This is a genomic window from Vibrio barjaei, from assembly GCF_001639065.2.
Lineage (GTDB): Bacteria > Pseudomonadota > Gammaproteobacteria > Enterobacterales > Vibrionaceae > Vibrio > Vibrio barjaei.
The window spans coordinates 115,343-230,685 of record NZ_LQXO02000022.1; the positions used below are offsets into that span (position 1 = coordinate 115,343).

Annotated in this window: 102 protein-coding genes (2 of these 102 running past the window's edge); 59 read left to right on the plus strand and 43 right to left on the minus strand. The window is 43.8% G+C overall.

The genetic code is table 11. The annotated features are described in order from the left end of the window. Positions 1 to 444, plus strand: partial view of a cupin domain-containing protein gene (locus AWH66_RS11115; protein WP_063603021.1) — the 3' portion only. 213 nt of this gene lie to the left of the window's left edge; only the last 444 of its 657 coding nucleotides appear in the window; its start codon lies beyond the left edge, outside the window; it ends in the stop codon at positions 442 to 444. 45 nt (positions 445 to 489) lie between these two features. Here AWH66_RS11115 and AWH66_RS11120 read toward each other — a convergent pair whose 3' ends face one another. Next, positions 490 to 1,209, minus strand: a complete 720-nt coding sequence (locus AWH66_RS11120; protein WP_063603022.1) for an SDR family oxidoreductase — start codon at positions 1,207 to 1,209, stop codon at positions 490 to 492. Positions 1,210 to 1,442: 233 nt separating this feature from the next. On the opposite strand from AWH66_RS11120, the gene AWH66_RS11125 reads away from it, so the two are divergent. After that, on the plus strand, positions 1,443 to 1,946 hold the full coding sequence (locus tag AWH66_RS11125) for a L,D-transpeptidase family protein (RefSeq protein WP_006070331.1): 504 nt from the start codon (positions 1,443 to 1,445) through the stop codon (positions 1,944 to 1,946). Between the two features lie 87 nt (positions 1,947 to 2,033). On the opposite strand, the gene AWH66_RS25930 is transcribed toward AWH66_RS11125, so the two are convergent. Next, on the minus strand, positions 2,034 to 2,177 hold the full coding sequence (locus tag AWH66_RS25930; protein WP_006070332.1) for a hypothetical protein: 144 nt from the start codon (positions 2,175 to 2,177) through the stop codon (positions 2,034 to 2,036). 182 nt (positions 2,178 to 2,359) lie between these two features. Between AWH66_RS25930 and AWH66_RS11130 the strand changes: the two genes are divergently transcribed. After that, positions 2,360 to 4,138 (plus strand): SgrR family transcriptional regulator, encoded by a 1,779-nt coding sequence (locus tag AWH66_RS11130; protein ID WP_063603023.1) that lies wholly within the window; start codon positions 2,360 to 2,362, stop codon positions 4,136 to 4,138. Here AWH66_RS11130 and AWH66_RS11135 read toward each other — a convergent pair. Next, positions 4,108 to 4,734, minus strand: a complete 627-nt coding sequence (locus AWH66_RS11135; RefSeq protein WP_063603024.1) for a hypothetical protein — start codon at positions 4,732 to 4,734, stop codon at positions 4,108 to 4,110. The genes AWH66_RS11130 and AWH66_RS11135 overlap by 31 nt on opposite strands. A 98-nt stretch (positions 4,735 to 4,832) precedes the next feature. After that, a complete protein-coding gene (locus AWH66_RS11140; RefSeq protein WP_063603025.1) occupies positions 4,833 to 5,708 on the minus strand; it encodes a DMT family transporter in 876 nt (291 codons plus the stop codon). Positions 5,709 to 5,935: 227 nt separating this feature from the next. On the opposite strand from AWH66_RS11140, the gene AWH66_RS11145 reads away from it, so the two are divergent. Together AWH66_RS11145 and AWH66_RS11150 are read left to right on the plus strand one after the other, a co-directional pair. Next, on the plus strand, positions 5,936 to 6,421 hold the full coding sequence (locus AWH66_RS11145) for a GNAT family N-acetyltransferase (RefSeq protein ID WP_063603026.1): 486 nt from the start codon (positions 5,936 to 5,938) through the stop codon (positions 6,419 to 6,421). Between the two features lie 20 nt (positions 6,422 to 6,441). After that, positions 6,442 to 7,326: a LysR family transcriptional regulator gene (locus AWH66_RS11150; RefSeq protein ID WP_063603027.1), complete on the plus strand. Its 885-nt coding sequence runs from the start codon at positions 6,442 to 6,444 to the stop codon at positions 7,324 to 7,326. A gap of 25 nt (positions 7,327 to 7,351) precedes the next feature. Here the strand turns inward: AWH66_RS11150 and AWH66_RS11155 are convergent, their stop codons facing one another. Beyond that, the gene (locus tag AWH66_RS11155; RefSeq protein ID WP_063603028.1) at positions 7,352 to 7,828 is read right to left on the minus strand and encodes an SRPBCC domain-containing protein; all 477 of its coding nucleotides are present in this window, start codon (positions 7,826 to 7,828) and stop codon (positions 7,352 to 7,354) included. 237 nt (positions 7,829 to 8,065) lie between these two features. Here AWH66_RS11155 and AWH66_RS11160 point away from each other — a divergent pair, with 237 nt between their 5' ends. Next, on the plus strand, positions 8,066 to 9,088 hold the full coding sequence (locus AWH66_RS11160; protein ID WP_083400008.1) for an MBL fold metallo-hydrolase: 1,023 nt from the start codon (positions 8,066 to 8,068) through the stop codon (positions 9,086 to 9,088). 50 nt (positions 9,089 to 9,138) lie between these two features. On the opposite strand, the gene AWH66_RS11165 is transcribed toward AWH66_RS11160, so the two are convergent. After that, entirely contained in the window at positions 9,139 to 9,795 is a 657-nt protein-coding gene (locus AWH66_RS11165; protein WP_063603029.1) for an HAD family hydrolase, read from the minus strand. A 472-nt stretch (positions 9,796 to 10,267) separates the two neighbouring features. On the opposite strand from AWH66_RS11165, the gene AWH66_RS11170 reads away from it, so the two are divergent. The 7 genes from AWH66_RS11170 (at position 10,268) to AWH66_RS11200 (ending at position 18,630) form a co-directional block, all read left to right on the plus strand. Further along, a complete protein-coding gene (locus AWH66_RS11170) occupies positions 10,268 to 12,160 on the plus strand; it encodes a PTS mannitol transporter subunit IICBA (RefSeq protein WP_063603696.1) in 1,893 nt (630 codons plus the stop codon). A 131-nt stretch (positions 12,161 to 12,291) separates the two neighbouring features. Then, complete coding sequence (locus AWH66_RS11175) at positions 12,292 to 13,440, plus strand: mannitol-1-phosphate 5-dehydrogenase (protein ID WP_063603030.1); 1,149 nt, start codon at positions 12,292 to 12,294, stop codon at positions 13,438 to 13,440. Positions 13,441 to 13,490: 50 nt separating this feature from the next. Further along, a complete protein-coding gene (locus AWH66_RS11180; protein ID WP_088879014.1) occupies positions 13,491 to 14,024 on the plus strand; it encodes an MltR family transcriptional regulator in 534 nt (177 codons plus the stop codon). 270 nt (positions 14,025 to 14,294) lie between these two features. After that, positions 14,295 to 15,062 (plus strand): DeoR/GlpR family DNA-binding transcription regulator, encoded by a 768-nt coding sequence (locus AWH66_RS11185; RefSeq protein WP_063603031.1) that lies wholly within the window; start codon positions 14,295 to 14,297, stop codon positions 15,060 to 15,062. A gap of 73 nt (positions 15,063 to 15,135) precedes the next feature. Continuing rightward, entirely contained in the window at positions 15,136 to 16,968 is a 1,833-nt protein-coding gene (glmS, locus tag AWH66_RS11190) for a glutamine--fructose-6-phosphate transaminase (isomerizing) (protein ID WP_038227434.1), read from the plus strand. 401 nt (positions 16,969 to 17,369) lie between these two features. Further along, a complete protein-coding gene (locus AWH66_RS11195; protein ID WP_052880419.1) occupies positions 17,370 to 17,696 on the plus strand; it encodes a hypothetical protein in 327 nt (108 codons plus the stop codon). Between the two features lie 91 nt (positions 17,697 to 17,787). Further along, positions 17,788 to 18,630: a hypothetical protein gene (locus AWH66_RS11200; RefSeq protein ID WP_063603032.1), complete on the plus strand. Its 843-nt coding sequence runs from the start codon at positions 17,788 to 17,790 to the stop codon at positions 18,628 to 18,630. A gap of 494 nt (positions 18,631 to 19,124) precedes the next feature. Here the strand turns inward: AWH66_RS11200 and AWH66_RS11205 are convergent, their stop codons facing one another. Next, complete coding sequence (locus AWH66_RS11205; RefSeq protein ID WP_063603033.1) at positions 19,125 to 20,678, minus strand: alpha-glucoside-specific PTS transporter subunit IIBC; 1,554 nt, start codon at positions 20,676 to 20,678, stop codon at positions 19,125 to 19,127. Positions 20,679 to 20,735: 57 nt separating this feature from the next. Continuing rightward, complete coding sequence (locus AWH66_RS11210) at positions 20,736 to 22,064, minus strand: 6-phospho-alpha-glucosidase (RefSeq protein ID WP_063603034.1); 1,329 nt, start codon at positions 22,062 to 22,064, stop codon at positions 20,736 to 20,738. 184 nt (positions 22,065 to 22,248) lie between these two features. On the opposite strand from AWH66_RS11210, the gene AWH66_RS11215 reads away from it, so the two are divergent. Together AWH66_RS11215 and AWH66_RS11220 are read left to right on the plus strand one after the other, a co-directional pair. Further along, positions 22,249 to 22,956, plus strand: a complete 708-nt coding sequence (locus AWH66_RS11215) for a GntR family transcriptional regulator (protein WP_063603035.1) — start codon at positions 22,249 to 22,251, stop codon at positions 22,954 to 22,956. Positions 22,957 to 23,119: 163 nt separating this feature from the next. Next, entirely contained in the window at positions 23,120 to 24,379 is a 1,260-nt protein-coding gene (locus AWH66_RS11220; RefSeq protein WP_063603036.1) for a metal-dependent hydrolase family protein, read from the plus strand. 105 nt (positions 24,380 to 24,484) lie between these two features. Here the strand turns inward: AWH66_RS11220 and ykgO are convergent, their stop codons facing one another. Further along, the gene (gene ykgO / locus AWH66_RS11225) at positions 24,485 to 24,628 is read right to left on the minus strand and encodes a type B 50S ribosomal protein L36 (RefSeq protein ID WP_006070348.1); all 144 of its coding nucleotides are present in this window, start codon (positions 24,626 to 24,628) and stop codon (positions 24,485 to 24,487) included. Between the two features lie 9 nt (positions 24,629 to 24,637). Beyond that, positions 24,638 to 24,895, minus strand: coding sequence for a type B 50S ribosomal protein L31 (locus tag AWH66_RS11230; protein ID WP_063603037.1), 258 nt, complete (start codon positions 24,893 to 24,895; stop codon positions 24,638 to 24,640). 179 nt (positions 24,896 to 25,074) lie between these two features. Between AWH66_RS11230 and AWH66_RS11235 the strand changes: the two genes are divergently transcribed. Both AWH66_RS11235 and AWH66_RS11240 read left to right on the plus strand, forming a co-directional pair. Continuing rightward, positions 25,075 to 25,518, plus strand: coding sequence for a DUF2753 family protein (locus AWH66_RS11235; RefSeq protein ID WP_063603038.1), 444 nt, complete (start codon positions 25,075 to 25,077; stop codon positions 25,516 to 25,518). A gap of 249 nt (positions 25,519 to 25,767) precedes the next feature. Next, the gene (locus AWH66_RS11240) at positions 25,768 to 26,058 is read left to right on the plus strand and encodes a hypothetical protein (protein WP_006070351.1); all 291 of its coding nucleotides are present in this window, start codon (positions 25,768 to 25,770) and stop codon (positions 26,056 to 26,058) included. Positions 26,059 to 26,138: 80 nt separating this feature from the next. Here the strand turns inward: AWH66_RS11240 and AWH66_RS11245 are convergent, their stop codons facing one another. Then, positions 26,139 to 26,705, minus strand: coding sequence for a hypothetical protein (locus AWH66_RS11245; protein WP_063603039.1), 567 nt, complete (start codon positions 26,703 to 26,705; stop codon positions 26,139 to 26,141). Between the two features lie 139 nt (positions 26,706 to 26,844). Then, positions 26,845 to 28,443 (minus strand): isocitrate lyase, encoded by a 1,599-nt coding sequence (locus AWH66_RS11250; protein ID WP_063603040.1) that lies wholly within the window; start codon positions 28,441 to 28,443, stop codon positions 26,845 to 26,847. Positions 28,444 to 28,616: 173 nt separating this feature from the next. Between AWH66_RS11250 and AWH66_RS11255 the strand changes: the two genes are divergently transcribed. Both AWH66_RS11255 and AWH66_RS11260 read left to right on the plus strand, forming a co-directional pair. Further along, positions 28,617 to 29,570 (plus strand): LysR family transcriptional regulator, encoded by a 954-nt coding sequence (locus tag AWH66_RS11255; protein ID WP_038222008.1) that lies wholly within the window; start codon positions 28,617 to 28,619, stop codon positions 29,568 to 29,570. Positions 29,571 to 29,683: 113 nt separating this feature from the next. After that, positions 29,684 to 31,870 carry a malate synthase G gene (locus tag AWH66_RS11260; protein ID WP_063603041.1) on the plus strand — a complete coding sequence of 729 codons (2,187 nt, stop codon included), beginning with the start codon at positions 29,684 to 29,686 and terminating at the stop codon, positions 31,868 to 31,870. A 324-nt stretch (positions 31,871 to 32,194) separates the two neighbouring features. On the opposite strand, the gene recQ is transcribed toward AWH66_RS11260, so the two are convergent. From recQ to ohr, 3 genes are all read right to left on the minus strand, one after another. Continuing rightward, positions 32,195 to 34,327 carry a DNA helicase RecQ gene (recQ, locus tag AWH66_RS11265; RefSeq protein ID WP_063603042.1) on the minus strand — a complete coding sequence of 711 codons (2,133 nt, stop codon included), beginning with the start codon at positions 34,325 to 34,327 and terminating at the stop codon, positions 32,195 to 32,197. A 332-nt stretch (positions 34,328 to 34,659) separates the two neighbouring features. Continuing rightward, a complete protein-coding gene (nagB, locus tag AWH66_RS11270; RefSeq protein WP_006070357.1) occupies positions 34,660 to 35,460 on the minus strand; it encodes a glucosamine-6-phosphate deaminase in 801 nt (266 codons plus the stop codon). A gap of 319 nt (positions 35,461 to 35,779) precedes the next feature. Then, positions 35,780 to 36,202: an organic hydroperoxide reductase Ohr gene (gene ohr, locus AWH66_RS11275; protein WP_063603043.1), complete on the minus strand. Its 423-nt coding sequence runs from the start codon at positions 36,200 to 36,202 to the stop codon at positions 35,780 to 35,782. A 105-nt stretch (positions 36,203 to 36,307) separates the two neighbouring features. Here ohr and ohrR point away from each other — a divergent pair, with 105 nt between their 5' ends. From ohrR to AWH66_RS11290, 3 genes are all read left to right on the plus strand, one after another. Further along, a complete protein-coding gene (gene ohrR, locus AWH66_RS11280; RefSeq protein ID WP_063603044.1) occupies positions 36,308 to 36,763 on the plus strand; it encodes a transcriptional regulator OhrR in 456 nt (151 codons plus the stop codon). A 6-nt stretch (positions 36,764 to 36,769) separates the two neighbouring features. Beyond that, positions 36,770 to 37,684, plus strand: a complete 915-nt coding sequence (locus tag AWH66_RS11285) for a LysR family transcriptional regulator (protein WP_063603045.1) — start codon at positions 36,770 to 36,772, stop codon at positions 37,682 to 37,684. 229 nt (positions 37,685 to 37,913) lie between these two features. Further along, complete coding sequence (locus AWH66_RS11290) at positions 37,914 to 38,831, plus strand: DMT family transporter (protein WP_063603046.1); 918 nt, start codon at positions 37,914 to 37,916, stop codon at positions 38,829 to 38,831. Positions 38,832 to 38,892: 61 nt separating this feature from the next. Here AWH66_RS11290 and AWH66_RS11295 read toward each other — a convergent pair whose 3' ends face one another. Further along, positions 38,893 to 40,029, minus strand: coding sequence for a BamA/TamA family outer membrane protein (locus tag AWH66_RS11295; RefSeq protein ID WP_083400009.1), 1,137 nt, complete (start codon positions 40,027 to 40,029; stop codon positions 38,893 to 38,895). A gap of 388 nt (positions 40,030 to 40,417) precedes the next feature. Between AWH66_RS11295 and rarD the strand changes: the two genes are divergently transcribed. After that, positions 40,418 to 41,344, plus strand: a complete 927-nt coding sequence (gene rarD, locus AWH66_RS11300) for an EamA family transporter RarD (protein ID WP_063603047.1) — start codon at positions 40,418 to 40,420, stop codon at positions 41,342 to 41,344. A gap of 34 nt (positions 41,345 to 41,378) precedes the next feature. Further along, the gene (gene sigZ, locus AWH66_RS11305; protein ID WP_083400022.1) at positions 41,379 to 41,918 is read left to right on the plus strand and encodes an RNA polymerase sigma factor SigZ; all 540 of its coding nucleotides are present in this window, start codon (positions 41,379 to 41,381) and stop codon (positions 41,916 to 41,918) included. Between the two features lie 71 nt (positions 41,919 to 41,989). Here the strand turns inward: sigZ and AWH66_RS11310 are convergent, their stop codons facing one another. From AWH66_RS11310 to AWH66_RS11320, 4 genes are all read right to left on the minus strand, one after another. Then, positions 41,990 to 42,298 (minus strand): DUF6482 family protein, encoded by a 309-nt coding sequence (locus AWH66_RS11310; protein WP_063603049.1) that lies wholly within the window; start codon positions 42,296 to 42,298, stop codon positions 41,990 to 41,992. A gap of 197 nt (positions 42,299 to 42,495) precedes the next feature. After that, entirely contained in the window at positions 42,496 to 43,644 is a 1,149-nt protein-coding gene (locus AWH66_RS11315) for an iron-containing alcohol dehydrogenase (protein ID WP_063603050.1), read from the minus strand. Positions 43,645 to 44,074: 430 nt separating this feature from the next. Further along, positions 44,075 to 44,200 (minus strand): hypothetical protein, encoded by a 126-nt coding sequence (locus tag AWH66_RS26225; protein WP_276204917.1) that lies wholly within the window; start codon positions 44,198 to 44,200, stop codon positions 44,075 to 44,077. A gap of 95 nt (positions 44,201 to 44,295) precedes the next feature. Next, positions 44,296 to 44,835 carry an NUDIX domain-containing protein gene (locus AWH66_RS11320; RefSeq protein WP_063603051.1) on the minus strand — a complete coding sequence of 180 codons (540 nt, stop codon included), beginning with the start codon at positions 44,833 to 44,835 and terminating at the stop codon, positions 44,296 to 44,298. Between the two features lie 138 nt (positions 44,836 to 44,973). Between AWH66_RS11320 and AWH66_RS11325 the strand changes: the two genes are divergently transcribed. Continuing rightward, complete coding sequence (locus AWH66_RS11325; protein WP_063603698.1) at positions 44,974 to 46,608, plus strand: mechanosensitive ion channel family protein; 1,635 nt, start codon at positions 44,974 to 44,976, stop codon at positions 46,606 to 46,608. Positions 46,609 to 46,757: 149 nt separating this feature from the next. After that, a complete protein-coding gene (locus tag AWH66_RS11330) occupies positions 46,758 to 47,618 on the plus strand; it encodes an SMP-30/gluconolactonase/LRE family protein (protein WP_063603052.1) in 861 nt (286 codons plus the stop codon). Between the two features lie 56 nt (positions 47,619 to 47,674). On the opposite strand, the gene AWH66_RS11335 is transcribed toward AWH66_RS11330, so the two are convergent. The 3 genes from AWH66_RS11335 to AWH66_RS11345 form a co-directional block, all read right to left on the minus strand. Continuing rightward, positions 47,675 to 47,926, minus strand: coding sequence for a hypothetical protein (locus AWH66_RS11335; protein WP_006070371.1), 252 nt, complete (start codon positions 47,924 to 47,926; stop codon positions 47,675 to 47,677). Between the two features lie 294 nt (positions 47,927 to 48,220). Then, positions 48,221 to 48,952: a carbonic anhydrase gene (locus AWH66_RS11340; protein ID WP_063603053.1), complete on the minus strand. Its 732-nt coding sequence runs from the start codon at positions 48,950 to 48,952 to the stop codon at positions 48,221 to 48,223. 124 nt (positions 48,953 to 49,076) lie between these two features. After that, positions 49,077 to 50,267 carry an MFS transporter gene (locus AWH66_RS11345; protein ID WP_063603054.1) on the minus strand — a complete coding sequence of 397 codons (1,191 nt, stop codon included), beginning with the start codon at positions 50,265 to 50,267 and terminating at the stop codon, positions 49,077 to 49,079. Positions 50,268 to 50,384: 117 nt separating this feature from the next. Here AWH66_RS11345 and AWH66_RS11350 point away from each other — a divergent pair, with 117 nt between their 5' ends. The 8 genes from AWH66_RS11350 to AWH66_RS11385 all read left to right on the plus strand — a co-directional run bounded on the left by AWH66_RS11350 (position 50,385) and on the right by AWH66_RS11385 (position 62,430). Then, positions 50,385 to 51,152, plus strand: coding sequence for an ABC transporter ATP-binding protein (locus AWH66_RS11350; RefSeq protein ID WP_063603055.1), 768 nt, complete (start codon positions 50,385 to 50,387; stop codon positions 51,150 to 51,152). A 21-nt stretch (positions 51,153 to 51,173) separates the two neighbouring features. Then, the gene (locus AWH66_RS11355; protein ID WP_083400012.1) at positions 51,174 to 52,100 is read left to right on the plus strand and encodes an ABC transporter substrate-binding protein; all 927 of its coding nucleotides are present in this window, start codon (positions 51,174 to 51,176) and stop codon (positions 52,098 to 52,100) included. Between the two features lie 11 nt (positions 52,101 to 52,111). Then, positions 52,112 to 54,103 carry a Fe(3+)-hydroxamate ABC transporter permease FhuB gene (gene fhuB, locus AWH66_RS11360; RefSeq protein ID WP_063603056.1) on the plus strand — a complete coding sequence of 664 codons (1,992 nt, stop codon included), beginning with the start codon at positions 52,112 to 52,114 and terminating at the stop codon, positions 54,101 to 54,103. A gap of 270 nt (positions 54,104 to 54,373) precedes the next feature. After that, on the plus strand, positions 54,374 to 56,116 hold the full coding sequence (locus tag AWH66_RS11365) for an IucA/IucC family protein (protein WP_063603057.1): 1,743 nt from the start codon (positions 54,374 to 54,376) through the stop codon (positions 56,114 to 56,116). Positions 56,117 to 56,132: 16 nt separating this feature from the next. Continuing rightward, positions 56,133 to 56,978, plus strand: coding sequence for a GNAT family N-acetyltransferase (locus tag AWH66_RS11370; RefSeq protein WP_063603058.1), 846 nt, complete (start codon positions 56,133 to 56,135; stop codon positions 56,976 to 56,978). A 3-nt stretch (positions 56,979 to 56,981) separates the two neighbouring features. Beyond that, on the plus strand, positions 56,982 to 58,760 hold the full coding sequence (locus AWH66_RS11375) for an IucA/IucC family protein (RefSeq protein ID WP_063603059.1): 1,779 nt from the start codon (positions 56,982 to 56,984) through the stop codon (positions 58,758 to 58,760). 11 nt (positions 58,761 to 58,771) lie between these two features. Continuing rightward, positions 58,772 to 60,109, plus strand: a complete 1,338-nt coding sequence (locus AWH66_RS11380) for a lysine N(6)-hydroxylase/L-ornithine N(5)-oxygenase family protein (RefSeq protein ID WP_063603060.1) — start codon at positions 58,772 to 58,774, stop codon at positions 60,107 to 60,109. Positions 60,110 to 60,294: 185 nt separating this feature from the next. Next, complete coding sequence (locus tag AWH66_RS11385) at positions 60,295 to 62,430, plus strand: TonB-dependent receptor (protein WP_063603061.1); 2,136 nt, start codon at positions 60,295 to 60,297, stop codon at positions 62,428 to 62,430. A 64-nt stretch (positions 62,431 to 62,494) separates the two neighbouring features. On the opposite strand, the gene AWH66_RS11390 is transcribed toward AWH66_RS11385, so the two are convergent. Beyond that, the gene (locus AWH66_RS11390; protein ID WP_063603062.1) at positions 62,495 to 62,740 is read right to left on the minus strand and encodes a hypothetical protein; all 246 of its coding nucleotides are present in this window, start codon (positions 62,738 to 62,740) and stop codon (positions 62,495 to 62,497) included. Between the two features lie 83 nt (positions 62,741 to 62,823). On the opposite strand from AWH66_RS11390, the gene pcp reads away from it, so the two are divergent. Then, the gene (gene pcp, locus AWH66_RS11395) at positions 62,824 to 63,462 is read left to right on the plus strand and encodes a pyroglutamyl-peptidase I (RefSeq protein WP_063603063.1); all 639 of its coding nucleotides are present in this window, start codon (positions 62,824 to 62,826) and stop codon (positions 63,460 to 63,462) included. 57 nt (positions 63,463 to 63,519) lie between these two features. Here pcp and AWH66_RS11400 read toward each other — a convergent pair whose 3' ends face one another. Together AWH66_RS11400 and AWH66_RS11405 are read right to left on the minus strand one after the other, a co-directional pair. Next, on the minus strand, positions 63,520 to 64,017 hold the full coding sequence (locus tag AWH66_RS11400) for a GNAT family N-acetyltransferase (protein WP_063603064.1): 498 nt from the start codon (positions 64,015 to 64,017) through the stop codon (positions 63,520 to 63,522). Positions 64,018 to 64,105: 88 nt separating this feature from the next. Continuing rightward, positions 64,106 to 65,095: an endonuclease/exonuclease/phosphatase family protein gene (locus tag AWH66_RS11405; protein WP_063603700.1), complete on the minus strand. Its 990-nt coding sequence runs from the start codon at positions 65,093 to 65,095 to the stop codon at positions 64,106 to 64,108. Between the two features lie 92 nt (positions 65,096 to 65,187). On the opposite strand from AWH66_RS11405, the gene AWH66_RS11410 reads away from it, so the two are divergent. Continuing rightward, positions 65,188 to 66,366 carry an MFS transporter gene (locus AWH66_RS11410; RefSeq protein WP_143081496.1) on the plus strand — a complete coding sequence of 393 codons (1,179 nt, stop codon included), beginning with the start codon at positions 65,188 to 65,190 and terminating at the stop codon, positions 66,364 to 66,366. 74 nt (positions 66,367 to 66,440) lie between these two features. On the opposite strand, the gene katG is transcribed toward AWH66_RS11410, so the two are convergent. From katG to AWH66_RS11425, 3 genes are all read right to left on the minus strand, one after another. Then, on the minus strand, positions 66,441 to 68,645 hold the full coding sequence (gene katG / locus AWH66_RS11415) for a catalase/peroxidase HPI (protein WP_063603066.1): 2,205 nt from the start codon (positions 68,643 to 68,645) through the stop codon (positions 66,441 to 66,443). A gap of 365 nt (positions 68,646 to 69,010) precedes the next feature. After that, complete coding sequence (locus AWH66_RS11420; protein WP_063603067.1) at positions 69,011 to 70,486, minus strand: Na+/H+ antiporter NhaC family protein; 1,476 nt, start codon at positions 70,484 to 70,486, stop codon at positions 69,011 to 69,013. Positions 70,487 to 70,503: 17 nt separating this feature from the next. Continuing rightward, complete coding sequence (locus AWH66_RS11425; protein WP_063603068.1) at positions 70,504 to 71,850, minus strand: glutamine synthetase family protein; 1,347 nt, start codon at positions 71,848 to 71,850, stop codon at positions 70,504 to 70,506. 347 nt (positions 71,851 to 72,197) lie between these two features. On the opposite strand from AWH66_RS11425, the gene AWH66_RS11430 reads away from it, so the two are divergent. The 10 genes from AWH66_RS11430 (at position 72,198) to AWH66_RS11475 (ending at position 83,471) form a co-directional block, all read left to right on the plus strand. Continuing rightward, complete coding sequence (locus AWH66_RS11430) at positions 72,198 to 72,944, plus strand: gamma-glutamyl-gamma-aminobutyrate hydrolase family protein (protein WP_063603069.1); 747 nt, start codon at positions 72,198 to 72,200, stop codon at positions 72,942 to 72,944. A 16-nt stretch (positions 72,945 to 72,960) separates the two neighbouring features. Then, positions 72,961 to 73,518, plus strand: coding sequence for an HTH-type transcriptional regulator PuuR (gene puuR / locus AWH66_RS11435; protein WP_063603070.1), 558 nt, complete (start codon positions 72,961 to 72,963; stop codon positions 73,516 to 73,518). 26 nt (positions 73,519 to 73,544) lie between these two features. Then, complete coding sequence (locus AWH66_RS11440) at positions 73,545 to 75,029, plus strand: aldehyde dehydrogenase (protein WP_063603071.1); 1,485 nt, start codon at positions 73,545 to 73,547, stop codon at positions 75,027 to 75,029. Between the two features lie 31 nt (positions 75,030 to 75,060). Beyond that, entirely contained in the window at positions 75,061 to 76,338 is a 1,278-nt protein-coding gene (locus AWH66_RS11445) for an NAD(P)/FAD-dependent oxidoreductase (protein ID WP_063603072.1), read from the plus strand. A gap of 78 nt (positions 76,339 to 76,416) precedes the next feature. After that, complete coding sequence (aguB, locus tag AWH66_RS11450; protein ID WP_063603073.1) at positions 76,417 to 77,283, plus strand: N-carbamoylputrescine amidase; 867 nt, start codon at positions 76,417 to 76,419, stop codon at positions 77,281 to 77,283. An 11-nt stretch (positions 77,284 to 77,294) separates the two neighbouring features. Then, entirely contained in the window at positions 77,295 to 78,377 is a 1,083-nt protein-coding gene (aguA, locus tag AWH66_RS11455) for an agmatine deiminase (RefSeq protein WP_063603074.1), read from the plus strand. Between the two features lie 66 nt (positions 78,378 to 78,443). Then, positions 78,444 to 79,871: an NAD-dependent succinate-semialdehyde dehydrogenase gene (locus AWH66_RS11460; RefSeq protein WP_063603075.1), complete on the plus strand. Its 1,428-nt coding sequence runs from the start codon at positions 78,444 to 78,446 to the stop codon at positions 79,869 to 79,871. Between the two features lie 31 nt (positions 79,872 to 79,902). Beyond that, the gene (gabT, locus tag AWH66_RS11465) at positions 79,903 to 81,177 is read left to right on the plus strand and encodes a 4-aminobutyrate--2-oxoglutarate transaminase (RefSeq protein WP_063603076.1); all 1,275 of its coding nucleotides are present in this window, start codon (positions 79,903 to 79,905) and stop codon (positions 81,175 to 81,177) included. 390 nt (positions 81,178 to 81,567) lie between these two features. After that, the gene (gene manA / locus AWH66_RS11470; protein ID WP_063603077.1) at positions 81,568 to 82,758 is read left to right on the plus strand and encodes a mannose-6-phosphate isomerase, class I; all 1,191 of its coding nucleotides are present in this window, start codon (positions 81,568 to 81,570) and stop codon (positions 82,756 to 82,758) included. A 173-nt stretch (positions 82,759 to 82,931) separates the two neighbouring features. Continuing rightward, positions 82,932 to 83,471 carry a GNAT family N-acetyltransferase gene (locus AWH66_RS11475; protein ID WP_063603078.1) on the plus strand — a complete coding sequence of 180 codons (540 nt, stop codon included), beginning with the start codon at positions 82,932 to 82,934 and terminating at the stop codon, positions 83,469 to 83,471. Between the two features lie 78 nt (positions 83,472 to 83,549). On the opposite strand, the gene AWH66_RS11480 is transcribed toward AWH66_RS11475, so the two are convergent. Beyond that, on the minus strand, positions 83,550 to 84,470 hold the full coding sequence (locus AWH66_RS11480; protein WP_063603079.1) for an aminoimidazole riboside kinase: 921 nt from the start codon (positions 84,468 to 84,470) through the stop codon (positions 83,550 to 83,552). 165 nt (positions 84,471 to 84,635) lie between these two features. Here AWH66_RS11480 and AWH66_RS11485 point away from each other — a divergent pair, with 165 nt between their 5' ends. Further along, complete coding sequence (locus tag AWH66_RS11485; protein ID WP_063603080.1) at positions 84,636 to 85,643, plus strand: LacI family DNA-binding transcriptional regulator; 1,008 nt, start codon at positions 84,636 to 84,638, stop codon at positions 85,641 to 85,643. A 242-nt stretch (positions 85,644 to 85,885) separates the two neighbouring features. Here the strand turns inward: AWH66_RS11485 and AWH66_RS11490 are convergent, their stop codons facing one another. Next, on the minus strand, positions 85,886 to 86,068 hold the full coding sequence (locus tag AWH66_RS11490; protein ID WP_038227355.1) for a hypothetical protein: 183 nt from the start codon (positions 86,066 to 86,068) through the stop codon (positions 85,886 to 85,888). Between the two features lie 612 nt (positions 86,069 to 86,680). Between AWH66_RS11490 and AWH66_RS11495 the strand changes: the two genes are divergently transcribed. After that, a complete protein-coding gene (locus AWH66_RS11495; RefSeq protein WP_063603081.1) occupies positions 86,681 to 87,781 on the plus strand; it encodes a carbohydrate porin in 1,101 nt (366 codons plus the stop codon). Positions 87,782 to 88,250: 469 nt separating this feature from the next. On the opposite strand, the gene AWH66_RS11500 is transcribed toward AWH66_RS11495, so the two are convergent. After that, the gene (locus tag AWH66_RS11500) at positions 88,251 to 89,621 is read right to left on the minus strand and encodes a YjiH family protein (RefSeq protein WP_063603082.1); all 1,371 of its coding nucleotides are present in this window, start codon (positions 89,619 to 89,621) and stop codon (positions 88,251 to 88,253) included. Positions 89,622 to 89,920: 299 nt separating this feature from the next. Here AWH66_RS11500 and AWH66_RS11505 point away from each other — a divergent pair, with 299 nt between their 5' ends. The 6 genes from AWH66_RS11505 (at position 89,921) to AWH66_RS11530 (ending at position 95,444) form a co-directional block, all read left to right on the plus strand. Beyond that, entirely contained in the window at positions 89,921 to 90,547 is a 627-nt protein-coding gene (locus AWH66_RS11505) for a hypothetical protein (protein WP_063603083.1), read from the plus strand. Positions 90,548 to 90,670: 123 nt separating this feature from the next. Continuing rightward, entirely contained in the window at positions 90,671 to 90,979 is a 309-nt protein-coding gene (locus AWH66_RS11510; protein ID WP_063603084.1) for an isoamylase early set domain-containing protein, read from the plus strand. 139 nt (positions 90,980 to 91,118) lie between these two features. Then, positions 91,119 to 92,435: a peptidoglycan DD-metalloendopeptidase family protein gene (locus AWH66_RS11515; RefSeq protein WP_083400016.1), complete on the plus strand. Its 1,317-nt coding sequence runs from the start codon at positions 91,119 to 91,121 to the stop codon at positions 92,433 to 92,435. Between the two features lie 27 nt (positions 92,436 to 92,462). Beyond that, positions 92,463 to 92,813 carry a hypothetical protein gene (locus tag AWH66_RS11520; protein WP_063603085.1) on the plus strand — a complete coding sequence of 117 codons (351 nt, stop codon included), beginning with the start codon at positions 92,463 to 92,465 and terminating at the stop codon, positions 92,811 to 92,813. Between the two features lie 126 nt (positions 92,814 to 92,939). After that, positions 92,940 to 94,301 carry a DUF1800 domain-containing protein gene (locus AWH66_RS11525; RefSeq protein WP_063603086.1) on the plus strand — a complete coding sequence of 454 codons (1,362 nt, stop codon included), beginning with the start codon at positions 92,940 to 92,942 and terminating at the stop codon, positions 94,299 to 94,301. Positions 94,302 to 94,307: 6 nt separating this feature from the next. After that, positions 94,308 to 95,444 (plus strand): DUF1501 domain-containing protein, encoded by a 1,137-nt coding sequence (locus AWH66_RS11530; RefSeq protein WP_063603087.1) that lies wholly within the window; start codon positions 94,308 to 94,310, stop codon positions 95,442 to 95,444. A 91-nt stretch (positions 95,445 to 95,535) separates the two neighbouring features. On the opposite strand, the gene AWH66_RS11535 is transcribed toward AWH66_RS11530, so the two are convergent. From AWH66_RS11535 to AWH66_RS11555, 5 genes are all read right to left on the minus strand, one after another. After that, entirely contained in the window at positions 95,536 to 96,606 is a 1,071-nt protein-coding gene (locus tag AWH66_RS11535) for a protein-glutamate methylesterase/protein-glutamine glutaminase (RefSeq protein WP_063603088.1), read from the minus strand. Positions 96,607 to 96,611: 5 nt separating this feature from the next. Next, complete coding sequence (locus AWH66_RS11540) at positions 96,612 to 97,436, minus strand: CheR family methyltransferase (protein ID WP_063603089.1); 825 nt, start codon at positions 97,434 to 97,436, stop codon at positions 96,612 to 96,614. Further along, positions 97,436 to 100,252, minus strand: coding sequence for a methyl-accepting chemotaxis protein (locus tag AWH66_RS26230; protein ID WP_063603090.1), 2,817 nt, complete (start codon positions 100,250 to 100,252; stop codon positions 97,436 to 97,438). Before AWH66_RS26230 ends, AWH66_RS11540 begins: the two co-directional genes overlap by 1 nt. Beyond that, entirely contained in the window at positions 100,245 to 100,796 is a 552-nt protein-coding gene (locus AWH66_RS11550; RefSeq protein ID WP_240495615.1) for a chemotaxis protein CheW, read from the minus strand. Before AWH66_RS11550 ends, AWH66_RS26230 begins: the two co-directional genes overlap by 8 nt. A gap of 153 nt (positions 100,797 to 100,949) precedes the next feature. Then, complete coding sequence (locus tag AWH66_RS11555; RefSeq protein ID WP_063603091.1) at positions 100,950 to 103,145, minus strand: chemotaxis protein CheA; 2,196 nt, start codon at positions 103,143 to 103,145, stop codon at positions 100,950 to 100,952. 420 nt (positions 103,146 to 103,565) lie between these two features. Between AWH66_RS11555 and AWH66_RS11560 the strand changes: the two genes are divergently transcribed. After that, entirely contained in the window at positions 103,566 to 105,158 is a 1,593-nt protein-coding gene (locus AWH66_RS11560) for an ATP-binding cassette domain-containing protein (RefSeq protein ID WP_063603092.1), read from the plus strand. 34 nt (positions 105,159 to 105,192) lie between these two features. Here the strand turns inward: AWH66_RS11560 and AWH66_RS25675 are convergent, their stop codons facing one another. From AWH66_RS25675 to AWH66_RS11575, 3 genes are all read right to left on the minus strand, one after another. Next, entirely contained in the window at positions 105,193 to 105,522 is a 330-nt protein-coding gene (locus tag AWH66_RS25675; protein ID WP_063603093.1) for a DUF4870 family protein, read from the minus strand. Positions 105,523 to 105,661: 139 nt separating this feature from the next. Next, entirely contained in the window at positions 105,662 to 106,822 is a 1,161-nt protein-coding gene (locus AWH66_RS11570) for an MFS transporter (protein ID WP_063603094.1), read from the minus strand. Positions 106,823 to 107,127: 305 nt separating this feature from the next. Further along, the gene (locus tag AWH66_RS11575) at positions 107,128 to 107,892 is read right to left on the minus strand and encodes an AraC family transcriptional regulator (protein ID WP_063603095.1); all 765 of its coding nucleotides are present in this window, start codon (positions 107,890 to 107,892) and stop codon (positions 107,128 to 107,130) included. Between the two features lie 97 nt (positions 107,893 to 107,989). Here AWH66_RS11575 and AWH66_RS11580 point away from each other — a divergent pair, with 97 nt between their 5' ends. Then, positions 107,990 to 109,141: a multidrug effflux MFS transporter gene (locus AWH66_RS11580; RefSeq protein ID WP_063603096.1), complete on the plus strand. Its 1,152-nt coding sequence runs from the start codon at positions 107,990 to 107,992 to the stop codon at positions 109,139 to 109,141. Positions 109,142 to 109,630: 489 nt separating this feature from the next. After that, positions 109,631 to 110,695 carry a porin gene (locus AWH66_RS11585; RefSeq protein ID WP_063603097.1) on the plus strand — a complete coding sequence of 355 codons (1,065 nt, stop codon included), beginning with the start codon at positions 109,631 to 109,633 and terminating at the stop codon, positions 110,693 to 110,695. A gap of 31 nt (positions 110,696 to 110,726) precedes the next feature. On the opposite strand, the gene AWH66_RS11590 is transcribed toward AWH66_RS11585, so the two are convergent. After that, entirely contained in the window at positions 110,727 to 111,602 is an 876-nt protein-coding gene (locus AWH66_RS11590; RefSeq protein ID WP_063603098.1) for a LysR family transcriptional regulator, read from the minus strand. Positions 111,603 to 111,703: 101 nt separating this feature from the next. Here AWH66_RS11590 and AWH66_RS11595 point away from each other — a divergent pair, with 101 nt between their 5' ends. Beyond that, the gene (locus AWH66_RS11595; RefSeq protein WP_063603099.1) at positions 111,704 to 112,669 is read left to right on the plus strand and encodes a nitrilase family protein; all 966 of its coding nucleotides are present in this window, start codon (positions 111,704 to 111,706) and stop codon (positions 112,667 to 112,669) included. Positions 112,670 to 113,124: 455 nt separating this feature from the next. Here AWH66_RS11595 and AWH66_RS11600 read toward each other — a convergent pair whose 3' ends face one another. Beyond that, a complete protein-coding gene (locus tag AWH66_RS11600) occupies positions 113,125 to 114,036 on the minus strand; it encodes a DUF808 domain-containing protein (protein WP_063603100.1) in 912 nt (303 codons plus the stop codon). A gap of 107 nt (positions 114,037 to 114,143) precedes the next feature. Then, positions 114,144 to 114,860: a GntR family transcriptional regulator gene (locus tag AWH66_RS11605; protein ID WP_063603101.1), complete on the minus strand. Its 717-nt coding sequence runs from the start codon at positions 114,858 to 114,860 to the stop codon at positions 114,144 to 114,146. A gap of 305 nt (positions 114,861 to 115,165) precedes the next feature. On the opposite strand from AWH66_RS11605, the gene AWH66_RS11610 reads away from it, so the two are divergent. Then, positions 115,166 to 115,343: the start of a siderophore ABC transporter substrate-binding protein gene (locus AWH66_RS11610; RefSeq protein WP_063603102.1), read on the plus strand. It continues 743 nt past the right edge of the window; only the first 178 of its 921 coding nucleotides appear in the window; its start codon is at positions 115,166 to 115,168; its stop codon lies beyond the right edge, outside the window.

Consider the following 115,343-nt stretch of genomic DNA (forward strand, 5'->3'; position numbering starts at 1 on the left):
TTTTCTGATGAAACGGGAGACTACCCTGCAGGTACATACCTTCGAAACCCACCGGGTAGTTCACACGCGCCATTTAGTAAGCAAGGGTGTGTCATCTTGGTGAAACTCAATCAGTTTGATGAGAATGATCTCAAGTCTGTTAGAGTTGATACGACCCAAGCAGAATGGCTACCGGGGATAGGTCAAATGGAAATTTTGCCTTTGCACTCCTTCAATCAGGAGAATGTTGTGCTACTGCGTTGGAATGGTCCGGATAACTACCATCCACATGGTCATTTTGGTGGTGAAGAATTGTTCGTTATAGAAGGGGCCTTGATAGACGAGCACGGAGAGTACCCCAAAGGAACATGGACGCGAAGCCCTCACGAAAGCCAACATACACCTTATGTAAAACAACCGACAACTATTTGGTTTAAGACCGGCCATTTACCAATCAAAAAATAAGGCGACAATAAATTGCCGCCTTACGCTTTTCAACAACAAGTCTTATTAAGGCTGTTGACGTGTTGGTGCTAATACGATTTCACGAATACAGACGTTTTGAGGTTGTGAGTAAGCAAACTCAACCGCACGAGCCACATCATCTGCAGCTAACACGCCACCCATCACTTCTTTCCACTCATCGTAACCGTCTTTAATTTCTTGAGAGGTAGTATGTGAAAGCAGCTCAGTTTCTACAGCGCCGGGTGCAATAGTAACAACACGTACGTCTGATTCTGCTACTTCTTCACGTACGTTTTCTGATATTGCGTGAACGGCAAACTTAGTACCACAATAAGCAGCGTGATTGCCGAACGTCTTGCGACCTGCAATGGAACTGATGTTGATAATAGTGCCAGAGTTACGAGCTTTCATTGGTGCTAGCACCGCTTGCATGCCGTTAAGTAGACCTAGTACATTAACGTCAAACATGGTTTTCCACTCTGCAGAGTCTTGCGTATCGATCTGGCCAAGTAGCATCATGCCGGCATTGTTGATAAGAGCATCGGCAGGACCAAACTGCGCTTCAGCTTTAGCGATTGCAGCTTCAAACGTAGCTTTGTCAGTGATGTCGACTTTTTCACACAGTGTGTTAGGAAGTTGCAGTGCTTCAAGTTTTTCTACACGGCGAGCTAAAAGCAATAGTGGGTGATCAGCGTCACTTAAACGACGAGCAATCGCTTCACCAATACCAGAACTCGCACCTGTAATTACAATCAGCTTTTTCATTTGTTCACCCTCTAAGTGTTATTTGTGATTAGACTTCTTTTTCGAAGATGTGTGTATTGTAGTAGATGAATTATTGTTGATATATGGTGATTTAATTGAAACTGTGTTGTCATATGGCAACAATGAAAGCTAACCTTCTGTTCCTATACTAAAAAAGATATGCACCTAAACACCTCGTTGGATCGTGTGTCAGAAAGGGTTAAAATTCCTGTCAGTTGTTAGGGGACGAACTGATGTATAAGTGGTTATTAGTTGTATTGGTTATAGTGGGGCTGCCATTTCGATCTTTTGGTCTGGAGATCTCTCCAGATGTCAAAATTGATAGAGTAGAGGTAAAGAAGTCAGCAAGGCGAATGTACTTGATGGATGGCGATACTGTTATCCGTGAGTATAGGATCGCTCTCGGTAAGAATCCGAGGGGGCACAAAATCCAAGAGGGTGATAATCGAACGCCGGAAGGTAAGTACTATCTCGATTTTGTAATGGATGATTCCGCTTTTTATCGCTCCATGCACATTAGTTATCCTAACCTAAGAGACAAAAATCGTGCAAAGAGTTTGGGTGTCGCGCCTGGCGGCAACATTAAAATTCATGGGTTGAAGAACAACAATACTAAGCCACCTCAATTCGTACAAAGTTTTGATTGGACTAATGGTTGTATTGCCATTACTAACGATGAGATGGATGAGCTTGTTTCTTTAGTGAAAATAGGCACGCCTATTTATATTCGATGGTAATGAAGTTAGTCGGAATAGCGACAGCAAGCTTATGATTGCGGGGGTGGAGCATAAACATAATGGATCTTACCGTCGCTAAATTCTTGGTTACATGTAGTTGCAGGTTTGTGCCAGTCGAATCAACGTTTCTGATTTGAATTTGGATTTACTGCCGGCAAGTTGAGCCAAGTAGTAGTCTCGCAATGGACGTTTTGCATCTTGTTTTGCTTTAGGCTTAGTGTGTTTCATCATGTTTCTCCAGCCTGAGTTTGCTTCAGAATCTGAATTCATTGTCGGTTAAAATACGGCAGTTAAAAACAGAGTTATTTTTGTCTTAAATGTTCCTTATAAGTAAAGTTTTGGCAGTTAATCTATGAATGCGGCTTTAAGTTGCTAAAATAGGGAACATTGTTAAGACGAATTGGTACCTGTTTTTGGAGAGTATTAACCTTTACCGATACTTTAAGCGCCTAGAGGCTTTTGAAGTCGGTCATGAGCACGCAGTGACACTTTCCGACGTCGCGGAGCGTTTCTTTTCTAGCCCAAGGCATACGCGTTCAATCCTAAAACACCTAAGCCAAGCGCAATGGATTACTTGGGTCCCCAGAGCGGGCCGAAACCAGCGCTCTACACTCATTCGCTTGTTGTCTGAAGGGGAGGTTAAACGTCGTATTGCTTCTCAATGGGTTAAAGAGGGTAAGTATGATCGGGCTCTGGAATTTTTAGATAATGATCAAGTGGCGTTTGGTCAACTGCTACAACAAACCTCAGGTGCAAAAATCACTGAAGGACGTGTCAATGTCCAACTGACCTACAACCGACCATTAACTCGATTAGTTCCTCATATTCCACATCGAAATAGTGAACGATTCTTGAATCGCCAGCTCTATAGTTGTCTGGTTTCAATGGACAAATCTGGCGAGCTCAAACCAGATGTGGCGCATCATTGGGAAGTGGACCCGTCGTTTCAAGTGTGGACGTTCTACATTCGACCTTCCGTGTTTTTTGACAACGGTGACCAGATTGATGCCGAGAGTATTGGAAGCCTATTGTTGCAACTCCAACAACATCGCTACTATGCGAATGAACTCGACCATATAGAATCCATAGATGTTAAGCCGCCCTATGTAATGACCATCAATCTCACTCGTCCTGACAGAGGGTTCGCCGCGCTGCTCACAGATCTTAAGTATTCGATACAGCCGCCAGAGCAATTGACACAAAATGATCGAAACATAGTCGGTAGTGGTGTCTTTTCATTAAATAATCATTCAGAACAGGTACTCTCCCTAGTTGCCAATGAACAGTACTTTGGGTTAAGAGCCTTAACCGATAACGTTACTATTTGGTCTTTGGATGGCAGTGTAGAGAAAGTGACTGAGCGTGATGCAGCATGTGAGCACCGCGTTTCACCTACCATTAAGCGCATAGAGCCCTCATCTAGGTCGACTATTTCCCATCCCGCCATCGACTTTGAACAGAATGACTTCGTCAGTGCCACATCACGAGCAAGAATTGAAGATGGTTGCCTGTTTCTCCTCTTTAATCAGAATGGTAGAGCACTGACATACCCGCAGCGACGTTGGCTTAGTGAAACCTTGAGCGGTGAAAATGTCTGGCATCAGTTAACACTGGATCATCGTACCTTCGGTGCGGAAATCGCGAGCAATTTCTTTCCTTTCTGGCACAACGTGAAGCGAATTCAAAGTGCCCAGCCGGTTGACCTGCCTGAAACTATTCAGATCGCATTCTATGCTCATCCCGGTGTTTTACGAAGCGCTGATGCCGCGAAGAAAATTCTTGAGCGACAGGATATGAAAGTAGAACTTCACTTATACAAGTTTCATGAGTTTATTGAAAAAGCTATGGGAGAAGGGTTTGAAGAAGAGCTTATTATGAGCAGCTTAAACTTAGATGATAATAGGCAGGTATCGGCTTTGTTATTTTTCCTTAGTGACCCTGTTCTTCATTCTGCAATTGGTAAACAAGCCAGTGACTGTCTTATCTCGGAAATTGACAAGATTAGGGCGAGTTCAAAGTCTAGTGATTATTTAAGGCAGCTTGAACAGCTTGGTTCTCTTTTGATACATGAAGGGTTAGCCAGCCCAATGTTTCATCATCGTCAAACATTGAGCTTTCATGGCATCTTGAAAGGTGTGGAAATCACGACTTGGGGTTGGCCTCAATTACGTGATGTTTGGTCTGTAGATTGAACCTCGTGCACTACTAAGCGTTCGGTTAACACCTTTTGATTGGCTGTGGTCGTTTCTAAAGATTCTGCCGTTTGATGGATCGCGCTGGCCATTTTGGACACGTTTTGTGTGGCGTGAATAATGGTGCCTTGCATGGGGCGAAGAATTAACCAGTATGCTGCAATTAAAGCCAGAACAATGGCGAAGACAAGCAGAGCAAGCAATAACAACACATTAAATCGAACGTCGTAGGCAAACTTTTTGGTGCTGTTAGCGATGGAGTTTTGTGATTGCTCTAAAGCGCCCGGTAAGGCAATAAGCGATTGTTTGGACATCTCGGTGAGTTCGTTGATGTTATCCATGGTATCAACGAGCACTTGTCGCTGCTCCTCATTCAGGCTTTCATTTTTCGACAGTAAAGTTAACGATGTTGCCAAATTATCAATGGCAACTGCAGATCGATCAATGGACTGTTCGATTCCCTTAAGATCCAGCATCATTTTAATATTGACTAATGGCTCGTCTAACTCGCTTGGCTCCGTAGCTTCTGCGGTCGCGGCAAAGACACTTTGCAATGGTAAAAGAAGGGTCAGGGCGATAGTTAATAACGTTTTCATGGGTATCCCAAGCAGATTAAGTGACTATTTTAATGCTACTAACTTAGTTCAACTTTAAGGTAGATACCAATTAACGTTTTGTATCCTATCTGTATTTTCTATTTACGTTGCAACTTAAACCAAGAAACCAAACCTATTCCGCCTAATATAAGAAAGGTTGATAGGATCGACATTGCAGACACGGTTTCACCAATAAATAGCCAACCAAGAGCCATAGCAATTACAGGCACCGTCAGTTGCAGTAATGAGGCATCAAGTACATCGATCTTCGGAAGTAGTGAGTACCATAAAAAGTAACCCACGGCAGAGGCGAGTGAACCTGATAAAACGGCATAAAGAATGCCGGACTCATTGAATAAAATCGACTCTGAACTAATAAATAGGCTCAAAATAAAATAGAGAATCATGAATCCACTGGCCACGAGAAAACCTTGTTTAGTGGCTAAGATAGGAGATGGGACACTTTTCCCTAATACTGTGAAGATACTCCAGCAAATCCCAGATAAGATCATCAGTACAGTGCCGGAAATAGAAGGCTGAGATGCAGAGGGTAATAGTAATGAAGCAAAACCAGTTAACGCGATGGCAATACCCACCATCTCTGACTTGGATATTTGATGGCCACTGATTCGGTGATAAGCGATCAGTGCTAATTGTACGGTGCCAAACAAGATTAAGGCGCCAGTCCCAGTAGCTAGCGTTACATAGGCAAAAGAAAATAACAATGCGTAGCCAAAAAGTGACAAGCCTAGGGAGAGTGATTGACGTTGACTGAGTTTGGGTGAGCTCTGATTTTGTCGTTGGTCGTTCAATAGATAGCTAAGGCCAACCAAGGTGATGGCTCCACTGACTAAGCGAATTAAAGTGAACCCCACTGGATCGATGACCTCGGTTCCCAAAGCGAATCGACAGAATAGAGAGTTAAGCGCAAATGCCGTCATGGCAGTGAGCGCCAAAGGGAAGTTTTTGTTCATCGGGCTTCAATCATTAATAACCGAGTTATTATCCTAACGGTCAGGCTCCTTTCACGGAATAACCAATAACTTATATATTATGTTTTTCCCTTCCATCTAATTAGAGTTACTCTGCATAATTTGTATAACTATCACTTTTTATCATGATTAACTAAACTAAATATCATTTTTATTGAGTCTTTGAGCGACATACAGTGAAAGGGTATTTAGTAGAGGTAGAGAACGTTATGAAAGTCGAAATAGTAAATGCAATGCCAAAGTACGATGAGGCATTGTGTGCTGTGATTCAGTCAGTGGGAGCTGAGTTTGGCGCAGTGGGCGAAGGGTTTGGTCCTTCGGATCCTGAAGTGCTTGCAATGAGCGAAAACTACAGTGAAGCAAATCGCAGTTTATATCTTGTTGCGTTAGTGGATGGCAAGGTAGTTGGAGGTTGCGGATTAGCACCATTTGGTGAGCATCAAGAGGTATGCGAACTAAAGAAACTTTTCTTACTACCTGAAACTCGCGGGCTTGGACTAGGCAAGGAGTTAGTGCAGCAATGTTTAGCGTTCGCGACTCAACAAGGCTACACATCTTGCTACTTGGATACATTAACTTCCATGTCGGCAGCTGTGAGATTGTACGAGAATTTTGGTTTCACACATTTAAACGCACCTTATGAAGGTACGTTGCATAACGGCTGTGATGTTTGGATGCTCAAATCTCTACCATAAAACAGGAAATAGCGTTACGGATGATAGGACACAACTACAAGTTATTGAGACCACTACAAGCATTACTCGAAACACGCAGCCTTACTGAAGCTGCAGAACGGTTGCGAGTGACGCAGTCGGCGATGAGTCGAAACCTCACTCAACTAAGAGCGGAGTTTTCTGACCCTCTGTTAATTCGAGAGGGAAAAACATTCGTGCTCACGGCGCGTGGGGAGTCGCTTAAACGAGCGCTACCTCATGTTCTTAGCGCCATTGAAGGCTTATATTCAGACAGTTCGATTGAGCCCAGTGAAATAAAGCGTACCTATCGAATAGCGTATTCAAGTTTTAGTTCATTATCGCAGGTAAAAGACTTGAGTTTGGCGTTGATGAGTCAAGCGCCAAATGCCTCCTTCAGTATGGAATTGTGGCAACATCGGGATATTGATGAGTTGTCCACGGAGGATGTCGATATACTGCTCACCCCAGCACACCGGATCCCGGACAACATCTATGGGAAGCGCATTGCTGACAACGACTACGTTGTGGTTAGGTCAAAAGAACACTACAAGACTCAACAGACGCTTTGTCTTGAGCGATATCTTGAGTCTCGGCATGTCTTACTGCATTTGGTGGCGAATATTGATCTTGAGGTGAACGAGTTTTTTGCTAACTTATCGGTGAAAAGAAACGTTGCGTTGACGTTGTCGAGCGCTCGCGAAGCTCTTGACGTTGTTCGAGAAAGTGACTTATTGGTAACCTTGCCTAAGTATCTGGTAGATAGACTGCCAGACAAAGCGGATTTTGACATTCAACCACTGCCATTTTTATTGCCATCACACAGTTACTACTTACTGTGGCATGCTAAATGGCAAAATGATGTGGCACACCGTTGGTTACGCGACACAGTGTTTTCGCTGTTGTAGACGCTGCCTGTCTTCTGTGATTTAGTTATCCTTTTGCTTGCTCACATAGTAGATGCAACCATTGATGGTGATGAGCCGCCACTTGTTTGGTCACAAATCTACCGGTTAGCCAACGGAGTCCACCTCGCTGAGTTGATTCAGTGACAATGCGGCAACCGTTGTCGCAAGGGCTTAATAGCCAAGCGTGGTATATATCAACGTCTCCACATTTCCCTTTCCAGGCAATACGCTCATGTGGGATATATTCCACTACCGTACATTCAAAGCTCATGGTCTTGGTGATCCAGTTAAACATCGTTCCTTTGTGAAGCTCACGCGTGTCACCTTTTGTTATCTGAACCGCGGTTTTTCTGTGGTGCCAATTAGGCCAACAAGGCGCTTGAACGATACAAGCCCATATCCGTTCACCTTCTGAAGGTACGACAATCTTTTCCTTAACGTGTACGGATGAGTTTTTAGGATGGTAATAGTCAGGCCAATGAATCTCTGTTAACTCGCTCATACCTATCCCTTATAGGTACTATTTAGACTCTGTTAACTATAGCCACGATCTAGAAAGCGTCACAGGTTAAGCCAAGACTATTTTCTCTTCTAAAATAGTGTTCTTGTCTTCTCGCTTTGTAACAAATGTTTCAATTTGGTCAATTTAACGAAATCTAATATTCGCAGACTTGGCATCGCATTGTCATTTCGCCACGTAATACTGAGTGAGTATAATTAGTCACAAGGAATGTCATATATGCCAGTGCCGTTATCCCGAGGTGCAAAAGTTCTGCCGTTTACACATGAGACTAAGCTTCAAAGATTCACCAATACTGAAACTATCTACAATCCTTCTTTTAAAGATACGTTCGTCACATTACGTTCATATTTAAACGTGGATAAGCTTATCTATTCACAGGTTCCTACTATCCCAATTCAAACTGTTGAGCGTGATTGCATTGAATCAGAAGTAAGTGATTGTGTTTTTCGATTAGGTCATTCGACAGTTCTGATGAAAATAGATGGAAAAGTACTACTCACAGATCCTGTCCTCAGTCAGCGAGCATCGCCTTTGTCCTGGGCTGGCCCTAAGCGTTTTCACCCCTTACCTATCTCTTTAGAAGATCTTCCACACATCGATGTCTGTTTAATCAGTCATGATCATTATGATCACCTTGATAAACAAACCATTAAGCAACTTCATGAACGAGTTGACCAATTTCTTGTACCAAAGCGTGTCGGACACTATTTATTTGGCTGGGGGGTGGCGCGAAATAAAATCCAAGAATTGGATTGGTGGCAGTCGGAGAGAGTTGGGACATTGATGTTTGTTTTTACTCCAACTCAACATTTCTCTGGTCGTTCCTACAAAGAGCGTGATTTGTCGCTGTGGGGAAGCTGGGTGATTCAAGGTAGTGAGTCAAATATTTACTTTAGCGGAGACTCTGGTTATTTCAGTGGTTTTCGTGATATTGGTGAACGTTATGGTCCCTTTGATTTAACCTTGATGGAAACTGGTGCTTATGATGAAAGGTGGGCCAGTATTCACATGTTTCCAGAGCAAAGTGTTCAAGCGCATATCGATGTAAAAGGGAACGTCATGTTACCCATTCATAACAGTACTTTTGACCTCTCTTTCCATGCTTGGAATGAGCCGCTAAAACGCCTAGTTCACGAAGCTAGTGAACGCAATGTTAATGTCGTATGTCCAAAAATTGGAGAAAAGGTACTCATATCGGAGTTGAGTGTAACTGAGAATCAACAGGCTTGGTGGGAATAACCAATGGTGCCTAGTTTGACACCATTGGTTTGCTTAAGTACCGACGTTGTCTAACAACTCGTTTGGCTACGAATGAGGTCGGTGACCTGTTCCAATGACTCGAATAAATAGTCAGCTATTTCAGCGATGTCTTTTTGGGGCGGTGTGATGTCCGGAATCATCGCTGCCTGGCATCCTGCGTCTTTTCCAGCACGCATGCCATTATTCGAATCTTCCAGTACCAAACATTCACTTGGAGCCAGGTTAAGGCGTTGGCATGCCATGATGTAGCAATCAGGCCTAGGCTTACCATTTTGTACATCTTCTGCGGTAATTATGGTATCGAATTGCTCAAGGTAGTCTGAATTTTGAAAATTATGTTTTACTTCAGGCAAATGAGAGGAGGTGACGAGTGCTGTGATGAGATTGAGTTCCTTAGCCGCTTTGAAAAGCTGGTGGAACCCATGTTTGTAGTCTATTCCTTGTTTTCTTGCTTCATGAAAATGTTGGTCGCGAATGACTTTGTAAGTTGCTAAGTCAAATCCTTCCCCAAAGTGCTCACATAACATTCGCTCACAGTCAGGGTCTTGCACGCCAATAAAGCCTTGATAGTAGTCGTCGGTTAACTCATACCCCATCTGGGTAGCGGCGTATTGCCAACTCTTTTTGTAGACCGTTTCCGTATCGAATATCAATCCGTCCATATCAAATAGAAGTGCGGTGATCATTTAGGTAATCCTCATAGGTTTCACGTTTTATTTTTATAGCGCTACTTTGTCAGAGATTAAATGAAAGTCAAAAAACATATCTGTAATAAAATTACATTAAGGGGCGTTTTGACTGTTTTCTGCTCTAGAACAGTCGGCTTTAGGTAGAGTTGGATGAGTGTTTTGAGTGGTAATTTAATCAAAATGTGATTTGAGTCTCTAATTATTTTGTGTGTCCCAGAGTGCAAAGTGTGACACAAGTCATCATTAAGTGGGAATTATTATCAATAAAGTTGCTGTGTAATTTATCAACGCTGAAATTGCGTGATCCAAATCACTAGATTTTGCTGCCTGATGTTTTCGTGTAGTGATTTCTGTCACAAAAAGTGCCGTTATGCTGAATTTTGGAAATCTTGTGTTACTTTTTAATGGACTTTTGAATAACAACTTTTGGTCCAAAGGGACTACTTTTTCTGATAACGAGGATGACCTTATGCTATCTCCTGAAGCGAAAATCAAAGTACAGAACTTTGGTCGTTTCCTCTCCAACATGGTGATGCCAAACATTGGCGCATTCATCGCTTGGGGTTTGATTACGGCACTATTTATTCCAACCGGATGGATTCCAAACGAAACTTTGGGTTCGATGGTCGGTCCGATGATTACTTACCTTTTACCGCTATTGATTGGTTATACCGGCGGTAAAATGGTTGCTGGCGACCGAGGTGCGGTTGTTGGTGCAATCACAACAATGGGTGTGATTGTTGGTACAGATATCCCAATGTTTATGGGTGCAATGATTGTAGGTCCACTTGGTGGTCTAGCGATTAAGAAGTTTGACCAAGCAGTTGAAGGCAAAATTAAGAGCGGCTTTGAGATGTTGGTTAACAACTTCTCGGCTGGTATCGTTGGTATGCTTTGTGCCATCCTTGCTTTCCTAGTTATTGGCCCAGCAGTTAAAGTACTCTCTACTGCACTTGCTGCGGGTGTAGGCGTAATGGTTAACGCTGGTCTTCTGCCTCTAACTTCTATCTTTGTTGAGCCTGCGAAGATCCTGTTCCTAAATAACGCGATCAACCACGGTATCTTCTCGCCGCTTGGTATTCAACAAGCAGAAGAAATGGGTCAATCAATCTTCTTCCTGATTGAAGCGAACCCAGGTCCAGGTCTAGGTCTACTACTTGCTTACATGTTCTTTGGACGTGGTAACGCTAAAGAGTCAGCACCAGGTGCAGCGATCATCCACTTCTTCGGTGGTATCCACGAAATCTACTTCCCATACGTGCTAATGAACCCACGTCTGATTATCGCAGTAATTGCTGGTGGTATGACAGGTGTGTTCACATTAACGATGTTCGACGCGGGCCTAGTATCTCCAGCGTCTCCTGGTTCAATTTTTGCTGTACTTCTGATGACTCCTAAGTCTTCATTTGTTGGCGTGATTCTATCTGTAATTGCATCAGCAACAGTGACATTCTTCATCGCATCGCTACTAATGAAAACATCTAAACAAGATGACGAAGAAGAGTCTCTAGAAAAAGCAGCAAGCCAAATGGCAAGCATGAAAGCGTCTTCAAAAGGTCAAACTGGTGCCGCCCTAGACCTAGCAAAAGTTCGCAAAATCATCGTAGCGTGTGATGCGGGTATGGGTTCAAGTGCGATGGGCGCAAGCATGCTTCGTAAGAAGGTAGATGCTGCTAACTTAGATATTTCAGTCACTAACTTAGCGATCAACAGCTTACCGGATGATGCTGACATCGTCATTACTCATAAAGATCTGACTGACCGTGCACGTACACATGCTGCAAACTCACATCACATTTCTCTAAGCAACTTCCTAGATGGTGCTTTATATGATGGTCTGGTTTCTGACCTTGTGAATGCACAACAAGCAGGTGCTGAGCCAAAAAAGCCTGAAGCACCAGCAGACACTAGCTCAAGCGAAGAAGGAACGCTTAAGCTTTCAAATGAAAATATCTTCTTAGGTATGGAAGCAAAAACCAAAGAAGAAGTTATCAAGTTTGCTGGTGAGCAACTCGTAAAACTTGGTTATGTAGAACCGCAATATGTTGAAGGCATGTTGGCTCGTGAAGAGTTGGTTTCTACGTACCTTGGTGAGTCGATTGCAGTACCTCACGGCACTATTGAAGCAAAACAGTTCGTAAACAAAACCGGTATCGTGTTCTGCCAATTCCCTGAAGGTGTTCAATGGGGTGAGGACGAAGATGATGTTGCGAAGATGGTCATTGGTATCGCAGCTCAAGGTGATGAACATATTCAAGTTATCACAGCGATTACGAATTCACTTGATGACGACGAAGCTGTTGAATGTTTGAAGTCTACCACTGACGTTGAGGATGTACTTCGCATCCTAAGTGGTAAGTAGCATAAATGGTGATGACCACCATGGCTTTAAGTCATAGCTCCTAAGTGAAACGAGACCAACGCTCCCCCTGTTGGTCTCATTTTTGATTTTGTTTTTTTCTTTTTTTAATGAGTTATTTAGGAAGACGTCTTATGAAAGCACTACATTTTGGCGCAGGTAATATCGGTCGTGGCTTTATCGGTAAACTATTGGCAGATGCGGGTATTCACGTAACATTTGCCGATGTAAACGAAACAGTGGTTAATGCCCTAATCGAACGTCAATCCTACCCAGTAAAAATCGTTGGTGAAGATTGTGTTGTAGAGCAAGTTAACAATGTGACTGCCGTAAACTCAACGAGCGCAGACATCATTGAGCTCATTGCGACTGTTGATATGGTAACAACTGCAGTTGGCCCTACGGTTTTAAAAATCATCTCTAAATCTGTTGCTCAAGGTATCGAAAAGCGCCTAGAAAGTGGCAATACTGCACCTCTTAATATCATTGCATGTGAGAACATGGTTCGCGGCACTAGCCAGCTCAAAGAGATGGTGTTTGAGCATTTATCAGATGATGCTAAAGCGTTTGCTCAAGCGCACATTGGCTTTGTAGATTCTGCGGTAGACCGTATCGTTCCTCCTGCTGAGGAAGGCGAAACCGATCCTCTGGCAGTAACGGTAGAAACGTTCAGCGAGTGGATTGTTGATGAAACTCAGTTTGTTGGCGACATTCCTGCTATTAAAGGCATGGAATGCACGGACAACCTAATGGCGTTCGTAGAGCGTAAGCTGTTTACATTGAATACTGGCCACCTAATAACGGCTTACTTGGGTGTGCTTGCAGGCCATGAGACAATTAAAGATTCTATTGAAGACCCTGCGATCTTTGCAGATGTTCAAGCAGCTATGCAGGAAAGTGGTGAAGTATTAATTCGTCGTTACGGCTTTGATGCAGAAGCGCACGCGGCGTACATTCAAAAAATACTTAACCGTTTTGCCAACCCATACCTACGTGATGAAGTAGATCGTGTTGGTCGTCAACCAATTCGTAAGTTAAGCCCACAAGATCGTTTGATCAAACCACTCAACGGTACGATTGAATACGGTTTACCTAACTCTCATCTAATCAAAGGTATTGCGGCTGCGTTTCTTTATAAGAATGACGATGACCCACAAGCAGTAGAACTTCAAGCTATGTTTGCTGAACAAGGCTTTGCTAAAACACTCGCTCATTATTCAGAGCTGAATGTTGATTCAGAAGTTGTTACACTAGCGCACGAAGCGTATCTAGCGCTCAAATGATTCAAGCTGTTGGTGCCACGCAAGTGGCACCCTTTGTATTAAGAGATGTTATGCCACTGCACCCACCTAATGAAACTGAACTTTTAGAGGCGCTGTCTGAAGCGAAAGACGCGAGTGAGTGCCTTATGGCGGCTTATGATGCGATTGATGACACGTTAGATACGTTGATCAATAGTATTTTTCATAAAGACGACTATGCAGTGAAGTACGTGGTGGATCCTCTCCTGACCAACGATGGTCCGCTGGGGGATATTCTTGTTCGGGCTAAGCTACTTTTAGGTCTAGGTGTTATCTCTAAGGAAGTATTCGATGATATTGATATCTTCGTAACACTGCGCGAATGGACCAAACATCAAGAGAACGATGTGAGCTTTACCGAAAGAGACGTGTTGTTTGAGTTGAACAAAATCAGTGCTATCCAAAAAATGATGCCGATCGAATACGATGAAAGCATGACAGATGGCCTAGACGCAGTGATGTTGGAAATGTTCTTAGAGCGCCACTATCAACGCGTTAAATCCACCATTATTTTGGCGATTACCGAGCTGGTTGAAACACTGTGTCGAGATAACCCGCTAGTTTAAATAGTGACGAACTTCGGCACTCTCCTGTGCCGAAGTTATATTTTTGTTTCTGTCTCTCCTTCTTTTCTTCTTCGTTTATTCTCAATTTCTCCTTGGCTTTTTTCGCAAAATACTATCCATTCTTGTGATATTAACTTTCGAAACGAAACTTTATTGCGTGTTTTTTCATCAAATAAACCCTGTCTTAGATTTAATACAGCGGATTTCTTGCGTGATAACTTACGTTGTGAAATAATTTTGCTACCAGTTAAGTTTTGAATCGAAATTAAAGTGCGAAAACGAAATACTCAAGTTAGACGTCATTCCATTGCTCAACTTGTAAAAGAGCGTGGAGAGGTAAGCGTTGATGAGCTATCCGCTCTATTCGACACCTCTGAAGTGACGATTCGTAAAGACCTTACTTCATTAGAAAAGAACGGCCAGTTACTAAGACGTTATGGCGGTGCTGTAGCGCTGCCTCAAGAAGCCGTAGATGAAGTGCTGAATGAGTCGAGTTTGACGTCTGCCTCGAAAGAGAGCATCGCCGAGGCCGCAGTAGGTCTAATCAATGATCATTATCGAATTGTTATCGATTGTGGCAGCACAACAGGCGCTCTGGTTTCAAGGCTTGGTAGTAAGAAAGGTTTGGTGGTAATGACAAACTCGCTGTCTCTCGCGAATGCTATCAATGACTTGGAAAATGAACCAACGCTATTAATGACAGGCGGTACTTGGGATAGTCACTCAGAATCATTCCAAGGGCAGGTTGCTGAGTCGGTACTTCGTTCTTACGACTTTGACCAGTTATTTATCGGTGCCGATGGTGTCGATTTAGCGCGCGGCACCACCACATTTAATGAGCTGATCGGTCTTAGCAATGTTATGGCAGAAGTCGCACGCGAAGTCGTGGTGATGATTGAATCTGAGAAAATAGGCCGAAAAATTCCTAATCTAGAATTAGCGTGGGATGCCATTGACGTCGTCGTTACAGACAAAGGCTTAACTAACGAGCAGAAAGCTCAAATCGAATCGAACGGCGTAAAGGTGATTTGCGCTTAACAAAATTACTCCCTCCATCATTGATTTGCTTGCACTCAGAGAGGGAGACAGAAATAAGAAACGGAGAATTGATATGTGTGGAATCGTAGGTGCGGTAGCACAACGAGACGTAGCGGAAATTTTGGTAGAGGGTTTACGCCGTCTGGAGTACCGTGGATATGATTCAGCGGGTGTAGCCGTTGTTGATGCAAATTCAGAACTGAAACGCGTTCGTCGTTTAGGTAAAGTTCAAGAGCTCGCGGATGCGGTTGACTCTCAAGATGTGACTGGTGGTACGGGTATTGCTCATACTCGCTGGGCAACACACGGCGAGCCGTCAGAAGCGAACGCTCACCCACACGTATCTGGTGATATTGCTGTGGTTCACAATGGCATCATTGAGAACCATGAAGAGCTACGTGCAACGCTTCAAGAGCGTGGCTATGTATTCCAATCTCAAACCGATACGGAAGTTATCGCACACTTAGTTGAATGGGAACTGCGTACTTCTGCAACCCTAGTGGAAGCACTGCAAAAAACGGCGGCTCAACTTGACGGTGCGTACGGTACGGTTGTGGTTGACCGTAAAGACCCAAGTCGTATTGTGGCAGCTCGCTCTGGCAGTCCAATCGTTATTGGTTTTGGCGTTGGTGAGAATTTCTTGGCTTCAGACCAATTGGCTCTATTAAGTGTGACACGCCGTTTTATGTATCTTGAAGAAGGCGATGTGGCAGAAATTACTCGTCGCGAGGTTACTGTTATCGATGTAGACGGCAACCCAGTTGAGCGTGAAATCACTGAGTCTAATGCGGAACATGATGCTGGCGACAAAGGACAATACCGTCACTTTATGCAAAAAGAGATCTTCGAGCAGCCTCGTGCGTTGATCAACACTATGGAAGGTCGTATTACCGACAAAGCGGTAGTCACTGAAGCAATTGGTGTTAACGCGGTAGATATTCTTAAGAAGGTCGATCACGTTCAAATCATCGCTTGTGGTACGTCTTATAACTCAGGTATGGCAGCTCGCTATTGGTTTGAGTCGATCGCAGGCGTAAGCTGTGATGTCGAAATCGCTTCTGAGTTCCGCTACCGTGATTTTGTGGTTCGTCCAAACAGCTTGTTAGTAACATTGTCTCAGTCTGGTGAGACGGCTGATACTTTGGCTGCTCTTCGTTTAGCGAAAGAAAAAGGCTACATGTCGGCAATGACTATCTGTAATGTTGCTGGTTCATCGTTGGTTCGTGAGTCTGACTTTGCCTTTATGACTCGTGCAGGGACTGAGATTGGTGTGGCATCGACGAAAGCCTTTACGACTCAACTAGCAGCAATGTTAATGATGGTAGTGTCTATCGCTCGTTTGCAAGGTCGTATGACTGAAGAACGCGAAGCTGAAATCGTAAAATCTCTACATGAACTTCCTGCAAACATTGAAAAAGCGTTAGCGTTCGACAAAGAAATCGAGGCATTAGCAACTGACTTTGCAGATAAGCATCACACACTATTCCTTGGCCGTGGTGAGTACTACCCAATTGCAATGGAAGCGTCGCTGAAACTCAAAGAGATCTCATACATTCACGCAGAAGCTTATGCAGCAGGTGAACTGAAACACGGTCCTCTAGCACTTATTGATGCAGACATGCCAGTCGTCGTCGTTGCGCCAACTAACGACCTCTTAGAGAAGCTGAAATCGAACATTGAAGAAGTACGTGCGCGTGGCGGTCTACTGTATGTATTTGCTGATGAGAAAGCAGGCTTTGAAGGGGATGAGAACATGAAGATCATCCAAATGCCACACGTTGATGACATCATCGCCCCAATCTACTACACCGTACCAATGCAGCTACTGTCTTACCATGTAGCGTTAATCAAAGGTACCGACGTAGACCAGCCACGTAACTTAGCGAAAGCGGTAACGGTTGAGTAGGGGCAATTAAAAGATCGACAAGAGCTGTCGGTGGACAACAAAGTTTGCAACTCGACAATAATGATTAGAACTACGACAATAAAGTGCGAAACTTTTCGATGCTTTTTGTCGTAGTTTGCCTTCTTCCCTGAGAAGGTTTTGCCTCATTGTAAGCTAGACCTTTTACTCATTCACATCCTGTTTACGGGCTTTTTCCCCTACTAAAAGTTATCAATTCTTCCAATGCTGTTTGTGTCAATTCCCGAGCTGTATCACGGGAGGATTCTAGCCAGCTATCAATACTCACAGGCCCCGCTCTAGTCGCAAGCTAACGTGCTAGTTTTTAGATAAAAAGTTTATTATGCAACTGGTAAAACGACTGATAAAATCTCACCGATTACCATTTAAAATTAGGTTTAAAAATGCAGTTAGATGAGTTTGTTAAAGAAACTTTGGTACAAATTGCCAAAGGCGTAAATGAGGCAAGTTCTTCAGTTTCTGAACTTGGTGGCGCAGTTAACCCTCTATCTGACGAGGTTGATGTTTCTTTTGAGACCTACAAAGTAAAGCCCCAGAAGCAAGCAATTAAATTCGATATTGCCATTCAAGTTAAAGAGAGCACGGACTCAGAGGCAAGTGGAAAGGCTACATTATCGGTTTTTTCTATAGGCGGAGGCGTTAAGAGTTTAGATGAATCAAACATTGCGCATCGAGTTACTTTTGAGGTTCCGATGGATCTCCCTAGCTAGTACTTTTGCATGTATTGCCACTTTTGGTTTGAAGTGCCGTTTAATAAAGCTTTAGCTTACAATAGGCACTCTCTAGAGTTAAATATTGATTATGAAATGTAAATATATTGTTTTCCTCGTTGGTTTTCTTAGCCTTGTTGGCTGTAAATCTATTTCCTTGCAACAAGCACTTAATAGCAGTAAATCGGAGTTAATTTGCACAGAAGATTTGTGTGAATTAGAAATTGATGATGGTGGGTTATCTCGCATTATTTACTCGTGTGACCTCCATTCTGGCGGGCTGTTGTCAGAAAACAACTCAACTGAGTTTAGGAATGAAAAATATAGTACAGATTTGAAATGGCTCTTTAGCCCAAAAGAGTCAGAGTTTCGTTTTCGAGATAACTTAAATGAAGGAGATATCATTGCTCATAGTTCTCAATTTTATAACGTTTATAGTCAGATCGACGTCAAGTCATTAACTTTGTTTAAGTTTCGTTGTGAGAGTTTGGCAAAAAAAGAGGCCGAGCGAAAAAGACTGGAAGTAGAACTACGTAAGCAACGCGAACAGGCCAAGGTTGAAGCACAAACAAATAAACTGAGAGAATTAGGACGATCGAACAAAGCTAGGTATATATACAATAAGCCATTAGATTTGATAGACCTCCCCATAAACTCAGAGATTTTGTCAAATCCTAGAACTATTTTTCTATCCGAATTCGCAGATACTTACGTAATCGAAAGGAAATTATTCGGTGATACTTATGTCGCAAAAGTTTCGGCAAAAGGCTACTTTCCCGACCAAATGAACATTATCGTGGTATCAGAGAAGCCTTTGTATCAGGGGGTTAGATTAAAAAACTTCTATGGTATATATACAGGTGTTGTTGACTACTCTGGAAAATATATGTCTTTAGAGCAAGGTGTGAGAGTAGAGGTGGTTGAATACAAGTAAGCTACAAATAAGGATTAAGCGCTACACAGCCAGCGTTAAATCCAGAGTATTGAACAAGTCCGAACCTCATAAGTAAATTGTGCGATCTGCTCTAGAAGGGTGGCGGCCTTGGCGTTTTTCTCAAGGGCGAGTAGGCTTCTCCGTAAGGCGGAGGTTTCGACAAGTCATCCGTTGCATTCTGCACGTCAGTTTTGCTATTTGCCATACCTTTAGTTATTCATGACTTGCTAAGGTAAGGTTTTTCGAAACTCATTTATGTCCAAAAGTGAGTTTCAAACTTTGTTGTCACAATCTGTTTGGATAGCAACGATGATGGAGTCAAAGTTTCGATCTTTGTTGTCACTTCTTGGCTGTTACATCAGGTAGTAATCAGCCCTGTTTAGGAGAAAAGTTCTTATCTTTTTTGCATCTTAAGAAAATTAATTGTTATGTCCTCAAAATAAAAGCCTCCGTATAAACAGAGGCTTAGTAGAAGTATAAAAATAGTAGGGAAGTTAGGCTTGAATGAGTTGGCTCATCTCTTCTCTAACTTGTGGTACGGTCAAGCCAACAATAATTTGGAAACTCTCTCCATTACGAACCACGTTAACAGCACCTTGTTGTTGGAAATAGGATGTTGGTTGAACCAACTCAGCGTTTTTGACTTTCACACGTAATCGGGTAGCACAGTTAGTTAGTAACTCGATATTGTCGCGCCCACCTAAGCCTTCAATGAATGCATTGGCTTGGCCGTCTTCGCTACCGTTTACGGTATTTCCTTTTTGTGATGCACGATACTCTGCCTTAGACACAAATTTCACTTCCGCATCATCGCGCCCAGGAGTCATTAAGTTGTACTTCAGAATAATTGCACGGAAGCTGAAGAAATATATAGCGGTGAAAGTGAGACCTAGTGCTATTTGAATCACATACGTACCCATGTGGTTTGCACCTAATGGCAGCCAGTTCTGGAAAACAAAGTCGATTAATCCAGTTTGGAAGTTACCTGATACGCCAAGCATAAAGGCAAGTGTCGCCATTGTTGCTGAAAGCAGTGCATGTAAAACAAATAAAGCAGGCGCAATAAATAGGAATGTGAACTCAATAGGTTCGGTAATCCCGGTTAGAATTGCGGTAATGGCTGCACCTAGAACAAGTCCTAGTACCATCTTCTTCTTTTCTGGTTTCGCGGTTGAGTAAAGGGCTAGTGCGATACCTGTACATCCAAACACTTTGCCCATACCAGTTAACATGAGGCCGCCCTGAGGGAATTGTTCAGTTAAGGGTGCGCTGCTTTCTGCAAATTGTTGAATGTGCTGGATCCAGTAAGCAACAGTACCGCCATCAACCGCAACTGGACCATAAAATACAGGGCCATAAACAAAGTGATGCAAACCAGTAGGGATCAATAGACGCTCAAGAAGAGTAAATGCCCAAACACCAAACGAACCCGAGTTGACTAAGAACGTCTGTAGACCGTTGATACCGCCTTGGATAGTCGGCCATACAAAGCATGTGATAACAGCAAGTGCAACCATCATAGGGAAGCTGATAATAACTACTAATGGTGTGCCATTGAATACAGAAGCCCAGTCCGGTAGTTTACGGTCAAAGTATTTGTTATGAACCCAAACCGATACACTCGCGATAACGATCGCACCTAAAAGGTTGGTATCCAGTGTTAAGATACCGCCAATTTCAGTTAGACCACGCTCACCTGCAATATAATTGACGCCAAGATCGGTGCCCCAAAATTGTAGAATTCCACCAATAACGTAGTTAAAAGTGATGTAAGAGACGAGGGTGGCAAGTACCGCACGACCGGACGCTGATTTTGCTAGCGCGATAGGTAAGCCAACTGCAAAAATAAGAGACATATTTTTGAAAACAGCTAATGACGCTTGCAGCAAAATGGTGGAAACACTGTGCCATGTTGAACCAGGAACTGCCCAAGGGAACAGATCTTGGTTTAGGAGCATAACGGTAAATCCAAGCAGCATACCTGCCGCAGGGAATAGCAAAACAGGGACAAACATGGCTGCCCCAAATCTTTGTATCATGTCTTTCATAGTGACCTCAAAAGTGCCTCTAAGCAGAAGTTCCTTCCTGCTCAGAGGCGGTTCAAGTTATTGGGAAAATTGTGGCAAATAGTTTTTATTTTCTTCTAGAAGATCGTTAACGATAGCTTTAGCTTTAGGGACATTGACAACGGTACGGTTGAGAGTTAACGCATTGATTAATTTCTGTCTATTACCTTCATACCATGCATCTACGACTAATTTTTCGTATCCTAACTGACTTTCAATCATGGCCTTCTGGAATGTTGGAATGGTGCCAACTGCAAACGCTTTAGGGCCGTCATTAGTTAGGGCACAAGGCACCTCAACCATGGCATCATCCTGAAGATTTGAAATCGCGCCATTGTTTGGCACGATGACCAAATAAGTGTCGCCCATGTTGTATGCTAGGGATGCAGCGACTCGAACCATATAGCGCCCATGAATGTCAGCGTGTAAGGTTTCATTAGCGGTTGTCCCAGCATCAATAATGCGTTGGTTTAACTCAAATACTCTCTTTTCACGACCGTTGATCACTTGGCGTGCTCGAGTGTTGTTGATCTGCTCTTTTACGACCATTTTTTCTGGATACAAGTAGTACTGGAGATAGGTATTTGGCAGATACTCTGGGTTATCCTCAAGCATCGTTTTCATATTTTGGAATGTGGCTTGCCATGACGGGTCATCAGCAATTTCAGGATCAACGGCACTAATTCCTTTGTGTAGGATAATGTTCTTGATCTCATCCGTCAGATCTTGGCCTTGTTTATTTTTGATCTTGGTAAACCAACCATAGTGGTTTAGGCCAAAGTACTCAGGTACTAGATCCCAGAACTCACAACCTAATAGGTTTGCGTAACTCACCATGATAGCGGCTGGCATATCGCAAATATTCAGGATGCGCTTATCATCTGGGAATTCACGGTTAAGTGCTTCTGCAACAATCGCTGCTGGATTGGTGTAATTAAGGATCCATGCTTCTTTTGAGTACGAGCGGATATCGTTAACCAACTCAATCATGTCACCAATAGAACGAAGGCCGTAAGCCATACCGCCAGCACCGCATGTCTCTTGACCGACACAACCGTGACTAAGCGGAATTTGCTCGTCTCGTTCGCGCCCTTCTAAGCCGCCAGTACGAATCTGAATAAAGAAGAAATCTGAGTTTGAGAATGCGACACTTTTATCTGTTGTGTAAATGAATTCTTCAACTTCCGGATAGTGCTCTTTAAATAGAATCTCTGTCGCTTTGGCATTTGATTCTTGGCGCTCAGCATCAATGTCATAGAAAACAACGCGCTTTAAAGGAAAGGTATCTTTTTCTGCGATTAGGCTGTTCATCATACCCAGCGTGTAGGTACTGCCTGCGCCAACAACGGTTAGGTTTTGCTTGTTCATCGAAATGTCCTGATGTTTATCTTGATGGCACAAAAGTATCTTAAAAGTATTATATCGAGCAATACATATAGGATACTTTGAGTGTAAATTATAATATCCTTCACATTAATAGAGCTAAAAAGTATTTTAAATGTATCGTTGATCACAGTTTACTTTTATCATGCATGAAGATTAAGGAGATGAGATGAGTAAACCTAGATACTTGCAGATAGCTGATACTTTGATTGAAAAGATCAGTAATGGTGAACTGTCAGCAGGCTCTATTTTGCCAACTGAAGGCGAGCTGCAAAAAGAGTTTGATGTAAGCCGAGTGACTATTCGTAAAGCAATGCAACTGCTGGTGGATAAAGATTTATTGTTTCGCCAAAGGGGCAGCGGTACTTATGTTAAAGCGCCTAAGGCGCAACATAATGCTCTACAGTTGAGCGGTTTCGTAGAAGAGGTTTCAGCACAAGGCAAGACGCCAAGCTCGAAGATAATTACGTTCGAGCTTATTGAATGCAATGAGCTAGTGGCAGGTAAGCTCGACGTTTCTATTGGAGAAGAGGTGTATTCAATCCGTCGTTTACGAATGATAGATGATGAACCTGAAGTGCTAGAACACACGTATTTACCCGTTTCTCTATTTCCTGATCTCAGTATTAAAGCCATGCGCAGCTCCAAATACGACTACATAGAAAAGACGAAAGGACTAAAAATCAAACTTTCTCGTCAATCGATCAAGCCCGAAATATTGGATAAAAAAACCGCTGACGAACTCAATATGGATATGGCCGATCCGATTATTCGCGTCGATTCTGTTGGTGAGCTAGAAAGTGGTATCGTGTTTGAGTATACGGTGCACTATTTTAGAGTAAACCAATACAGCTTTGACTATATAGCCTATCGGTAATTTAAGAAGCAAATTATGTGGCAGTATTATCAGGAGTGAAGCCCCTTCGGGATATTTAGTTCGCCTAAATAATCAACAGTTATGTCGCTAAATGGCAATTCACTAACCATTACTTTGTCTATGATGCCTCTATCAACTTAATAGCGTTCCAGAGGAAGCCATCATGAAAAAAGTGATTATCAATACAAATGTATTTAACGGTGTCGATAACAAGCTGATAGAGAATGTGTCGATTCTCATTGAAGACAATTTGATAGTGGAGATTGGTGATATTGATCTCTCAGTCGCTGATGAAGTTATTGACGCCAAGGGTGGGACAGTGATGCCTGGTCTGATTGATGCCCATGTACATATTACTCTCTCTGCGCCGTTTAATGTTATTGATACCATGACACGTGAGGAAGTGGCGATTCGCTCTGCCAAGATTTCTGAAGAGATGCTAATGCGTGGATTCACCACCATTCGTGACGTGGCTGGTAATACGCTTGGACTCAAAACCAGTATCGATAATGGTTACGCATTAGGACCTCGTATTTTGCCGTCTATGGCGGCTATTTCTCAAACGAGTGGTCATTCTGACTACCGCCAAAACCGAGCTCAAGAACGCAAAGGTGACCACGAAGATTCACCGATGATGAAGCTGGGAGCGATGAAAGTCGCTGACGGCCGTGCAGAAGTATTAAAAGCAGTACGCGAGCAGTTGTTTATGGGCGCCTCTCAAATCAAGATTATGGCTGGTGGTGGTGCTTCCTCAACATTCGATCCACTAGATACATTGCAGTTCACGTTGGATGAAATGAAAGCGGCTGTTGAGGCGGCCTCTGATTATGGAACCTACGTAGCGGCGCACATTCATACCGCAGATGCGATGCGCCGAGCTGCTGAAGCGGGAGTCATGTCTTTTGAACATGCGACAATCATGGATGACGATATCGCACAAACTATCAAAGAAAAGGGGATTTGGGTTATCCCGTCATACTTCACGTCGTCCTTAATTGCAGAGCGAAAAATACCGCTGCCAAATGAAGAAACTTATCGCAAAACTGAGCGAGTTGGTAAAGCGATGTTCCACTCTGCTGAACTTATTAAGAAATACGACATTCAAAACTTGGCATTCGGTACTGATTGTGTGGGTGAAAAAGATGTGCACGCGACTCAACTGAATGAACTTGAAGCTATAGAACAAACGTTCGACACGATAACAGCATTGCGTATGGCAACTTCAAACTGTGGGCGCTTGTTTGAGATGTCAACGTACCAACACCCATACCCGCAAGGGAAATTGGGTCAGGTTGTTGAAGGAGCTTACGCGGATCTATTGGTTATTGATGGTAATCCATTGAATGGCGTGGATTGTGTGGCAAATTGCGATAGACAAAAAATCATCATGAAGGATGGTGTGGTGTACAAAAACACTCTTTAGCTTCATGAGAGTGGGACTTTCTTCAATGTAAAACAACGAGAAAATATACAAAAAAGGGCAGTGAAGTCATTATTCATTGCCCTTTTTATTACCGATAACTTGCAGTCAGGCTTTCTTCTTCACTTTTCCTTGAACCGCTTTAAATCTTGGGTTGGATTTGCATATTACATAGATGCGACCGCGACGTTTAACGACTTGGCAATCATGGTGGCGCTGTTTAGCACTTTTGAGCGAGCTAAGTACTTTCATTTGTGTTCCTTACTTGTTGGCAGCGACATGACCGAAGCGACGATTGAAATTAGCCACTCGTCCTTCTTTATGAATAACTCTTTGTTTTCCTGTGTAATAAGGATGTGATTCCGATGACACTTCAATAGTCATGTACGGATAGGTTTTGCCATCCTTCCACTCGATAGTGCGGTCTGTTTCCAGCGTTGAGCCAACGATAAAGTACTTGTCTACGCTCGTATCGTGAAAAACAACCTGGCGATAATTTGGATGAATATTCGGTTTCATAATGTCTCTAATTGTTATGTTATAACATTGCAAATAATAATCGTTATCGAATGAAGAAAGCAACAGAAATTTCAATGGTGGTTTGTATGATGACTAATCCATAACAAAGTTACGGTTGTTATTTAAATGATAATCAATATCATTTAAATTCTTAGTATGGAGAGTTGAAGGTTAGACCGATGGATATGACAAGATGGGAAAGACACACACTGTTAGCCGACGAAGCGGAGAAACAAGGGGAGTTAATGGCCGCGGTCGCCCATTACCAAATCGCGCTGTCTGAATCACAGCAGATGAAATTTGATACATCAGACCTTGAAGAGCTGGAAGATCTACTGGCGGTTAAAGTCATGTCTTGTCATAACCTTGCAGACTTTTGGCGTGCACAAGGAGACAGTGAGTATGAACTGAAGTACTTACAACTAGCTTCAGAAGAAGTGATGACCTTGTTACCCCAATGTCCACGTACTAGCTGTGATAGTTTTATCTCTTCGTTGGGGTGTTGTAAGTCTGCATTGGTCGAATTTCTTAAACGTCATCCCAATCCAAAGGTTGCAAATCATATAGCTGACATGCAAACGACAAATGATTGTGAGTTGATCGTGAAGTTTAAAATTCACTGATCGGGTTAAGTTGTCTCCCCTATGGTTGTATCTCCTATATGCAATTCTCTTTTAATCTTCGGCTACATATGAGATTTGATGATAGTTCGTTGTTATCAATGCAAAGAAACAATGACTTATGAAAATGTATCAGTTTGCCTGATGGTACGTGTTTTTTGTTGGTCAAAAAAACACCTTATAGTATCCGGCATGAGCAGAGTAAAGGAGTATTCGGCTATTCGCTAACGATTAACGTCAAGGGGAATTACCATGAGCAAACTTACTCAAATCATACTGGCTTCGGTCCTTCTTTCACTCTCATCATTCTCATTTGCTAACGAGCAAACGCCGCGACATGGTGAGTATGTTGGTGAAGCGGAAGTATTGGTTAGGAATGTGGTCAGTACAAAAGTAAAAACCTGCCTTTACAAAGGCAGTACCGAGGAGCCCGTAGAGCTTAAATGGGGCAAAACGTTGACCTGTCCAGACTCGATAACCATCAACGGCAATGTGATTCATGAAGGTGATGGGCTTAATACATCGGGCCACAAGCGAATGTAAGACGAAATCTATGTTCGTTAAATGAAAGAAACCGAGATTGACATCTCGGTTTCGAAATCTTGGGGAAAAACTAACAGGCGTTATGCTTCAGAAACGACGCTAACACAAGCGAGACTGACGTCTTGATCGATATAGGCCATGCCGAGCTTATTTAAGTAATCCATTCTATCCGCGGTTCGCAGGTCAATATCTGGACCTTCAATATTGTTGCTTTGATAAATCTGCGCTAAGTGCGCCATAAACTGCTCACCTACGCTCATCATTAGCAGGCTCATCGCCCCCACATCGGGCTTTACTTTGTCGCGTTGTTTTTCTGATAAATTCACCGCAAGGACAATAGGTTCTTCTTCACCTTCAAAACGAACGCTGCGGTCTCGAACGGTTTGCTGTGCCCAATAATAAGCCAATTCTTTACTTTGAGTCAGAAAGACAGGCTCGACAGATTCGGTGTAATTGTTACCTATCGTTGCCATGGTCTTTTTCGCGGCTTGGTTAAGGGCTTTGTCACCGGAGCGCTTTAGCCCTTGCCCTTGGATAGAGCTCAGTAGCGCAGATGAAGTGCCGTGATACCAAACATCACTGGTTGCAAAGCCATCTTGTGAAAGTAACTCTTTAGAATCTTGAAGATAGGGAGGAACTGTAGTCATAGGCATTCTCGACAAACATGAATGAATTTAGTCTAACAGAAGTGGAGAGTGAGACTGCGTCTTGGGGCGCAATTCTCACTCTCTAGGTGTGCTATCTATTTACTCTCATAAGTGTGTAGAGAGCAAATCGCCACCTTAATTAGTCGAACTGGTGAGAAGTATTCAATTCACCCGCTGCTTTCAACGCATTTTCACCTGCAAAGTATTCTTTGTGGTCATCACCCATGTCTGAGCCAGACATGTTTTGGTGTTTCACACAGGCAATACCTTGACGGATTTCTTTACGTTGAACATTTGCTACGTAGCCCAACATGCCTTGCTCACCGAAGTACTCTTTCGCTAGGTTGTCAGTTGACAATGCAGCAGTGTGGTATGTTGGTAGCGTGATTAGGTGGTGGAAGATCCCCGCTTCACGAGAGGCATCCGCTTGGAAAGTGCGAATCTTTTCATCAGCACGCTTAGACAGTTCAGTTTCGTCGTACTCAGCGCTCATTAGGTTAGCGCGCTCGTATGCTGATACATCTTCACCTGCTTCAACCATTGCATCATAAGCTTGCTGACGGAAGTTAAGTGTCCAGTTGAATGATGGTGAGTTGTTATAAACTAGCTTAGCGTTCGGGTGAACTTCACGTACGCCGTCCATCATCTCTTTGATTTGCCCAATATGTGGTTTCTCAGTTTCAATCCACAGTAGGTCGGCACCAGCATTAATCGCCTCGATACAGTCAAATACGCAACGGTCTTCACCAGTGCCTTGACGGAATTGATATAGACCTGAAGGTAGACGCTTAGGACGTACCAGCTTACCTTCACGGTTGAAACAAACGTCGCCTTGCTTCATATCTGCTACATCGATCTCTTCCACGTCTAGGTAAGAGTTGTAGATGTCGCCTTGGTCGCCTGGCTCTTTAACTACTGCGATTTCTTTTGTTAGGCCAGCACCTTGTGAGTCAGTACGTGCAACGATGATGCCGTTATCGATACCTAGCTCAAGGAAAGCGTAACGTAGTGCACGAAGTTTGGCATGGAAATCCGCGTGAGGTACCGTTACTTTACCGTCTTGGTGACCACATTGTTTCTCATCCGCTACTTGGTTTTCGATTTGAAGACAACAAGCACCAGCTTCGATCATCTGTTTTGCCATTAGGTAAGTTGCTTCTGCGTTACCAAAGCCTGCATCAATATCCGCGATGATAGGCACAACGTGCGTTACGTGATTATCGATTTGGTCTTGAATAGAATCTTGTAGATCCACATCACCTGCTTCACGAGCAGCATCAAGAGCACGGAATAAACCACCCAGTTCACGAGCATCGGCTTGGCGTAGGAAGGTGTAAAGCTCTTCTACTAAACCAGCAACCGATGTTTTCTCATGCATTGATTGGTCAGGCAGTGGACCAAACTCTGAACGAAGTGCTGCAACCATCCAACCAGAAAGGTATAGGTAGCGACGGTCGGTTTTACCACCGAAGTGCTTTTTAATAGAAATCAGTTTTTGTTGACCGATGAAACCATGCCAGCAACCCAACGATTGAGTGTACTTAGAACTGTCTTCATCGTAGGCCGCCATATCAGCACGCATAATATCTGCAGTGTATTGCGCGATATCTAGACCCGTTTTGAATTTGTTTTGAGCACGCATGCGAGCAGCAGATTCTGGGTTAATAGCATCCCATGGAGCACCAGCAGCGCGTTTTGCAACTTCTATCATTTCGATATCTTGAGTGATTTGCGACATAACTATTCCTTAGTTTCACGTTGGATATTATTGGCCAAATGGCTTAGTCGTCTTTCTCCGAGGGCTTCATGTTTCAGATGGGACGACCCGTTTAATTTGTTGTTATGGACAAATCGTAGCTGCATGTGTGATAATTTTGTTAATTTATAGTTATTATATTCGGTATTTTTTATATGAATATTGCTCGTATAGACCTTAATTTACTTGTGTATTTAGACATGTTGCTACGGGAAAGAAATGTCACCAGAGCAGCAAATCAGTTGGGTATTACCCAACCCGCCATGAGTAATGGTTTACGCCGATTACGTGATCTGTTTGAAGATCCGTTGTTGGTTAGAACGAGCGAGGGAATGATACCGACAGAGCGTGCGCAAAAGCTGCAACCAGTGATTCGCAATATCTTGGCAAACGTTGAAAAGACGCTACAACCGACCACCGAATTCCACGCCGATGACAGTGAGCGGGTGTTTCGCATAATGGCTAGTGACTATGCGGAGTCCACCATTATTCAACCCTTGCTTAAGCGGCTAAGTGAAATAGCGCCAAAAATCCGCTTAGACATCATGACCCCCAGTGATGTGAGCTACCAAGATGTAGAACAAGGAACGGTGGATATCATCATCAATCGATTTGATGATATTCCTCAATCCTTCCATCAAATGAGTTTGTGGCACGACGGCTTTTCGTGTTTGTTTAGCTGCGATAACCCGATAGCGGATAACTTTGATTTGTTGTCGTATTTGAAAGCACAGCATATTTGGGTAAGTAAAACCGGGATGGGGACTGGGGTTGGGATTAATCCAAGTGAAGCGCAAAAGCTCGGTTGGATTGATGAAGCGCTGATGCGTATTGGTAAGACTCGCAACATTACCGTGTTCACTCGACACTATTTGTCGGCCATCTTATTTGCCCAGCAGAAGAACCTGATCCTTACCATTCCAACCAAAGCGGCGCAGCTTCAGCGTCATAATCCCAAGCTTCTGATAAAGCCGGCACCATTTGCGATTGAGCCTTTTGAAGTGAAGATGGCCTGGAGCCCACTTTTGCAAAGTAATCCGGATCACCAATGGATGAGACGCTTGATTAAGAGTGTGGCAAACGAGTTAGAAAGTGGCGTAACGGAGTAGTGATATTAGGTATTTATTATGTGAATGTTCACTATAAATGGCATAAATTAGCTAAATTTTTGTCTGTTACGTAAATTTATTGAATAGTCATCGATTAATTCGAGAGAGATTTTATGAGCAATCGTATTCAACAGGGAAGCTTGAACATTGATAGCACCCTCTACCAATTAGTTAATGAACAGGTGATGCCGGGCACTGGCATTAATGCTGACGACTTTTGGCAATCCTTTGAGTCTATTCTTAAAGACTTAGCGCCTAAAAATCGCGCGTTATTGATCAAGCGTGATGATCTACAGCATCAGATTGACGCTTGGCACCAAGAGCGAGCTGGGCATGCAATAGATGCTGGGGAATACAAACAGTTCCTACAAGAGATTGGCTACCTAGTTCCGGAAGGCGATGACTTCCAAGTCACCACTGCCAGTGTTGAGCCTGAGATTGCAACGCAAGCAGGTCCTCAATTGGTCGTTCCTATTATGAATGCTCGCTTTGCCTTGAATGCTGCTAATGCTCGTTGGGGAAGTCTTTACGATGCGCTTTACGGAACAGACGTCATCAGTGAAAGCGATGGCGCAGAGAAAGGTGGAAGCTTTAATCCGGTTCGTGGCGCAAAAGTGGTGGCTTATGCTCGAGAGTTTCTTGATGAAGCAGCACCGCTAAATGGTGTCTCTCATAAAGATGTTACGCAATACAGTATCAGCAACGTCAGTATCGGCAATACGTTAACCGCAACGTTGGAAAACGGTGAGGAAGTTACGTTGATTGATAGTGATCAGTTCATCGGATATCAAGGGGACGCGAGCGCACCATCTTGCATCCTGTTGAAGCACAATAATCTGCATATTGAGATTCAAATCGATCCGACAGCTCCTATTGGAAGTGTTGACGCCGCGGGTATCAAGGATGTGCTGGTGGAAGCGGCACTTACTACGATTATGGATTGCGAAGATTCAGTAGCCGCAGTGGATGGTGAAGACAAAACGCTTGCCTATGGAAACTGGTTAGGGCTGATGAAAGGCGACCTACAAGAGTCGCTTGAGAAAAATGGTAAAACCATTGTTCGTAGTCTTAATCCTGACCGTCATTATACTAGCGTGTCTGGTGGAGAAATTTCGCTCAAAGGCCGCAGTATGTTGTTTATACGAAATGTGGGCCACTTAATGACGAACCCGGCCATTATTGATGCGCAAGGTAATGAAGTGCCTGAAGGTATCATGGATGGCATGATTACATCGTTAATTGCAATGCATGACTTGAAAGGCAACAGCCAGTATCAAAACTCAACCGCTAACAGTATTAATATCGTTAAGCCTAAGATGCACGGCCCTGAAGAAGTAGCATTTACCAATGAACTGTTTGGTCGTATTGAAGATGCCCTAGGTTTAGAGAGATACACAATCAAAGTTGGCATTATGGATGAAGAGCGCCGTACGTCGGTTAACTTGAAAGAGTGTATCCGCGCTGCGAAAGATCGTGTGGTGTTTATTAACACTGGGTTCTTAGACCGAACTGGTGATGAGATTCATACCAGTATGGAAGCTGGCCCCTTCGCTCCTAAAGCCCAGCTGAAGAGCATGACTTGGATTGGTGCATACGAAGATCAAAACGTCGACCTTGGCCTTGCCTGTGGATTGCAAGGTAAAGCACAGATCGGTAAAGGGATGTGGCCTGAGCCCGATAATATGGCCAAGATGATGGAAGCTAAAATTGGTCACCCTCAAGCTGGCGCTAATACCGCTTGGGTTCCATCACCAACTGCGGCAACACTCCATGCGCTGCACTACCATAAAGTAAGTGTGCCTAGCCGCCAAAAAGAATTACGCGAGCGAGTTCGAGCGAATGTGGACGACATCTTGACGATTCCGTTGCTAGGCAATCAAAAGTTGACGGCGAAAGATATCCAAAGTGAGTTAGATAACAATACGCAAGGCATCTTAGGTTATGTTGTACGCTGGATTGACCAAGGTGTTGGCTGTTCTAAAGTGCCGGATATCAACGATATTGGCCTGATGGAAGACAGAGCGACACTACGTATCTCTAGTCAACATATCGCTAACTGGCTACGTCACGGCATCTGTGATGACGCGCAGGTTATGAAAACCATGAAGCGTATGGCTGCGGTTGTTGATGAGCAAAATGCAGGTGACCCTAACTATCAAAATATGGCGCCTGATTTTGAAAGTAGCATTGCGTTTTCAGCAGCATGCCAGCTTGTATTTGAAGGCTGTGCACAACCTAATGGTTACACGGAGCCTGTTCTTCATGCGATGCGCTTGAAGCTAAAAGCAACCCAACACTAAACAATTAACTATAAAAGAAACACCCCCAATTAAACCGAGCCCAAGGTGCCGCGCTTTATAGCGCGGTTTTTTTTATCTTGCGATTAAGCCATTTTAAATGTTGGGGGAATATATGGCAGATAAAAAAACACCGAGAACATGGTCTCGGTGTGAAAGATAGTAATAGTAAACTCGGGAGGGCTGAGTCTCCCAATACAAAAATCTTAAGGATCGTTGGCTACATAGTTATGTAGAAACAGTTTGATCATATATTCACCACTCCGATTGGAACATTAGACTAAAGTGGTAAAGCGAATAGCAAACTTGAAAACTGATTTTTCATTTTTATTTCACAGAATTTTTTGCGTTTGATGAGATTTTTGCTACGACACACTTCAAAACGGCATAGTCGTAGTTCTGCTCGAGGTGCTCATAGAGCGGCTTGAGTTTGAAATCTTCTAATGTATTTAAACTAATTGCTGTTGTTGTGATGTTATCAAACTCTGCCTCACTAATATCGACGACTTGTTCGAGTTGGCAGGCATTGATCTCTATCGCTTTGGCTAAATGAGCCAATACCGTTGCCGGTTTAATATTACGCTCAGTCGCAATCTGTTCAGGCGTTAATCCTTGTTGAAGTCGTGTTAGTGACTCAAGCTCAGTCTCATTTAAGACTATTTCTTGCTCAGTTTTGGGCTCGATAGCATCAATAAAGCGCTGACCATATTTATTGATTTTAGTCTCGCCAAACCCTGAGATTTGATGCAGCTCGTTAAGTTGTTGAGGTCTCTCCATCGATAGCGCTTCTAATGTCGCGTCGCTACAGATGATATAGGCAGGAACTTGTTGCTCTGTTGCTAATGATGAGCGCACCTGTTTTAATACATCAAACTGTTTGATGTCTCCTGTTGAAAGTCCAGTACGGCGACTTTTAGTGCTAGAGCGAGCTTTTGAATTAGAACTACGAAGCTTTCGTAATTGGATAGGGGCTTCACCTTTCAAGTATGGTCGACAATGTTCGGTCAAGCGGAGACTGCCATGATCTCCATGTACCTCTAGCAGGTTCATGGCAAGTAATTGACGAAATACGCCTTGCCATTGTTTCGCGCTTAGTTCGGTGCCGATACCGAACGTAGAGACGTTATGGTGCTGGTTTTGTTCAATTCTTTGGTCTGATTTACCCAGTAGGATATTAATTAAATAGCTGGCACCAAAGCGTTGCTCGGTACGAAACACGGTAGAAAGTGCTTTTTGAGTCGCTTTGAGTCCATCCCAAGTCTCAGGTGGTGTAAGACAGTTATCACAGTTACCGCACGGCTGTTCCAGTGATTCTCCAAAATAAGCCAAGAGTGCTTGGCGACGACAAGTGGCAAGATCGCAGTAGCCCAGCAGTGCATTGAGTTTTTGAATGGAAGTAAATTTGAATTGCTCCGAAGCGTCGGAGTTTTGCACCATTTGGCGTTGTAATACCATGTCTTGCATACCAAAAGCCATCCAGGCGTTGGCTGGCTGACCATCACGTCCGGCACGTCCCGTCTCTTGGTAATAGGCTTCAATACTCTTTGGCAGACTTAAGTGTCCAACAAAACGTACATTAGGCTTATCAATCCCCATACCAAACGCAATCGTAGCAACGATGACGATGCCATCTTCTCGTAAGAACCTTTGTTGATTCAAAGCTCGTTGATCCGCTGACATACCGGCATGATAAGGAAGAGCTACCCTACCTAACTCATTGAGCCATTGAGCCGTTTCTTCAACCTTTTTTCGGGACAGGCAATAGATAATACCTGCATCTTCTGGATGATGAGCTTGGATAAAGGACCAAAGTTCTTGCTTGGCATTGCTAAGATCCGAGACGTGGTATTGAATATTTGGTCTATCAAAACTGTGAACGAAGACTTCGGCGTTCTCCAAGGCCAGTTGCTCGATAATTTCTTGCTGTGTCCGACTATCCGCAGTCGCGGTAAGTGCGATTCGCGGAACAGAAGGAAAGCGCTGCTTTAGGACATCCAGCTTTTGGTATTCAGGACGAAAGTCGTGCCCCCATTGGCTAACGCAGTGTGCTTCATCAATGGCGAATAACGATAAATGGCACTGCTCTAGCAGACCAAGCGTTCGTTCCAGCACTAGTCGTTCAGGAGCCACATACAGAATATCGATATCACCTGATCTGAGCTGTTGTTCGACAACCTGCTGATCATAGGGGGTTAAGGTTGAGTTTAAATATGCGGCTTTTACACCGATCTGATGAAGGGCATCGACTTGGTCTTGCATCAAAGCAATGAGTGGTGACACAACAATCCCAACCCCTTGACGCAAAATGGCAGGGATCTGATAACAGATGGATTTTCCGCCCCCAGTAGGCATTAAGGTCAGTACATCGTTTCCCGATATCAGGGTCTCGATGATGGACTCTTGTTGATGACGGAATTCATCGTAACCAAAAAGGGATTTGAGTAATTGTTGAGGAGTCATTGGTTTGGCTATATTCGGATAAGTTGAGACAGTCTCTCAATCGTGACGTTCCTTTTCAAGCACAGTCTGCTGTGACTTGAGGTTGTTCGAGTTAACTCAATGAAAGGATGCAATAAAAGTTGTAGTCGGTGGTTTAGAAATCAAAAAAGTGGATTGAGTAAGAAAGAAGAGAGAGGAGAGATAGTCGGGCTTAGCTTGGCATATAAGCCCGACTTATACGGAGCTTTGGAATACGTTAGCACTCCATTGCTAGTCACTCTTTGTTGCAAGTGACGTCTTTTTAGAACAAAGGGTAACAAAAAAGTTCCATTACCCTTGTTCAAAAAGTTGTCTTATAGACCTTTGATGTTCTCAACTTCAAGCTCGTTGAAGTAGCGAACCGTCTTAACTTTAAGTTCTTGCTGAGCAGCATCGTCAGCAACGATGATTGCTTTGCGGTGCATTTGAAGTGCTGTCACTGTCCACATGTGGTTTACAGAACCTTCAACTGCCATTTGTAGAGCAAGTGCTTTGTTGTGGCCTAGAGTTAGGATCATTACTTCTTCAGCGTCTAGAAGAGTCGCAACACCGATAGTTAGTGCGTACTTAGGTACTTGATTGATATCGTTATCGAAGAAACGAGAGTTAGCGATACGGGTATCTTCTGTCAGAGTTTTGATACGAGTACGAGATGCTAGAGAAGAACCTGGTTCATTGAATGCGATATGACCATCAATACCAACACCGCCCATGAATAGGTTGATCTTGCCGTATGAACGAATCTTCTCTTCGTAAGCCGCACAATGAGCGTCGATGTCATCAGCTAGACCGTCAAGAAGGTTGATATTCTCTTCTTGGATGTCTACGTGATTGAAGAAGTTGTTGTACATGAACGAACGGTAAGATTCTGGGTGCTCAGGGTCGATACCAACGTACTCATCCATGTTGAAAGTAACAACGTTTTTGAAGCTTACTTCACCAGCATTGTATAGTGCGATCAGCTCTTTGTATGTAGAAAGAGGTGTTCCACCAGTTGGCAAACCTAGAACAAATGGTTTTTCAGCAGTTGGTTGGAATGCATTGATACGCTCTGCGATATGGCGTGCTGCCCATTTGCCTACTTGTCCAGCGTTCTGTAATGGAATAAGTCTCATGTTGATCCCCTAATAATAGAATTTAGTTTGTTCTGAAACATTAATTCGCATTATAAAATAAGTTTTTCGAGTCGGCTATTACTTTTCTGTGAATTTTGCGATTTTTCTTGATCGTGATCGCCTTTCAGCGGTTTTATGTCGACAAAATCAACAAAGTGAAAGGGATGAAAGCTAAAAATTTCGATAGATAAATAAAGTGGTTACGACACGTAAGTTAGGTCATTTTTGAAGGCAAAAGGCAAAAGGCAAAAGGCAAAAGGCAAAAGGCAAAAGGCAAAAGGCAAAAGGTAAGAGGGCGCAATGCGCCCACTAGAATCAGTTAGATAGCTTGACCGTTTGCAGTAACTGATACATCAACATTGCCTCGTAGGGCGTTTGAATATGGACATACTTGGTGTGCAACGCGAACCAGACCAATAGCTGCGGCGTCTTCCATATCTAATGTCACATCAAGCGCAACATCTAAAACAAATCCGCCCTGTTCGTTTGCTTTTAATGCAACCGTTGCCTTTGTCGGCGCTGCTTTTAGGCTAAGCTTCTGTTGCTGAGCAACATGGAGGATTGCGTTCGAAAAACACGCTGAATAACCAGCAGCAAAAAGCTGTTCAGGGTTAGTCGCTGCTCCCGTACCGCCAAGTGCTTTAGGGTATGACAACGCAAGATCCAATAGACCATCATCTGTAGTCACTTGGCCGTTACGTCCAGCAAGAGCGGTAGCAGAAGTTGTATAGAGTGCAGACATGATTCGTTCCTTATATATTAATAATGATTGTGCAAAATTAGATTGTGCACAAATAATATTTCTAAATAAGAGTGATTGCAAGTATATTGTGCGCAATATAAATAAATGGTTTGGAAAGATATGAAGTTCGACCAGCTAGAATCATTAGATATCGATAAGCAAGTTTGCTTTGCGCTATATAGCGCAAGCAACGCGCTAACGCGTGCTTATCGACCAATTTTGGAACAGATTGACCTGACATATCTGCAATACATGACCATGCTTGTATTGTGGAAGAAAGCACCGATGAATGTTAAAGACATTGGTGCAGACTTGAAGCTGGATTCTGGGACGCTTACCCCTTTACTTAAAAGACTGGAACAGAAAGGGCTTGTGGAGAGAAAACGTAGTGAAACAGACGAGCGTGCAAGAATGATTACCGTCACAGAACAGGGCTTTGCTCTACGTGACAAAGCCATGTCAGTCCCAAACTCTATTGCGTGTAAGGCTCAATTGGAACTGGAAGACGCACTGACCCTGAAACGAATCTGTGAGCAATTAACCAATAACCTAATGGATTAGTACTTGATGGATATCGAAGGATTATCAAAAGTAGGCTTTAAGCACCTTCTGGCGCTTCATGTCATGCTTGACACAAGCAGTGTCACCAAATCAGCAGAAGTACTGTCGGTTACGCCATCCAGTGTGAGCAAAACCATCACTCAGTTACGTGAAATATTAGACGATGAACTGTTCTATCGTGATGGCTCCCAACTCACTCCAACCCCTTATGCCGTAAAAATCGCGCCATTGATTCACTCTATGCTGGCAAGTATGAACGGTTTACTGAACCAAACACGATTTGAGCCAAACTCATTTGAAGGTCGCTTTAGCCTATCGATGAGAGAGAGCACATTTGAGCTGTTTGCGCATTCCTTAGCGCGCCTCACCATAGAGTGCACTCCAAAGGCTAAACTTCAAATCATGACAAAAGCTCGATTTGGTTTCGACGCTTTGCACAGTGGCCAAGTAGACTTCATTATTCTCCCTCACGATGTTAGTCAAGCTCCAACCAATACCAAAGAGTTGATTTGGGAAGTGATCTTAGAAGATGAGTTGGTTTGCCTAATGTCTTCTGACCATCCGTTAGCGAAGCATGAACTGACAATTGATCATTATCTAAATAGTCAGCATATCGGTATCGCAGATGCCGAGCTCAATCGCCCTTATTTTGAGCAGACTCTACGACAGAAATATCGCGCTAGAGATGTAAAAGTGAATGTTTCAGACTTTGGTGCGGCAGCTGTACTGTGTCATCAATCCAATTTGCTGTTTACTTGTTCTAAAAAATGGGCCGATATTGCGCTTCAAGCAAAAGGATTAGTGGCAAAGCCCCTGCCTTTTGAATACGGTAAGGTGGCATACAGTTTGGTGTGGAACCGAGCTAGCATTAACGATCATGCCATCGCATGGCTATGTAATTATCTTCGAAATCTCGCTTAAACCTTAGCTGCTTGTTTATGAAAACCGTATTGGCAGTTGCATATTGATAGGTGATGAAATAGTCTGTTATTTCATCACTAAGGAAATTCATATGTTTGCACAGGCTAACTACCTCTGGCTTCTACTCGATATACCAGTAGCTCGGTAGGTTTTTCTGTGCCTGGCTACGAGTAAAGCGTAGCCAGCCCACACCGCTTATTCTCGTAGCCTTTATTGAAAGGGAGTAAGAATGAGCAACGCGATAGAATCATCCCAAACGTCATCGAAGCCCCAATATGTTAAAGGGCTAATGTTTGCTTTATCAGGAGCGGCACTTTTCTCACTCAAACCAATATTGATTAAAATCGCTTTTCAATATGGTGGCGACGCTACAACCATTATGTCGTTGCGAGCGTTCAGCTCACTGCCTTTTTATTTGTTGGTGCTTTGTTTTCTTTGTCGTTCAGCGGAAAAGCGCCAGCAGGTTAGACGTTTTGGGTGGCAAGCTGCATTAGTAGGCGTTTTAGGTTACTACGTTGCCAGTTATCTAGATATAGCCGCATTGGAGTTCATCAGTGCTCAACTCGAACGGTTACTTATATTCCTATTCCCCAGCTTCGTGGTGCTATTTTCTTGGGTATTTCTGGGACAAGCGCCGTCCAAGCTTGTGCTTAAAGCCGTTGGTATAGGGTATTTAGGTATTGGTTTTATTATCGCTCACGACTTACAGTCTTTTGGCAGAGAAGTATGGAAGGGGAGTGGCTTGGCTATAGCATCGGCCATCGTGTTTGCCGCTTACTTAATGTTAAGTAAAAACATCATAAGTAAGATGGGAAGCGAGCTGTTTACCAGTATTGGCATGGGTAGCGCCGGATTAGCGATCCTAGTGCATTTGTCCTTATCAGAGATTAGTCCGAGTGACTGGTCGTTCCCTCTAATTTTGCTGGGTATTATATTAGGAATCTTCTGCACAGTGCTTCCCTCTTACCTTATCGCAGCTGGTATGGCACGACTAACCGCGACCGAATTGAGTGTCACGTCAAATATCGGCCCTGGCATTACGGCCCTGGCGGCGGTGCTTGTTCTAGGTGAGGCATTTACTGTCTATCACGCCGTTGGGTTATGCTTAGTATTGTACTCGGTATACAGTATGAAACAGGCAAACTAAGATATCACCGTGGCTAGATTGGTTACCCAACTAGCCACGTTAAACATAGCGGAGGAAAGGTTTATTTCCATGCGCTACCGAATTGAATATAGGTTGTCCACTCTTCGGGTCCTTTTGCGACGTCGATACCCATACGCAAACCGAGCTGACGAGCAAGCAAGTATCGAAAACCGGCACCTTGGGTATAGTAAACTTTGCTTCTAGAGATGCTTTCATCATGATTGAATGCAGTACCTGCGCCAGCAAATCCTAGGATCGTCCAGCGATTATCAATGTCGTAGCTCAGTTCGATTTCACCCAAAGCAGTATTGTCGCCACGATAACGCATCGCTGCTATGCCTCTCATTTCAATAAATGGTTTGGCGTACACTTCTGCTCGTGGGTCAACGTTGTCCGAAATGGATTTTACATCGGCGCGCAGACCTAGCCCCCATTTAGATGAAAGTCGAGAGTAGTTGAGGAAATAAGCATTGTATTTTTGGTAGTCGAATTGACCCCCGAAGGCTTTTCTATGGTAATCCAGCTTGATACCCGCTTTTGTCCCTTCTCTTGGGGAAAACTGGTTGTTGCGACTATCGTACATCGCTCGAATGCCCACTCGTCCATCTCTAGAGTTCAATGCGAACTCATTCATTTGGTCGAAGGTCGATGTCGAAGACATATAGCTGTAGGCGCCGCCAACGAAGAAGTTTGATTCCCCTAATCGAAAATCAATCTCTTGAAAGAAATACAGCCCTTTTAGACTTAGGTCGAGAGGCGTATCTTGTTCGTACATTTTCAAGTTGAATTGTGCGCCAAACAAACCGCCAAGATAACGGATTTTGTCATTGTGCCAGTTGCCAGAGTGAAAACCACCATAAAGATGGGAGCCGTTACTGGTTCCAAGTGCCATCAGCCCGGATGCACTGGCTGGAATATCTTCAACTTTTTCACCGGCTAAGCGTTTCGCTTTACGTTCTTCAGATTCATGGAAGAAAAGCAACGCAGCACCACCACCGACGCCAACTGCGGGGTCAGTGACTGTAAGGGGAACTGGCAAAAAGCCAGCTGCGTTGTCCAAAATAAACTGACTGCCATCCAGTCTGCCGTCCGTAGGGTCGATAAAACTGTCCATCATTCCCGCACTGGTAGTTTTTGAAATGAAAAGCAGTGGTAGTGACAGTAAAGCGAATAGGTGGGTTCTATTTGATATTTGCATGTGTTGTTACTTAGTCAGGCCTATTAGGTGAAAGCTGGTTCCCTATCTGCCCTTTATTCTATAAAGGTTTCTGGTCTTCCTAAGTCAGATTTTTGTAGTTTAACGGCGAATGTACAAATACTCCAACTGCCATCTATTCGAATGTCTTATGAGTGTTAGTTGGACATTAGTCGGTTTACTCTAGTGTTCACTAAACTATGTTCTAATTGAATCAACAAATTCTAATGTACAGGGTGGATAGGGAAAGGGACTAAAAGGTACGAAGTAGTGATAATTACCACAGCAAATAGTGCATAAAAAGTGAATCAGACATAGAAAAATCCTATATAAAATAGGCTCAAAATGCGGTAATGTCCGCGTGTTATTCCTAACAAATAAAAAGCGTCCAATGATTAATAAATTCTTAAGCTTGTCCGACACAGCGAAAGGGATTAGCGCGTCGATTCTAGCCTCATGCTTATTTGGCTTACTGCCTCTCTATGTTCAATTTCAGCCAGAGTTAGAAGCCTTTAATGTTGCGGGAGGCGAAGGGCATTGGATTGCAGCACAGCGCATTATCTGGAGCGTGCTCGTTGTGCTCTTGTTTCTTACGCTGAGCCGAAGAATTGGTATGCTTTTTAGCGCGCTAAAACAAGTTAACCGTTGGCATCGGTATTTGTTCTCCGCGTTACTCGTTGGACCGCAATACTGGATTTTTGTTTGGGCGCCCCTATATGGGGAGACTTTGTCAGTCGCCTTAGGCTACTTCTCACTCCCTTTAGTGCTGGTGGTGGTTGGGCGATTTGTTTATGGCGATAGACTGACACCGCTACAAACTCTGGCTTGCTGTGTCGCTGCTGCCGGGGTGATATACGCCTATATGATGGCTGAAGGGCTATCGTGGATCGTACTTTTGATTGCGCTTGGCTATCCAATTTATTTCGTACATAGGCGGACTTTGGGTGTCAAAAGCGATGTTGGTTTTGCGCTCGATAATTTATTCCTGTTGCCATTTGCGCTAGGGGCTACACTCTATCTTCAACCATGGAGCTATATCCAGCAATTGGATGCATCGGTTTGGATTTACTATGTTGGCTTGGCGGTAGCTGGCTCGGTTCCTATGTTGCTGTTTTTGTTTGCGTCACAGTCTTTATCTATGTCGCTCTTCGGCTTGTTAGGGTACGTTGAACCTGTTTTAGTATTCTGTGTAGGACTACTATTAGGGGAGCGGGTGGCTGCGAGTGACATGCCGACGTATTTATTGGTGATGGTTGCTTTACTAATATTAGCCATAGATGGGTTAAAACGAGCTCGTTCTCACGGCGCAGTGAAATAATCAGTTTGCCAAGTATTAGCATAGAGAATTGATGATGTTAGAGAAAATTTGGTCAGAATATCAAACTGGCTTACGAAACTTCTTAAGAAGTAAGATTTCCAACGAATCGGATGCGGAAGATGTGCTGCAGGAAATTTTGATAAAAACGTATCAGAATCTCGATAAGCTACAGAACCCAGACAGCATCAAATCTTGGCTATTTCAAATCGCTAATCGTTCCGTCATCGATTTTTACCGAGCAAACGGTAAAGCCTCTTTGTTAGAGGGAGAAACCTTGTGGTATGAAAGCTCAGAAGAAGATGCCAAGCAGCAACTCGCGAGTTGTATTCAGCCACTGATGAGCTCATTGTCTGATTCTTCCGCAGAGCTTTTGAAGTCGATAGATATCGAGGGTAAGTCTCAGAAGGAAGTTGCTGAGGAATTGGGTATTAGCTACTCGACGCTCAAATCGCGTGTGCAAAAAAGTCGCACAGAATTGAAAACGGTGTATGAGCAATGCTGCCGTTTCTCCTTCGACTCGCAAGGCGCTGTCATGGATTACGAAGCGAAACAATCGAGATGTAATAAGTGTTAGGCATATAGTCTTAGTTACCATCAGTGCAGTGCTTGTTAAGTGGCACTGCACCAAACTTTATTCGCGCAATATTACATCACGGAACTCAAACTTCCCAAGGGCACTTCTAAAGTGTTTTCACCGACTCTAATCGGGCTTCCAATCATTTCGTCATACGCATTATCTTGTCTTAGAACGACTTCTTTTGCCTCAATGTTGTGGCACAATCTGCGCATATCAACGATGTTGTGGCTGCGTATCAGTCGCCCATCTTCTTCTGTAATGTAGTGTTCGTCACCATCAATAATCACCGATGCTTGATAAAGCGACATTTCAAGTGAGTGTATGACCAACTTATCAAACTGAGCAAACTGTTCTAACGCGCTTAATTTTGTGTTCATGCTAACTCCTCCTAGTTAGATAAATCTCTTACGATACCAGTAGGTAAATTGTTCAAATAATGGTCGGGTAGGCGTTGTAACCATGAGATTGGGAAGGCGTTTGTTAATGGTTTTTAGTTCGGTTTACAATGTAAATGCAAGGCATAGCTGGGACGCTATGCCTATAACATGTAGGGTTTGTGACTACTTCAACTTAACTACCAAGCCGCTTGGAATATCTCCGAAATTTCTTCCTTAGTAGCCTGGCGAGGATTGGTTAAGCAGCAAACGTCATTTAGTGTGCTTTCTGATAGTTTATCAATATCATCTCGGTTAACACCCAGCTCTGCTAACGTCGCAGGAATGTTAATCTCTCTTGCAAGCTCATCCATCGCTTCAATTGCGAGTTGAGCAGCCTTTTCTGTCGTTAATCCAAGAACCTCTTTACCCATTGCTTGCGCGATATCCACGAATTTTCCAGGGTTAGCGGTGACATTAAAACGTTGAACATGAGGAAGGAGTACGGCATTACAAATACCATGTGGAAGGTGATACGTTGCCCCCAATTGATGAGCCATTGCATGCACGTAGCCAAGAAGTGCGTTGTTAAATGCCATACCTGCCATAAACTGAGCGTAAGCCATCTGCTCCCGAGCTTCGAGGTTACTGCCATCGCTGACACACGTTGGTAAATGTTTGGTAATTAGCTCAATCGCTTTTAATGCAACGGTGTCTGTGATTGGATTCGCGGCAACTGAGACATAAGCTTCAATAGCGTGAGTGAGAGCATCCATACCCGTTGCTGCGGTCAGTGAGCTCGGCATGGCAAGCATTAATTGAGGGTCGTTGACAGAAACCAATGGCGTTACCTTCTGATCAACGATCGCCATTTTTATTTGTCTACTTTCATCCGTAATGACACTGAACATCGTCATCTCAGAAGCGGTGCCAGCCGTGGTATTAATCGCAACTAAGGGGAAGGGTGATTTATCCGCTTGATTGATTCCCTCGTAGTCGGTGATTTTTCCGCCGTTAGTCGCTACTAAGGCGATACCTTTTGCACAGTCATGAGGTGAACCACCTCCAACAGAGATAATAAGATCGCATTCATTGTCTACTAACGCAGAAAGCCCTTGTTCTACATTGTCTATGGTAGGGTTAGGCTGTGTCCCATCGTAAATGGCAAAAGATATTCCCTTAGCGACGAGTTGATCAGTAATCGTTGCCACGAGGCCGATTTGAGTTAACACTGCGTCCGTCACTATCAGCGCTTTACTAAAGCCTTGTTGGTGAATGGTCTCTACTGCTTGAGATAAACAACCACTGCCTAACAAATTGGTAGAGGGAAGGATAATTGAACTGCTCATTTGAATGCTCCTTGCTATTCGCCATGATGTATATGATGGCGAGAAGCTAACATGGGTAAGAGTAAGTTCTTATGATGTAAATCAATGGGTTAGCATGAGGTAAAAGTAGGGTAAATAATATACTAACCCTTTTAAAACAGTTGGTTAAGGTTGTTTTTTGAAGTGCCTTATTACTATTTGTGGTAATGAGGGCGTTGAACTATTAATAATGCGGATGGTTAAATGTGACCGAGTTCACCAAGTGTTACTTTAGATAAGGCTCGATCGGCTTCGAGAGTGTGAGCAATTAACTTTCGCGCGTCATCAAGCTCAAAGCCCTGCGCTAATGATCGTCCGCTTCTTTAGTGACCATTTGTAGGAGCTCGATAGACGAAGAAACATCATCAATTGAGCCTTTTAATTCGCTCAGGATCTGAAGACTAAAAAGTTGCTAAGTGAGCTTTTTAATCGCAGATTCAAGATCATAGGCGTCTTCTCTCAAACACATCGTACTTTTGTATTTTTCTAGTCGCCGAAGTGTGTCGATTAAGCACTCTTGAAGCGTTAACTGATCCATAGTCATTCCTCAATCAGGATTGTGTTTTCCTAGCTTGGGATATAATTACCGAATATCGAACTTTATAAATGCTTTTGTGACCCGTTTCCTGTTTTCTATGAGATCAAGCCTTTCATTTTGGTCAGTCCCCATGCACCTGTGGTAACGATATCTTGGATCTTGCCTTCGATGAGCATAGTTTCAAACTCTTTGATCGTGAATGCCTGAGTGATGAGATCTTCTTCTTCACTATCAAGGCGCTGTTGCTTTTGAGTCAGTTCAGTGGCGAGGTAAATGTGACAAGTTTGATTGAGGAAGCCGTACGCGATGAGCTGCTTGCCTACATAAGTCATATTTTGGGCTTCAAGCCCGGTTTCTTCTAACAACTCACCCTTGGCGAGATCCAGGTGATCTGCATAGGGATTAGACTCCCAAGCACCCTGAGGAAGCTCCCAAAAGCGAGCACCTACCGAATAACGGAATTGTTGAACTAGGTGAATATTCTGACCATCAAGAGCAATAATAACCGCACAGTCTGGCTTATCTACCACACCATAGATTCCTTCTTTGCCACTGGATCGCTCGATTCTATCTTCGCGAACGGTCATCCAATTGTTCTTGTATACGACTTTTGAATCTAGCGTTTTTATGGTCATGCAATTTTGGCCTTTGGAATGTTCTAGGAGAGATAAATCACATTACCTCGAACTCTTACAATTACAATAAGAAAAAACGAGAATTCAAAGAATTAGATCCTATTCTTATAGAAAATCATACTGTTAATGGATGACCAAATGAAACACTCGCTGATAGTATTTTTGAGTTATTGTGTCGTCATGACTTCATGGGCGGAAAGTGCTTTTCCTTTAGCGCCTCCAGATACCAGCACACCTAAAGCAACTTATGAAAGCTATCTTAAGCGGGTGACCGAGGCGAATTTGGCACTAGGGGAGGTGTATGGCGATATTGCCAATGTAAGTGTGGATCAAAAGCAGAATATCTACGCGTTGTTCGACAAAGCCTCACAGACTTTCGATCTATCCGCTATTTCCGATCTTAATCGTCATAGGGTTGCGATGGAGTCGGTAATGTTAATGAAAGAGGTTCTGGATCGTATACCGAGCTTTGAGCCGGCAATGATACCTGATTCTAAAGACGTCCAAAGTTGGACGATTCCGGATACCAATATACAGATAGTAAAACAAGAATCCGGCAATTATCTGTTCTCTAGACAAACGGTGGCGAATCTTCATGATTACTACTCATTAGTGAAGCACTTACCCTCGAAATTGGATTCCACGCCTGACTATTATCAATATTATTCATTGAGTGCAGGGCGATTGATTCCGCCAGCGTGGTTTTCACTTATTGACTCACTACCTCCTTCAATGATGTCTGAAATCGCCGATCAAGCAGTATGGCAGTGGGTTGCATTCTTTTTACTAACCACTCTTCTCACTGGTTACGCGTATTTGGTTTACAGACGAGTGCACCATGCGTTGTTGAAGCCCTCTTTGATGGCATTGGGATTGTTTGGTTATACATGGATGGCTGATTATCAACTCAATCTTACAGGTGGCCTTATGAACCTTCTCAATGTGACAGGGGAGTTGTTGTTCTGGCCTTTGATTGCACAAGTCGCTTACATCGTCGCATCCTCAAGCTGTAAGGTGTTGTTCTCTGGCAATGGTCAGGTTAGCGGCTTGAAAAAGAGCTTGAGTCAGATCACGGGCACCATTGTTGGTACCTTATGTGGGGTGGCTATTCTTGGGTTTGGTTTACATCGCTTGGGTGTTCCCGTTTATGGGATTGTGACTGGGCTAAGTCTAGGTGGTATGGCAATCGCTCTGGCGATAAAACCTACGATGGAAAACCTTATAGGCGGGGTCATTCTATTTATGGACAAGTCTTTGTCTGTCGGCGACTTTTGTAAAGTAGGTAGCGTTTCTGGAGTGGTTGAGCAAATTGGTGTCCGTTCTACATTGATTCGCGCTAAAGACCGAACGCAAGTCACCATAGCTAACGGCGATCTAGTGAAAATGCAAATCATCAATTTCAGCCGCAGGGACCGTTATCCACTTCTGGTGACTCTCAATCTTCGCTATGAAACCCCAATGGAAACGATGGTGAGCCTGACCCGCGAAATCCGTTCAATGTTGGAAGCACACGAGTTGATTTTGGCATCCCCACTAAGAGTACACTTTTCTTCGTTCAGCGATTACAGTCTGGATATTGATATATTCGCCCATATTGATACCCAAGAGCGGGAAGCGTTCTTGACCATCCAGCAAGAGTTACTGATGAAGATAAATCAGATAGTCGCTGAGCATGAAGCCAAATTTGCCCTACCATCGAATACCACGTATCTAAAATCCGACTTCCAGCTTAATAATGCCAGTCAACTCAAAGTAGCGGGTGAAAGAGACTGAATACATCGTTGATTATTCAATAGGGACGATTCCCAGTTCCTTGCTGACATAATTTGTCCTTCAAATTGTTAATCAGCGCTAGCACCCTAGCGCTGATTTTGTTACAACAGTTCCAGAAAATTACCAACCTTAATTGATACAAAAAGGACATGAACGTGGCACAACCTATTCAGTTTGAAAAGTTCGTCGATCTAGATTTTGATTTGGCGGAATGTCCACGCTGGGACTGGCGTAATGAATCTTGGATGTGGGTCAACATCTGTGACGGAGAGCTTTGGCGTCAAAAAGACGGTGTGAACGAAAAACTTGAGTTTGGAGAACCTATTGGTTGTTTCGCTATGCATGGTGAGCAAGGGTTCATCGTAGCGCTTAAGTCAGGCATGTATCACATTAGTAATTGGGGTGCAGAAAAAACGTCTTTGGCACCATTAGTCTCTGAGTTCCCACGCATGCGTTACAACGATGGTCGCACTGCACCAGGCGGACGCTTTGTTGCTGGCACGCGCAATGGCGCCAAGGTTGGTGACCAAGGGCAATTCCATCAGTTGCATCTTGATGGCACGATTGAAGCGCTACCAATGTTCGCCTGGACATGCAATGGACTAGCGTTTTCACCAGATGGTCAATGGCTGTACTGGGCAGATACGGGTTCAAGTAAAGTGTATAAACACAGCTACAATGCTGAAACAGGTCAATATGGTGAACAATTAGTGCATTGTGACCTTACTGAACACAATGGTCGTCCTGATGGTGCGAGCGTGGATGCTGAAGGTAACTACTGGGTAGCTATGTATGCAGGTCAATCCGTGGTTAAAATCTCACCTGATGGCGAAGTTATTGACGTGATTGCTGTACCATCAGAAAACCCTACAATGGTCGGTTTTGGTGGTGAAGAGTTAACGGATCTTATTGTGACTTCAGCGGAAGGCAGTGATGAGAAAGGCAAGCTTCTGATTGCTAAAAACGTAGCACAAGGTCTAAAAGAAACACTAGCAGCAGTGGCGGTATAAGCTCGCTACGGCGCATACCGAATCTGGTCATAGCGGTGCATCTGAGTGCACCGCTGTTAACAACTCATCGACATCTGCTGTTGACGATACGCCGCTCGATTCATGTCACTTAAATCATCTTCTGTAATATACTTTTTGGCGACCACGTTGCCAGAAACCACCAAATGAGAAATGTAATCTCGGCAACTCGTTGTGGGCATATTGCTCCACATGAAGTCCGCTTTGGTGGTATCGCTAAAGCCGATATTAAGCACGATAAACCGTTGCTTATTCCTCATATCGTATACGTTGATCTCGCACTGTTGCATACTGCACCCCCTTGTTTTGCCCACCGTTATTCAAGGCTAACCTACTATTCTCAGTAGGGAATGCTTTTGAACATCGTGTTATTCAAAATCTCATCATTGCAACATATTCTAAATTTTGTTTAACAGTTAAGTTACACGCTACGCGTACGGTAAACTTTGAAGCAGTTCAAAGAGTTAATTTTCGAAAGGTTGGGATTCGTATTTCTGGAAGGTTGATCAAAAAAAATCACCACTAATGTAATGATTTTGTTAATAAAAAGAGTGCTGAGACACCCTTGTCAACTTAGAGCTGAGTTACTTTAGAATTAGGCGTGCGTTATGTGGCTGTGTCGGACGCGCATTATTCCCCATAGTGCCAGATAAGTTATCCAGAGGTGCTTGTTCAATAAACTGCGGGTCAGTCAAAACAATCCAACGTACTCCTTCGCTACATGGTGGGGTGGTTAGTGAACCGTTGTAACGATAATAGTTATGAACTCTTGGAAGCAGTGGCTCAAGTCTTACATCAGATTCCACTTTTATTGACTGACCATTTGCTGGAAGTGTATTCAGAAGAGCCGATAGAGCAGAGTCTTCTCGTTTCCCTATGTCGTACATAACGGCAACAACCGCGAGCTCACCATTGTCATTGGCGTGAACGAAATGCGCTTCAAGTGGGGCATGTTTACCGTTAATGGTATTCTCAGACGGCGTATGAAAGTGGAACTGTTTTAACGAGAACGTTTGTTGGTCCAGTTTCAAGGTGTTGTTGCCAGTGACATTAATTTGAATGGTATGTCCATTATTAGTAACGTTGTCAATAGCACCTGAATAGTCAAACTCAAGTGGCGTCATCTCCGCTGCAGTAAGCGATTGTGTTTCTATGTCGATGGGGCTTTGATTTTTACCTTGGCTGCACGTGCTACTGAATGAGCCCCAGTGTGCGGGGCCGTTATCCGCGCCGTATCCCCAACTTTGCGCGACTACCGCTTGAGAGAATGGTAGCAGTGAGGTGAGAGTTAGAGCGAGTGTTATCTTATTTTTCATCTGATGATTATCCTTGTCTGACGTAGAGAGTGTGAATACTCTGGCGCTAGAATAATGGATAATTTCAGAATGCAATCATTTGCATATTTAATTTGCGATTCTGCTCCAATCTTAACCCAAAAGACTATGTCTTGAGCTGTCGAAATGTAAGTAAAATCATCAAACCAGCGAGCAAGATGCTAAACCCTATTGGTGCAACATCTAAGTAGGCGCTCAATGACATGATTAGGCCTGCCAATCCAAATCCGATAGTATGTCCTGTCGCAATAAGTCCACTGATTTGTCCCTGATTTTCACTATGATATTGCATTGCTTTTGCCGTGTAGGCTGGAGCCATTACAGCGTTACCTGAAGAAAGAACGATGATAGCGATTAGGTACGTGGCAATGTTATGTACCAGAAACAGTCCGTAACCGACGAGTGTGAGAGAGGCACCTAAAGTAAGCATCTGATTGACTGAGAACAGTTTTTTCTTTACGACAAACAACTGTGTCAATAACGTTGCCACGGCACTGGTTGTCAGCAAATAACCAACCCAATCTGACCATTGTTCGGGTGTTAATTCAGGTATGCTTTGCAACAACGGCGTTAACGAGTAATGCAGTACGCCAACGGCTGCACAGAGACAAAGTCCAATGGTGAGATAACTTTTGATACTGCCGAGAAGTGCACGACTTTTTATTTTCTTGGGACTTACTGTTGATGGTATTGAGGGTTGTAATAGGCACAGTGTCACCAGAAATAACGCGGAGGAACCGACGAAAGCGAAAGGAAGTAACGGATTTAACTTTACTAAGGCGACGGATAGCAATGGTCCACCAATTCGGCCAACGCTAAGTGCGGCGCTGACAGAGGTAATCGCACTCAACCGATTTTCTTTCCCAACAGTTTGTATTGCCCAGTGTTGACTGGCAGGCACTAATCCTGACACCGTCAAACCATAGATTATTCTCAATGTACCCAATAACAAAATACTTGTCGTCGTTGAAATCCAATTCTGTTCTAGGGCATGGATGATCAAAGCAAAACCGATAAAGGTAACAGCAAGACCTAGCAATCCGATAGAGACTACTTTTCTAGGTCCGGATTTATCGCTCTGCTTTCCCCAGAATGGAGCGCTAGGTAGAAATAGAACACTGCCAATGGCAATTAGTATCGACCATGTGCCCAAGTCAATATCTGTAGTCATTACCAGTATCGGTAGGGAGACAAGTAGAGCATTTTGTCCGAAACCGATCAGCGAAGCGAATGTGCCAATTAGCCATAGAGTGCGGGTCGGACGTTGTTGCGCTTGAATGGTACGAGTGTCGAGCATAGCAATGAGATTTTATAGAGTGGTGACAGATCACTCTAAAGTAATTACAATGCGTATACAAATCTTTCTCATTTGCAATTATATTAATTGCTTTAATAATAAGATGCTCAATTTATTATGTTTTCATTAAAGCAAGCAAGCTTCCAAATAGGCTCACTTGAAATCCTAGTCCCTTTTGATTTGGATTTTGTCGCTGGGGAAGTCACGTCGCTGTTAGGTCATAATGGTAGTGGCAAATCCAGCTTGATTAAAATGCTTAGCCGTCAGAATCAAACCGCATCAGGAGAGGTCACTCTAGAGGGCAAAATCATTGATGAGTACTCGCCAAAAGAGTTTGCTAAGAAAGTAGCTTACCTTCCTCAACATCCACCTATCACCGATGGTGTCACAGTTCGTGAACTAGTGATGTTTGGCCGTTATCCTTGGAAAGGCGTGTTAGGCAGATATAACGCTGAAGATTATCAGCTTGTCGAAGATGCAATTAAACGTGTTGGCTTGGAACCATTCGCTGAGCGTTTTGTGAGTACGTTATCCGGTGGTGAGAGGCAGCGTGCTTGGGTTGCGATGCTATTGGCTCAACAAAGCGAATGTATCTTGCTTGATGAACCAACCTCCGCACTCGATGTTACCCATCAATATGAGTTACTAAAACTGATTCGAGAATTAAACCAGAGCCTAGGACTGACGGTAATTATGGTAATCCATGACGTCAATATGGCCGCAAGGTTCAGTGACCGTCTGGTGGCTCTTAAACGAGGCCGAATTGTTGTAGATGGCTCGCCAGAAGCGGTGATGAATGAAACCTCACTATCAGAAATCTACGGAATGCCTCTCTCTACCTTTACTGACCCACAAACTCAGAACGTCATCAGCTACGTTCGCTAACCCAATCAAGGAAAGCCTACTGTGTTATACCGAACTCAATCAAAATTCATTCTAACTGCGCTCATAGCATTTTTGCTGAGTGTGGTGTCAACGTTGTCTATGGCAAAAACAGTTCAGCATGAACTAGGAACCGTGACATTTGAGCAAACTCCACAGCGTGTGGTGGTGCTTGATTGGGCCTTGGCTGAGTCGGCGCTAGCGCTTGGTGTGAAGCCGATTGCTGTGGCTGACGTCAAAGGTTATCAAGATTGGGTGGGGTCGCCGGCATTACCTTCAGAAACGATAGATGTCGGTTCACGCCGTGAACCAAACCTAGAACTTATCGCTAGCTTAAAGCCTGACCTTATTCTGATGAGTGGTCATTTAGCGCCTGCTTATGAAAAACTGAAGGCTATTGCACCAACCATTGCTATGAGTATTTACGACGAAAAACAACAACCTTACGAGAACGCTAAATCATTAGTGACTCTGTTGGGAGAGGTATTTAATAAACAAGAACAAGCCAAGTCAGTGATTGCGCAGACAGAGAAAAAGCTGGCAGATAATGGCGCTAAGGTCGCGAAGTTGAACAACGGTAAACCATTTCTAATGGTACGTTTTATTGGCGATAAACATGTTCGAGTCCATAGTACGGGTTCTCTGATGAATGACACTATTTCGGCGATGTCGCTTAAAAATAGCTGGAATGGCCCAACTAACAGTTGGGGATTTTCTTCTGCAAGTGTTGAACAGCTTGCCAAGTATCAAGACAGCAACGTGCTTATTTTTGGTCCGCTTACCCAGCAAGAGCAAGCTCAGCTTAACGCGTCTCCACTGTGGGGAGCCATGGCATTTTCACGAGAGCATCGTGTGAAAATTATTCCTAAAGTTTGGACATTCGGTAGCTTGATAGCGATGCAGAGACTTAGTGATGAAGTCGTGAATCAAGTATCAACACTTGGCCATTAACGGGTTTGCAGATGCAGTTAACAGCTACACAGCGCACTCCCTACAACGTTAAAGCTCTTGTCTCAGTGCTCCTTGGATTAGTGGCATTGATTTGGCTAGTAGATAACGCGCTACCCTACCAATTATCGGCAACAGAGTGGCAAACTTACTTTTTTCATCGAGATGATAGTGATTACCGCCAACTGATCCTCCATTTTACCTTTTTCCCTCGCTTATCGATGGCGCTGCTATGTGGCGCCGCGTTGGCAATTGCGGGGTGCTTGATGCAGCATCTGTTGCAAAATCCGTTGGCCTCTCCAACAACACTTGGCGTGGCTGCTGGAGCAGAACTTGGTATGACGACCAGTCTGCTGTTTGGCATCGCTGGTGGCAGTGTTATTCAGTACTCCTTTGCTTTTGGTGGCGGCATGGTTGCCGCAGCGCTAGTGTTCTTGTTGACCGCTAAAAAAGGGTTCGCGCCGTTGCAAATGGTGTTGGCTGGTATGGTGGTGACCTTGTTCTTGGGGGCGACCAACATGATGTTGGTTATGCTTAATGAGCAGCAGCTAACTAGTCTGTTTGTATGGGGAGCTGGCGCGCTAGCCCAGCAAGGTTGGGACAATAGCATCACTATTTTAACTGTGTTGGGTGTGATTTTAGTGGTCGTCATGGCAATGCTACGGCCGCTTTCTGCCTTAGAGCTAGGTAGTGAAGTTGCTGAGTCGGCTGGCGTGAATGTCGCTAGAGTGAGAGCCATCGGCCTGACGCTCGCGGTTGTCGTGACATCGGTTGTTGTGGCGACAGTAGGAGTGATTGGTTTTGTTGGTCTTGTCGCTCCCACTATTGCCAAAATGCTTGGTGCTAGACGGTTCGTGCATCGAGTGTTTGTCAGTGGTGGTGTTGGCGCATTACTGCTGTTAACCGCTGACCTGATCATTCAGCCATTCTCCGGTGTCTCAAGTGAACTATTGCCAACCGGTGCGATGACTGCATTATTTGGTGCGCCATGCCTTCTTTGGTTGCTGACTAAACACAAATTTGCGTCTAGTTTTAAGGCAGAAGAAGTTGCCAGCAAAGCATACAATCCAAAGCCTTTTGTTCTAGTTTCTTTGATTCTTGCTGCGATATTACTCACGATAGCAAGCTGTGCGCTGTTCTTAGGGCGAACTCATTTAGGTTGGAGTGTTACAGCGGATCTTAACATTCTTAACCTCCGTCTTCCTCGTGTCCTAGGCGCAATATTTGCGGGGTGTGGATTGGCTTTAGCTGGGACCATGATACAACGAATCACAGTTAACCCAATGGCGAGTCCAGAGGTAATGGGTATTAGCTCTGGTGCGGCATTGGCTTTGGTGCTTTGCGCGTGGTTTGGCTTCACGCCAACAAGAGGCGAACAAATCCTTTACGGAGGAGTGGGTGCGGCACTAGTGATGATGGTGATCTTGCAGTTTAGTAAGCGCTCGAACTATGCCCCATCACAGTTACTTCTCACGGGTATTGCTGTGAGTGCGGCGTTAGATGCCATCCTTCGAGTGGCGTTGTCATCTGGGCAAGATAATGTCCAAGCACTATTAACATGGTTGTCTGGCTCAACTTATTTAGCGAGTTACAGTGATGTGTCAGCCTTAGCCTTTGGCGTTGTTGTCTTGGGTGGTGGGACGTTTATCGCGAGTCGTTGGTTGGATATTCTTAACCTAGGGCAGGTATCTGCTGTCTCGGTTGGAGTGAATACCAAGCGTACCCGATTGTTCTTACTAGTGATGGCGTCTCTGTTGACGGCTCTGTCGACACTGGTCATTGGGCCACTCAGTTTTGTCGGACTGCTTGCCCCTCACATCGCTCGGGCGTTAGGTCAGTATAAAGCGAAGAATCAACTCATCGTTGCTTGTTTTGTGGGGGCGATATTGATGGTATCTGCTGACTGGCTTGGTCGAACTCTTTGGTTTCCATGGCAATTTCCAGCGGGGTTAATGGCTTCTGTTGTTGGTGGTGGTTACTTCCTCCTGCTACTACGAAAGGACTAAAAACACACAGCAAAGTGTGACTGGCATCATAAAAATGGCACTTTTTAGTGCCATTTTTCATTTCTGCTTTCTGATGATTCTATCATCCTGTTCCACGTCATTTCCCCGATCTTATCCGCACACTTGTTTCTTTTCACGTTCGTCCCTTGTTAGGTGATGGCTATTTCTTCGTTTGATGCTATTTCGGTAAAGATTCAATATATTGATGTTGAGTGTGATAATCATTAGCATTCGCATTTGATTATCAGGGTTACGGAAGAGGTAAGAAAAATGACAACCCATCATGCCAATTTTACTGATGTGGCGGCGAACTGTTTTTGGAACGGACTGTATCGTGAGTCTGCACTTGTGGAGATTGTGAACAAGGAAGGCACCAAGTACCTTTGTGCTCCTATTCGCGATGGTAAGTTAATTATTGTTGAGGTATTGAGTGAGTCTAATACCGGTATTAACCGTTATTCACCATCAATTGAGCTGCGCAATTCTCGTGGCGATTATGCAGAGACATTAAGCTTCCAGCAGGCCTGTGAACTCATCATTGCCAATGAGGACATTGCTGGCAGCATTGATGTTACGCAGCGCAACCATTTCCTCGGTGCGGTATCGGAAAGTCATCGCAATACTTGGGTGGCACTTGAGCAGTATGGTCAAAGCTTAGGGGAGCAGCAAACGTCGTTTGAGGAATCTGAGCAGAGTTTGTATGTCGGTCACTCATTGCACCCGGCACCAAAAAGTCGCTCCAACCTTAGCTTCGAAATTAGCCAGCAATTGTCTCCAGAGTTAAAAGCCAATTTCGCTTTGCGTTGGTTTGCAGTGTCCAATGAGTGTGTGTTTGGTGGTGCGGTAACCGGTAGTGATTGGCGTGAGTATGTTAAGCAGCTTCAGGTGAGTGAAACAGCATTACCTAATACCGCAAAACTGTACTTAAACAGTACGAGCTGGCAGGTTATCCCGATGCATCCTTGGCAAGCGACACAGTTGTTAACACTGCCTCAAGTGCAGGAACTGATAGCCTCCGGAAAGTTGGTTGATCTCGGGCTGGGGCAATCTACATGGTTTGCAACGTCATCCACTCGCGCTATTTATAATCCGACCGCGCCGTTTATGCTCAAGTTCTCGCTGAGTGTGAAATTGACCAATTCGATTCGCTTGTTATCTGAGAAGGAAGTGAAGAGAGGGACGGCACTTGCGGGTATTTGCCAATCACTCTCTGATGATGCGAAGAAGTATTTCGCCAATGGATTGTCTATCATCCACGAGCCAAGTTACTTCGGTTTAAAGGACAGCAAGGGTGAGGTTATCGATGAATCCTTGGCGACCGTACGCGACAACCCGTTTGCGGTTGATGATCAACAATCGATGAAATCTCATGGTGTACTTGCGACCCTTTGCCAGCAGACTCCTTATAAGCAGAGCGGCTATGCATTATCCAACGAACTTCTCATGCTGGCGCAGAATAATCAAACAGACGCCGAAACATTGGCAACACAATGGTTTGAAGCGTTTTGTGACAACGTTGTAGTACCGATTTTCGAGTTGCAAAGCCAGTTGGGTATCGTGTTACTTGCTCATCAACAGAATATCGTTGTAGAGCTAGAGCAAGGTATGCCAACCAAAGGTTATTTTAGAGACTGCCAAGGTGTCGGGTTTACCAAGCTCGCATTTGAGCACTTCCCGCAATTGGGGAGCCCAGAGACGACAGAAAACTATTGGGATAGAGCAAAAGTAAACCGCTATTTCCCCTACTATCTAATTTTGAACTCATGTTACGGCGTCATAGCAAGCTTATCGCCATTAGTTGAAGAATCGCTTCTATTTGAGCTGTTGAAGCAGCGTCTAACTCAGCTATACCAATCCGCTCCAGCCGATACAGATTGCCTGCATTATGTGCTCAACTCTGACACTTTGTGCTGCAAAGGAAACTTCTATTGTTACCTGCAAGGTTTCAACGAGAACTCCATCCCCGATCCTTCGGTTATCTATTTTGAACTTCCTAACTATTTATCACGTTGATTAAAAGGGTTACGTCGTGAATACAGAACAACTTGTGCGTGACGTTGAGACGCAGTTTACTCACCACCCCGACTTAGAGGCGGTGTCGCTAACAGAACAAGAATGCCAGCTTTTAGGTTTTCCTTTGCAGTGGTTGGATAAAACGGGAATTGATAGACCTTGTTTCTTCCAAATCAACCACACGGGCCTTTGTCATCAGTCTTCTGATCGTTTTCCCTATAGCAAGCAGCAAAGCGACCCTACGAGAGGCTATTTGGCTGCACGTCCACCTAAACCCGAAGGTGAAGTTTACCGTCGATTTGATGTTGCCTTAGAGAAAGTCATATCGTTTCGAACGTTTGATTTCGACAAAGACCTAGCTCGCTTTACTCAATGGATGAACAATCCTCGAGTCGCTGAATTCTGGGAGCAAGCTTGGACGGAAGACAAGCTCGAAGAGTTTGTTGAAAACCGATTCTCGGATGGTTTTACGTTGCCTTTGATTGGCGAAATTGACGGCCAACCATTTGGCTATTTTGAAGTGTATTGGGCCGCCCAAGATAGGTTAGCGCCTTATTATGATTGCCAGGAATTTGATCGAGGAATCCATCTGCTTGTTGGTGACGAAAACTATCGAGGCAAGCAGTACTTCGACGCATGGTTGCGTGCCTTGTGCCATTACGCTTTCTTAGACGATGTTCGAACGCAACGTATCGTCATGGAACCTAGATTCGACAACGTGAAGCTGTTTAAACGTCTTGCGAGCAGTGCGTTCGAAAAGCAGTTTGAATTCAACTTTCCACACAAACGTTCGGCATTAATGATGATGAAACGAGAAGTGTTTTTCCATCTCGCTTGGTCGATGGATAGTGAGAGGGTCTAGGGTATGGATGCTAGTCAGGCTATTTCTCAGTATTGGTCGCGCGCCAATCGGAATTTGGTGGCAAAAATCATCAGTGAGTTTCACTACGAGGGTGCGTATGAGATAGGAGAGACCTCAGATTCAAACCTCTGTGCCGCTCGTATCGGCAACGCTCAGTATCATTTTCAGGGACGTAAGCAGATATGGGGCAGCTATCGCATTGATGCCGACTCATTAGTTCGTGTTTGTGAAGAGCAAAATAAGACCACTATCGAGGCGAACTTATTATTGGCTGACCTCAAGCTTCATCTCTCAATGAGTGATCATCGAGTCGCTGAGCACGTCGAAGATATGAACGCTACGTTGTATTCCGATTGCTTGATGATGGCTGAGAATGCAAAGCGAACTGTGAGTGACATGTGTTCGATGAGCCTAATTGAACAGCAAGCGGCGATTGCAGGGCACCCCAAGTTTGCCTTCAACAAAGGAAGAAGAGGGTGGGGTGTGAGTGACTTAGAACATTACGCACCGGAATTTAGTGGTCATTTTCAGCTTGTTTGGTTGGCGATTCGTCGCGCTAGTTTACAAGTTGGTATAACCAGCGGTTTAAACTGGAATCACGATCTTGTGGCAAGCATGTTATCTCCATCTGAAATGGTGTTGTTTGAGAACAAACTTGCAGCAGATTCGCTGAACCCAGAAGACTATCTGTTGATACCCGTTCACCCATGGCAATGGGAGAATAAGTTGGCGATGGCCTACATTAAAGAGATAAGTGATAAGACACTGGTTTATCTTGGTGGTGCAGGTAAAAAGGTCTCGCCGCAGTTATCCATTCGAACTTTGAGTGTCATTGATGATTCGAGCGGCATTCCAGCGTTTGATATCAAACTTCCTCTTACTATTATGAATACCTCGTGTTATCGAGGCATTCCAAGTCGATATATCCAAGCGGGACCTTATGCTTCGAGCTGGATAAAACAAAAATGCGAAACAGATCTTGAGCTGCAACGGCTAGGTACTCAAGCGTTGGAAGAGCCGGCGAGTGCGTATTTAGCGTCCAGTGCCTATTCACAGTTACAAGACGCCCCCTATCGATTTCACGAGTTACTTGGCGTTATTTGGCGAGAATCCGCAGAAAGTAAACTGGAACCCGGTGAACACGCCTACTTGATGGCATTGCTGTTTGAGTTAGACAGTCATGGTCAACCTGTGGTGATAGAACTGATCAACCAGTCTGGACTGACGGCGACGCAGTGGCTGGAAAAACTATTTACCGCGGTCGTGATTCCTTACTACCACTTGTTGGTGAAGTATGGAATATCGCTCATCGCCCATGGTCAAAACGTCACAGTTGTATGTCGTGACGGCACTCCTGAGCGAATTCTTTTAAAAGATTTTCAAGGCGATATGCGGTTAGTTCAAACGGATATTCCTGAGCTTGATGCACTACCAGATATTGTCAAACAAGTCACCACACGCCTACCGGAAGAACTGATCATTCATGATCTGCAAACTGGTCATTTCGTTACGGTACTGAGATTTTTATCTCCGCTGCTTGAGAAAATTGAGGTGACAGAGCTGGAGTTTTACTCCGTATTAGCAAGAACCATCCGTCAATATCAAGCCAGACATCCGGAGCTTGCTTCACGTTATGAAGCACTGGATCTATTCAAACCACAGATCCTAAAACTGGGCCTCAATCTGTCTAAATTCAGGCACGATACCGACAACAGCAGCGACCGTATGCTTCCGGATATGGATCTTTATATGGACAACCCACTTTATTTTTCAGAACGATAAGGATGACTACTATGACAAATTCAAAGCAACACGAAATATACGATCTTGTAGGGATAGGCGCAGGACCTTTCAATTTGAGCATTGCTGCGCTGTCTAATGAAGTTAATACATTAAAAACCGTATTCTTAGAGGCGCGAAGCGAGTTTTCATGGCATCCGGGGTTATTATTGGATGGTGCCAATATGCAAACTCATTTCTTAAAAGATCTTGTGAGCGCAGTTTGTCCGATGAGTGAATATTCATTCTTAAATTACCTAGTCTCTAATAAAAAATATTATCGTTTTTTGAGTACGGAACAGAGCTGTATTAGTAGACAAGAATTTTCTGATTATCTTTCTTGGGCAAGTAAAAATATGCCTAACGTTGTGTTTGATAGTGCGGTACAGAATATTGAGAAGCACGATGGTTTATATCACATACACACCAAAGATTCGGTTTATCGTGCCCGCCATATTTGTCTTGGAACGGGCAAAACGCCGTACTTCCCTGAATGTACTAAGCCTTCTCTAGGGGCCAATGTATTTCATGCGGCCGAAATTGGTCTGCGAGAGCGTAACTTAACAGGAAGAAGAGTCACCATTATCGGAGGAGGACAGTCTGGTGCTGATATATTCCTAAATGTTTTAAGGGAGAAATGGGGTAAACCAAGCCACTTGAACTGGGTGACAAGAAGAGCGAACTATCAACCTTTAGATGAAGCTGCCTTTACCAATGAATACTTTACCCCAGAATACGTTGATACGTTTATTGGATTAAACGACAGGGTAAAACAACGTGAAATCGCCCATCAAAAACTTACGTCTGACGGCGTTACTCAGAAATGCCTATTGGAGATATATCAAGAGTTATATCAACGATTTGACGTTATGAAGGAAGAGCGTTGGATAGAGCTTCTCCCACATCGCACTCTGACAGCAATGGAAGAAACATCACAAGGGCTGAAGCTCAACTACGCTAACGCAATTACTGAAACAGACGAGGAAGACAATGCCGACATAGTCATTCTGGCAACGGGGTATCAAGGGCAATTGCCTTCCTGTGCTAAAGCACTTGAAAGTAGCTTTGAGCGTGACCAAAACAGACAGATTCGACTCAATGGCGCATTTTCTATTGAACTGAGTGACGGCGATGAAATAGGTAATGTATTTGTGGTGAATGCCGGTTTACATTCACACGGAATTGCTGAGCCGCAATTAAGTTTGGCAGCATGGCGTGCGGCGAAAATAATAAATCAAGTTGCAGGTCAAGTTGCTTTTGATATTGAGGCTGTTAATGGTCTTATGAATTGGGGAAACATTAAGATGGAGCGTTATGAAGAAAGGGCATTAAAAGAATTAGCTACTTCTTAAATAACAAAAGCATCAATTATATAACTGGGTTATTAACGACTAATTATTGCAAAACGTGACAAACTAGTAATAGAAATGGTAATAATTATCATTTATCATTCGTTTCGCTTGTGGGATGGGCGTGCTACACCAACAGCACTGCCGATAATTAGAGTTAATAACCAAAAATGTAAAAGAGTCAGAAAATGAAAATCAGCTCAAGGAAGTTCCCCCTTAACGCCATTTTGGCGACCATGATAGTGTCAGGTGTTTCAGCTTCAGCAGTGGCGGAAACTGAATCGTCAAATACCGCTACTAATACCGATGAAAAAATGGTGGTAGTAGCGAGCCGTACTCCAAAAAGTATCAGTGAAATTCCGGGTACGGTTTGGTACGTGGGTACAGAGGAAATTGAAGAACAATATCGCGCAGGCAAGAGCTTGGATGAAATCCTTGCGGCGACTGTGCCTTCACTTGATGTAAATAGTGGTGGTCGAACGCACTCGGGGCAGAACCTGCGTGGACGAAGCATCATGGTAATGATTGATGGCGTGTCATTGCAGTCAGTTCGTTCTATTAGTCGTCAATTAGACTCCATTGACCCGTTCAATATCGAACGCATAGAAGTGCTATCAGGTGCGACATCGGTTTATGGTGCTGGTTCGAGTGGTGGTGTCATCAATATTGTGACTAAAAAAGCACAAAGCAACGATCTTCAATTTGAATCATTTGTCGGTGGTACATCAGGCTTTAACTCTAGTGAAGACGGGGATTATAAGCTCGCTCAGTCTGTTTCAGGTGGTAACGACAAAGTGCGCGGTCGTGCATCGGTTGCTTACAACAAGACACAAGCTTACTACGACGCGAATGGCAAGATGGTGACGCCAGATATTACCCAAGGCTCGACTCAGTTTAACGAGACAGTCGACTTATTGGGTAATATGCAAATTAGTCTTACTGATACTCAAGACCTTAACCTGTTAGCTCAGTACTATAATAGTCAACAAGATTCGCCTTACGGTTTGTATTTTGAGAAGGACAGCAATGGTGTCTATAAGTTTGTTGATGTTCGCAAAGGCTATGAAGCTGATCGTCAGCAGGGCACTGAGCGCTATATGCTAAGTGCGCAATACACCAATCAAAGCTTCCTGAATCATTTGCTCATTGCTGAGCTATCGTATCGTAAGGAGGATCATACGTTCTCGCCATACACCCAAGATGGTGGAACATCACTTAAGTTAAGTTCATCTAACCAAAATACCGATATTTTCGCGCTAAAAACGGCGCTAAGTAAGTCGTTTGATAAGCTGCAATTAACTTATGGTGTTGATGGTTTTATTGACCGATTCTCAAGCGATCAGGCACTTTATAATCAAACCATCACGGAAAATACTGGTGGCTTGGTTAACAAAATTGATTCTATTCAAGGACGTTATCCAGGGATTGATACCTATGCCTTAGCGGGTTTTGTTCAAGCTGAATATGCACTGACCACCGATTGGACGCTTCAAGGTGGCTATCGTTATCAGTACATGAACACCAAAGTAGATGACTTCAAGAAAAACGCGAGTACAGCGCTCGTTCCGGGCGGTGAAACGGACTATTCTGCGAACTTGTTCAACTTGGGCACTATTTACCATCTTGATCAAACCTCCCAAGTTTGGGCTAACTTCTCTCAAGGCTTTGACCTGGCGAACCCAGCGAAGTACTACGGCAAAGATCCATCAGTTAATGTTAATGACACTAAACTAGATGGTATTCGCACCGATAGTTACGAAGTGGGTTATCGCAATGATTGGGACAAAGTGTCGCTGCAAACGGCGGCATACTATTCATACTCTGATGGCTCGGTTGAATACTCGGCGGATCAAAGTATTAAAGGTATTTCCAACCCAATTCGTATCTACGGTGCGGAAGCTCAGTTAACATATTGGGCGACCAACAATCTTCAACTAGGTGCTACAGGCCACTATGTGGTTTCTGAAGAGAAAGCAGACTCTGGTTGGGAAGCGTATAAAGCGATGGAAGCCAGTGTTCCAAAAGCGAGTGCTTGGTTAGGTTGGTATGAAGAAAACTACAACGTGAAGCTACAAAGCTTATCAACGTTTGATTACAAAGATGCGGATGATCGTAAACTTGAAGGTTATACCGTTGTTGACCTGATGGGCAGTTACAAGCTGCCAGTGGGTAGCCTTGGGTTTGGTATCAAAAACCTGTTCAATGCTGACTACCAAACCACTTGGAGCCAGCGTGCAACATACTGGTATAGCGGTACTCCAGCACTATATGACTACAAAGGTCGCGGACGTACGTTTACTTTGAACTATCAAGTTAAGTACTAGTTGTTGTGATAAATAAAAGGTCTAGCACAGTCTAGACCTTTTTACTTTCTATCTGTCGGCGATGTTAGTTACGCTTTGGACCAGTTCTCACTAGTTCTTTGCCGTTTTCATACACATCTTTAGATACCCAACGACCTAGCAGAAGCTCGTGTTTGTCGCTTAATACCGCAACAAATGGACGACCATCAGAATTAGAGGTTGCTAACGCGATGCCAGCGACGTCTTTTAGTCCCAATGCACCACTTTCTACTTGAATGAGAAAGTTCTCTAGCTGCTCAAGCGTTTCAATTACATCATTTTCAATATTCATCAGATTCTATCTCTTGCAGATAATGATTGGTGGCGTACTCTACCTAAGTTAAACCAAGAAACCAATAATAGGCTGGGTAGTAAATGAAAAAAGTGTTGATAGCAGGCTTTGATGTGTTTGGAGATAACATGATTAACCCTGCGTTGGAAGCGATTAAACGACTATCCAATCAGCAGCTCCAAGGTGCAGAAATACGGGTATGCAAAGTACCCGTCACGCGATATGAATCTATCGACACAGTGGTTGCCGCTATTGAGACTCACCAACCCGACGTAGTTCTAAGTGTTGGGCTAGGTGCAGGACGAGCTGCGATTACACCTGAGCGAGTTGCTATTAACATCGATGACTTTCGCATCGCTGATAATAACGGCAATCAGCCAATTGATGTTCCTATTGTGAGCGATGGACCCGATGCGTATTTCAGCACGCTGCCCATTAAGGCGATAACAGTAACACTACAACAACAGGGTATTCCCTGTCAGGTATCCAATACTGCGGGGACGTTTGTGTGCAATCACCTATTTTATGGTGTGCAACATTACTTGCGGGGTAGTGGTATTAAACATGGCTTCATTCATGTTCCATTGTTACCTGAGCAAGATACCGACAACAGTCTACCTACTATGTCGTTGGATAAGATTGTCGAGGGGTTGAGACTTGCGGCTCAGGTTGCGGTTAATTGTGATAAAGATAGTAAAGTGGGAGCAGGACAGATTTGCTGACAGAAGTGAAGCCAATACCAAGAACACGGTGATCTCGTGTTCTTGGTAAAATTGTCACTACAGTTGATCTTTTAATCGAGCCATATAATACGTCGATATAAATTCGCCGTCTCGAAAGACTGAGCACAGCGCCTCACCTTCAATCTCAAAACCGAATTTAGAGTAGAGGGCGATAGCTGCCTTATTGTCGGCGTTTACTTCGATCTGTACCCTTTGAACATTGAGCCAATTATCTGTTAGGTCTAACACGGTTTCCACCAGTCGGCTTCCAATGCCTAAACCATGATATTCATCATGAACACCAATCCCAAAGCTTGCACAGTGGGCCGTTCTTGGGCGCTGAGAATGTTCTAGTCCAATATTACCGACAATTTTTCCGTCTAATTCGGCTACGTAGCTATACACTCCAGCAGGTATATTACTTAGCCTTTCTTGCCACATTGCGACCGAAGGTAAGGGCAGTTGTAGGGTTTCTCGTTGTGCTTTTGGTTGCGAATAGAGCTGACTCAGACCCTCTGCGTCTCGTAGTTCTGTTGGTCGAATAATAACGTTCATGTCAGCCTCCTCGCTTGTGATGTTGTTAACTCCTATAACTAATTGAATTTTTTATCATAAGCAAGCGCTTTATCTTATTGGATTGAGATTAGGTACGCGTTTCAAACGAGACGGAAACCAAAGCATGGTCGGTACTGAGGTCATCAATGCCAAATATGGGGTCAATAATATGCTTGTTAGTGAGCTGATAGTCAGTCACCTCAAACATTGAGCGTTCATAGTTAGGGCAAAACTCGCTGGATAGAAGAATATGGTCTAATCGACTGCCAGATTCGCCATAGTAATGAGTGATAGGTGGTTTAATCTCATCCACAGGACGAACCGGCTTACCTTTTGGCACTAAATCCCAACTGTCGTGAAAATGATAAGCTTTGATGTCTGCGAGGGTATCTTTCCTTCGATGACGGTATTGGCTTCGAAACGGTTCGAATTCGTTACTGCCAATATTGTTGTTGAAATCGCCAAGCAGTAGAAAAGGTCGTTGGTAGCGTTGCTTATTTTGCACTATAGCTTGGTGCAACGCGCCTGCCTCTTGAATTCGTATCAGCGATGAAAGTGTCTGACCTTGCGTTTCAACGAGCCAAGCATCGACAGTAGACTTGTCGTCTAGACTCTCGTCAGGAAGCGTTGGTCTTTTTGACTTGAGATGAACGTTGTACATGTCCAACTCCCCGAGTCCATCGATATTCACGGAAATGTGTAATGCTGGACGGCTGAACTCTCCTTCAAAAGGAGCTAGGGAAGTGAGATTTGAGTGACGGACAATTGGATAGCGAGAGGCAATGGCCAAAGCAGGATGAGAGTATATATATCCGGACTCTAACCGTGGCTCAGTATTGTAAGTAAAATAACCATAACCCAATGATTTAACTAAGTCCCGCAACGCTTCAATCGAAAACACTTCTTGGAAAGCAATGATATCGGAGTCGAGTTCGATCAGCGTTTGCTTCAGCCACTCTGTTTTTTGTTGCCATTGTTTTGTCGTGTAGATGTTCTCCATCTCATAATAGGCAAACGGTGGTTCAACAAAGTTACACAAGTTGCAGGTGGTGACTTTTAATTTATTTATCTGTGTCAACGTATTAGACTCCACTAAAACTCATGTCTAATCGTGAGCATACATTTCCCATATTAAAAATAATAGCTCCTTAGGAATTGATAATGTCTTCAATGCAAAGCGCTAGCGGATGGCGAACCCCAAAAAACTTTCTCATCATAATCTCGATTATAGTGCCAATTGCGTTTTCGAGTTGGATGGCTTTGCTGAACAATTTTGTGATTGAGAAAGCCAATTTTGATGGTTCTGATATTGGTCTGTTGCAGAGCGTTCGTGAGATTCCTGGATTTTTAGCCTTCACTACCGTCTTTGTCTTACTGTTCATTCGAGAACAGAAGTTCATGATTGTTTCTTTGTTACTGCTGACCTTTGGAGCGGCGATTACGGGTATGTTTCCCTCGGTTGCGGGTTTGCTAATTACCACATTAATTATGTCGACGGGTTTTCACTACTTTGAGACACTTAAACAATCCCTGTCACTGCAATGGTTAAGCAAAGAAGAAGCGCCTGAAGTGCTGGGCAAACTCATTTCTGTGGGAGCATTAGCTTCTCTATTAACCTATGGCGCGTTATGGGTGATGGTTGAAGTATTCAAGCTGGATTATATATGGGTTTACGGGATTAGTGGTGGCATTGGCTTTGTATTAGTGCTGTTTATTGCCTTGTCTTTCCCTCAATTCCAAACAGAAACCCCTCAGACTAAAAAACTGGTACTGCGTAAGCGTTACTGGCTGTATTACGCCCTTACTTTTATGAGTGGTGCAAGAAGGCAGATTTTTACCGTTTTTGCTGGTTTCTTAATGGTGGAAAAGTTTGGTTACAGCGTTTCTGATATCACGCTTCTGTTCTTGATTAACTACTTGTTTAACTTCCTCTTTGCTAAAAAAATCGGTCGGTTTATTGGTGTGGTTGGTGAGCGTAAGGCGCTTATGTTTGAGTATGTTGGACTGATCTTTGTTTTTGTGGGTTATGGACTGGTTCAAACGGCAGAATGGGCAGCGGCACTTTACGTTGTTGACCATCTTTTCTTTGCGCTTGCGTTAGCAATCAAAACCTATTTCCAAAAGATCGCAGACCCAGCGGATATGGCGTCTACGGCGGGAGTATCCTTTACCATTAACCATATTGCAGCTGTTATCATTCCTGTTACCTTCGGATTTATCTGGCTGATTTCACCTTCAAGCGTGTTCTATATTGGCGCAGGAATGGCCGCGATTTCATTACTATTGTCACTCAACATTCCTCGAAAGCCAGAAGAAGGCAATGAGGTAAGAGTACTTAACTGGAGTTAGGTTAATACTGAACCGACCCTAGAAACAAAAAAGCCACTTAGTACAAGTGGCTTTTTCTTATGTATGTATCGTAATTAGATGTCGAAACGATCGGCGTTCATCACCTTGACCCATGCAGAAACAAAGTCGCAAATAAAGGTCTCTTTGGCATCATCGCAAGCATAAACTTCTGCTAACGCACGCAGTTGCGAGTTCGAACCAAACACCAAGTCAGCGCGTGTGGCTTTCCACTTGGTTGCACCTGTTGCTCTCTCTAATCCGACAAACTGGGTAGCCTCTTCGTTACTCGGACGCCACTCGACATTCATATCGGTTAGGTTGATGAAGAAGTCATTGCTAAGAACACCTTTACGCTCTGTAAGAACGCCGTGCTCACTATTGCCGAAGTTTGCACCTAGAACACGCAAACCACCAATCAAAACCGTCATTTCCGGTGCCGTTAGTGTCAGCAGTTGAGCTTTATCTAGCAGTAAATCTTCTTCAGACACCGTGTAGGCTTTTTGTGCGTAGTTACGGAAACCATCAACGACTGGCTCTAGAACATCAAAGGATGCTTCATCCGTTTGCGATGCTAATGCGTCAACACGGCCAGCTTCGAAAGGAACCTCAACGGTACTGCCGGCATCTTGGGCTGCTTTTTCAATGGCAGCGCTACCGCCAAGAACGATCAGATCCGCAATGGAAACCACTTTGTTACCATGAGCTTGGTTGAACTCCTCTTGAATTGCTTCAAGCGTTGCCAATACACGCTCAAGTTGCGCTGGCTGGTTTACTTCCCACTGGCGTTGAGGTGCAAGGCGAATACGTGCACCGTTAGCGCCACCGCGGAAATCAGAGCCCCTAAAGGTCGATGCTGAGGACCACGCTGTGTATACCAGTTCAGAAACGGTTAACCCTGAAGTAAGAATCTTGTGCTTCAGTTCTTTAATATCTGACTCATTAATCAGTTCGCCAGAAGCCGCAGGTAACGGATCTTGCCAAATGAGATCTTCACTAGGTACTTCCTCGCCGAGATAGCGAGCTTTAGGTCCCATATCACGGTGAGTTAGTTTGAACCAAGCGCGTGCAAAAGCATCTGCGAATTGGTCGGGGTTTTCATGAAAGCGTTTAGAAATTTCCCCGTAGATTGGGTCCATACGCATTGCCATGTCGGCGGTGGTCATGATGGTGGTGACTTTCTGTGACGCGTCATGGGCTTTCGGTGCCATGTGGACTTCTGGAACCGCAACAGGTACCCATTGCCAAGCCCCAGCAGGGCTCTTAACAAGGTCCCAATCGTAGCCAAATAACATATCAAAGTAACCGTTGTCCCACTGGATCGGGTTTGGAGTCCAAGCTCCTTCTATACCACTGGTAGTGGTGTCATCACCCAGACCACTACCAAAGCGGTTACGCCAACCGAAGCCCATTTCTTCCATTGGTGCCGCTTCCGGTTCTGGGCCCATTAGTTCTGGGTCGCCAGCACCATGCGTTTTACCAAATGTGTGACCACCGGCAACAAGAGCAACGGTCTCTTCGTCATCCATGCCCATTCGAGCGAACGTATCACGGATATCACGGCCAGAGGCAAGTACGCTTGGCTCACCGTTTGGTCCTTCCGGGTTAACGTATATAAGTCCCATTTGTACCGCTGCTAGTGGATTCTCTAGTTGACGATCGCCAGAGTAACGCTCATCACCGAGCCAATCACTTTCCATACCCCAATAAACGTCTTCCTCAGGCTCCCAAATATCTTCACGGCCACCGGCGAAACCAAAGGTTTTAAGACCCATTGATTCAATGGAAACATTACCTGCAAGAATAAACAGATCCGCCCAAGAGAGAGCTTTGCCATATTTTTGTTTTACTGGCCATAACAGGCGACGAGCTTTATCCAAATTACCATTATCTGGCCAGCTGTTTAGTGGCGCAAAACGTTGGTTGCCGGAGTTAGCGCCGCCTCGTCCATCAGCCGTACGGTAAGTGCCAGCCGAGTGCCAAGCCATACGAATCATAAATGGGCCGTAGTGCCCATAGTCAGCGGGCCACCAGTCTTTTGAATCGGTAAGAACCGTTTCGATAGCTTGCTTAACTTCTATTAGATCAAGTGTTAGAAATGCCTTCTTGTAGTCGAAGGAAGGATCGTACGGGTTACCTTTTTGATCATTCTGGTGAAGAATTCTGAGGTTGAGTTGATTTGGCCACCATTGTCGGTTTTGTGTACCTTTGCCACCAACTCGAGTATGACTGCCATGCATCACTGGGCATTGCCCTTTTCCTGCGCCACTATGGTGTTTCATTTTTATCTCCATGATTTGAAATGTCTTTAAAAGCGAATGCTAATCAGATAAATAACTAACACTGTGCACGTCCATTCAGCTGCAATACATCCGATTTTGCAGTTACAGTATGGTCGTTTGTATCACAATAAAACAACAAAACGGATTGAGTGAAATTGATTTAAATCAATTAACTAAATAAGAATGATACTCTTTACAATAACTTACAATTTGCAAGGCTATTATGTTTAAATGCTTTAAGAGTGTAAGACACAGATTTGTAGGAAAGTGAGAACAGGTGCTACTTTTTTGGAATCATAAAGCTAGAAAACGAAAAAAAGGGATACCTGCTGAGTAGGTATCCCTTTGGCATTCTTAGGTCGCGGTTATGCAACGACTATGAAGAATAGGGTGGTCGCGACAATACCAATTAACGCGTATGGGAACTGCGTTACGGCATGCTGCATTGATGTACAGCCGGAGCCTTGAGCCGATAGCACCGTTGAGTCACTGAAGAAACATGAGTGACTACCTGCTGCTGATGCTGACAGCATAGCGGCGATGGTTAAGTGCAGTGGAACACCAATTTGCTCCGCAAGAGGAAGAATGATTGGCATGGCAACTGCAAACGTGCCCCAAGATGATGCAGATGCAAATACCAACCCGCCTGTCACAAGGAATATAAGCGCTGGGAAGTATTGAGCTGACAAGTATGGGCTAACGGTTTCGATAACAAACTGAGTCAGACCCAAAGAATCGTTAACACTTTTAAGCATAAAGCCGCCGATAACAGTAGCGAGAGGCAGAAGCATGACCTTAATGCCATCGTACACTGCGTCGAACAGTTCATTCATGGTGACTAACTTTTGAATGCCGTAGAAACAGATAGTAAAGATAATGGCAACAAACACACCAGCTAATAGGTCAATACCGAAGTACCAAGAGGCACCGACTAAAACAACCATTGGTAATAGGAAGTTGATTAGTCCCATAGTCGGGTTTGAGTGTGCTTTGATGTCAGCGCCAAAATCGATATCTGTTGCGCCATCTGGTTTAACTTGACCGTTGCGAGCGCGCTCTTCTGCTTTTTTCATTGCGCCTAGGTCTGGCATTTTGCCAATAGCTACGAAGAAAACAATCGCCAACGTTACCCAGCCATACGCCATATACGGAATAGCTTGAATGTAGGCAGCAATACCTTGTCCTGGTTCTGCTACTTCATTGGCTTCTAGTAGTGAGCTGAAGAAGATAGCCCAAGTAGAAATTGGCACCAGAATACAGATAGGTGCTGCCGTCGAGTCAACAAGATAAGCGAGCTTCTCTCGTGAAACCTGGTAGCCATCAGTAATTTTCTTCATTGATGACGAAATCGCAATGGCGTTTAAGTAGTCATCAATGAAAATCAGAATACCTAGAAAAAATGTCATCAATAGCGATTGATTACGGCTCTTAACTTTGTTCACCAGCATGTCACTGAAGCTAAGGATACTACCACCTTTCTCTAAAATGGCGATCAGGCCCCCCATTAGACCGCAAACGAGAATGATCCATGCGATGGTTTCATTCATCATCACATCCATCGAAATGCCAACGATCTGCTCTACTGCTTGAGTTGGGTCTAGCAGTAATACACCGGCAATTGTGCCACTGAATAGTGCTTCAACGGTGCGGTGTGTGGTTAATGCAAATACAAGCACTAACGATGTCGGTAACAGTGCCAACCAGCCGTAGCTTTCGCCTTCGACATGATTGAGTCCAATCGAGGTAAAGGTAATAAACAGGAAGACTATTGTAAGGCTAACCGCCAAATGTTTACTGCTTATTTTGAGCGGCGCCTCCAGCGCCTTTGTCTGCGTAGTCATAAAACTCATTCCTTTCGTTATGCAGAGTGAAGCATCCAATCAATTTCTAACGGTGTAATAATGCGCTCGAATTCGGCCAGTTCACTTCGTTTGCAAGCGAGATACATATCAATAAAGTCTTGAGAGAAAAAGGCACCTAATTCACTGGCTTCAAGCTGTGTCAGTGCATCAGACATACGTGTTGGTAGGTCTACGGCGTTTTCACTAAGAGCTGGTGGACATTGTTCTTGGGTATAGTTATCACTCGCTAATACGGCTGAGAGTACTACTGCAGCGAGAATGTATGGATTGACATCCGCACCTGCGATGCGGTGTTCAATGCGACGGTTTTTACCGTCGCTAATTGGAACGCGAAGGGCGACGCCTCGGTGATTCTCACCCCAGTCCGCTTTTGTTGGTACGTAAGCACCAGGCACAAAACGACGGTAAGAGTTCACGTTGGGACATAGGAGGGCCATCGCATCCGAAATCTGCGATAACATTGCAGCCATAGTTTGGTAGAACAGTGAACTTGCAGAGTCATCGTCTTTATTGGTAAACAGGTTATCGCCTTGCTCATCGATAAGGCTGATGTGCATGTGTTGTCCATTTCCTGCTTCTTCAAGGAAAGGTTTTGCCATGAATGTGGCATCAAAACCGTGTTTGTGGGCGATTTGTTTAATAAGACGCTTAGAGAAAATGATTTCGTCGCATACGCGAAGTACGTCTTGTGAGTGATTAAAGTTAATTTCAAACTGACCCGGTGCAGATTCTGATAGCGCACCGGCCGTATTTAAACCTTGATCTGCGGCCGCAGCGTTAAGCTCAGCAAGGAAGTCAGCATAATCATCAAGTCCATCGACATCGTAGACTTCGGTATCTCTTTCGCGTCGATTCTTCGTCGGATTAATAGCGGTTTGCAGTTCACCATTTTCACCGCGTTCTTTATCAATGAGGTAAAACTCAAGCTCCAAAGCAACAACTGGAAACATACCTTTTGAATGTAGAGTATTCAACATACGGTCGATGATGTTGCGAATAAACAGACGGTGAGGGGTTTTTCCATCGTCTTCCATCATGCTGAGTAGTAGTTGTCCGGTACCTTCCTTTGCCGTTGGCAGCAAAGTACCAGCGACTGGGAAGCAAAGGTTATCAGGCTCGCCCAGATCTTCACCTAACCCCGCAGATTCAACAACGGCACCTTTGGTATCGAGCGTAATAGTAGAAAGTGGAAGAGCAACACCTTTCACTAACTTGTCTAAGGCATCTACCGGTATGCGTTTACCGCGCGGTGTCGCATTGACATCAGTGAAAATGAGATCAACGTACTTAATTTCTGGCCAACTTTGTCGAAAATTTTTAACTTCCTGTAAATAGGTATCCATCTTTACTACTCCTAGTGGCCCCACTCTTTGATGAAAAGTTAGCTTAGTGTTTAACAAAAAGAACACAAAAGCCATGTGTTAAATGGGGTTTTTGGCTGTTTTATAAACTTATGTAATTGTTTTTATTGTGATTTGTTTAATTTGGCGATTATTTCGACCTTGTTAAACGTTAACTAATTTGTAACAGTTGATCGCCTTTTGCTCAATATATCGAGCAAAATTAGTGCTTTTTTTGAACAAAATAGAGATCAAAGTCACGATTTGGAACCTATTTTGAACACTTGTGTTGATAATTTTGTACATGGGTTGTACGGTTTTTGTTAAATAAATCGAACGTGAGTGTGACAATGTCTGAGATAAGAAAACCAATAATAGGACTCGTAAGCTGTAAGAAAGAGCTCGCTGGATATCAGATACAGGCATTGAATGAGTTCTACCTTCAAGCAGTGAAAGACTTCGGCGGCACACCCATCATTCTTCCATCTGTAATAGAAGAGAGTGAGCTAGATAGAGTATTGGCGGTTTGTGATGGACTGTTATTCCCTGGTAGTCATTCCAATGTGGCACCTCATCGATACAACGGTTCACATGAAGAATTGAAGAAAGATGAAGCGCGAGATGAATTAGCGATTCAGCTTATACGCCGTGCTATAGATATGAACATTCCGTGCCTTGGTATTTGTCGTGGTTTCCAAGAGATGAACGTGGCGTTAGGAGGAAGCCTAAACCCTGCAGTTCATGAAGCGGGTTTCAATGACCATCGTGAAAGCGAATCAAAAGATTTTAATGAGAAATATGCTCCTGCTCATCCTGTTTACGTTGAGAACGACGGCGTCTTTCAACAATGGTTAGTGAAAGCAGAATGGGGCCAAACGGAGAAGTTTGAAGTAAATACACTACATAATCAGGGGGTTGAGAAGCTAGCTACAACATTAAAAGTAGAAGCTAAAGCGCCTGATGGACTTGTAGAAGCTTTTAGTCTGCCTGGTCAAAAATATTTTGTCGGCGTGCAGTGGCACCCAGAATGGCAAGCAAAACACAATCATTTCTCACAAATTTTATTTAAAGAATTTATTATGTCAGCTTCACAGTAATTTAGAGGCTGAATGCATGGATAACCACCAGATTGGTAAAAATATCGCTCAACTAAGAAAAGAGCGAGGACTTTCACAACGAGAACTGGCAGAAAAAGCGGGCATCACCCACAGCGCTATTTCTTCAATCGAGAATGCCAAAGTGAGTCCTTCGGTGAGTTCTCTGCAAAAAATAGTGAACGTTTTTTCGTTGTCTCTTTCTGAGTTTTTTACTCTTGAGCAACAAGAAAATAAAGAGATTAAGGTTGTGGTTAAACCAGAAGACCTCATTGAAATTGGCAGTGAAAGTGTCTCAATGAAGTTGGTTAACAATGGCAGCAATAAACAAGAAATCGGCTTTCTTATTGAAGAGTATGGGCCTAACAGTACAACGGGCGCATCCAATATCAAACACGAAGGTGAAGAAGTCGGCACCGTATTAAGTGGTGAAGTTGAACTTGAATATAACGGGGAGACCTACCTAATAAAGGCAGGGGAGTCTTACGTTATTGATACAACGATTCCACATAAATTTACTAATCACTCCGATAAGGCTTGCAGAATGATAAGTGCACACACGCCAAAAGCATTCTAGCGCCTTGAGGTAACCAAGGAGAGCGTATGAAAACGCAGCAACAATGGATTGAACAACGAAATGCTCTAAATATCGAGCAAAGAGCGTTTCTAAATGGTGAGTATACCGCAGCAGCAGATGGCAAGACGCTAGAGGTCGTAAACCCAGCTACCGATGAAATCATTGCTAATATTGCACGTTGCCAAACTGCCGATGTTGATTGTGCTGTAGATTACGCAAGACAAGCATTTAAACAAGGTGAGTGGAGTCAAATTGCTCCAGCGGCGCGTAAAGACGTACTGTTGAAGTTTGCTGCTCTTATTGATGAAAATGTTGAAGAATTAGCGCTATTAGAAACACTTGATACTGGTAAGCCGATTGCACACAGTGTGTCGACGGATATTCCCGGCGCAGCGAAATCTATTCGCTGGTATGCCGAAGCCATCGATAAAGTTTATGGCGAAGTTGCACCTACAGAAAAAGATGTTCATGCTTTTATCTCTCATCAAGCGATCGGTGTTGTCGCTGCTGTTGTACCTTGGAACTTCCCGCTATGGATTGGTTGTTGGAAGTTAGGTCCAGCCTTGGCGGCGGGCAACAGTGTCATCCTAAAACCATCAGAAAAGTCGTCATTGACGGCGATCTTTCTAGGCAAATTGGCGAATCAAGCAGGTATTCCTGCAGGTGCATTTCAAGTTATTACTGGTTTTGGCCATGAAGCGGGAGAAGCGTTGGCACGTCACAAGGATGTAGATTGTATTGCCTTTACAGGCTCTACTCGAGTGGCTGGTCATCTAATGATTGCTTCGGGCGAAACTAACCTAAAACGAGTTTGGGCTGAGGCGGGTGGTAAGAACGCAAATATTGTCTTTGATGATTATGCCGATCTTGACCGCGCAGCCGCAGAAACAGCTGCAGGTTGTTTCTATAACCAAGGTGAAGTATGCGTAGCAGCAACACGCCTTTTGGTTCACGAAAGCATTAAAGATGTATTTATCGATAAAGTAATTAGCGCAGCTCAAGCTTTCATGCCTAAAGATCCAATGGATCCAACGTCTTCTATGGGGGCGCTCATCGACCGCCAACACAAAGAAAAAGTGCTCGATTACGTTAAGTTAGGTCAAGATGCAGGGGCAACACTACGCTGTGGTGGCGACGTAGCCGGTAAAGGCGCCTTTGTTGAACCAGTGATTCTCGATAATGTGGACAACAGTATGCGTGTGGCCCAAGAAGAGATCTTTGGCCCTGTATTGTGCGTCATTCCATTTAAAACAGAACAAGAAGCCATCGCTATCGCCAATGACTCTCAGTACGGCTTAGGCGCCGCACTTTGGAGTGACAATATTAATCGCGTACATCGAGTTGCTAAGCAATTAGAAGCTGGCTCTGTGTGGGTGAACAACTACAACGAGGGCGATATGACCGTCCCATTTGGTGGATTTAAAATGAGTGGTAATGGACGTGATAAGTCGATTCATGCCATCGAAAAATTCACTGAAACCAAGACGACATGGATTCGTCTCCAACCTTAAGCCTGAAGCTGTAATCGAAAGGAATGTAACCATGAACAAACATACTGATTCATATTATGCTCACTCAATCCCGAATGTAAGTGAGTACCCACAACTACAAGACAATATTGAGTGTGATGTGTGTGTCGTAGGCGCGGGTTTCTCGGGTCTTTCTTCAGCGCTTCATTTAGCAGAAAAAGGCTTTAAGGTTGTAGTGCTGGAGAACGCGAAAGTAGGGTTCGGCGCGACAGGTCGTAATGGTGGCCAGATTGTTAACAGTTATAGCCGTGACGTAGACGTTATTGAAAGTCGCTATGGTGAAAAGCAAGCTAAAGCACTGTGCGACATGATTTTTGAAGGTGGTGATATCATTCGCGGCCTTATCGACAAACATAATATTGATTGTGATTTCAAGCAGGGTGGAATGTTTACCGCTCTGAATAATAAGCAATTACAAGGTCTAGAAGAGCACAAAAAACACTGGGAACGCTATGGCAACGATCAGCTTCGTATGATGGATGCGAGCGAAGTGGAAGCCGCTGTCGGTACTACAGCTTATAAAGGCGCTCTGCTGGATATGCGTGGCGGTCATATTCATCCGCTCAAACTGGCATTAGGTGAAGCGGCGGCTGTGACGGCACTTGGTGGACAAATCTTTGAACAGTCTGGCGTTACTCGACTGGAAAAAGGTGCTAATCCTGTTGCTCACACAGAAAAAGGCAGCGTAAAAGCGAAATACATTGTTTTAGCGGGTAATGCTTATCTTGGTGGGCTTGCTCCAAACATCAGTAATAAAGCGATCCCTTGTGGTACTCAGGTGGTAGCAACAGAGCCTCTTTCTGAGGCGCAACTTAAAGAGATCTTGCCATCAGATTACTGTGTTGAAGACTGCAACTATCTATTGGACTACTTCCGTCTTAGCGCAGACAAGCGCTTACTATTTGGTGGCGGTGTAGTTTACGGTGCTCGTGACCCAGAGAACATCGAAGGCATCATTCGTCCTAAGATGGAGAAGATCTTCCCACAATTAAAAGGTATCGGTATTGATTATAAGTGGACGGGTAACTTCCTACTGACTTATTCCCGCATGCCGCAATTTGGTGCTTTTGCAGACAATATTTATTACCTACAGGGCTACAGTGGCCACGGTGTTACTTGTACTCACCTTGCCGGCAAACTGTTGGCTGAAGCACTAACCGGACACGCAGAACGTTTTGACGCGTTCGCTGATTTAACCCACATCGCGTTCCCTGGCGGTCGTCATTTTGCTATCCCGATGACAGCGATGGGGGCAGCTTATTACAACTTACGCGACAAACTAGCAATCTAATTCAGAAAATAACAAGAAGTGCCTGCTATGACAGGCACTCAGTCAGCCTCAAACAAAGAATAGATAAAGGAAGATCCGATGAGTAGAGTAGTTAAATTTGCTGCGATGCAGTTAACCAAAACTTGGGATTTAGAAGCGAATCTAGAAAAAATCAAAGGTGCGATTCGCGAAGCGGCGGCAAATGGTGCGAATGTTGTACTACCTCAAGAACTCATGGCAGCGCCTTACTTTTGTAAGAAGCAAGAAGCCAAGTATTTTGAACTTGCTGAAGAAACGGATAACTCTCGTCTGATCAAAGAGCTTAGCGCGCTAGCTAAAGAACTGAATGTAGTTATACCTGTGAGCTATTTTGAGAAAGCGGGAAACACCTTTTTCAACTCTTTAGTGATGATCGATGCAGATGGTACAGTACTAGAAAACTATCGCAAATCCCATATTCCAGATGGCCCTGGCTATAGCGAGAAATACTATTTCAGCCCTGGCGATACCGGATTTAAAGTATGGAAAACCAAGTTCGGTACTTTCGGTGCTGGTATTTGTTGGGATCAATGGTTCCCCGAGCTGGCACGTTGCTTAGTGCTCAACGGTGCAGAAGCTATTTTCTACCCAACAGCAATTGGTTCAGAGCCACAAGACCTATCTCTGGATTCACGTGACCATTGGCAGCGTACTATGCAAGGCCACTCGGCTGCCAACCTTGTACCCGTTATCGCGTCTAACCGTGTTGGGATAGAAGTGGATGACGGCATTGAAACTACCTTCTATGGTTCATCATTCATCACTGATCATACCGGTGGTAAGTTAGCAGAAGCTCCAAGAGAAGGTGAAACCATCATCTATGCGGAAATTGACCTACAAGCCACTGCGAAAGCGCGTCACGCGTGGGGCCTGTTCCGTGACCGTCGTCCGGACCTATATCAAGACATAATGAGCTTAGCTAAGTAACGAGGTGGCCGATGAAACTCGATACGACCCCAAAGCAAGACGGTTTCTATTTTCCTGCTGAATATGAACCAGTCAGAGAGGTCTGGTTGGCATGGCCTGAGCGTCGTGATAATTGGCGCGCTAGTGCGAAACCTGCGCAACAGACCTTTGCTAATGTGGCGAATGCGATTGCGGACGTAGTTTGTGTTTCTGTTGCGGTAAGCTCATCGCAATATGAAACTGCAAGAAGTATGCTGCACTCATCCGTCAAACTGGTTGAAATGGCGTTCAACGATTCTTGGATGCGCGACATCGGTCCTACCGTTGTGGTGAACTCATCGGGAGAGAGACGCGGTGTCAGTTGGAAGTTCAATGCTTGGGGAGGCGAGTTTAACGGCCTTTACGAAGACTGGAGTGATGACGATAAAGTTGCGGCATCCGTCTGTGATGTGTTGGGAATCGATCATTATCGCGCTCCTTTTGTTCTGGAGGGTGGCGCGATCCACACCGATGGCGAAGGCACGTTATACACGACTGAAGAATGCTTATTAAGTCCGGGACGTAACCCAGAACTAAGTAAACAACAGATAGAAGCGCTACTCGCCGAATATCTTGGTATCGAAAAGGTCGTTTGGCTTCCAAACGGTTTGTTTAATGATGAAACGGATGGGCATGTTGACAACTTACTTCACGTTGTCGCTCCAGCAAAAGTGGTACTCAGCTGGACAGATGATCCCTTCGATCCGCAATTTAAGCTATCACGGGAAGCGCATGCGGCGCTTAGTGCACAAACTGATGCAAAAGGTCGAGCCATTGAGATTGTCAAAATCCCCGTTCCGGGTCCTCTTTACTATTCGCAGGAAGAAGCGAATGGAATTGAATCAAGCGATGGTATGAATCGTCTCGAAGGTGAGCGCCTGAGTGCTTCCTATGCTAACTTTTTGATGGTGAACGGGCATATATTTTTGCCATTACTTGATGCCCAGTATGACGATACTGCTATCGAGATTTTGACAAAAGCGCTTCCTGATTATGAGATTGTTGGCATACCAACACGAGAAGTTTTACTAGGCGGTGGCAATATTCACTGCATTACCCAGCAGATTCCCGCTTAGGATTCATCTGCTTTTTATCCACAGCATTCCTAGTGAAAGCTAGGAGTAGGAACAAAAGGAATTACCATGCAGCAAATAAATAATAAGAGCTTACTCTCCTTTATGGTAACGGCAGCGGATAACGCTGTAGCCGTGACAAACCCAGCAACAGGCGAACTTGTGGGTCATGCTCCTATTTCATCTGAACCTGAGCTGATGGATGCGATCGAACGAGCTCATGTGGCGCAGAAAGAGTGGGCCAAAGTGCCAGCTAAGTCGCGCGCAGTATTATTAAACCGCTGGTATCAACTAATTCTTGAGAACAAAGACGACCTTGCTCGCATCATGACTGTTGAACAGGGTAAGCCATTGGCAGAAGCCGCGGGTGAGGTTCTGTATGGTGCCAGCTTTATTGAATGGTTTGCTGAAGAAGCCAAACGCACCTATGGTGACTCCATTCCGGGACCAACGGCAGATAAGCGCTTGGTAACCATCAAGCAACCTATTGGTGTCGCATGTGCGATTACGCCATGGAACTTCCCTATCGCTATGATCACACGTAAAGCAGGTCCTGCATTGGCTGCCGGTTGTACTTTTGTCGTTAAGCCATCGGATTCAACACCGCTGTCTGCATTTGCAATTGTGGAACTCGCGTACCAAGCGGGCATTCCGAAAGACGCGCTACAAGTGGTTCTAGGTGAAAGCTCACGCAAAATCGGCGCGATCTTCACTTCTCACCCATTGATTCGCAAGCTGTCTTTCACTGGTTCTACTCAAGTGGGCAGCGTATTGATGCAACAAGCGGCAAAAGACATCAAACGCACGTCGATGGAACTGGGTGGTAACGCACCATTCATTGTTTTCGATGATGCTGATATTGATGCAGCTGTGCAGGGCGCTATGGCCTCTAAGTTCCGTAATGCGGGTCAAACTTGTGTATGTGCTAACCGATTCTATGTGCACAGCAAAGTGTACGATGAGTTCGTAACGAAATTTGATGCAGCAGTACAGCAGTTAAAAGTCGGAAACGGCTTAGATGAAGGTGTCAACATTGGTCCAGTTATCAATGAAAGTGCAAAACAGGGCATCCAAGCTCTGATTGACCGTGCGGTAGAGCAAGGTGCTGTGCCTGTCACTCCTCTTAAGCAACTAGACGGTTTGTTTATGCAGCCAGTCGTCCTCAAAGATGTGAAACACAGCATGGATATCGTTCAAGAAGAGATCTTTGGCCCGGTGGCACCGGTGATTCGTTTTGATACGGATGAAGAACTTATCGAAATGGCGAACGACACGATTTACGGTTTGGCGTCGTACTTCTACAGCCAGAACATCCACCGTGTTTGGAAAGTAGCAGAAGCACTGGAATACGGTATGGTCGGCATTAATGAAGGTATTATCTCGACAGAAGTAGCACCATTTGGCGGCGTGAAGCAGTCGGGTATTGGACGTGAAGGTGCGAAGCAGGGTATCGACGAATATATGGATGTGAAATACCTGTGCTTTGGTGGCAACTAAACGTTTAGCGGTAACAAAAAAGGATTAAACAATGAAAAACCAACAACTACACGAAAGAAGAAGCAAAGTTATCGCTCAGGGTATGGGCGCGCTGTACCCACTTTATGTTGAGAAGGCTGACAACGCTCATGTATGGGATGTCGATGGTAACAAATACATTGATTTTGCGGCGGGCATTGCGGTGACAAACACTGGTCACTCAAACTCGCGCATCACTGACGCTGTAAAAGCTCAGATCGACAGTTTCTCTCATACTTGCGCTATGGTGACACCGTATGAATCTTTCGTTGAGCTGGCAGAAAAGCTGACTGATATTGCTCCGGGCGATTCGGAAAAGAAAGCGATTTTCCTAACAACGGGTGCCGAAGCGGTTGAAAACGCAGTGAAAGTAGCTCGTGCTCATACTGGGCGTAGCGGCGTGATCGCCTTCAAAGGTGGTTTTCACGGTCGTACCAATATGACCATGGGATTGACGGGAAAAATCGCACCATACAAAGCGGGCTTTGGTCCTTTCCCAAACGAAATCTACCATGCACCTTATCCAAATGCGTTCCACGGTATCAGTACGGAGGATAGCTTACAGGCACTACAAGATTTGTTTGCTTGCGATATTGAACCTAGTCGCGTTGCGGCGATCATTTTCGAGCCTGTACAAGGTGAGGGAGGTTTTTACCAAGCGCCAGCGGAATTTGCTCAGGCACTGCGCAACCTCTGTGATCAGCACGGTATTTTGCTGATAGCAGATGAAATCCAAACAGGCTTTGCTCGTACCGGTAAAATGTTCGCAACGGAGTATCTGGATATTGAACCAGATATGATGACCATGGCGAAAGGAATTGCTGGTGGTTTCCCAATCTCTGCCGTTGTCGGTAAAGCGGACGTCATGGATTCTGCGTTGCCTGGTGGCCTAGGTGGTACTTACGCTGGTTCTCCACTAGGCTGTGTTGCCGGTTTGGAAGTGCTTAAGATAATTGAAGAGGAGCAGCTATGCGCTAAAGCTCAAGGCATTGGTGAAGTGGTTAATGCGCGCATGACTGAGCTTCAAAAAACAGTGCCTGCGATTGGTGAGATTCGTACCATTGGCGCAATGATGGCGATTGAGTTTATCGATCCACAATCGGGGCAGCCACTGCAAGAAGTAACTAAAGCGGTGATTAGCAAAGCACAAGAAAATGGTTTGATTCTGTTGTCATGTGGGGTGAAAGCCAATGTCATTCGCTTGCTTCCGCCATTAACGATTGAATCAGATGTCTTGGCAGAAGGTTTAGACAAGCTGGAAGCCATCATCACTGAAGTAGCAAAATAGAACGACGGTAGGTCGGATAATATAAGCCCCCTCGATTCGAGCCCGAGGGGGCTTTTTTTGTGCGTTTTGCAATTTGTCTAGGAGTAATAAACCAAATTGTACCTTAGGTCTATCGCAGTTTTTGCCTGTTCCCAACAGCGGTTAATAATCTCTAACCTATTTAGTTATGGAATAAAATCTTTTGATTACAGCGGGTTAATGGATTGGTTTCTTCCCCAAGATACCATTTCTCCGTTGAATATCTTTTTTCAATCCCTTACTTAAAAACTATACAGTTTTACTCTAAAGTCTGCTAATTTGTGCTGACAAAATGAGAGCGATCAAAATCTCGATACCATGATTAAGATACATTGCTGCTCAGAAGAATTTAATAATCGCTTGGACTGAAAAATGAAACATCAACATTTCTTACCTATGCAGAACGTAATCCAAGATTATGCTTGGGGTAGCGTGACCTCTATTAACACTTTGTTTGGTATTGCCAACCCAGACAACAAACCACAAGCTGAGATTTGGATGGGTGCACACCCAGGAGGCTGCTCTGAAGTGGTTACCGCAGATAAGACTTTGCGTCTGGATCAGTTTGTTTCTGATAACCTAAATGATGTTTTGAGTGAAGCCATTAGCCAGAAATTTGGTGAGCTGCCTTACCTGTTCAAAGTCCTTGCAGCAGCGAGCGCTTTGTCTATTCAGGTTCACCCGAGCAAGGCTCAGGCGGAAGAAGGGTTTGCCAAAGAAGAAGCTGCTGGTATCGCGCGTAACGCAGCAAACCGTAATTATAAAGATCCAAACCATAAACCAGAGTTGGTTTATGCATTGACACGTTACCAAGCAATGAATGGTTTCCGTTCTTATGAAGAGATCTTAAGCAACTTCGAACAGCTTAATATTGAGGAACTAGCGCCTCTTATTAATGCTTATACAGCATCTCTAGACGCGACAGGTCTTGAGGCGTTGTTTGTTAGTATGCTGAAGCTTGACGGCCAAGCAAAAGATGCGGCATTGAATAAGTTGCTTGCCTTCGCTGAGACCAAACAAGGCGACGAAACCTTTGAGCTCATCTTATGGCTAAAGGATCTCTACCCTGGTGATATTGGTCTTTTCTCTCCATTATTCTTACACGTATTGACGCTTGAACCTGGCGAAGCGATGTTCCTGCACGCTTGTACTCCACACGCATACTGTCGTGGTACTGGACTTGAAATTATGGCGAGTTCAGACAACGTGCTTCGTGCAGGCCTAACGCCAAAGCACATTGATGTTGAAGAGTTGGCTTCTTGCACCATTTTTGAACCTAAGCTGCGCGAGGAGTTGTTAACTCAACCAGAAATGGATAATGGTGCGGAGCACTATCCAATCCCGGTAGAAGACTTTAAATTTAGCGTCTACGTTGACCAACAAGACCGATTTGTTAACGTCACGACACCGGAGATTCTATTTGCATTGGATGAGCCAATTGTATTGACGCATCTAGATGGCGAAACCATGACGGTTGAACGCGGTCATTCAGTGTTCGTTCCTGCCTCTGCGGGTAACTACAGCGTGACTTGTGCTGGCAAGTTCGCAAGAGCCTATTGCTAGCGTAATATGCTGCCAGTAGGCCAGTAATCCTACTTATAAAGGGAGATCGTGAAAGATCTCCCTTTTTTTGTGCAACTTGCCCATTACTTATGCAGCATGGATTGCATTTTAGTCGCAGATAATTAGTATGTAATGAAAGGATATGTAAAAACTTAAGCAGTAGGTACTATAAAATGGAATTTAGAGTAGCAGAATATTCTGACTACCAAAGTGTGGCGGAGCTACACGCGGTAAGTTGGCAAAAAGCCTATAAAGGCATCATGCGTCAGTCCTATTTAGACGAGTCGGTTCTTGAAGACAAGCAACTGGTTTGGCAAACCCGACTATTAAATCCTCCTTTCAGCCAACATGTCATTATTGCCGAGCACCAAGGCGAATTAGCGGGTTTTATCTGCCTGTTTGGTAATCATAATGTCGAGTTCGGTACTATCATTGATAACCTTCACGTTAGAGCAAGTGCGCAAGGTAAAGGTGTGGCAAAGAAACTGATCGCGTTGGCAATGGAATGGGCTGGTAAGTACTATCCAGACAATGGTGTGTTTTTGGAAGTACTGGCGGATAATGCGAACGCTATTAAGTTCTATGAATCCATAGGTGCAAACAAAGCGTTAAAACAGCGTGGCGAATCGCCATGTGGGCGCCATGTCGATGAGTATGTCTATACATGGAAAAGTCCAGAAGCGTTGATGGAACAGTGTGTTGTGTCGGTGTAGGTTGCCCTTTCAGACAATAGAATTAAAAAAACGCTTAACATGAACTATGTTAAGCGTTTTTGTTTCGTGCCAGGGGGATTACTTGATGTACTCCAAAAGCGCACTTTCATTAGGCAGTGCGGTCATTGCGCCTTTTTGCGTGGTTGCTAATGCCCCACAACCGTTAGCCCATCGTACAGCGTCATGAATGGTTTCATCATTTACCCAGCTTTCTGTTTTTGACAGGCGAGTTAACAGACCACCAACAAAGGCATCGCCTGCACCTGTCGTATCGACGGGTTTCACTGGAGTGCCAGCGATCAACTCTTGTTGTGTGCCACGAATTACCAGTGCCCCCTTTGCTCCTTGAGTAATCAAAACCAATGTATTGCCAAAGGGTTCAAGTGCTTCAATACCAGCCTCTAAGGTGTTGGTGTCTGTGAGGAACATGAGTTCGTCGTCTGAAAACTTAACCACATCGGCTAGCGCAATAGCTTCTCGGCAAACAGGTTTGATCAAGTTTTGATCGCCCCAGACCTCATCACGCAAGTTAGGGTCGAAGCTAACAAAGCCTCCAGCAGCCTTAATTTGTTTCATTGCGTCAATCGTAGAACTGCGGCTAGGTTCATTAGCAAGGGCGATTGAACAAACGTGCAGCCATTCGCCTTTCTCGAAAGCAGGAATGTCACTTTTCTGCATAAACTGGTCGGCACTAGGCTTAACCATAAAGGTAAAGCTGCGCTCACCGCTGTCATCTAAGTCGACAATAACGGTAGACGTGCGCTGTTGATCATCAAGCAGCATATACTCTGTATTGACGTTTTCGTCGCTCAAAGTCTGCTTCATAAAGCGACCTAGCGGGTCTTGTCCGACGCGACCGAAAAATCCAGTGTTACCGCCTAACCGTGCGATAGCTACGGCTACGTTTGCAGGCGCACCACCTGGACATTTCAAATAGGTAGTTGCCGTATCTGGTATCAAATCTACGACGGCATCTCCGGTTACCCACACTTTGCTCATGAGAAAAATCCTGTATTAACTAAGTTGTTTTTAGTCTACTAAATCGATTTAGCAAAGAAAATGTGTTTTAATACACCTCTAATGGATTGAAAATGAATTTGTGATCTCACACACGATCTTTTAGGAAAATAAGATCAAACTGACCGAGTGGATGAGTAGGAAGGAATGAGCAAAAAACTAAAACTTGCTGATATAGCAAAACTCGCTGGTGTATCGAAATCAACGGTGAGCTTTGTATTGAATGGACATGCAGAAAAGCATCGAATCACGAAAGAAACCGTGGAGAGAGTACTGCATGTTGTGCAAGAGAATAACTATTCGCCTAGTGTCTATGCCCGAGCGCTAAAATCAAAAAAGAGCTCTACTTTTGGACTTGTGATTCCCGATCTACTCAACCTTGGCTTTGCGTCTATTGCCAAAGAATTGGAACGTCTCTGCTTAGCATCAGGCTATCAGTTATTGCTGGCTTCAACCGATGATGACCCTGAAACAGAAATGCGCGCAGTAGACAATCTGATATCACGCCAAGTCGACGGCATCATGATTGCATCTTGCCTCACCAGTGACGCTTTTTATAGCGGATTACCTGACGATCTTCCGCTTGTTTTCTTTGACCGTTCGTTTGAATCTTCAGATTTTAATATGGTGACCACTGACGCTTACGATGCAACGAGAATGTTATTAACAGAACATACGAAAAACGTGGCAGAGTGTGTGTTTATCGGTGGACAATTAGAGCTTTCACCAAGTAAAGAACGCTATCAAGGTTACGTAGATGCGTTAGCTGCAAACCAGATTCCGTTGAATCAGAACTTAGTGTTCAATCGTGATTATCAGCCTTCAAGTGGTTACGATATGATGGCAGCGTGTGTTGATGAACTTGGTCGATTGCCACACTGTTTATTTACGGCATCTTATTCATTGTTAGAAGGGGTACTGCGCTATCTTAACGAACACGCTCTGTTTGCAACAGCAACCAATGAGCGGATGCGAATTGCTACGTTTGATAATTACGCCATATTGGACTGCTTACCGTTACAGATAGACTCTATAGAGCAAGACTGTAGCCAAATAGCGTCGGAGGTATTTGATTTCCTGCAAAAAGCCATGTCTGACTCCAATTACCAATACAAAGCTAGTGTTCCTGCTGTCATTCGTCAGCGTCACAACTAAATAAATTCTGTGACGCCGTCACTTACTAGCAGAGCTCAAAATAGAGAAGGAAGGCGCTCGAATCTGTGAACGAAATGCCAAAGAAATGACCAGTCAGCTTGCTCATTTATATAATGTGGCTGCTCTTGATTAAAACTTCTAGCCTGTCAAACGAACTTCATCATAGCGGTGCTCTACCGTAACAAAAGCAAAACGACCAGCCTGCAGCTGGTCGTTTTGCTTTTGAGATTTGTAGTTCCATATTAGCGATAGCTTCGCTTTGATGTACTTAGCTCCATAATCATGGCTAATTCTTCTTCCGTAACCAAATCGCTGGGCTGTTGGCGTGTTGATAAACGCTCAACAAATCGCTTCACGTCGCGAAGCTGCTCAGTATTTAAATGATGCATAGCGTCGACAATGTCTTTTTCTAGCGCATGGTTCATATCCGCATCACTCCTTTGTTCTTCCTTATCTCTAACTTAGACCATATGAGTCTAATAGCAAGGCTTTTTATGCATATTGTTACACTTGGTATCAGAGACATTGCATGGAGCACGAGAGCTAGATGAATAGAAAGGCAATACAAATAGTATGGAAAAAATAAACATGAGCCTTAGAGGTGACATAGAAAATACATTCACACCATTGTTACATTCTGGAAACTCATAATTAATAATTTAAATAGTAGTTAAGAATTACTATGTGTGTGAGCCAGATCACTGAAAGTAATTTATCCGCCAAAAAGTTCCCCTAAATTACCTCAATAAATGTTTTTAAAGCTAAATGTATATTTATTTATATATAAGATATTGATATTTAAGAATATTTGCATTTTTATAAAAACGTGATTTAGATAGGCATTTTCAAATTCTTAGGATTGCTGCATGTCGGGATATTAGTGAAAATTTGTCTCGTTCATTCGGTACATGATTTTCAAACTTTTGAGTGATGTGACTGGTGAATGAGTTTTCAAAGTTTAACGACGCTTATTCACGACAACTCAATAGCTTTTAAAAAATAACAAAAATAGTTAATTACAATCCTTGGGGTTAATAATGAAAAATACTTTCAAACTATCGCTAGCTGCAGTACTTGTTTCTTCTGCAATGGCGGCAAACGCTGGTATCTCTATCGCTGATAGCGAGACAGGCAACTTCTCAATTGGTGGTGATGTTGAGTTCGATTTCAACTTCCAAGATCTAGAAGGTGAGGACAGCAATAACTTCAACCAAACTGGTCGTATTCTTCTTGAATTTGCTGGCGAGCGTTACACTGAATCTGGTCATGTTTTCCAAGTAAATGTTCAACCTCTAATGCAAAGCAACGGCGAAGTTGCACTGGATGACGCATGGTTTGCATTCGGTAAGCAAGATGGCTGGAACCTACGTATGGGTCGTTTCGAGGCGTTCGATATGTTCCCTGTAGGTCAAGATACGTTCCTAGAGTACTCTGGTGATACTTCTAACGAACTAGTTTCTGATGCTGCTCCTTATGTGTACCAAATGAAAGAAGCTCGTGGTCGTGGTTCTGACGGTCAGATCATGTATAGCCAAACGTTCAACAACCTATACCTAGAACTAGGTTCGATGATTGGTGACCGCTCTGATCTATTCTCAGGCACAGATTATCACGGTGCAACTATCGACCGCGATAACACTAAGGACTCTGTACTTCTGCGTCCAGTAGTTGGCTACCAAGCAGGTAACTTCGGTATCGCAGCGTCTCTTGAGACAAACCTTGTTAAAGATGCGGTTGTTACTACTGACGGCGTAGATATCTCTGACCGTATGGGTTACGGTGTGACTGCAAACTACACAACAGCAGACTGGAACTTGATCGCTAACTTTGCATACATGGATGCGGTTGATGAGAACAACATGACTGTAGGCGTGAACGCGTTGTACAAAGGCTTTGGTCTAGGTTATATCCACGCGAATAACGACTATGAGCGTAAAGAAATCGCAAGTTCTGCAGACGGTAAAGCGAAAGTAGATACTGTATATGCTTCTTACGAGTTTGCTGATGTACTACAAGTTGAAGATTTCTCAATCTATCTTGGTGCATACTACACGACTATCGATGACCAAACTGATATCAAAGCATTCGAAGAAGAATCAGATAAAGGTGTTCGTGTACGCTTCAAGTACTTCTTCTAAGCGCTTAGCCTTATAGAACAGAAACACTGCCTTATATAAACGGAGCCCATTGGCTCCGTTTTCTTGTTTAGATTGCTAGCTTTAATAGTTGTACAACTACCTGATATTACGCCGAAATACTTCGCCTGCCTCTCGTCATTGGTGAACGCTTACCGCGTCTTACCGTCACCATGATGTTCTTGTTGATTTCCTCATAACTTATCGCTTCAAAAAGCCTCTACGTTACACGATGTTGGACCGTAACGAATGACAGTAGGAATTGTCCAATAATGAATAACAACACGACTCCGTTGGCATGTGGGAGCTTAAAGTAGCGAGTCTCTTATTGAGTATAGGAATGAGTGAGGGGAATGGTAGAAAGAAAGGTTTGAATTATGGCCGATACGATTTGTTGAATGGAAAAGCAAAAGATGAGTCATACAAAAAAGGCCCACCGAAGTGAGCCTCTTTAGCTGAGCAATTTAATCAACTAGAAAATCAAATGCGCTACACCAGCGATAACAGGTAGTGTAATCAAAGTACGCAGGATGAAGATAGCAAACAGTTCGAAGATGTTTACTGGGATACGGCTACCAAGTAGTAGAGCACCCACTTCAGACATATAGATAAGCTGAGTAACGGACATCGCAGCGATAACAAAACGCGTCATTTCACTATTGATTGATGCCGCTAGGATTGAGGGAATAAACATGTCTGCAAAGCCAACAACCATAGTCTTAGATGCCGCAACTGCTTCAGGTACGCCCAATAACTCTAGGTAAGGAATAAACGGTGTACCTAGCGTTTCAAACACTGAAGTATATTCGGCGATAACAAGCGCGACAGTACCTAGACCCATAACCACAGGAAGTACCCCAAACACCATATCTACGGCATTCTTAATACCTTCACCAAATACCGATTTTGCTGAGGTGACAGTGCCTGCTCTTTTAAGTGCCAAATCAAGACCCCAAGAGAAAGTAGAATGGCCTTCAGGAATCACTTCAGCGTCTTTAGCTGGTTTAGTACCGTCAATGAACACGTCTTTTTTGTTACGTAGCGGTGGCAAACGAGGAATGATGATCGCTGCAACAACACCGGCTAAACAGATAGCGCCATAAAACGGCAAAAACAGGTGTTCAAGCTCGACCTGAGCGATAACCACTAAGCTGAACGTGATTGATACTGCTGAGAACGTAGTACCAATAACGGCGGCTTCACGCATGGTGTAGAACTTGTTTTCGTACTGCTTGCTCGTCAGAAGAATACCAACACTACCATCACCCAACCAAGACGCCATACAGTCGATAGCACCGCGGCCTGGTAGGTTGAATACAGGGCGCATGATTTTACTCAATAATGCACCAAATAGTTCTAACAAACCAAAATTAAGCAAAAGAGGTAGCAATAAGCCTGCAAAGATAAAGACGGCAAATAGAGTAGGTAGTAGGCCTTCAAGGACTAGACCACCGGTGTTTTCTTCCCAAATCGCTTGAGGACCGACTTGGAAGTAAGTCATTACTACCGCCAAACCGCCGATCAAACGAACCGCTAACCACATTGGACTTGGATTAAATAGACCGTTTAAAAATTCATTGTTATTAATGAATGGCGGCTTAGCAATGCGGGTGATGACTGAGGCGATAGCCATAAATGCGATAATAGCGGTAACCAGAGGTACGATGAAGTCGCCAACCGCCGCTTGTAGTGACTTAGCTAAGACAGCAACAGGTATAGTTAAACCACCGTCGAAGGTGATTGGAGCCATAAATAGGAACAGGCCAATTAAAGACGGGATGAAGAACATCCAGAAGTTGCCTTTTTTTCCAGATTCAGGAACAGATTGAGCGCTATTTTGCATTTTTCTCTCGTGTTACAACTAGTTAATAATGGACAATTCCGTTGCCTATTTATTCACTAAACATCCATATTTGCTCATTGCGCGCAAGATTACTGCTTTTTATTAATCAAGGCAATACTATTCATCGATAAAGCCTAAATATTCATAATTAAGCACTAAAGTTACCGATGATATGCAAAACAATGTCTGGTGATTAGGCTTTGTAAATCTGTTTAAGTATAGTGGGTTGTTACTCTTTGAGCTTAGTAATCGAAAGCGCTACACTAAACGAAGAACTTAACTTATTGAGAATTATCATAATGCCTCGCAAGAAACTTCCAGTGCCACTGATTTTACTGATCCCACTTTGTCTTCTCGTCGTTGTCATTGTGGCTGGAGTCTATCGATTTTCGATGAGTGATGAGGAGATACTGGCCAAGTTTCCTTCTCATCAAGTAGAAAAGGCTGATGTCGTCGTAGAGACTATTCTAGGCGTGAAAGTGGTTAATCCATGGACAATTCAGGTACCAGAAACCAGTGCGTTTTCTCTACTTACTGACATCGATGTTGATAAACAAGTGGCTGCAGGGAGCTATGATGATGGTATGGAGCGTGGCAACGTCTACCTTCTGTATCAATTTAAACAGCTTATGTTTGAAAACGATAAGCTTCATTTTTCTGTTGTACCATTTGCCGTGAGTAACCAAGGCTCGGGTGTCTTCTATTACCTTGGTTTGTTTAATTGGGACGAATCAAGGCAGCGAGTAATCCTTACTGACGCTAAACTAGTAGGGGATCGCGTGGACATTGAATCTTTAGACTTATCTGGACAGGATGTAACATTAAAGTTCAAAAACCATGGTCCTGAACAGTCAATGGCAGAAACGCCAACAAAGGAAAACTCACTGGTTTGCACACTGAAAAATGGCAAATTGACAGGATGTTAATTGGAATTTGTTTCCAGCCGTAAATGATATGCATCTTTGTCACTTATTGTGTTGAGAATGTGAGCTTGATTACATAATATGACACTTTGATGTTGTTATTTTTTAGACAAACGGAGCTTGCAAATGATCAATAAGCGTTTTTTTAAAACTAAAGATGAAGTAGAAGTCACGTTCGAACTGGATGCGACCAATATTGAAAGTGCGGTACTAGTAGCAGACTTTCACGATTGGCAACCTATGCCAATGAAGAAAATCGCGAAAACTAAATCTTTCAAATATAAAACCCGTCTACCAAAAAATGCGGAGTTTCAATTCCGCTACCTCGTGAATGAGAACGACTGGGTCAATGATGCTGAAGCAGATAACTATGTACCAAATGGCTTCGGTGCTGACAACTGCATTGTAAAAACAGCACAGGCATGTGAAGCCTAGTTCTCAGTAATGCTGATTTTGTAGAAAGCGAGGCGACAAGCTTCGCTTTTTTACATTCTTATCACAGGTTTTACCTTAATTTTCCCCACAATCGGATGCAATTCACCGAAGAAACGATTAATCTGTTGGCTCTTTTTTAATGGAATGCATTGGAACCATTGTGCAATCGAATCAACCTATAGACGGCGTATGCGCGGCAAAGACACCGTCTCGAAAACTAAAACGCGGCCTCGCTTTTACCGTGCCTCTCATCGCGGCGTTTCTGTTTCTTCATAGTCTGCCTAGCTCAAACCTTAACGGAACAGTGGAGCTAGACCTTAATGATTCACCTATCGCCAAAGCCATCACTCCTGAGCCAACTAAAGCTGAACTGCCACCTAAATTCGCCTATACCGTAAAGTCAGGTGACAGCTTGAGCCAAATTTTCGACCAACTTGGTTTCCCTTACTCAGATATGATGTCAGTAATGGAAACGGATTTGGATTACTTAGTGCTCGATACGCTACGTCCTGGTGACAAGATGCGATTTTGGCAAGATGAAGCCACTGGCACACTCGGTCAACTTGAAGTTCAACGTAGTATGGCGGAAAAAGCCGTTTATACACGTTTAGATGATGGTAGCTTCGAATTTAAGGATGTCTCTATTCCAGGCGTTTGGGAAAGTGTTGCTTTGGTAGGTGAAATTCACGGAAGCTTCTCTTCTTCAGCGAACAAGTTGGGCCTAAACCCCCGTGAGATTGACCAAGTCGTTACCCTGCTTAAAGACAAACTGAGTTTCACTCGTGACCTCCGTGCTGGTGACCGTTTTGAAGTCGTTAAAAACAGCCAGTTTGTTGATGGTACAGCAACAGGTAACTCTGAAATACAAGCGATTAAGATCTTTAATCGCGGCGCGATGTACTCGGCTTACCTTCATACTAATGGCCAGTACTACGATGCTAAAGGTGACAGTCTGCAGCGAGCATTTATGCGCTATCCTGTGAAAAATCACCGTATTACCTCGAGCTTTAATCCTAATCGTCGCCATCCTGTGACTGGTCGAGTTGCACCGCATAACGGTACTGATTTCGGTGTTCGTACGGGTACTAATGTGTATACCACTGGTGATGGCGTTGTTGCTATGGTGCGTAACCACCCATATGCTGGTAAGTATATCGTTATCGACCATGGTGGTCCGTACAAGACTCGTTATCTTCATTTAAGTAAGATTCTGGTGAAGAAAGGGCAAAAGGTGACTCGTGGTACGCGTATCGGCTTGTCTGGAGCGACCGGGCGAGTGACTGGACCTCATTTGCATTACGAATTGATTTCTCGTGGGCGACCAGTTAATGCTATGCGAGCGAACATTCCTATGGCAGACTCTGTGCCCAAGAACGAGCTCAAGCAGTTTATTGCACGTCGCGATGAGTTAGACTCTATGCTTGAGAAACAAGAAACCAAACTGGCGAGCTTGTAGTTTGCTAGGTTAATAACGGTATTGATAATGCAACAACTAGAATTTCAACTACTTGTCATGCAGCTTTGTGAGTTCACAACACTCCCAGATGCATTGAATAAGCTTAAAAGCGTCGAGAACCAAGAGATTGTCGAGGCAGCAAACAGTTTAAGCGGTCAATTTGCATTAGCGGACGTTGATGGCGAGCAGCGTATTTATCATGTGTTTACTGACATCGATGATAACGGTGACGAGCAAGAGTACGTAGAGCACATTATGAACGAAGGTGATGACATCATTAAATTTGTCGCGTGGTTCTTCGATGCTATGTTCGAAATGAAGCAAAGCGACACGTATAAGGCGGCAGGTAAGACTTACAAGCAACCTAAACGTTCTTAAGCCTATCCAGATAAAGTTAAAACGGCGCTCAAATGAGCGCCGTTTTGTTATTTTATCGTCAGGGCAGGTGTGCAATTTTTGCTTAGTGTGTAATGCTTTAGGTATCGCATACTTATAGAGGTTGCCATGGAGAACAAGGACACTGCCCAATACATTGTTTCGCAGAGATTTGGCTTTGGGCCAAGAGTCGGCGATGCTGAGCCTGAAGACAGCTTAAATGAGCAACTTAAAGCTCAGGCTTATACTCATAAGGCGATTTCATCGCTTCCATCTACCGATGAAATGTTGGCACATTTTGGTGACCTGAATCGAAGACGAAAGGCAGCAAAAAGCGCAGAAGAGAAGAAACAGTTTACCAAAACCAATAACGCGTTTTTTCAAGAAAACTTCCGCAATCTTGTTCATGCGCGAAACTTACAAACCCTATACACCCCACTAAGCTTTCAAGAACGTTTAACCCAATTTTGGAGCAACCATTTTGCGATCTCCGCGGATACACGCAGAGTCCGCCCAATAGCTTCTGGCGTTGAAAATGAAGTAATCAGAGAGCTTTGGTCTATCGATTTTCCGAGTATGCTGATAGCTGTGATTCAACACCCCAGCATGCTGATCTTCCTTGATAACCACCAATCAGTTGGGCCTAATTCCAAGGCAGGACAAAAACGCAATAAAGGACTCAATGAAAACTTAGCACGAGAGATTTTAGAGCTGCATACTTTAGGTGTGGATGGTGGCTATACACAAAACGATGTGGTTGAACTCGCGCAGGGTATTACAGGTTGGACCGTGAGCTTTAAACCTGACAGCCCAGGTTACCGCTTTTCATCGACCATGCATGAACCTGGTGCGATCAACGTATTGGGCAAAGTGTACGATCAACAAGGAGAAGAACAGGGCATGAGCTGTCTTCGCGACCTTGCAAATCATGAAAATACCGCAAGACACCTTTGTGGCAAATTGGTCGAGCATTTCTATGGCGTAGGGCACCCTTCATTGGTGGATAAGCTCACCAAAATCTGGATAGATAACGAAGGCATGTTAATTCCGGTATATCTCACATTGATTAATAGCAGTCTCAAAAATAAAGATGAGCGCCTGCGTTTTCGTACACCTCAGGAATGGTATTTTGCTGTGCTCCGCAGTGCTGACTTTGAACCCAACCAGAAGCAGATGCATTCAATGTTGAGACAATTGGGGCAAGAGCCGTTTATGTCGGGGTCGCCCGCAGGATGGTCTGATAACGATGTGGATTATAATAGCTCGGCCGCATTGACTCAGCGTTGGCAAGTCGCCAACCAAGTGGCCAAGCTTTTGATTACCCGGATTGAGCGTAGTAAACAGAACCCTGATGATAGGGTGACACAGATTGTACAACGCCTTTATGGCAATGAAGTCGATGAACACCTACTGACTGCGTTAGATAAGGCACAAGATGCCAGTTCCAAGTTTGTTGCGCTTTGGATGAGCCCACAGTTTCAATATAGGTAAACGGTTATGACGACACGACGACATTTTTTGAAAGGCGTTGGAGCAGCGTCTCTGGTTACCTTGCTACCCAACTTCGCCTTTGCGTCAACGCAAAGCCCAAATGTACTGATTTGGATAACACTTCGCGGGGCGATGGATGGGCTTAACGTGGTAGTACCAAGTTTTGATGAGCACTACCAAAAGTTGCGACCGACAATAGCACTCTCCAAAGAGCAGCTTAATCCACTAGATAAAGGGTTTGGCTTACACCCAGCATTAAAAAGTGTTCATCAAATGTATCAGGACAAGCAAGCCATGTTTGTTCATGCTTGCGCTACTGGCTATCGAAGTCGCTCTCACTTTGATGGTCAGAAGATTCTAGAGAATGGATCTACAGATCCGTTTGATCCTGTGGGGTGGTTGAATCGCTTTTTGACGACACAACAGAACAACCAAGCGATTGCTATAGATGCAGGACTACCTTTGATTGCTCAAGGTGATGTCAAAGTCAGCAGTTGGTTTCCTCATAAGCTTAAAGCTGAAGAAGAGCAGGCCAACTTATTAGCGGAAATGTTCCAATCTGATGCAAAGCTCTCTGCTAATTTTGAGGAAGCGATGAAATTGGAGTCAATGTCCATGGGGGGCAGTCAGAATAAACAATTTACCAACTTAGCCAAACAGGCTGGCAAGTTTGTGAGTTCGCCCAATGGTCCAAATATTGTGGTGCTAGAGCTGGGAGGTTGGGATACACACTCGTCGCAGGGGGCCGAGAAAGGAAGACTTGCTAATCAGCTAAGTAAATTTGATCAAGGTATGGCGGCGTTAAAATCCGCATTAGGAGAAAAATGGCAATCGACAGTGGTTATTGCAGCGAGTGAGTTTGGACGAACCGCCGCTGAGAATGGTACAAAAGGGACCGATCACGGCACAGGTAACGCGATGTTAGTAATAGGCGGGGCGGTTAGCCAGTCAAAAGTCTTGAGTAACTGGCCTGGATTATCGCCTACTCAGTTGCATGAAGGTCGAGACCTAAAACCAACGGTTGACATAAGAGCGGTGACAAAAGGGATATTGCAAGAACACCTCGGAGCCAGCGAAGAAGCTCTTAATATTACATTCCCTGAAACCGATGACCTTGTGCCACTGAACGTTTTGACATCGTAAAGCTAACGATTCAAGACATCCGGACATGGTCGCTTGAATCTAAAGTTGTTTGGCGGGGTAGTTTGTGCCGCTTAGTGTTGGTACCTTGGAGTTAAGACGTGGGCTTTGAGGTAGTTAAGTTAGCAATAGAGTCGGCAATATCTGGGATCGACAGTTGCTTAAGTGCCGCTCCCAGTTTCATGGCTTCACGAGGCATACCGTAGACTACACAGCTTTTTTCATCTTGCGCAAAGGTTAGCGCGCCTGCCTGCTTCATTTTCAATAAACCAGCAGCGCCATCTTTTCCCATACCCGTTAAAAGAACCCCAATACCAAATGTTTTGATGTTCTCTGAGACAGATTCAAACAGAACATCGATGGAGGGTTTATGAAGGTTAACAGGATCTTCATCACTTAAAATCGTGTAGTAGCACCCGGCTCTCATCTCTACCACAAGGTGGGAATTACCTGGTGCAATATAGGCATGACCAGATTCTATAACTTCTTCGTGTTTTGCTTCTAGAACTTGTATGGAACAGAGGGTTTGGAGTCGAGCTGCAAAAGAGCGGGTAAATCCCGCTGGCATGTGTTGGGCGATAACAATGCCTGGACAGTCTTCCGGCAGCTGCTTCAACAGCGTCGTAATGGCTTCGGTTCCTCCCGTTGAAGCTCCTATGGCAATCAAATACCGAGTTGCATTTGGGTTAGGCCGCGACTTTCTTTCGGTTAGCTGCTGCTCAAGCTCTAACGTTATTGATCTGAGTTGAGATTTTTTGTGGTATTGCAGATGCGCTTGTTTAAGGTTCTTTATTACGTCTAGGGCAAAAGAATCCAGGTTGGAGTCAGTAACTTTGGCGGTTTTAGGTATGGCTACACATGCCATAGCACCTAACTTCAAGGCTTGCTGAGTGAGTAAAGAATTACGATTTAATAACTTAGATATAACGACCACCGGCATTGGGCGCAGGGTCATAATCTTGTTGAGAAAATCCAGCCCATTCATGCCTTCAAGTTCGATAGCAAGAGTCACTACATCCGGGTTTAGCTGTTTTATCAATGCGCGTGCTTGACGGACATTATGAGCAATACCAACCACCGTCATACTGGATTGCGCGTTAATAATATGGCGCAAGGTTTGACAGGTTTCAGAGCAAGAGTCTGTGATAAGTACTTTTAGCGGCATAAATACTACACTCGCGTATACATGGTTTGCCGAAGTGGCTTAAATTTATCCTGAGGCTCGGAGAAGCTTTCTGAATGACCAAGGAACAGCAACGAACCTTGGGGTAAGTAGTGAGCAAATTTGGTTAGCAATCTACTTTGGGTCTCTCGGTTAAAATAAATCATCACGTTGCGACAAAAAATCATATTAAAGCTCTTTTTCATAGGCCACTGAGTATCCATTAAATTCAGGCACTTAAAATGAATCAGCGATTTTATCTCCGGTCTAATCTCATACGTGTTTTTGTACTTATGGTAGATGAAGTGCTGGAGTTTTTGCTGTTCACTCACTCGTTCGAGTTGATCTGTGGTGTAATTCCCTTCTCTTGCGACCGCAAGTACATGCGTATTTAAGTCTGTCGCGAGTATTTTTACTGGAGGTTGATTGGTTCCAAATGCTTCAACCATAGTCATCGCAATACTGTAAGCCTCTTCACCAGTAGAGCAGGCTGAGCACCAGATTCTTAGTGGTTCAGACGTAGTTAAGTGCTCAAGGTGTTCCTGCACATAGTTTTTTAGAAAATCAAAGTGGTAAGGCTCCCTGAAGAAGTAGGTGAGGTTAGTCGTTAGAGCATTCACGAAATACTCCCACTCTTCATGATTTTGGTCATCTAACAGTTTGAGATATTGGGTAAAGTTTACCAGCCTATGTGCTCTCAATCGTCCGACTAATCGGTTATATACAAGGTTCCTTTTATTCTTGCGGAAGGCGATACCTACACGGCTATAAATTAACGACGCTATGGCCTCAAAATCCTGTTCTGTATAGCCAAACTGGGTATTAACTAACATTAAAACTCAGACCAATCGTTGTCCTCGTGATGCTTATGCGAGGCAGCAGCTGCAATGATTAAGTTCTGTTCACTGGGGAGCGTTTCGTAGCTATCCTGATGCACGGAGATGTGCTGCTCTCCTGTGTCAAATACCGCAACGTAAAGCGCAAGATTGGCAACTTGTTCTTCAAGCGAGCTAGCAGCGGCAGAACCTTCTTCTACGAGTGCTGAGTTTTGCTGTGTCACATCATCGACCTCCAAAATGGCTTTAGCTACTTGGTCTATCCCAGTGCTTTGTTCAACCGAAGCTTGAGTAATTTCATCGATAAGTTGTGCAACTTCTTGGATGGAAGTCACCACGCTAGAGATTGAGTCGCCCGCCTGTGTGGCCAATTTCGAACCGGTTTCAATTTTCCGAACAGATGAGTTGATCAAGCCTTCTACTTCTTTAGCAGCAGAGGCAGAGCGTTGCGCTAAGTTGCGAACTTCAGTAGCAACAACCGCAAACCCTCGTCCTTGCTCGCCTGCACGGGCTGCCTCTACAGCGGCATTGAGAGCAAGAATATTGGTTTGAAAAGCAATACTATTGATGACCGAAATAATATTCATGACTTCTTGAGAGCTGGTGTGGATCTCAGACATATTTTCGACCACTTGCTTAACAATGTCTCCGCCTTTAAGAGCACTGGATGAAGTTTCTTTCGCTAAGCTATTCGCTTTTTTAGAGTGTTCGGAGTTTTGCTTAACTGTAATGGTAAGCTCTTCCATACTGGATGAAGTGACTTCTAGGCTACGCGCTTGCTTCTCTGTTCTCTGCGCTAAGTCAATATTGCCGATGGCTATTTCTTTTGTAGCAGTATTGATGGTCTCGGCGGACAATTTAATATGCTGAATCATCTCTTTTAGTTTTGTCACGGTTTGATTGGAACTTGTTTTTAGCTCACCGAATGCGCCAGAATAATCTGCTGTGATCTCTGAGGTCAGGTCTCCTTTTGCCAAAGAGGAGAGGACTGAAACGATATCAGTTAAACTCACTTCGCTTATTTCAAGTAAGCGATTCATATTGCCGCATAGCATGGTGAAAAAAGTGTTTTTTCCATCTAACGTCATGCGCTGCGAAAAGTCACCCTTCACTGCAGACTGAATAACCTGTTCAATTTCGCGTTCCACTGCAACTTCTGCTGTTCGATCTGCCCATTCTGTGACATAGCCTATTTGTTGCCCAACCTCATCGATGACAGGATTGCTAACAACCTTAAAAATACGATCATTGATATCAATCTCTTGCACCGTTTCGGTTCCCAAAACTGGCTGACCAGGTTGGTTGTTGGTAGTATGGCCGTTGCTATCCTGATTGATAGATACTAGGTTGAGATCATTGATATTCAGTCCTACTAACTGGTCAGCATCAAAGTCTGGTATATGAGCTTTTAACTCTTTTTCCGCCGACTTGAACATGTTCACTATTGCTGGGTTCACATAGATAATGGCATTGGTGCTATCAACGATCATCATATTTGTACTCACATTATCGAGAGCAATTTTAATGCGAGTAGCGGCAACAGCTTTTTGACGAACACTATATGCCAATTGCACTTTCATAATTTTCAAGGATTGAAGAACTTGGTCTATTTCATCATTTTTGTCTACATTAATGTCAAAGAGGTAATCCTGCTTAACCAAACGCATAAAGTAACGTCTAATATCTGATAACCTAGAGTTAATGTCATGACTAAATCGATAAGCGAATATCAGATATACACCTACAAAGAAAAGCGTGATAACTGAAGAAAGGGTAACTTCTAACCAGAATACTTGTTTACTTTGCTCGTAGATGCCTTTGGATTGAAGCTGGTTCTCACTGATGAGTTCACCGATGTTTTTTTCAAAACTCGCGACCTGAGAAATGGTATCTTGAACGAATGAAATAAAGCTCATTTCGCTTGAGAGGGTCATATTGTCTATGGTGAGCTTAGAATAAACTTCTAACAGTGATGTCGTTGCTAATCGATCGCTTTGTTCTGCGATGTCTTGATGTTTTTTAATCTTAGTCGAGTGTTCTAAATCAAAATTATCAATGAGAGACTTGGTAATATCATTTAGTTTTAGAGTGTTGTCTCTTAGCTTATTTCCAATGTCGCTATTCTGATTAATATCATTCGTCACTAATAGAGTTTGCAGTAACATCCGGTTTTCCGCCCACAACTTGTCGACCGAACGTAATTGGCTATAAGACTCTATATGGTTATGAAATAGATGTTCTACGGCTTCTTTTTCGGTATAGGCGCTATGGATACCAATGCCCAAAACTGAAAAAAGTGAAACTGTTGCCACTAGAACTAATCCAAATAAACGTTGCTTAATGCTCAGTGTTTTTAGCGGGTTGCTCTTCTGGTCTTTTATGATTTTTCCTCGTTTAATTAGGTAACTCCCTTGAGCACCTTCTTTGAACTTGGCATAGTGGGCTTTGGCATTTTCCAACTCAATTTTGCTAGGTTTTGAACGAATAGACATAAAGCCGAGTTGAACACCATCTTTGTAGTATGGAGCTACATCAGATTTTACCCAATAAAACCCACCTCCTTTTTGTCGATTTTTAATAATTCCTGACCAACAATTACCTTCTTTAATTTCACTCCAGAAATCTTCAAATACCTCTTTAGGCATATCAGGGTGGCGGACAATATTGTGCGGGCTACCGATAAGATCATCGATTGAGTAACCGCTAATACGAATAAAATTGTCGTCCGCAAATGTAATTCTACCGGACATGTCGGTAGTGGAGATAAGTATCTCGTTTTCCTGAACTACATACTCTCGTTCTTCGCTATTCATGGGTACGACCTTCCTGTGGCTCAAGGACTGTTGAGTCCGATTCTATTTTGTCAAAAAGTGCCATATCCTGACTGTTCATTAGTTTTTTTATATGAATTAAAATGAGCATTAACTCGTCTTGAGATGCAAGACCTTGAATATATTTTGTGTCTAGCGCACTTGAAAAATCTGGTGGGGATTGGACATCTACATTGTTGAGTAATAATACGTCAGCAACACTGTCAACAACGATACCAACAATTCTTTGGTCAATGTTTAAAATGATGACAACGGTCATATCATGGTAGGAAATATTAGGTAAGTTGAACTTTAAGCGCATATCAACGATAGGAATTACTACGCCTCTTAAGTTCATAACCCCTTTTATATATTCAGGCATGTTCGCAATAGCGGTTACTTGGCCATAGGTTCGAATTTCTTGCACAGTTAATATGTCTATCCCGTAATATTCTTCCCCAAGCCAAAAGGTTAAATATTCTTTTGCCTCTGTTAGTTCACTTTTTTCTAGGTCATCTTTATCACTAGCTGCCATGATGATTTCCATATTCGTTTTCTTTTCAAATTTGGTACTCATAGCCTTAAAGTTGTATTATTTGAGTGCCAAAAATCTGTGACTTGAAAATAGTGTAGGAAATTGTACGGCCAGTTCTTGTCTAGTTTATAAATTATTTCCTAAATGGCGGTAACCTAATGATGATTAGCGACTTCTTACTAGATCAGCGACATCCAAAATTAGTGAGACGCGGCCATCTCCCATGATTGTTGCGCCCGAAATACAAGGAATTTTCCTAAAGTTATTTTCTAAGTTTTTCAGGACCACTTGTTGTTGTCCTATCAGGCTATCTACAAATAAAGCAATGACTCTATTGCCATGCTCAAGTAAGACAACGATGCCTTCATGTAGCTCCTGGATATCGGTATCAAGATTGAAAAACTTGTGGAGACGAAGAACCGGCACATACTCATCGTGGACCCGAATCATAGTTTCTCCACTATTGAGGTTTTTCAGGTCTTGCGGTTTTGGTTGTATTGATTCAACAATATAAGTAAGCGGTATAATATAAACCTGCTCTCCGACACTGATCGACATCCCTTCCAAGATTGCCAATGTTAGAGGCAATTGAATGGACATTTTCGTTCCTATCCCCAACTTTGAACTGACTTCTACCGTTCCGCCAATACTGGAGATATTGCGCTTAACCACATCCATACCTACGCCACGACCGGATACTGAAGTCACCTTTTCCGCCGTCGAGAAGCCCGCAGAAAATATCAGTTGAAAGATATCTTCTTTGCTCATGTTTTGTGGTAGAACCATGCCGTTTTTTTGCGCTTTAGTGAGTATCTTCTGTGGGTCGATGCCCGACCCGTCATCCTCTACGTGAACTATCACATCACCACCACGATATACGGCAGACAGTTTGATTGTTCCTTGCTCCGGCTTATGGGCCCTGATTCTCTCTTCAGGGGATTCAATACCATGATCAATACTATTGCGTATGAGGTGCGTCAGTGGGTCAACCAATTTTTCCAACAGGCTTTTGTCTAGCTGAGTTTGTTCGCCTTCGATAACCAGCTTTATGTTTTTATTCAGTGAGTTTGATAAGTCACGAACGATGCGTGGGAAACGTCCAAACACGGTGCCAATTGGCATCATCCTCACGGACATGACTGATGCTTGTAGATCTCGAGTATTGTTTTCCAATTGGTTCAGTCTTGCGGCTAGCATTTCATTCGTATCAAGACCAAGATCAAAAGTGAGTTTCTGGAGCATAGATTGCGTAATGATGAGCTCACCAACTTGATTGATTAATTGGTCTACTTTTTTAGTACTAACGCGAATTGATGAAGTTTCCAAAGGTCTAGCTCGGCCTCGCACTTCATTCGTTCGATGTCCCGCATTTTCTTTTGGATTCGCTGTCATGTTGTGTGTCTCGTCTGAGACGGAAAGCTGAGGGGGACTTGATGTTTGTGAGCAAGGGGGCGTGTGCTCGCATGAATCGGGCTTGCTTAGATACCAACTCTTAATCTTATCATCGACAACGTGAGCTTTGACAGGTTTAGCTAGGTAATCATTCATGCCAGTTTGCAGACATTTTTGTTTCTCTTCTTCGCCAGCCATGCCTGTCATTGCAATGATGGTGATTGATTTATACACCTCTCCCGCACTACCGCTTCTTATTTCACTTGTCGTCTGGTAACCATCCATAATTGGCATTTGGCAATCTAGTAGTAAGAGTTGATAAGGTTCATCAATCGATGCTTTGAGCTTCTCTATAGCTTGCTCGCCGTTTTCGGCGATGTCGAGCATGGTGTAGCCAAGTTTGTTAAGGGTGAAACTCGTGACTTTCTGAATCACTTTACAGTCTTCCACCAATAGTATCTTTAATTTCGATTTTTCGAGTTCCAAGGGACGCACCGTGGAGGGCTCGGTCATTTTTCTTAATGAACTTGCTTCGGTTATTTGCTCAGCATCTGAGTGTGAAATAGTCTTACTACCACTGAATTTGTTTAGTGCTTCACAAACGATCCTTATACGTTCATTTGGAATGTCACTTCTCTGTTGATGTGCGTTTTTCACGGACTCTAGGACATCTCTTGCTTCTAAAAATACGTCCACCATAGGCTTTTGTATCGTGATCTGGTTGTTACGAAGCTTGTCTAATAAGTTTTCAAGAATATGGCTTAGGTTAGAAATGTCATCAAAGCCAAAAATTGCGGCACTACCTTTAATCGAATGGACCTCTCTGAAGATGGCGTCGAGTAAGCCTGATAGGCATTCAGATTCATCGTCGCTGTCATGCATCTTAAGTAATGATGATTCCATTTCCTCTAGATGCTCTGTCATCTCTTCAAAAAAGATCTTCTCAAATTGGCGAGTGGGATCGGACATAGGGCCCTCAATTCATTGGTATGAAGCTCATCATTGAGTGGATTTAACCGGCGGTGCTCGATTGAGAGAACCGTAGAGTGATTAAAGAGCAGTATGGGAGGCAATAATGAGATTTCCAGAAATGTTCTAATGGGTAACTTCCTGAGAAGAAGGCTTAAAGTTTGTTTTCTGACATGTGACTTTAACGTTTGGAACTAGTATTTCTTGCAAAGTTCGCGTATAAACTACTCATCACTTTCTTCGGAGTAGACGCCTACATGAACAACTAACTCAATTTCGATCGTTTTATACAAGTAACTTTTGAAATCGCAGAGTTAGTGGGCGTTGGCTCGTTCTATCTACACATCTCTATCATCAGCATATAGCTGACTTAAAATAGTACTATCTGCCAAGCGTCACATGCTCTGTAAAGGAGGATGTATGACTGCATTTCATGCAATTTCAATCTCAAAGCAGTTTCCTGATGGAGACCGACTATTTTCATCGATTAGCTTCTCAATTGAAGAAGGCATCACAGCGTTAGTAGGAAAAAATGGCTGTGGCAAGAGTCATTTGGCGCAGATTCTCGCTAAATTAACCCCACTGTCTGAAGGGCGAGTGGAGTGGGGAAATCAGATCAAATCTGTTGGCTTTTATAGCCAATTAGAAAGTGAATCAGACTTGTCTCAAAGTATTGCTCAACAATTAGGTGTGGAAAATAAGTTGCTCGCCCTTGAGCACATTCAGCAAGGTGACAGCTCTTGTCATTGGTTCGACATGATTGCCGATGATGAATGGGATCTTGCTGAGCAATTAGCAAGGCTACTCACGCAACTGCGTTTGCCTACCGATCTCAATGTCACACTGGCGCAATTAAGTGGTGGGCAACTTGCTGTATTAAGGCTTTATGTTCTGCTGCAGCAAGAATATGATGCATTCGTTCTTGATGAGCCCACTAATCATTTAGATTCTGATCATGTTGATTGGTTAGTGAAGCAATTAAAAACAATAGATAAACCAGTGTTGGTGGTTAGCCACAATATTGCGTTCCTCAATCACGTTGACAAAATACTCGAGCTGAACTCGATAGGTATTACCAGCTATGGAGGCAACTACCAAACATTCATCGTTAACAAGAATGAGCATCTGCAAGCGTTACAGGACAAAGCCAAATCACTGACTAGGGAGAGAAAGGTAAAAGCAGAGAAAGCGCACCAACGTCTGGTCACAGCTCAAAAGCTCGCGACAAGGGGTAAAGCACAAAGGACGAGTGGTAGCCAGCCAAAAATACTGATGGATGGTAAAAAGCAAGGCGCACAGAATGCTAACGCCTCGATTGCGGCTCAAAGTGAACGCCAGTTCGCGGTTTTGGACCAAAAACTTCAGCAAGTGAAGGATCAAATAGAACAGAATAAACCGCAGAAATGGTACACCGGAGTGGTTCAAACGCAGGGTAAGACAGCCATCGCGTTTGACGCATTTCAGCATGCTAATGTGCTTGGTGCACCGATTCGTGCGACGGTACTTACCAGCGAGCATGCGTGGCTAAAAGGTCGTAATGGCTCGGGTAAGTCGACCATTTTAAAGCGAGTACTCGCTCTTAGCCAAAACTCAAGTGATGTGACTGATGGGCTTCGAGTCAATACGGAGTGTTTTTACTTAGATCAGCACTTTTCTATACTTAACGGTGATTTAGCGCTGATTGACGCTGTGTGTGAAGGGTGTGAGGAGATGACAATTCCTGTTGCTCGTACTCTATTAGCTGGCATCGGTTTTAGGCGAGACAAAGTCTATGACAAAGTCGAGCAACTCAGCGGTGGCGAGAAAATGAAGCTAGCCATGTTGATTGCTTCGCACCAAAAACAGGTAGCGACCCTGTTATTGGATGAACCGGATAATCACCTGGATCTCGAAGCCAAACAACAGTTGATTGCTGCTATTAACGGCTACGCAGGGACTGTGTTAGTCGTCAGTCATGATATGGGATTCATCGAGCAATTAAGGATAGACAAAGTCATTGCCCTAACTGACTGACGAAAAAGAAGAGGCTCAATCGAGCCTCTCTTTTTTAGTTGTAACCTTGATTGTCGAGCACCCTAACGAGTCCTTTCACACAGCGATAGATGACCCAAACGGATGTCCCGACAAGTATTAAGTAGCCAATGCCAAACAGCGGCATGGAGAAGATACCCACGACCGTCAAAATAATGGAGACCCAAAATGTCTGTACTGCGTTTTCGAGGTGATCAGCCAACGGACTACTTGCTGAGGAACTGCGCTTAAGCATGGCCCAGATACCGCCAACGAGATAGAAAATGCCAGTGAAACTTCCTAAAAGTAAACAGGCGTAAGCGACAATGGCGTTAGTTTTAGTTTGTTGGTCTTGTTCGGATAGCATAATCGTTCCCCTGTAATGACTTGATTTAACTATAGTACTTAAAACATGAACCAGAGATGAAACTGAAGGTTTCAAAGCAACAAAGCGGCCTTGAAAGCCGCTTTGTTGTTTACGCTGCACGTGAACTTAAGGTGTGATGTTACTCGCCAGCCACCAAGTGTTTCTTAGTACGAATACTGGCAATGAACATATAGATAGCGGTTGCCATCATGGTTGCAAGTAAATAAGCCATCAAACCTTGTGTACCTTCCATAAACCAATCCGCAAGTACTGGACCAGCGACTGAGCCGATGCTGTAGCAAAACAGCATAACTTGCGTTGCAGAGACAATAAAACTCTCGTCCAATTTGTCACAGCCCAAGTTAATGGCAATCGGGTAAAGTGCGAACGTCGCCATACCAATCAGGAATAAGCTGATTGCTAGTACACTCAGATCATCACTCAGAATAACTAGACCGACACCAAATACACCTAGTAAACAGAACATGCCCATCAGTGGAGTGCGACCCGCTACTTTAAGTAGTGGAGGTACTAATGTTTGTACTGCCATACCGCCAAGGATCACTAACGCCATTAATGCGCTTAAACTGCTTTGTGACACGTCGCGGTGCATTAACTCTACAGGCATTAGACCGTAGATAGATCCAAGGGTTAAGCCTGAAACAATACAGCCGATGATTGCAGCATGGTTCAGTTTTGCAATTTGTTTGAACGATAGTGTCGCCGAGTGAGCACTCTGCGGTTGCTGTGTTGGAACGAACATCAGAACCAGAATAGCTACGCTTAGCATAGAGAGAATTGCCACAAATGGCAGACTACCCTGAACACCGATAAAACCAATCCCAAGCTGACCTAGTGCAGAGCCGCCATATAGCGAACCCATATAGAGGCCAAGACGTTTGGCACGGCTTGATTCATCACCAACCAGCAGCCATGACTCAACGATAACGAAGACACCCGCGACAGCAATACCAGCAACAAAACGTGCAATCAGCCAAGCCCATGCGACAGGCATCAGTGGCAACACAACGATCGTAGCGATAAATAGCGCTAGACAGGCGATAAATGCGACACGGTGACCGACATGTTTGACCGCCGGTTCAATAACAACAGCACCAACTAAAAGACCTGCATAGAACACACTTGCTAGCCAACTTGCGTTGCTTGCATCAATACCGTATTCACCCAGCATAAGCGGGATCAAGCTCATCAAATAACCCGATGCGACGGCATAAAGTGATAGCGCAATAACAGGTACTTTAAAGCCAGTTTTTACTGCGAAATCAGGTGTGTTTTCCACTAGCAGAGCCTCCTAAATAGTCGTTGGAAAATCGAAACAGAATTAAGAAATTGATTAGGTTTTCGCCGCGACTATGAGGCTTGAAAGGGGAGGAGTAAAACTAAAAAAAATGACCGTGACGACAACAGATATTTGTCGATGTGTTGGCATTAGTTATCGTTGAAGTGAAGTATAAATGTAGCTAATGTTCAATAAGCTAACGTATTGTTTTTATTGCGTAGTGTAAGGGAAATCTCGTTGTGAACGTTTGGCGGAATTATCGATGCTTTATCAACAAAGTGAATCATGAACATTATTTTCCGACACTAAAAGAGTTGTTTGGGAGTGATCCCCATATGTTGCTTAAAGAAAGCGATAAAAGCACTGTCACTTGAAAACTCCAAAGTATAAGAAACATCTAGGACACTTTGTCCCAGAGCCAACAGCTCTGTGGCTCGCTGCAACCGCCATTGTTGTCGCCAAGCTTGAAAGCTCATTCCGGTTTCTTTAGCGAAAATTCGGCTAATGGTTTTGCTACTGGCCCCCACATGATGGGAAAATTCCTCTAGTGAAGGGAGGCTTTGCTCTCCGGTCACAAAATGATTCAAGATGCCCGTGACTCTCGGATCGCTGGGGATAGGTAAGAGGTGCACCTCTGCCAACGCTAATTGAAACTCTTCCCAAAACAGCGCTGTGGTGTTGAGGGTTTGTTTAATATCAATGTTCCAAGACCAAAAACTCATTCTATCAATCAAGGCTTTTAACAGCTCATTTACGGTAAGAAACTGTATGGTGTTGGGGGCGTTATTAAACAGGTTGGTATCAAAGTATAGCGAGCGATACTCGACTACATTATTCATTCTCACTCGATGTTCTGTGTTTGGTGGTATCCAGGCTGCTTGGGTCGGCGGTAAAACCGAACGACATCCTTGAAGTTCGATAGTCATGCAACCTTGAGGTGCGTAGAGCAGTTGTCCTTTCTGATGCTGGTGCATCCCTGAGTCATGTTTGCCCACTCTTGCTGCAATACCAATAACAGGTGCATTCAATGCGTCAGCATCAAAATGTGTTTGGTGATCAATTAATGCCACTTGTCTTATTTTCGATGTTTTTTGTTCTTATGATGATATTAGTACAAAATCCATTAAGGCTAAACTCCTCACCTTCAAATTTAGAGGAGGAATTTTAATGATTCAACAAACGAAATATGGGGAAACAGCACACCCCCCTTTGTGGCTAATGGTGCTACTTATTATGTTTCCTCAAATTGTTGAAACTATCTACAGCCCAGCGCTAGGAGATATTGGACAACATTTTGGGGTGGGTGATAGCCTCGCGGCAGCAACCATTGCAACGTATTTTTATGCATTTGCGATAGGAGTTGTGGCATGGGGTATTCTGTCTGATGTCTTAGGACGTCGAGCAAGTATGCTATTGGGCTTAACAACCTACGCTATTGGGGTTTTTGCGGCGACATTCGTAACATCGTTCGAGATGCTGTTGGTCGCTCGCGCTATTAGTGCTTTTGGTGCAGCAGCAGGTTCAGTGGTCACACAAACCATGTTGCGCGATAAATTCTCCGGCGAGGAATTAGGGAAAGTACTTTCTTTAATGGGGATGGGCATCGCCATTAGTCCTGTTGTTGGTATGTTCGTAGGCGGGCAGCTCACCCACTTAGGCGGGCACACCTACGTATTTTGGGCGCTATGCTTATTGGCGGTGATATTGCTTGGTAATAGTGCATTGCGATTGCCAGAAACTCGCGGCCAAGAGTCGCGCGAAGCGTCGTTAATCCAGACGGCTAAAAAGATGCTGCTTGATAAACATATCTGGGTATCGGCACTATTGGTCGCTGGTTTTAATATTGTGGTATTCAACTATTACCAGATTGGCCCATTTTTATTTCGTGAACTGGGTTTTGACGCTCAACAGTTCGGATACTCAGGTGCGGTCTTGGCGCTTGGAACGTTTTTAGGCAGCTCTATCAACAAACTGCTTCTTAGCAAAGGGAAAGCCTCGGCATCGTTAATCAAATTGGCTGTTACTTTATCCACCTTAGGCTCTCTAGGTGTCTACATGATGCAAGACAGCCTATGGTTCTTACTGCCTATGATGGTCGTGGTTATGGCGTTTGGTGTCGGTATTCCTAATGTGTTAAGTCAAGCGTTAGTGAACTATAAACAAGCGGTTGGTAGTGCGAGTGCGATTTTAGGTCTGCTGTACTACATACTGATTGCTGTTGGATTATCGGCATCAAGTGCAGTGGCTAACTTAGGGGAGACGCTTATTATGATATCAATAGTCATGGTGTTAGTGCTCTTTTCAGTCAATAAGAAATAACACTATCCTAAACGCTACGTCCAGATCATATCTAGGTCATGTAAATACTACTTAATAGGGTAAAGCGGTGCCTTAAGGCGAGTTATGATAAACGGGAACTTGATATGAGTGCACAGATATCTATTAATATTTCAATTGCCGAAAATGAGATTATCGATATCAATCTATCGTCTATAAAGCTATAAGTTGTTTCAAATATAATACATCTGTAAAGCAACAACGGTGAATACTTTGGGTATATTACGGTTAGGTATAGATTAACATGATGCTGATTTTATTCCTCCACTGTTTATTGGGTCATCCAAAGAGTTTACGTACTGTTATCACACGACTAATCAATTAGCACGGATGTTGAATAATAGTACATATTGCTTATACACCTATATAACCCTCTACCAATAGGATTGATTGGTAATTATAGTGCAAAGGATTGCTCTCTTTCCTTATTGTGGGTTCTTTATATTCAGCAACTGTCAAACTGAGAAATACATGAAAAAAACGACGATTTGTACCCTAGTTTCGATTGTACTCGCATCATCCTATGTAAATGCAGCAGAGGTATATAGTGATGAAACGACTTCTATTAAAGTAGATGGTCGTATTGAAGTACGAGGAAATATTTCAGATGCTAACAAGAGCGAATTTGGTGACAATGCATTTAAAGATGCATCACGAGTTCGTTTGAATATTGAAGGTATGGAGAAAGTATCGGACAGTGTTAGCTTGCTAGCTCGATATGAATTTGAGATGTCAGAGATTGCGCCGGGGCAATATGATACAAGCGGCATCAATACTCGTCACTTGTATGCAGGTGTACAAACAGGCTTTGGTACTGTAACTTATGGCCATCAAAACAACGCATCCACAATGTTAACTGATTGGACTGATCTGGCTGAAACTTTTTCTGGTTACGTAAACGAGTATTCTGTTGCTAGTGCTGACCGCGCTAATGGCGTACTAGCTTATCGTCTTGGCTTAGATTCAAAGTTCGACTTTGCTGCTTCGATCAATATAGATTCTGAACATCAAAATAGTAGCATTGGTTCGGTAAATACTAGTACTGGTGATGTTGCAGAATATACGGGATACAGTGCAACAGGTTCGTATGCGATTACTGATAGTATTAGTTTAGGTTTGGGTTATATGTCATCTACTCAGGTTGAAGACTCAAACTCATATTCTGATTCAGGTTTGATTGCTGCAAAATATAAAGCAAATGGCATTAATATAGCGGCTATGTTAATGTCTGGTGAAATTGCTGATAATGGCGATACATACGGTTTGTATGGTAGTTCAGACTTCACTGCTTACGACTTATATGTAGGGTACACATTTGGCAAAAATAATATTAACTTAACGCGTAGCTATTTTGATGTCGATAACGAAGCATTTAGAGAGCTAAATGTGGATTTTATAGCAGTAGAATATGCTCGTTATATTAATAACTCCTCTTTGTATGTGTCCTATAAAATTAATCAACTAGGTGAAGACGAAGGTGGTATCTTAGACAATAATGAAAATGAACTACAGTTCGGTTTCAGGTATATGTTCTAAGTGAATGATGAAAAAAGGTTTAGTGAGCGCACTAAACCTTTTTATTGTGCTCTAGAGTCTTTAGCAGGTTTATATATCGATCTCTAGCTGGGTTATTGAACTTAGGATTCCATGTAACACCTATATCCCATTGATAATCAGAAGCTGATATGGGAATAAAATGAATAGTACTGTCTATTAATGCTTTAGCACTTTCAGGAACAATGGCAAATCCAATATTGGCTTTAACCAATGACAGCAGCGTCAAGATATCATCGGCAAATTGGCTTGGTCTTAACTGCCAATTTAGTTCCGTAGCAACCTTTGATATCTGTTGGTGTAACCCCATCCCTCGCTCTGGTCTCAATGCTAAGTAGGGAAGGGAAGCAAATATAGACGTCAGTGACGACTCGCTATGGCTGTGGTTGATCGCTACGCAAAGCCGATCACTGGAGAGTGTGATTGAAGACAGGCTGCTTTCACATGGTAGGCGCGAGTAAGCGATGTGCAGTTCGCCTGACAAGAGTTGCTCCGTCTGGGTCTGGGAGGGGAGATCGTTGAGTGTGACATGGACATCGCTAAAACGTTGCTTGAACTCAGAGATATGCCGAGGCGCAATGTCAAAGCTCGAAATACCAAAGCCAATATTAAGATAACCAGATTGTCCGGTAGCTACTTGGTTGGATAATTGATCAAACTTCTCTGCACTCGCAATAACCCGTTTCGCCTCGGGGAGCAGGCATTCTCCAACAATGGACAATTTCGTCCCACCTCGATTGCGGTCAAATAGGGTCGCACCAATATCACTTTCTAGTCGATATATTTTTTTCGTCAACGCCGACTGAGTAATAAACAGTGCCTCAGCAGCACTACGATAGGTATCGCTACGAGCCAAGGTAACAAACGCTTTTAGGAGATCGATATTCATGATTCCAAATGGTAATCAAATGGTGATTTAAATTCATTATACGGAATCAAAGGCATTTTTTACACTGTGACTTCACTGTTGATCTCTCATAAGGAGAAAGTATGAAGTCGGTAAAAGTAGCCTCCGTTCAGTTCAATCATAAGGCGGGAGATAAAACTACCAATCTAGCTAGCGTAGAGGAATTTGTGACTCGAGCCGCTGCTCAGAAGGTGGATATCATCAGTTTTCCCGAAATGTGCATTACTGGTTACTGGCACGTGTCAGCGCTTACTCGTGACGAGATTGTTGAACTGTCAGAACCTGTACCATCCGGCGATACAATCCAAGCACTGCTTGCACTATCACAACGCCATAATATGAGTATTGGCGCCGGATTGATTGAAGAGAATGAGTGCGGTCAGTTATACAACACCTACGTGTTTGTTATGCCAAACGGTGTGGTTCAAAAGCACAGAAAGCTGCATACATTTGTCAGCCCCTATATAAGTAGTGGTGATGAATATACGGTGTTTGACACTCCTCACGGCTGTAAGGTTGGGATCCTGATTTGTTGGGACAACAACTTGGTTGAAAACGTGCGAATAACGGCATTAAAAGGTGCGGACATTTTAATTGCGCCCCATCAAACAGGAGGTTGCGACTCTCGAAGTCCAAATGCTATGGGGCTGATTGATCCACAGCTTTGGCATAATCGACATCAAGATCCACAGACCATCTTCAATGAAATGCAAGGTAAGAAAGGCCGTGCTTGGCTAATGCGCTGGTTGCCTGCTAGAGCTCATGACAATGGATTATTTGTAGTTTTCAGTAATGGCGTTGGTGTGGACATGAATGAAGTGCGCACGGGGCACGCGATGATTCTCAATCCTTACGGTGAAGTGATTACTGAGTCAAAAAGTCTTGATGACGACATGGTTGTCGCTGTACTGGATGGTCAGGAATTAGAAATGTGCACTGGCCGTCGCTGGATTCGCGGTCGCAGACCAGACCTATACCAAGAACTAGCCGAAAAGCAGGGAAATGAGCTCGATCCTTATCATGCGAGATTCTCGCGAGATAAGACCTGAACCTGTTCTAAACACCAAATTGAATAATATTTCGAGAATTGGTCGTCTTTTTTGATTTTGCTTCGTCTTATTAAGAGAATCAAAACAGAACAGTTGAGAAATATGTTTCAGATTAAACCTGCTACCTTGACTATCGATGGTCAAACGACAGTCATTGGTGCCTCAGAAAAGAACTTAGTGGAATTAGCGAACAGAGTAGGGGTAAGGATCCCCGCGCCATGTTTGAAAAATAAGCGCAAGCATGGCTGATGTAAAGCGTGTTTGGTTGAAGTGGATGGCCAGCAAACTTATGCCTGTTCAAGTCAGCCTAAGTCGAATACAGAAGTGATAGTTAAGCGTCGAGACCTCGACCAAATCCGAAAAGCGTCGCTGCAAAATTTCAAGCGGCAAGTGAAGTCGGGTGATACGTCATCATGCGGTTGTAGCTGTTAGTCAGCTACAACCTCAGTCAATTGTTAAGAAGCGGCGGCTTTAAGTTTGCCGATTACGCTAAATACAGCTACAACAATGAGGCCTGCGATGATACCGATAACGCCGTTGAGCAGAGCTGGGATAATGGCTTGAGCAACGGATAGGTTGGGAATATCCATGATGATAGGTTCAATAAGATGGTGAATAGCGGGTACGTTATGGACAACAATACCGCCGCCCACTAAGAACATAGCCGCAGTACCAACGATAGTGAGCGTGCGCATCAGTTTAGGGGCAAAGGCAATCAATCCTCTACCAATGCTGGATAATAGTCCTTTTCCTTGAGACTTTCGTTCTAAGTAAAAACCTAAATCGTCGAGCTTAACAATACCCGCAACCAGTCCATATACCCCGATAGTCATTAAAACGGCAATCAGACTAACCACCATGATTTGGATGCTGGTGGACTGTCCTTGGACCGTCCCTAAAGCAATAACAATAATCTCCGCTGATAGGATAAAGTCAGTGCGAATCGCGCCGGCAATTTTCTTTTTCTCGTATTCCTCAACGGAGTCACCACCAAGATCCGGTGTCGCTTGATCATCGGCTTGCTCTTTACTGTGGAACAGCTTTTCCAAAATCTTCTCTGCACCTTCGTAGCAGAGAAACAGCCCACCAAGCAGCAATAATGGATTGATCAGCCAAGGAGCAATAAAACTGATAATGAGTGCGGCGGGCACAAGAATGCACTTGTTCTTAAAGGATCCTTTAGCAACGGACCACACAACAGGAATTTCACGTTCGGCGGAAACGCCAGAGACTTGATGGGCATTAAGGGCGAGATCGTCACCCAATACTCCAGCGGTTTTCTTTGCCGCTACTTTTGATAGCAGCGCGACATCGTCCAATACCGCAGTAATATCATCGAGAAGAGTTAATAGACTCAAGCCAGCCATAAGCGTTACCTGTTTGCGAAAAAGTCGTCATACCTGTAAGCAAATGTAACACTAATTAGGACTTTAACAAGCCAGCAAGCAAATGTCGGTGTTCAACCAGATAAATCTTACAGTTTCACAAAGTTAGTGGCGAACTTGTAACCTTCCCATCGATGCTTCACATTGGAGTACTCAAAAATCTCGCCATTATCGAGGTAAACAATTTGCTCAACATTGACTAGAGGTTCGCCGAGTTTTATGTCCAACTCAGTGGCATAGATCTCATTGGCTTTCACAACAGTGATTTCCATCGTAGAACTATGGATCTTCAAGCCTAGTGTGTCAGTAATGTAGCTATAAATGGAGTCCTGAGCATGCTCGCGCTTCAAACCTTGAATGACATTGATAGGCATATAGGTCTCTTCAACTGCAACCGGTGTACTATCAATAATGCGTACACGCGTTGTTTTGTAAACCATGTCCTCAAGATCGCAATTCAATCTTTCAGCTAAGAAGGTATCCGCAGGAACGACGGCAAACTCCAATACTTTGGTCGTTAACGATTGACCACTTTCTTGAACGTTGGCTTTGGTGCCATAGAGATGCTTATAGCCGGAGTTACCAAGAGGGCGTTTAACATACGAGCCAGAACCTCTCTTTCTTACTACTAAACCGTCAGTGACAAGAATATCGAGTGCTTTCTTAATGGTGAGCTCACTACATCCGAACTCAACCGCCAACTCACTACCACCAGGTAATTTTTGGTTAGTTGTATACTGTCCAGAGAGAATTCTCTCCTTAATCGCCTGATAGATATCAGAATACTTAGCTTTGGTGGTGGACATAGTGAATAGATTCTCGCAACATGATGAACATTCCTCATACTAAGCCAAAAAATCCACTATTAAAAACAATATGGTTATGTTTGTTAAATTATATTGTTATTGATCGTGATTTCTTCTTTTTTGCCCCAATATTACCAGCCTGATTTATTACTATCGCAAGCTATCTCCTCGTTGTAAAACTAGGCATTTCTTTGCGCTACAACAATAAAAATACGATTGGGTATGAAAATGATATTGATTACCATTTGATATCAAGTGATAATGATTCCGTTTAATATAACCATAAATTATATAAGGAAATCAGAATGAGTCAGTCTATGAGTTTCATCAAGCGTGTTGCGCTGACATTAACGGCTAGCTTCGCTATGGTTGCGAACGCAAGTGCCGTGACTATTCAGCACTTTAAAGGTACGTCGGAGTTTGATGAAACCCCTAAGCGAGTAGTAGTATTGGGTAACGGTAGCCTTGATGTTCTAGACCGTA

Bases quoted from the DNA above. Each gene is read 5' to 3' on its own strand.
- AWH66_RS11410 (WP_143081496.1), top strand. From the start codon at position 65,188: ATGCAAAGCGCTAGCGGATGGCGAACCCCAAAAAACTTTCTCATCATA.
- AWH66_RS11170 (WP_063603696.1), top strand. From the start codon at position 10,268: ATGCTATCTCCTGAAGCGAAAATCAAAGTACAGAACTTTGGTCGTTTC.
- pcp (WP_063603063.1), top strand. From the start codon at position 62,824: ATGAAAAAAGTGTTGATAGCAGGCTTTGATGTGTTTGGAGATAACATG.
- AWH66_RS11390 (WP_063603062.1), bottom strand. From the start codon at position 62,740: ATGAATATTGAAAATGATGTAATTGAAACGCTTGAGCAGCTAGAGAAC.
- AWH66_RS11220 (WP_063603036.1), top strand. From the start codon at position 23,120: ATGAAAAAAGTGATTATCAATACAAATGTATTTAACGGTGTCGATAAC.
- ohr (WP_063603043.1), bottom strand. From the start codon at position 36,202: ATGTCTGCACTCTATACAACTTCTGCTACCGCTCTTGCTGGACGTAAC.
- AWH66_RS11605 (WP_063603101.1), bottom strand. From the start codon at position 114,860: ATGTCCACCACCAAAGCTAAGTATTCTGATATCTATCAGGCGATTAAG.
- AWH66_RS11480 (WP_063603079.1), bottom strand. From the start codon at position 84,470: ATGAGCAAAGTGTGGGTAACCGGAGATGCCGTCGTAGATTTGATACCA.
- AWH66_RS11590 (WP_063603098.1), bottom strand. From the start codon at position 111,602: ATGAATATCGATCTCCTAAAAGCGTTTGTTACCTTGGCTCGTAGCGAT.
- AWH66_RS11260 (WP_063603041.1), top strand. From the start codon at position 29,684: ATGAGCAATCGTATTCAACAGGGAAGCTTGAACATTGATAGCACCCTC.
- AWH66_RS11525 (WP_063603086.1), top strand. From the start codon at position 92,940: ATGGAGAACAAGGACACTGCCCAATACATTGTTTCGCAGAGATTTGGC.
- AWH66_RS11535 (WP_063603088.1), bottom strand. From the start codon at position 96,606: ATGCCGCTAAAAGTACTTATCACAGACTCTTGCTCTGAAACCTGTCAA.
- AWH66_RS11515 (WP_083400016.1), top strand. From the start codon at position 91,119: ATGGAATGCATTGGAACCATTGTGCAATCGAATCAACCTATAGACGGC.
- AWH66_RS11155 (WP_063603028.1), bottom strand. From the start codon at position 7,828: ATGAGCGAGTTAACAGAGATTCATTGGCCTGACTATTACCATCCTAAA.
- AWH66_RS11555 (WP_063603091.1), bottom strand. From the start codon at position 103,145: ATGTCCGATCCCACTCGCCAATTTGAGAAGATCTTTTTTGAAGAGATG.
- ykgO (WP_006070348.1), bottom strand. From the start codon at position 24,628: ATGAAAGTACTTAGCTCGCTCAAAAGTGCTAAACAGCGCCACCATGAT.
- AWH66_RS11375 (WP_063603059.1), top strand. From the start codon at position 56,982: ATGGATGCTAGTCAGGCTATTTCTCAGTATTGGTCGCGCGCCAATCGG.
- AWH66_RS11490 (WP_038227355.1), bottom strand. From the start codon at position 86,068: ATGAACCATGCGCTAGAAAAAGACATTGTCGACGCTATGCATCATTTA.
- AWH66_RS11335 (WP_006070371.1), bottom strand. From the start codon at position 47,926: ATGCAACAGTGCGAGATCAACGTATACGATATGAGGAATAAGCAACGG.
- AWH66_RS11245 (WP_063603039.1), bottom strand. From the start codon at position 26,705: ATGACTACAGTTCCTCCCTATCTTCAAGATTCTAAAGAGTTACTTTCA.
- recQ (WP_063603042.1), bottom strand. From the start codon at position 34,327: ATGACTCCTCAACAATTACTCAAATCCCTTTTTGGTTACGATGAATTC.
- AWH66_RS11380 (WP_063603060.1), top strand. From the start codon at position 58,772: ATGACAAATTCAAAGCAACACGAAATATACGATCTTGTAGGGATAGGC.
- AWH66_RS11505 (WP_063603083.1), top strand. From the start codon at position 89,921: ATGCCTCGCAAGAAACTTCCAGTGCCACTGATTTTACTGATCCCACTT.
- AWH66_RS11485 (WP_063603080.1), top strand. From the start codon at position 84,636: ATGAGCAAAAAACTAAAACTTGCTGATATAGCAAAACTCGCTGGTGTA.
- AWH66_RS11175 (WP_063603030.1), top strand. From the start codon at position 12,292: ATGAAAGCACTACATTTTGGCGCAGGTAATATCGGTCGTGGCTTTATC.
- AWH66_RS26225 (WP_276204917.1), bottom strand. From the start codon at position 44,200: ATGGATCAGTTAACGCTTCAAGAGTGCTTAATCGACACACTTCGGCGA.
- AWH66_RS11500 (WP_063603082.1), bottom strand. From the start codon at position 89,621: ATGCAAAATAGCGCTCAATCTGTTCCTGAATCTGGAAAAAAAGGCAAC.
- AWH66_RS11215 (WP_063603035.1), top strand. From the start codon at position 22,249: ATGAGTAAACCTAGATACTTGCAGATAGCTGATACTTTGATTGAAAAG.
- fhuB (WP_063603056.1), top strand. From the start codon at position 52,112: ATGCAGTTAACAGCTACACAGCGCACTCCCTACAACGTTAAAGCTCTT.
- AWH66_RS11340 (WP_063603053.1), bottom strand. From the start codon at position 48,952: ATGAAAAATAAGATAACACTCGCTCTAACTCTCACCTCACTGCTACCA.
- AWH66_RS11205 (WP_063603033.1), bottom strand. From the start codon at position 20,678: ATGAAAGACATGATACAAAGATTTGGGGCAGCCATGTTTGTCCCTGTT.
- AWH66_RS11440 (WP_063603071.1), top strand. From the start codon at position 73,545: ATGAAAACGCAGCAACAATGGATTGAACAACGAAATGCTCTAAATATC.
- AWH66_RS11250 (WP_063603040.1), bottom strand. From the start codon at position 28,443: ATGTCGCAAATCACTCAAGATATCGAAATGATAGAAGTTGCAAAACGC.
- aguB (WP_063603073.1), top strand. From the start codon at position 76,417: ATGAGTAGAGTAGTTAAATTTGCTGCGATGCAGTTAACCAAAACTTGG.
- AWH66_RS11550 (WP_240495615.1), bottom strand. From the start codon at position 100,796: ATGGAAATCATCATGGCAGCTAGTGATAAAGATGACCTAGAAAAAAGT.
- rarD (WP_063603047.1), top strand. From the start codon at position 40,418: ATGATTAATAAATTCTTAAGCTTGTCCGACACAGCGAAAGGGATTAGC.
- AWH66_RS11120 (WP_063603022.1), bottom strand. From the start codon at position 1,209: ATGAAAAAGCTGATTGTAATTACAGGTGCGAGTTCTGGTATTGGTGAA.
- AWH66_RS11475 (WP_063603078.1), top strand. From the start codon at position 82,932: ATGGAATTTAGAGTAGCAGAATATTCTGACTACCAAAGTGTGGCGGAG.
- aguA (WP_063603074.1), top strand. From the start codon at position 77,295: ATGAAACTCGATACGACCCCAAAGCAAGACGGTTTCTATTTTCCTGCT.
- AWH66_RS11290 (WP_063603046.1), top strand. From the start codon at position 37,914: ATGAGCAACGCGATAGAATCATCCCAAACGTCATCGAAGCCCCAATAT.
- AWH66_RS11420 (WP_063603067.1), bottom strand. From the start codon at position 70,486: ATGACTACGCAGACAAAGGCGCTGGAGGCGCCGCTCAAAATAAGCAGT.
- AWH66_RS11150 (WP_063603027.1), top strand. From the start codon at position 6,442: ATGATAGGACACAACTACAAGTTATTGAGACCACTACAAGCATTACTC.
- AWH66_RS11385 (WP_063603061.1), top strand. From the start codon at position 60,295: ATGAAAATCAGCTCAAGGAAGTTCCCCCTTAACGCCATTTTGGCGACC.
- AWH66_RS11210 (WP_063603034.1), bottom strand. From the start codon at position 22,064: ATGAACAAGCAAAACCTAACCGTTGTTGGCGCAGGCAGTACCTACACG.
- AWH66_RS11430 (WP_063603069.1), top strand. From the start codon at position 72,198: ATGTCTGAGATAAGAAAACCAATAATAGGACTCGTAAGCTGTAAGAAA.
- AWH66_RS11230 (WP_063603037.1), bottom strand. From the start codon at position 24,895: ATGAAACCGAATATTCATCCAAATTATCGCCAGGTTGTTTTTCACGAT.
- AWH66_RS11235 (WP_063603038.1), top strand. From the start codon at position 25,075: ATGGATATGACAAGATGGGAAAGACACACACTGTTAGCCGACGAAGCG.
- AWH66_RS11365 (WP_063603057.1), top strand. From the start codon at position 54,374: ATGACAACCCATCATGCCAATTTTACTGATGTGGCGGCGAACTGTTTT.
- AWH66_RS11400 (WP_063603064.1), bottom strand. From the start codon at position 64,017: ATGAACGTTATTATTCGACCAACAGAACTACGAGACGCAGAGGGTCTG.
- AWH66_RS11460 (WP_063603075.1), top strand. From the start codon at position 78,444: ATGCAGCAAATAAATAATAAGAGCTTACTCTCCTTTATGGTAACGGCA.
- AWH66_RS11145 (WP_063603026.1), top strand. From the start codon at position 5,936: ATGAAAGTCGAAATAGTAAATGCAATGCCAAAGTACGATGAGGCATTG.
- AWH66_RS11585 (WP_063603097.1), top strand. From the start codon at position 109,631: ATGAAAAAAACGACGATTTGTACCCTAGTTTCGATTGTACTCGCATCA.
- AWH66_RS11160 (WP_083400008.1), top strand. From the start codon at position 8,066: ATGCCAGTGCCGTTATCCCGAGGTGCAAAAGTTCTGCCGTTTACACAT.
- AWH66_RS11600 (WP_063603100.1), bottom strand. From the start codon at position 114,036: ATGGCTGGCTTGAGTCTATTAACTCTTCTCGATGATATTACTGCGGTA.
- AWH66_RS11240 (WP_006070351.1), top strand. From the start codon at position 25,768: ATGAGCAAACTTACTCAAATCATACTGGCTTCGGTCCTTCTTTCACTC.
- puuR (WP_063603070.1), top strand. From the start codon at position 72,961: ATGGATAACCACCAGATTGGTAAAAATATCGCTCAACTAAGAAAAGAG.
- AWH66_RS11510 (WP_063603084.1), top strand. From the start codon at position 90,671: ATGATCAATAAGCGTTTTTTTAAAACTAAAGATGAAGTAGAAGTCACG.
- ohrR (WP_063603044.1), top strand. From the start codon at position 36,308: ATGGTTTGGAAAGATATGAAGTTCGACCAGCTAGAATCATTAGATATC.
- AWH66_RS11560 (WP_063603092.1), top strand. From the start codon at position 103,566: ATGACTGCATTTCATGCAATTTCAATCTCAAAGCAGTTTCCTGATGGA.
- AWH66_RS11580 (WP_063603096.1), top strand. From the start codon at position 107,990: ATGATTCAACAAACGAAATATGGGGAAACAGCACACCCCCCTTTGTGG.
- AWH66_RS11180 (WP_088879014.1), top strand. From the start codon at position 13,491: ATGCCACTGCACCCACCTAATGAAACTGAACTTTTAGAGGCGCTGTCT.
- glmS (WP_038227434.1), top strand. From the start codon at position 15,136: ATGTGTGGAATCGTAGGTGCGGTAGCACAACGAGACGTAGCGGAAATT.
- nagB (WP_006070357.1), bottom strand. From the start codon at position 35,460: ATGAGACTTATTCCATTACAGAACGCTGGACAAGTAGGCAAATGGGCA.
- AWH66_RS11445 (WP_063603072.1), top strand. From the start codon at position 75,061: ATGAACAAACATACTGATTCATATTATGCTCACTCAATCCCGAATGTA.
- AWH66_RS11310 (WP_063603049.1), bottom strand. From the start codon at position 42,298: ATGAACACAAAATTAAGCGCGTTAGAACAGTTTGCTCAGTTTGATAAG.
- AWH66_RS25675 (WP_063603093.1), bottom strand. From the start codon at position 105,522: ATGCTATCCGAACAAGACCAACAAACTAAAACTAACGCCATTGTCGCT.
- manA (WP_063603077.1), top strand. From the start codon at position 81,568: ATGAAACATCAACATTTCTTACCTATGCAGAACGTAATCCAAGATTAT.
- AWH66_RS11350 (WP_063603055.1), top strand. From the start codon at position 50,385: ATGTTTTCATTAAAGCAAGCAAGCTTCCAAATAGGCTCACTTGAAATC.
- AWH66_RS11135 (WP_063603024.1), bottom strand. From the start codon at position 4,734: ATGAAAACGTTATTAACTATCGCCCTGACCCTTCTTTTACCATTGCAA.
- AWH66_RS11165 (WP_063603029.1), bottom strand. From the start codon at position 9,795: ATGATCACCGCACTTCTATTTGATATGGACGGATTGATATTCGATACG.
- AWH66_RS11495 (WP_063603081.1), top strand. From the start codon at position 86,681: ATGAAAAATACTTTCAAACTATCGCTAGCTGCAGTACTTGTTTCTTCT.
- AWH66_RS26230 (WP_063603090.1), bottom strand. From the start codon at position 100,252: ATGAATAGCGAAGAACGAGAGTATGTAGTTCAGGAAAACGAGATACTT.
- AWH66_RS11325 (WP_063603698.1), top strand. From the start codon at position 44,974: ATGAAACACTCGCTGATAGTATTTTTGAGTTATTGTGTCGTCATGACT.
- AWH66_RS11595 (WP_063603099.1), top strand. From the start codon at position 111,704: ATGAAGTCGGTAAAAGTAGCCTCCGTTCAGTTCAATCATAAGGCGGGA.
- AWH66_RS11315 (WP_063603050.1), bottom strand. From the start codon at position 43,644: ATGAGCAGTTCAATTATCCTTCCCTCTACCAATTTGTTAGGCAGTGGT.
- AWH66_RS11255 (WP_038222008.1), top strand. From the start codon at position 28,617: ATGAATATTGCTCGTATAGACCTTAATTTACTTGTGTATTTAGACATG.
- AWH66_RS11140 (WP_063603025.1), bottom strand. From the start codon at position 5,708: ATGAACAAAAACTTCCCTTTGGCGCTCACTGCCATGACGGCATTTGCG.
- AWH66_RS11320 (WP_063603051.1), bottom strand. From the start codon at position 44,835: ATGACCATAAAAACGCTAGATTCAAAAGTCGTATACAAGAACAATTGG.
- AWH66_RS11195 (WP_052880419.1), top strand. From the start codon at position 17,370: ATGCAGTTAGATGAGTTTGTTAAAGAAACTTTGGTACAAATTGCCAAA.
- AWH66_RS11540 (WP_063603089.1), bottom strand. From the start codon at position 97,436: ATGTTAGTTAATACCCAGTTTGGCTATACAGAACAGGATTTTGAGGCC.
- AWH66_RS11425 (WP_063603068.1), bottom strand. From the start codon at position 71,850: ATGGATACCTATTTACAGGAAGTTAAAAATTTTCGACAAAGTTGGCCA.
- AWH66_RS11285 (WP_063603045.1), top strand. From the start codon at position 36,770: ATGGATATCGAAGGATTATCAAAAGTAGGCTTTAAGCACCTTCTGGCG.
- AWH66_RS11295 (WP_083400009.1), bottom strand. From the start codon at position 40,029: ATGCAAATATCAAATAGAACCCACCTATTCGCTTTACTGTCACTACCA.
- AWH66_RS11520 (WP_063603085.1), top strand. From the start codon at position 92,463: ATGCAACAACTAGAATTTCAACTACTTGTCATGCAGCTTTGTGAGTTC.
- AWH66_RS11530 (WP_063603087.1), top strand. From the start codon at position 94,308: ATGACGACACGACGACATTTTTTGAAAGGCGTTGGAGCAGCGTCTCTG.
- katG (WP_063603066.1), bottom strand. From the start codon at position 68,645: ATGAAACACCATAGTGGCGCAGGAAAAGGGCAATGCCCAGTGATGCAT.
- AWH66_RS11125 (WP_006070331.1), top strand. From the start codon at position 1,443: ATGTATAAGTGGTTATTAGTTGTATTGGTTATAGTGGGGCTGCCATTT.
- AWH66_RS11330 (WP_063603052.1), top strand. From the start codon at position 46,758: ATGAACGTGGCACAACCTATTCAGTTTGAAAAGTTCGTCGATCTAGAT.
- AWH66_RS25930 (WP_006070332.1), bottom strand. From the start codon at position 2,177: ATGATGAAACACACTAAGCCTAAAGCAAAACAAGATGCAAAACGTCCA.
- AWH66_RS11200 (WP_063603032.1), top strand. From the start codon at position 17,788: ATGAAATGTAAATATATTGTTTTCCTCGTTGGTTTTCTTAGCCTTGTT.
- sigZ (WP_083400022.1), top strand. From the start codon at position 41,379: ATGTTAGAGAAAATTTGGTCAGAATATCAAACTGGCTTACGAAACTTC.
- AWH66_RS11345 (WP_063603054.1), bottom strand. From the start codon at position 50,267: ATGCTCGACACTCGTACCATTCAAGCGCAACAACGTCCGACCCGCACT.
- gabT (WP_063603076.1), top strand. From the start codon at position 79,903: ATGAAAAACCAACAACTACACGAAAGAAGAAGCAAAGTTATCGCTCAG.